We start from the raw sequence: 115,343 nt of genomic DNA on the forward strand, positions 1-115,343 counted from the left end.
TGATCCCCAAGGTACGCCGTTCAGGCCCGGCGGTGGACGATCCGACCGGCGACCACCGTCACCAGGCAGGTGCCGTCGACGCCGTGCACCGCGAGGTCGGCCCGCCCGCCCGGACGCAGCGTCGGCGCCACGGCGATGGCCAGCACCAGCAGGTCGCTCCGCTCGGCGGCGGCCCGCAGCGCCGGGTCGGCCAGGTGTTCCACAAGCACCGCCGTCACCCCGGTACGCAGCAGCGCGTGCACCCGCTCACGCGGGGATGGCGCGGGCGGCAGCGGTCTGTCGTGCAGCAGACCCGGCCCCAGCGTGCCGGGCCAGCGGCGAACCCGCGCGCCGACGTACGCCGCAGTCAGCTCGGCCAGCGGGCCGACGCCCTCGATCCGGTCGCCACTGACCAGCACGGCGTGCTCAGACACCGGCTCGCCATCCCGGTCGCGGCGTAGCAGCGCCGCGGTGTGCAGGGTGAGCACGCTCAGTCGACGAGCGGCCCGAGTTGCGGGCGCTTCGCCGTCACCGTGTCGCCGGACGACCGACCGGTCAACCGCCGCTTCACCCAGGGGGCGAGGTACTGACCGGCCCACCGCAGGTCGGAAGCGCGGGCGGCCAGCCACGGCGACGGCGCCGGGTGCGGCGGAACCATCAGCCACTCCTCGTCGCAGCCAACCCCGAGGGCGTTCAACACCTGCCCGGCGACCCGCCGGTGGCCGGCCGGGGAGAGGTGCAACCGGTCGGTGCTCCAGAGCATCGGATTGAGGAACGTGTCGTCGGCGTACAGGTCGACCATGATCGCGCCGTGCCGCTCGGCGGTCTCACCGACCGCCTGGTTGAGCAGCTGCACCCGGGGAGCGACGAGGCGCTGGCCGGGCAGTCGGGCCATCACGTCCGCGAACCGGAAGAGGAGCACGTCCGCGCCGCCCGAGCGTAGTTGCCGGACCACCTCGTCGAAGCGGGCGACAAGCGTGTCCGGGTCGAAGGTGCGCCGCAGCACGTCGTTACCACCGGCCGCGAAGCTGATCAGATCCGGCTTCATCGCCACGGCGGAGGGCACCTGCTCGGCGACCACGCTGGGGAAGAGCCGGCCCCGGATCGCCAGGTTGGCGTACCGGAAGTCGGGCCCCGCGTCGGCGGCGAGCCGGGTCGCCACCAGGTCCGCCCAACCCCGGAAAGTGCCGTCCGGGTACGCGTCGTCCATACCTTCGGTGAAGCTGTCCCCGACCGCGACATAACTGCGCCAGCGCACCCGCGCCTCCCTCACGCCACTCGTTGCCTGCGCCGGCCAGTCTGTCACCGCAGGAACGCCTGGCACCGCCCCGATTCCACGACGTGTCGGAGGTCATTGCGCACACGACGGGCGGAACCGGCCACCCCCGTGAGTGGCCGGTCCCTCGTACCCGGTGACAGCGCACCGGTGGATCAGCCCAGCAGCGTGCCCCACCGCTGGCCGGCGGGCACCGACGTGCTGGCCAGCACCCGGCCGCTGGCGGCGTACCGGACCAGCCGGGATGCCGATCCTTCGTCGGCCGGCGTCGCCGTCTTGACCTGGACCACCAGGCCGCCGTCGGCCAGGACGACCCCGTCGATGGCTTCGCCGTGCCCGGTCGGCTTCTTCCACGCCGGGTCCAACGGCGCCAGCTCGGTGACGGCCCCGCTGACGGCGTCGAGCCGGTAGTTGCGGAACCGCCAGCCGCAGCCACACCCCCCGGGGCTCGTCGTGTGGGCGCTGATCACCAGCGTCCCGCCGTTGGCGGAGATTGCCGCCACCCCGCCGATGACGAGGCCGGCAGGGATGCGTGGGCTGATCGAGCGCGTGTTGCCACGCTCGTTGCGGATGCGCACCGTTCGATCGGTGATCTGGGCGATCCATCCACCGGACACCGTCGGGCACTTCGCTTGGTGGGTGGCGAGCACATTCCGCCCGGTCCCGTCGGCGTTGACCGCGATGAGGGTTATCTCCTTCTCCCGGCCCAGGCCGTACAGCACCCGACCGGAGTCGAGCCAGCTCGGCGCGCAGCTCTGCTGGCCCTGGGTAGCGATGACCTGCCGCTTCGTGCCGTCGAACCCGCTGATCACCAGCCGATCGGCGGACTCTTCCAGCCAGGCCGCTCGTCGACCGTCCGGCGAGATGGCGAGCGGGCTGATGATGGCCTTGCCGTTGTAGGGGCGTCCCGAACGCACCACCTGCCACTTCCCATCAGGGGTACGCCGCCAGATCCGGGCCGGCTCGTTCTGCTTCTGGCCGTGCTCCTCTGCGGTGTACCAGGTCAGCTGCGGCCACTGCGTCGAGTCGACCGCCGGGCGGGCAGGCGCGACGGCCGGAGCCGCATCCGGCACGGAGCCGCCCGTGCCGGCGGCCGGGGTGTCGCCGGTCGCGGGGATGGCTGTGGCGGTGGCCGTCTCGGCCGGAGCGGGCGCTGCCTTCAGGTCGGCGGTGCCGCAGGCCGCGGCACCGAATGACAGGAGCAGCAGGGCGGCCGTACCGGCGAGTGCGCCGGAGCGGCGGATCGAGGCGGGACGGGTGGTGTGGGTGAACGGGCCGAGGTTCATCGTTTCCATCCTTTGTGGAGGCTTTCAGTGCCTGACACCACCCAAGACGAGCGCCTGGCCGTGGCGAGTTGCCGCCGCAGCGCGCTACTACCGGACAGTCGGATCCGCTCGCACCGGCAACCTTTTCCGCAGTTCACTGACCGTGATCAACACCGACTCGCTGGCGGTGCGCAGACGCCAAAAGGGCGGGCCACCCGAGGGTGACCCGCCCATCTCGCGCCGATCGTCAGTCGACGACAGCCAGGATCTGCTCGTCCTTCAGACTCGCCGGCTCGGCGGTCTCGGAGACCTTCTTCCCGTCCTCGTCCACCAACAGCACCGCGTACCCGCTGCCGTCCTGGACTCGCACGACCATGGAGCCGTCCGACTGGAAGTAGACCTGCCGTAGGGTGCGCCCACCCAGTGGCAAGGTGACCTGGTTGCCAGTACGGGTATCCAGCACCGCGTTGGCCCACAGTTCACGAGCAATGTCGCCGGACTCCTCGCCGGGATTCCTCCGCAGCAGAGCAATCCGAGAGCCGTCCGAGGACAGGCTGGCAATGTCGTGGCTGCGCCAACCGTTCATGGAGAAGCCGGGGACAACCCGCTTCTTCGTGCCGTCCGCGGCATAGAGGGTGATCCCGACATCGACGGCCATGGCGATGGTCCGACCGTCCGCCGACCAGAGGGCGTGACAGCCGCCGGGCCGCCCGGGCCACCAGGTGACTGGCTTCTTGTCGCTGCGGGTGTCCAGCACTCCGTGCCGACCGGACTCACCCGTCCCCATCGCCTCCACGAACAGCAGGTGCCGCCCATCCGGTGACCAGACCGGGGAGCAGCTGCTTGCCACGTCCGAGCGCATCTCCTGCCGGTCGGAGCCGTCGGCGTCGGCGACGACGAGGGTGCTTTCGTTGCTGTCGTCTGTCTCGACCCAGGCCACCCGTTGGCCGTCCGGCGAGACGCTCGCGTTGCCCTTCGCCGCGAGCTCGGGCAGAGCCAGCAGACGCACCGGGCTGTCGCCCGGGCGCCAGGACCTCAGGTTCGCCGTCTCCGCGTCGGTCACCGTGGCGGGGCCGTAGAAGAGCTTGCCGAACTCCACGGTCGGGGTGTTCGTGCCGGTCCCGCCGCTGGGTGGGGCGCCGGGCGTGTCGTCGGCGCTGGTGGACGGCGTCGGGGTGGGAGTCGGCGTCGGCGTCGCGGTGACCGACGGGGTGTCAGCGGGCAGCGGGCTCGGGGACTGGTCCGGTCGGATGGCGAAGGCGGTGCCGGCCGCCGCGGCGATCAGCACCAGCGCGGCTGCCGACGTGGCCACCGCCCGTTGGATACCGAGCCGGTGGGACGTGCGCAGCGTACGGTCCCGCAGGTCGACCGAGGTGACCTCGTCGGCCAGGGCGGTCAGGTCGAGCCGGAGGCGCTGGTCGTTCATCGGGTACTCCCTTCCAGGACGTACAGCTCGGCGAGTTCGGGCGCGACGGCGCGCAGCCTGGCCAGTGACTTGGCCGTCTGGCTCTTCACAGTGCCGATCGTGACGCCGAGCAGGTCCGCCGCCTCCGCCTCGGTGCGGTCCTCGAAGAACCGCAGCACCAGCACGGCGCGTTGCTTCGGGGAGAGCTTCGCCAGTGCCGCCCGCAGGGTCAGCCGCAGGCTGGTCTGGTGGGCGTGGTCCGGGGCCGAGCCGCCTCCGCGTGGCTCGGGCAGGTCGCCCGGCATCGACTCGGGTACCCGGCGCCGTCGCCACCAGGACACCTGTAGGTGGTACATGGTCTTGCGGGTGTACGCCTCGGCGTTGCCGCTGTGGTGCAGGCTGTTCCAGGATCGGTGGGTCCGGGCCAGGGCCGACTGGACGAGGTCCTCGGCCAGGTGCTGGTCGCCGGTGAGCAGGTAGGCCGAGCGCAGCAACGCCGGCGTGCGGGTACGGACGAACGAGTCGAACTCACTCAGCAGAGGGTCCACACGGGCCAATCCTTCAGGTCGGGGTACGAGGGCTTGGTGTCCTTGCAGACGCCAGCAATGGCGCCGATGGTTGCCGGCGACGGGCGCGGCTCGGATCGAAATGGATCGCTCATCATGCCGCACCGCCCGTAGGCTGCGCGGATGCTGCTACGCATGTCGACCCTGTTGCTGCGGACCCTGCGCGAGGATCCGGCCGACGCGGAGGTGCCGAGCCACCGGCTGCTGCTGCGCGCCGGCTACATCCGTCGTGCCGCACCGGGCGGCTACACCTGGCTGCCGTTGGGCAAGCTGGTGCTGGATCGGATCACCGAGGTCGTACGCGCCGAGCTGATCGCGATCGGCGACCAGGAGGTGCACTTCCCGGCGCTGCTGCCCGCCGAGCCGTACCGCACGAGCGGCCGGTGGACGGAGTACGGCGACGACATCTTCACCCTCGCCGACCGGCGCGGCGCCGAGCACCTGTTGGCGCCCACCCATGAGGAGATGGCGGCGCTGCTGGTCAAGGACCTGTTCACGTCGTACCGGGACTTCCCGGTGACGCTGTTCCAGGTGCAGACGAAGTTCCGCGACGAGGCGCGGCCGCGTGCCGGGCTGCTGCGCGGCCGGGAGTTCCTGATGAAGGACGCGTACTCCTTCGATCTGGACGAGGCGGGGCTGCGGGACGCGTACGGGCGGCATCGTGCCGCGTACCAGCGGATCTTCGACCGGTTGGGTCTGGACTACGCGGTGGTGCACGCGATGTCCGGCGCGATGGGCGGCTCCGCGTCGGAGGAGTTCCTGGCGGCGACGCCGGTCGGTGAGGACACCTTCGTCGGCTGCGTCTCCTGCGACTACGCGGCCAACACCGAGGCGGTGGCCACCCGTGCGCCGAGCGCCGGTGACCCGAGCGCGCAGCCGGCCGTCGAGGTGCACGACACTCCGGAGACCCCGACGATCGCGAGCCTTGTGGAGTTGGCAAACGCCCGCCGGTTGGGCGGTCGGGACGGCTGGACCGCCGCCGACACCCTGAAGAACGTCGTGCTGTCCGTCCGTCAGCCGGGCGCCGACCGGGCCGAGCCGCTGGTGATCGGGCTGCCCGGTGATCGGGAGGTCGACCTGAAGCGGGTCGGTGCCGCGCTGCATCCCGCGCAGGTGACAGTCTTCGACGATTGGGCCGACCATCCGGAGCTGGTCCGCGGCTACATCGGACCGCAACTGCTCGACAAGCTGGGCATCCGTTACCTGGTAGATCCTCGGGTGGTGACCGGGTCGGCGTGGCTGACCGGGGCGAACGAGCCGGGCCGACACGCGACCGACGTGGTGTGCGGACGGGACTTCACAGCCGACGGCACCATCGAGGCGGCCGACGTCCGCGCCGGCGACCCCTGCCCGGACTGCGAGGCAGGTGAGCTGACCATCCGGCGGGGCATCGAGATCGGGCACATCTTCCAGCTCGGCCGCCGCTTCACCGACGCCTTCGCGGTCGACGTGCTCGGGCCGGCCGGCAAGCCGGTCCGGCCGACAATGGGCTGCTACGGCATCGGGGTCTCCCGGGCGGTGGCGGCCGTCGCCGAGCAACACCACGACGACCGGGGGCTGGTCTGGCCGGCGGCGATCGCGCCGTGTGACGTACACCTTGTGGTTGCGGGCAAGGGCCCGCAGCTCGACGCGGCGCTGGAGCTCGGCGGGCGCCTCGCCGCCGCCGGCCTGCGGGTGCTTGTCGACGACCGCACGCACGTCTCGGCCGGGGTCAAGTTCACCGACGCCGAGCTGATCGGCATCCCCCGGGCCGTCGTGGTCGGCCGCCGACTCGCCGAGGGGTACGTCGAGCTGCGCGAGCGGGCCGGTGACGGGCGCGCCGAACTGCCGCTGGACGGTCTGGTGGATCGACTCGTCCACGAGGTGCGCCAGGAACGTGCGAGCCTGGTGTAGCTGCCACGTCACCGGGTAGTGCTGTCGGATCGGGTGGAAACGTCTTCGGAGGCTCTCATGACCGGTTACCGGGTCAGCGATGTGATGACCAAGCAGGTGGTGTACCTGCCGGCCGAGACCACCCTGGACGAGGCGGCCAGGGTGATGAAGGAGGCCGACATCGGTGATGTGGTGGTCACCGATGGCGCCAGCCTCGCCGGCATGCTCACCGATCGGGACATCGTGGTGCGGGCCGTGGCGGAGAACAGCTCCCCTGCGGCCACCACCATCGGCTCGATCGTCACCCGTGAGGTCGTCATGATCGAACAGCACTGCACGGCGAGTGAGGCGGCGGCGCTGATGCGGGATCGGGGCATCCGACGCGTGCTGGTCTGTGACAGTGACCGCAAGTTGGTGGGGATCGTCTCGCTCGGCGACCTGGCCATGCAGCTCGACCCCACCAGCGCGCTCAGCGAGATCAGCGAGCAGTCACCCACCGTGTGACCGAGGCCCCGGCACGACGGCGGTAGCCTCGACGCATGGCTGACATGCCGGCCCGACTGGCCGAGATCGTCGACGAGTTCGCCGCCGCGCCGCGCGACCTGGTGCTGGAGCTGCTCCTGGAGTACTCGGACGTGCTCCCGGCGCTCCCGGCGGGCACCGCGGAGCGCGAGGGCATGGAGCAGGTGCCCGAGTGTCAGACGGCGTTCTTCCTACGCGCCCGGGTGACCCCGGTAGGCACTGTGGAGACGCTCTTCGACTGCCCGCCGGAGGCGCCCACCACCAGGGCGTTCGCCGGGATCCTCGCCGAGGGGCTGGCGGGGGCGAGCGCCGAGCAGGTGCTGGCCGTGCCGGACGACCTCTACCAGCGGATGGGGCTGGCGCAGGCGATCAGCCCGCTGCGGATCCGCGGCGGCACGGCGATCCTGGGCCGCCTCAAGCGGCAGATCCGGGAACAACTCGGCTGACCACGAGGTTGCCACCGATCATGGAGATCGAGATCTACGCGGACGTCATCTGCCCGTGGTGCTACATCGGCAAGCGCCGCCTGGATGAGGCCCTCGCCAGCTACGAGGGCGAGGTGACGGTGCGCTACCGACCGTTCCAGCTCGATCCTTCGCCGGTGCCGGAGCCCCGCCCGTTGGTGGAGGCGCTGGCCGGTAAGTTCGGCGGCCCGGAGCGCGCCCGGCAGATGGTCGACCACGTGATCCAGGTCGCGGCGGCCGACGGGCTGCGACTCGACTACGACCACGCGGTGATCGCCAACACCTTCGAGGCGCACCGGTTGGTGTCCTGGGCGACCGACCAGGGTAGTGCGGCCGAGATGGTGGAGGCGCTCTACCAGGCGCACTTCAACCACGGAGTCGACGTCGGGTCACGGGAGGCGCTGGCCACCCTGGCCGGCGAGATCGGCCTGGACGCGGCCGGCGCGCGCCGGTTCCTCGACTCCGACGAGCGTGTCGCCGAGGTCGCCGCCAGCCTGGCCGCCGCCCGGGACCTGGGCATCACCAGCGTGCCGACCTTCGTCCTGGCCGGGAAGTACGCGGTCTCCGGCGCGCAGGAGGTGCAGACGTTGCTCGCCGCACTCGCCGAGGTCGAGCAGCGCGAATCCGCCGCCCACGCACACTGAGTCACCAACCGCCGGGCGTCCGGCATCGATGATCACGATGTTTCACGTGCAACAACATCGATGTCGATGCCTGCTCAGGCCGGCCTGGCCAGCCCTTCCACCACCCGCGCTCCCGGCAACGCGCCCAACGCCGGCCCGGGCAGCGCGATCTTGCTGTGCCGTACGCCGGACCCGACGATCACGTGCGGTGTGGCGATGACCCGCGCGTCCACCAGGATCGGCCACTGGGCCGGCAACCCGATCGGGGTGATGCCGCCGTACTCCATGCCTGTCAACTCGACCGCGTCGTCCATCGGGGCAAAGCTCGCCTTGCGGACGTCCAACGCCCGGCGGGCCACCCCGTTCACGTCGGCACGAGTCGTGGCCAGGATGATGCAGGCCGCGTAGCGGACCACACCCTCGCGCTTGCCCGCCACGACTACACAGTTGGCCGACACGTCCAGCCCCACCTCGTACGCCGCGCAGAACGCCGCGGTGTCGGCGAGGTCGGCGTCGATCGGCGCGACAAGCACGTCGTTGACGTCCACGGGAGCGTCGGCCGGCCACTGCGCGATGGCCTCTGCGACCGGCGGGGCGAGCAGATCCAGGCGGGCACGGGCCGGTTCGGTCTTCAGCGTTCCCATCACGGGTGCGATCCTCGCATCCGCACCGCTGAACCGCCCGGCGGATCCCCGCCCGCCCGGTGACGCCACCGACCCGGGCCGGATCGATCCGGCGCTCAACTGCCGGCGAGGAAAGCGTTGTCGCGCATGAAGGAGCGGTCGCGGGCAGCCGCCAACTCCTCCTCGCGCTTGGCCTTGGCCCGTTGCAGCTCCAGATCCTCGAACGCGTGCCGGACACCCAGCCGGATCACGCCGTAGAGGAAGACGAAGCCGAAGACGTAGAGGATCACAGTGGTGACGACAGCGAACATGGCGTCACGGTAAGACGAACGTGAACCGTTGTTGCTCTCATTTCCGGCCGGTTCCCCCGTACGTGTCGGCCAGGTGGTCGGCCCAGGTCCGTACGGCGGTTCACCCCGAGCGGATCAGGTCCAACACGGTCAGCAGCGCGAAGAACGCGATCACGATCTCGTTGACGATCCAGGCGTGCCCCTCGGCCCATTCCCGCATCCGGGTCAACACCCGCGCCGCCCTGCTCCCCAGCAGCAGCAACGCCAAGAGGGGCAGCGCGAGCAGGAGCACGGTGAGCAGCACGAACGGCACCAGGTGCCACCACGGCAGATCGTGGCGGGCCACACTCGCCCCGACGGTGGCCATGGTCAGATCGTCGGTGGGCGTCGCCACGAAGAGCAGCGCACCCAGACGCAGCGCCTGCGGCGGACCGGCGTGCTCGATGCTCCCCAGCCAGCGCGGCGGTCCGGAGCGGTTCCGGCGTGCCCAGATCAACACGGCCAGGATCACCAGCAGGGCCAGCACCACCAGGTCGATGGCGGGCCCGCGATCGACCTTCCCGGCGACGGCGGCGGCGTCGGCGGCCACTCCGCCCACCAGCCGGGTCAACGACCACGCCACCGTCACCCCGGCGGCCACCACCAGCCCCGCGCCCGCGAGGAAGCCCAGCGACGACGCCCGGGGCCGATCCGACGAGGCCAGGAAAACCGCCACCACCAACTGCGTACCGGCGACCATGACCACGGCGAGCGGCAGAATGGTCAGGAAGTTCATCGCCCGTCATCCTTCCGGCACTTGCAGGTGGGACGCGGCCGAATCCGTGGATCACCCGGCCGGTCGCACGCCCCCGCCCACCACGACACGTCCGGCCAGCAACGCCCCGAGCAGCGCCAGTGCGGCGGTCACCACGAGCGTCGTCGTGTAGCTGGCCGGGCCTGGCGCACTTCCCGCCGCCAACACGGCCCCGGTCAGCGCGAGCACTGTCGCCGCGAAGAGGGAGTCGCTCAGTTGCAGTGACGAGCTGTTGCGGCCCTGCTCACCCGGTGCGGACAACTCCAGGGTGAGCACCGACAGCGACGGATAGAGCAGGCCCATGCCCAGACCCGCGATCGCCCAACCGACCACGGCGAGGGCCACCGGCAGCTCGGGCCGGACGGCCAGCGCGACAGTCGCGGTGCCCAGCGTGATGCAGCTCAGCCCGGCGCGCGGAAGGCTGGCCCGCGACGCCGGCACCGGCATCCGGCCCTGCAACCAGGAGCCCACCGACCACGCCAGCGCGCCGACAGTGAGGACCAGCCCGGCCGCGGTCGGCGAGAGGCCCCGTTCCCGGGAGAGCATCAGCGGAATGACCACCTCGGCGCCCACGAAGGCCGCCGACGCCAGGCCGCGCAGCCCCACGACGGTGGGCAGGCCTCGCGCCGCCCGGAGAAACCCGGCCGGCAGCAGGCGCGGGGCGCAGACCAGCAGACCGACCACTGCGAACGCGACAAGCACCAGGGCCGTGGCGCCGCGCTGCTGACCCCCGATGTGCAGCAGTGCGGCACTCACCGCGGCCCCGCACGCCCAACCGACCCGCGCGGCCGCACCTGCCGGCGGTCTCGTTGTCGCACTTCGGCCCAGCGACCGCAGGCCGGGATGGATCAGCAGCACCGCCGGCACCGCCACCGCCGGCACCGCCAGGAAGACCCACCGCCAGCCCAGGTACTGCACAATCAGGCCGGCGACCGCCGGCCCGACCAGCGACGGTATGACCCACGCCGCCGCGAACGCCGCGAAGATCCGCCGGTGCAGTTCCTGCGGGTACGCGTGCCCGACGATCACGTAGAGCGCCACCGAGAGCAGCCCGGAGCCGAACCCCTGCACGACCCGCCCGACGACCAGCACACTCATCACGGGGGCGGCCCCGGCGATCAGCAAACCGACCACGAACCAGGCGACGCCGTGCCACATCGGCCCACGAGGACCCCGGGCGTCGCACCAGATGCCGGAGACCACCATCGCCAGCACACCTGTGGCGAACGGGCCACCGAACGCGATCCCGTAGAGCGCCAGCCCGTCCAGGCTGCGGGCTACTGTCGGCATCGCCGTACCGACCGCCAACGCCTCGAACGCGAGGAGTGAGATCAACGCGACGCTGCCCACCGTCATCGCGCGCAGCCGGGGCGCGAAGAGTCCCGGTGCGGTGGGTGCGGCGGTGACGGTTGTGCTCGGCATCGACCGAGCATGCGACCTCAACCGGGATTCATGTCAACATCAGGTGACCCGGCTCTCGTCAGGCGTCCTGCAGCGCCTCCCCCAGACCGCGCACCAGTCCGGAAAAATGCTGGTCTGCCAGCAGGTGACCAGCGGTGATCACCACAGCGATCGGCCACTCGATGACCTGGAGCGCGGCGAGCACCCCCAGCCCGGCGTAGTAGACGACCTTGTCCGGTGGCGGCACCGCCACCTCACCCAGCATCGGCAGTTGAAACCGCCTGTTGTACATCTGGACGTTCTCGCGTGAACCGTTGAGATGTCGCGTCAGCGTGCTCATGCCGGCCTCCCCATGTCCGGTGAAGGTCGTCGGATTCCACGACCCACCCCGTCCATGCGCCAGCGACGACGGAAAATTCCGCCGCTCAGGGGGCATAACGGATGGCAGGTCGGGAAGCCAGGCCGCCGGACGTAAGCGCGGTGGGAGGACGACATGGGCAAGGTCAGGACGAGCGGCAACAGGGAGCCGGGCCGGCGTCCATCCAGCCGTACGCCTCGATGACGGCGGCGGGTCGCGCTGCCGGCCGCATCCTGCCGTCCTTCGGCGTGCCGCACCTCGTCGGCGAGGCGTCCCGGACGGTCAGCTCGGCCGCGACCCGGCTGGCCCGGACGGCCGGGCTGACGCGGCGTCGGGTCTGGTCCCGACCGGGCCGGCACCACATCGAGGTGCACGGTGTCTGCCAGGACGGCGGGAACCGGCTGGCCCGCCAGGTGGAGGGCGCGCTGGAGCGGATACCCGGGGTCGCCTGGGCCCGGGTGAACGCACCCTCCGGCCGGGTGGTGGTCGCCGTCCAGACGCCCGAGCCGACCTTGCGCGACCTGATCGCCACGATCGACCGGGTAGAGCGGACCTGCGATCATGACCCTGATCCGGAGATCCCACCGCCGCACCCACCGGAGGAGGGGCCGCGAACCCCGCGAACCCTCGGCGCGCTCGCCTCGGACGCGCTGGGCCTGACCATCTCGGCGGCCACCCGGGTCCTACCGTTCGCGCCGCTGCCCGGTGAGGTGGCCGGCCTGCTCTCCGCGGTGGACCTCCAGCCGAAGCTGCACGAGTTCATCGGCAAACGGCTGCGCTCCGACCCGCGCGCCGACATCCTGTTTCCGCTGGCCGAGGCGGTGGTGCAGGGCCTGACCGGCCGTTGGACGGGGATCGTCCTGGACGGCGCGCAGCGGGTGGTGCAGTGGGGTGAGGCGCGGGCCCAACTCTCCGCCTGGGAGCGGGCCGAGCCGCGACTGACCGGCGACGCGGAACGCGCCACCGCCCGCTGGCCGGTGGTCGAACGCCCCCGGCCGAAGCCGGACGGCCCGGTCGAGCGGTACATCAACCGCATGCTCGCCGCGGGCGCGGCCGCCGGCGCGGCGGCGGTGCCGTTCGCCGGGCCGAAGCGGGCCGCCGCGCTGGGCCTGTCCGCGCTACCCAAGGCGCCCGGCAGCGGCCGTGAGGGGTACGCGGCCCAGCTCGGCCGGATGCTGGCCCGGCGCGGAGTGATCGCGATGGACCGGAGTGTGCTTCGCGAACTGGACCGGATCGACACGCTCGTGCTCGACGCCGCGGTGCTCGGCTCGGACCGGGGCGTACTGGCCGATCTGGCACCGGCGTCCGACGCGGACGTCGACCAGGTGGCCGAGCGGGCCTTCGCGTTGTTCGACCCGGACGACCCGGGCGGTTCCCGTGCTGCGGACGGCTGGCGGCTCGGGCCGCTGGACCAGATGCCCGCGCACGACCCGGACGACATCCCGGACGCGGCCCGGCTCCGCTCCGCCGGCGGCCAACTCCTCGGCCTCGCCAACGGCGACCGACTCGCCGCACTGTTGCGGGTCGAGCCGGAACCCGCGCCCGGCGTCGACGGCCTGCCCTCCGCCGCCCGACACGCCGGCCTGAGGTTGGTCGTCGCCGGCGGAGACGAACAGCGGTACGGCTTCGCCGACGCGATACTCCCCGGCGGGGACCAGTTGGCCGAGTCGGTACGCGCGTTGCAGCGCGACGGCGCGGTGGTGATGCTGGTTTCCGCGGACCGGAGGGCGCTCGGCGCGTCCGACTGCGGTCTCGGGTTCGCCGCGCCGGAGGACCTGCCGCCGTGGGGCGCGCACCTGCTGGTCGGTGCCGACCTGCGGGTGGTGGCGCTGGTGATCGAGGCGACCGGGGTGGCCCGGCGAACGGCCCAGCAGAACATCCGGCTGGCCATGGCCGGCACCGGCCTCGGGGCGCTGGGCGCGTTCACGGCCCCGCCGCCCCAGCTGCCACATCGGGCGCTCGTCGCGGTCAACGGCGCCGCCGGGTTGGCCTTCGCCAACGGGGTCTGGCAGGCCCGCCGGTTGCACGACCAGTCGGACACTCCTGCACCCGTCGCAACCGCCTGGCACCTCATGCCCGTCGGCACCGTCCTCGACCACCTGCGCTCCACCCCGGACGGCCTGGCCAGCGCCGAAGCGCAGCGCCGACGCCACGGCTCCGAAGGCAACGGCGGCGGCGCACCCGGAAGTGGTGGGCTGCTGCGCGCCTTCGTGGACGAGCTGTCCAACCCGCTCACGCCGGTGCTGGCCGCCGGGGCGGTGCTCTCCGCATCGTTCGGCTCACTTGTCGACGCCGCACTGGTGGGCAGCGTGGTCGGTGGGTCCGCCCTGATCGGGGCGGTGCACGAGCGCAACACGGAACGGTCGCTGGCGGAGCTGCTGTCACGGTCGGCGGTGACCGCACGGGCCCGCCGGGACGGTGCCGAGCAGGTTCTCGCCGCCGAAGACCTGGTCCTCGGGGACGTCATCACCCTCGAACCGGGTGACTCGGTACCCGCCGACTGCCGGGTGCTCGAGGCGGTGGGCCTGGAGGCCGACGAGTCGTCGCTGACCGGCGAGTCGCTGCCGGTCGCCAAGTCCAACCGACCGGTGGTGGCCGCCGCCATCGCCGATCGACACTCGATGCTCTACGAGGGCACCACCGTCGCCGCCGGGCACGGCACCGCCGTGGTGGTGGCGACCGGCAACGACACCGAGGCCGGGCGCAGCCTGGCCCTGGTACGGCAGGCACCCCCAGCCAGTGGGGTCGAGGCACGGCTCGGCGCGTTGACCAGCGCCGCCATCCCGTTGGCGGCCGGCTCGGCGGTGGCGGTGGCCGGCGCGGGCCTGCTTCGAGGCGTACCCCTGGCCGAAACGGCGGCGACCGCCGCGAACCTCGCCGTGGCGTCGGTGCCGGAGGGACTGCCGTTCCTGGTCAGCGCAGCGCAGCTGGCCGCGGCCCGACGGCTGGCCGAGCACGGCGCGTTGGTCCGCAACCCACGCACGATCGAGGCGCTGGGCCGGGTGGATGTGCTCTGTTTCGACAAGACCGGCACCCTCACCGAGGGCAAGTTGCTGCTCGCCGGTGTCGGTGACGGCGTCGGTGACCGGTACGCCCCGGTGGACCGGTTGGACGACCGACTCCGGATGACGTTGGCCGCGGCGCTGCGGGCCACTCCCGCCGCGAAGAATCCGGAGGAGTTGGCGTTGCAGACCGACCGGGCGGTCCGGCGGGGCGCCGGGGTGGCCGGGGTGGTGGAGCAGACCGGTGCCGCCGGGTGGCGGGCTGCCGGAGGGCTGCCGTTCGAGCCGTCCCGCGGCTACCACGCGAGCATCGGACAGACTGACGGTCACCTGTTGTTGAGCGTCAAGGGTGCTCCCGAGACGGTGCTGCCGCGCTGTTCGTCCCGACGCACCGACGGTCGTCAGGAGCCGCTGGACGACGCCGGCCGTGCCGATCTGGAGCGGATGCTCGCCGACCGGGCCGGTGCGGGAAACCGGATCCTGGCCGTCGCGGAGTGCCCGGTGAACGACCCGAAGGTGACCGATTCCGACGTTCGAGGGCTCACCTTCGTGGGCTTCCTGGCCCTCGCGGACGGTGTGCGGGAGAGCGCCGCCCCGGCGGTACGGCGGATCCGGCAGGCCGGTGTGCACACCATCATGATCACCGGTGATCATCCGGCGACCGCCGAGGCGATCGCCGCCACCATCAGCGAGCACGACGAACAGCGGGTGGTCACCGCCGCTGAACTCGACCAACTGGACGACGACGCGCTCGCCGAGCGGTTGGCCAACACCGACGTGGTGGCCCGGTGCACCCCGGCCCACAAGGTGCGGATCATCCAGGCGTTGCAGAAGTGCGGGCGGACCGTGGCGATGACCGGCGACGGCGCCAACGACGCCCCGGCGATCCGGCTGGCCGACGTCGGCATCGCCCTCGGCCAACGGGGCACCCCGGCCGCCCGCGCCGCAGCCGACCTGGTGGTCACCGACGACCGGCTGGAAACCATCATCGCGACCCTGATCGAAGGGCGGGCGATGTGGTCGTCGGTGCGGCACGCGCTCAGCATCCTGGTCGGCGGCAACCTCGGCGAGATCGCGTTCAGCGTGCTCACCGCCGCGGCGACCGGCCGGTCCGCGCTCACCGGACGACAACTGCTGCTGGTCAACCTGCTCACCGACCTGGCGCCGGCGCTGGCCATCGCGGTCCGGCCACCCGCGTCGGACCGCACCGACGCGCTGCTCCGGGAAGGCCCGGACACGGCGCTCGGCGAGAGCCTCACCAGAGAGATCGGGCTTCGGGCGGCGGCCACCACGCTGGGCGCGACCGCGGGCTGGACGTTGGCCCGCTACACCGGGCGCCGCCAGCGGGCCGGCACTGTCGCCCTGGTGTCCCTGGTCGGCACCCAACTCGGGCAGACCATCCTGGCCGGCGGCACCAGCCCGGCCGTGCTGGCCTCCACGGCGGCGTCACTGGGCGTGCTCGTCGTGGTGGTGCAGACACCCGGGGTGAGCCAGTTCTTCGGCTGCACCCCGCTCGGGCCGGTGGGCTGGACCATCGGGGCCGGTTCGGCGCTCGGCGCGACCTTCGCCAACGGCGCGCTCACGAAGTTGGTGGAACGCCTCCCGGAGGCCCGCCATAACCGGACCGGATCCGGTGCCGAGCCTGCGGCGGACGGTGGTTCCGCCGACTGACCGGACGCGCCAACGGCGTGCCGTGGAAAGCCGATTCCTCGATGCTGGTGGTCCACCGACCCACCAGCACCGAGGCGGTTTCATGCGGCGGCGATCAGGTCCGTGGCCGGTAGGTCAGGCGGCGCAGGACGATCTCGGCGGGGCCGGGCTGCTTGCGCTCGTCGAGCTGACGGGCGATCAGGACGGTGGTGAGCCAGACGGCCACCGCGATGATCAGACCGGTCACCGTGGGGCTGCCGAACCGGTCGCCGAGGGCGAGCGTGAAGGGCGCCAGGAGGACGAGCCAGGCCACGGAGTGGAACAGGTATCCCGACAGGGAACGCTGACCCAGTGCGGAGAGAGCACCGACGACGGGACCGGATCGGTTGGCTCGCATGGCGATCAGGCCGAAGACGGCCACGTAACCCGGTCCGGCGAACATGCCGCTGGCCCCGTGAAGCAGCAGCATCAGACTGGCGGCCGACTCGTCGACGTGCAGCCATCCGGCACTGACCAGGGCTGCCGGGAGGCCGCCGGCGACTGCGACGCCGAGGCCGAGGGCGGCGGTCCACGTGAGCAGGGTCCGGTGCCGGGCCGGCTCTTCGAGGACACGGCGGCGAGCGGCCCACATGCCCAGCCAGGCGATCATGATGAAGGGCAGGACGGTCAGCGTGTGCACCGGCCATTCGCCGAGGCGATCCAGCATGGACGCGACGTAGCCGGACGCGGCGAGCGAGTCGACGTGGCCCGACGGCAGTGGGGCCGACCCGCCCGACCCGCCGAGGATGCCGCTCACCACCATGGCGCCGATGACCAGTATCTCGACCGCCGACAGCGCCCAGAGCACCAGCACGATGCGGTGGAACCTGTCGCTCCGGCGGAGCAGAAACAGGGTCATCGCGATCCCGACGATCCCGTACGCGCCGAGGAAGTCGCCGTAGTACAGCAGCGCGGCGTGCGCGAACCCGAACACGACGAGCCAAAGGTTACGACGCAACAGTACGGAGCGGACCTGCTTCGGGGTGGCACCGGAGGCGTCCTGGCGGCGGGCGAGCTGGACGAGCCCGTAGCCGAACATGACGGCGAAGACCGGATAGCCGCGGGCGTGGACGAGTTCGAAGAGCAGGAAGTTGAGGCCGCGGTCGACGCCTTCCGGCGTGGCGTCGAGGCCCGGCTCGCCGGCGAAGACGACTCCGGCGACGTTGGCCAGCGCGATGATCAGCAGCATTGCTCCCCGGGCCAGGTCGGGCGCGAGAGCCCGCTCGGCGCGCAGCACCGGCCCTCTCGATGTCTGCGGTGCGGTGTCAATGCTCATGGTCGTCTCCCCGTGACTCGCCTTTAGCTTCAGAGAGAAAGTATCACGCGTACACTAATGCTGTCTGTCATGATGTGGACGTAACCTTTCCGGGCGAACGTGGGAGCCCATGACCAGCGACGATTTCGTTCCGGCGCCACTACGCCGGCTGTGGGGAATGTCGGAGTCGTCGCGTCTCGGGCGGCCCGCGTCCCTCGACGTCAACGTGGTCGTCGCCGCGGCCGTAGGGATCGCCGACCGCGACGGGCTCGACGGCGTGACGCTTCCCAAGGTCGCCAAGAGCCTCGGCTTCACGAGCATGTCGCTCTACCGGCACGTCGGTTCCAAGGACGAGCTGCTCACCCTCATGGCCGACGCCGCACTCGGCCCACCCCCGGACATCGACACCACCGACTGGCGGGAAGGGCTGCGCAGCTGGGCATTCGCGCACCGTGCGGTGCTTCAGCGTCGGCCGTGGCTGACGCGCGTGCCCGCCGCCGGACCGCCCTCCGGGCCGCATCAGATCGCCTGGATGGAGGCCGCGCTGGCGATCATGTCCGGCACTCTCCTGGACTGGGCGCACAAGATCGGTGCGATGTCCCTGATCAGCGGCTACGTGGTGCAGTCGGTACGGCAGTACGGCGAACTCGCCGAGGGCAGAGCCGAAGGCCAGGGCCAGGCCGACGCCGAACGCGACTACGGCCGGGCGCTGGCGCGACTGGTCAATCCCGACCGCTTCCCCGAGACGGCCCGGCTGTTCTCCTCGACGCTGTTCGAGTCGCCACCGTCCGACACCCCCGACGAGGCGATCGCCGACGCGGACTTCACACTCGGGCTGGAGTTGATCCTCGACGGCATCGCCGTCCGGATCGCGCGCTCCGACCCCTGAACCCACCCCGTCACCACCCCGGCGGCGGCGATCATCAGAGCGACGATGCCGAGCAGGGCTCCGATCAGCACCGTGCTGTGCACACCGTGGCTCGGTAGCGCGAACCCGGCGACCAGGGCGCCACCGGTGATGCCGACGTTGACAGCGGCAGAGACGGTGGCGGCTGCGATGTCGGAGCGCCCGGGCGCCACCTGCAACACGACGCCTCCGAGCGCTGCGGTGAACGCCGCGAACGCCAGCCCGGCCAGAGCGAGTAGGCCGACGGCCACGTACGGCCGGTGGCCGAGCGCGTACAACCCGAGCAGCGCCACCGACTGCAACGCGACTGTCGTGACCAGGGCGAGCCAGGGGCTGCGGTCCACCACCGCTCCGACGGCGAGGATCCCGAGCACGCTGGCGACACCTCGCGCCAGCAGGATGGCCCCGACCGACGAGGCGGCGAACCCGCTGACCTCGGTCACGAAGAGAGCGACGTAGGTGTAGGCGGCGATGGCGCCGGCGGTCGCCAGGACAGCCACCGCGACCAGCAGCCAGAAGCGGTAGATGTCGGGCGTCGCGCCCCGAGCGGCATGTCCCTGGTCGGGCGGAGTCGAGGGCAGCAGCGAGGCGACCACGACGAGCACAACCGCGCCGAGCCCGGCCACCGCCAGGAACGACATGCGCCAGCCGGCCCGTTCGCCCAGCCAGGTGCCCACGGGCACTCCCAGGAGCAGGGCGACGTTGCCGCCGGCGAACACGATCGCGACCACCCGCCCGCGCAGTGCGGGTCGGAACAGCTCAGCCGCGGCCGGAACCACCACCGCCCAGAACAACGCATGGGTCGCCGCGGTTGCCATCCTGGTCGCCAGCAGCAGCGGGAACGTGCTCGCGAACACCGTCGTCGCGGTGCTGACGACGAAGCCGGCCAGGAGCACCGACAGGAGTCGCCGCCGAGGGACCTTCCTGGCCAGCACCGTCAACGGGATCGATGCGACGACGACCACCGCGCCGTACGCGGTGACGAGCATGCCCACTTGCGACGGTGAGACGGCCAGGTCCGTGGCCATCGGGAGCAGCAGGCCGATCGGCAGCGCCTCGGCGGTGGTGTAGAGGAACGTCCCCCCGGCGAGGCCGATCAGCGCGCCCACTGCCCGTCTGCGGTCCATCCGACGCTCCCACTGTTACCGGCTAAAAGATGTATGCCAGAAACAAGCTAGTGATGCCTCGGCGCAGGGTCAACTGGTAAAGTCGGCTTTGATGGAAACAGATGAGGGCGTCAGGCGGATGCACCTGGTGGGCGGCAACCTCGCCCTGGACTTCATCAACACCCGCACCGGTCCACCCGTCGGGCCCGCGGACGACGACGTGCTCACCGGCTACCCAGGGTTGGTCGACTGGGGCGTGTACGCGGGCGCCCTCACCGAGACCGAGGCCGCAGCGATGCGCCGGCTGTCTCACACCGATCCAGACGGCGCCCACGCTGCCTTCGCGCGAGCGCAGCGCACCCGCGACAATCTCGACGAGATATTCCGACCGCTGGCCGCCGGAGAGAGCCCGAACGCGCGCGCACTGGCCCAACTGAGGAACGACGAAGCCGACGCGCTCGCCCACGCACAACTCGAGCGTGGAAGCACGTTCGGGTGGGCCTGGCGGGATGACCGGACGCTGGTCCGGCCGCTACGGCCAGTGGCGCACGCAGCGGTCCAACTACTCACCGGCGGGCCGCTGGACCGGATCAAGGGATGCGGAGGCTGCCGCTTCATCTTTATCGACGAGAGCAAGAACCGCAGTCGCCGCTGGTGCAGCATGGACGACTGCGGAACTACCGAGAAGATCCGCCGCTACGTCGCCGCGCGACGCACACGTGCGACGCGGTGAGCGCCGAGCCAACAGTGAGTGTTGGTGGAGCCCAGGGGACTCGAACCCCTGACTCGCCCCGCCCGATACGATCGCGACCTCGTTCGCACTGCGGGAAGCCCATGAGATCCGCATGCGGCCGCCCCGGCAGTTCCCATGCTGAGAGTAGGTTTCGTCAATGGCATGCCGTATCGGTGAGATCGTGCTCAAGTGCCGCGATCCCGAGGTGCTGGCGCGGTTCTGGTGCGAGATCCTCGACTTCAGAGAGCTCGATCGCGAAGAGGGGGTTTACATCGAGATAGGCCCGCGCGAAGGGTTCGGCGGCCCACAGCCGACGATCTTCCTCATCCGCGACGACGAGCCGAAGAACGGGCATGCCCGGCTGCACATCGACGTCAACCCCACCGACCGCGATCAGGACGCCGAACTCGAGCGCCTCCTGGCCGCCGGGGCCAAACTCGTCGACATCGGTCAGCCTGCGGATGCGTCCTGGCACGTCCTCGCCGATCCAGAAGGCAACGAATTCTGCCTACTCAGGCGCCGCCTCGACCCACTCTGACGGCCCTCGCCCAAACGATCGACGCAGCCGCCGACAATTCAGAATCAGGAGGGAGAAGAGCCCGGTGACCTGCGCCGGAGCTTGGTGGAGCCCAGGGGACTCGAACCCCTAACCCCTGCCTTGCAAAGGCAGTGCTCTGCCAGTTGAGCTAGGGCCCCTTGAGTGGCTGCGGCGACGATCGCTCGTCGCCGGGCCCGACGTCAGCGCAGATCGGGCGCGGTGGTCGCCTCGTGCCACAGGGCACGCTCGTCGTTCGACGCCTTGATCTTGTTGAACACGACGGCGGCTACACCGACGACGCCAGCCAGAATCAGCAGCTTCTTGAACATGGGGCGACCCCTCGCGCTCGACTACCGTCGGACGACTTGCGGTGGGGCTAGATGGAATCGAACCATCGACCTCAGAGTTATCAGCTCTGCGCTCTAACCGACTGAGCTATAGCCCCGCGTTGCGACGAGCAAGATTAACCCATCCGCTCTGCCAGCCCCAAATCGGGGTCCGGGCCTACGAGCCGGGCCCGTCGCCACCTGCAAAACCTACAGGAGTACGAGACGCCGGAGCGACCGCATTCAGCGGTGCTCCGGCGTCCCGGTGGCTCAGTCCCGCTCGGCGAGGGTCAGCTCGATCCCACCGACCAGGTCAGCGCAGACGTTGTAGACGAACGCGCCGAGCGTGGCCAGCGCGGTGAACAACACCACGTTGACCAGGCCGATCAGCGCCGAGCTGAGGATCACGCCCTTGGCGGTGATCTGGAAGCCGCTGGTGCTCTGCCCACCGCCGGCGTTGACCAGGTCACTCAGGCTCTCGTTGACGCTCTGGAACACACCCATCGCGTCCAGCGCCAGGTACAGCACCGAGGTGGCGACCACCACGACGATGAACAGCACCACCGACACCGCGAATGCGAACTTCATCACGGACCACGGGTCGATCCGCTTCAGGTTCAGCCGGGCCCGGCGCGGTCCGCGGGAGGCGGCCGAACTGACCGACGTACGCGCCGCACGCACCGCGTCACCGACGCGGGCGGCTCCGACGGCGGACGCGTTACCGATCCCCGGCGGCAGGCCACCGCCGCTGGCCGGACGGCCGGCAGCCGCAGCGGTACGCGCCGAGTCCGGCTGCGGCTGGGTCATGCCCGGTGTGATCCGCGGCTGGGTGCCGGTGGACCCGGTCGACGCCGCCGGACCGGGCCGGACACCGATCGGCTGGGTGGTGGCCGGACGGGCCGAGGGTGCCGCCGCCGGCCCCGGAGGGTTGGCGGCGACCGACGACGTCGGCGTCTCGGCGCTGGACGCCTCGGCCTTGTCGCCCGACCCCCCGTCCTCGCCAGGCTGCTCCGGCGGCGGTGTCATACCCGGAGCCCTGGTGAACTTCGGGGCAGGCGCGTCGGCGGGGACCGTCGCCCGGCCTACGGCCGCGCGGCCGGTCGCTGGTGTGCCGCCCTTGGCGGCCTCCTCGTCGACCGGGTTGGCCGAGGTCCCCGAGTTCCCCGACTTCGCCTGTGTCTCCGTCATTCAACTAGTCCTGTTCGTCAGGCTCGTCGGCATTGCGAGCAATCGCCACGATAGTCACGCCGTCCGGGAGGTCCATCAGCTTGACCCCCATTGTGTTCCGGTCACGCGTACGGCGTACAGGCTTCACCGGAGTCCGAATGACACCACCGTTGCTGGTGATCGCGAACAGCTCGTCGTCCGGATCGATCACCACCGCGCCAACCAGACCACCGCGCCGTTCGGTGATCTTTGCAGTCAACACGCCCTTACCTCCCCGGCCCTGCACCGGGTATTCCTCGATCGGGGTCCGCTTCGCGTATCCCCCGTTCGTGGCCACCAGCACGTCCAAACCTTCCCGCACGACTTCCATGGCGAGCAGGACGTCGTCGTCCGTGAAGCGCATGCCGATCACGCCCGAGGTGGCCCGGCCCATCGGCCGCAACGCCTCGTCCGAGGCGTTGAACCGGATCGCCTGTGCCTTCTTCGAGACCAGCAGCAGATCGTTCTCCGGCGCAACCAGCGCAGCACCGACCAGCTCGTCCTCATCGCGCAGGTTGATCGCGATGATGCCGCCGGAACGGTTGGAGTCGAACTCCTCGAGCCGCGTCTTCTTCACCAGGCCGTTCTTCGTGGCCAGTACCAGATAGGGGGCTACCTGGTAGTTCGGGATCTCAATGATCTGCGCTATCTGCTCGTCGGGTAGGAAGGCGAGCAGATTGGCCACGTGTTGGCCCTTGGCTACCCTACTGGCCTCCGGCAACTCGTACGCCTTGGCCCGGTAGACACGGCCCTTGTTCGTGAGGAACAAGATCCAGTCGTGGGTCGAGCAGACGAAGAAGTGGCTGACGATGTCGTCCTGCCGCAGCGTGGCGCCACTGACGCCCTTACCGCCGCGCCGCTGCGAGCGGTACAGGTCGACCTTGGTCCGCTTGGCGTACCCGGTGCGGGTGATCGTGACGACCACGTCCTCGCGGGCGATGAGGTCCTCCATCGAGACCTCGCCGTCGAACGGGATGATCTGCGTCCGCCGTTCGTCGCCCCACTTGGTGACGATCTCGCCCAGCTCCTCCGAGACGATCCGCCGCTGCCGCTCCGGCTTGGCGAGGATGTCCTTGAGGTCGGCGATCTCGATCTCGAGCTTGGCCAGGTCGTCCACGATCCGCTGCCGCTCCAGAGCGGCGAGCCGGCGCAGCTGCATGTCCAGGATCGCGGTCGCCTGGATCTCGTCGATCTCCAGCAGCCGGATCAGGCCCTGCCGGGCGTCGTCCACGGTCGGCGAACGCCGGATCAGGGCGATCACCTCGTCCAACGCGTCCAGCGCCTTGCCCAGGCCGCGCAGGATGTGTGCCCGCTCCTCGGCCTTGCGCAGCCGGAACGCGGTCCGCCGGCGGATCACGTCGATCTGGTGCTCGACGTAGTAGCGGAGGAACTGGGCCAGGTTGAGCGTGCGCGGCACCCCGTCGACGAGGGCCAGCATGTTGGCGCCGAAGGTCTCCTGGAGCTGGGTGTGCTTGTAGAGGTTGTTCAGCACGACCTTCGCGACCGCGTCGCGCTTGAGCACCAGGACGATCCGCATGCCGGTACGACCGGAGGACTCGTCGCGGATGTCGGCGATCCCGGCGAGCTTGCCCTCCTTGATCAGCTCGGCGATCCGCTCGGCGAGGTTGTCCGGGTTGACCTGGTAGGGCAGCTCGCTGACGACCAGGCACGGGCGGCCCCGCTTGTCCTCCTCGACCTCCACCACTGCCCGCATCCGGATCGAGCCGCGACCGGTGCGGTACGCGTCCTGGATCGCGGTGGTGCCGACGATCAGGCCGTGGGTCGGGAAGTCCGGGCCCTTGACGATGCCGAGCAGGGCTTCGAGGGTGGTCTCCTCGTCCTCCTCCGGGTGCTCCAGGCACCACTGCACCGCCGCGCCGATCTCCCGCAGGTTGTGCGGCGGGATCTTGGTGGCCATGCCGACAGCGATGCCCTCGGAGCCGTTCACCAGGAGGTTGGGGATCCGCGACGGCAGGATGGTGGGCTCCTTGGCCCGGCCGTCGTAGTTGTCCTGCAGGTCGACGGTGTCCTCGTCGATGTCCCGCAGCATCTCCATGGCGAGCGGGTCGAGCTTGCACTCGGTGTTGTGGCTGACGAAGCCGTCGGAGACGAACGAGTGGTCGTCGGTGTCGACCCGGACGCTGTAGACCGCCTGGACGCCAGCGTCGGTGATCTGCGCCACCTCGGCGTAGTAAAAGCGCCCGTCGACCAGCGGCTCGACCACGTCGAGCACCTCGGTGTTGGTGATCCGGGCGGCGATCTCGTCGCGGTCCCGCTCCCACCGCTCCACCCGGTCCACGTTGTGCCGGCGCAGCCAGTCCCGCTCGGTCCAGCGCTGCGCGCCGTGCTCGCGGATGAACTCACCGACCAGCGGCACGTGGTCGCTGGAGAGCGCGGTGCTGCTCGCCGGCACCTGGGCCAGCTCGGCGTCCAGCTTGGCCTGCTTCCGGCCGAGGAAGCCGACCTGCGCGGCGAAGATGCGGGCGTCGCGGCGGTTGGTCACCACGACCTTGATCTCGCCATTGTCGTAGCGGGTCTGCCGGCTGATCACGCCGAACTCCAACAGCAACTGCTGGACCTCGCGGGCCAACCGCTCACTACGTGTCGAGTACGAGACCTGGATGGTGCTGCGCGGCAGCAGCGATGACGAACCGTCGCCCTCGAAGAGCGCCTGGAGGAACGCGCGCTTGACCGCGGCCGGCCCCTGCCAGACGAACTCGGGAACGAACTTCGCGGCGCTACGCGCCCCCACCAGGTCACCGAGAATCGAGCCAGTGAAATCGGAGGTCCAGCCCCGCAGCTTGTGCAGCGTCTTACCGGTGACCGTCGTCTCGGTGCCGACCCAGCGTCGACCGCCCACGGCAAGGTCGTAGGCAGCCAGGACTCGGACAAAGAACTCCCGGTCGCAATTGTCAAACCCAACCCGATCGGCGGAGGTCCAACCCTCGCTGACGTAAGCACCCGCGAGGACGGCCGCCTCGACGTGCTCCAGCATCGGGTAGCCGATCTCGTCCGGCACCGAGCGCTGGAGAACGACCCGGTCGCCCGGGGAGATCTCGGCGAGCAGCTTCCACAGCAGGGTCGGCACGCCGGCGACGTCCACCAGGCAGAGCACCGGGTGGTTGTGGGTGCCGGTCAGCTCGTACCCCTCACGGGTGCGCAGCCGCAGCGTGGGGTGCTCGCCGGAGTGGAAGAACTTGGAGGCGCGGACCAGGTCGCCGTTGCGGTCGCGGACCTTGAGGTCGATGTCGGTCTCGCTGGACGGCGCCGCGCCGGGCACGATGTCGCCGACCCGGACACTGCCCTCAGCGGTACGAATCCGGACATCTGCCGTGACGCAGTATCGCATCGCGGCAGCCGGATCATTACCGGGCGAGCCGAAGTTGCCGTTGCCGTCGACCAGCGGGTAGCGCAGCGACCAGGACTGCGCCATCCGGACCAGCGCGTCGTAGATCGCCGAGTCGCCGTGCGGGTGGAACTGACCCATCACGTCACCGACGACACGGGAGCACTTCACGTAGCCGCGGTCCGGACGGTAGCCGGAGTCGAACATCGCGTAGAGGATCTTGCGGTGGACCGGCTTGAGGCCGTCCCGGACGTCCGGCAGCGCGCGACCGACGATGACGCTCATCGCGTAGTCGAGGTAGGAGCGCTGCATCTCCACCTCGAGCCCGACCGGTTCGATCCGGTCGTGCGCGACCACCGCGGCGATGGCCTCGGCGGGGACCTCGGGCTCGTTCGGTGTGGACTCGGGAGAATCGGTCACTGTATACCCTTATCAGACGCAGAGTCGTTTTCGTGCTGTGGATAACCGCTGTGGATACCGGCCAAGCTGTGGATAACTCTGTGGACCGACGGATCGGTCGGGCAGTGCCCGACCGATCCGCAGCAGTCCGTCAGATGTCCAGGAACCGCACGTCCTTGGCGTTGCGCTGAATGAACGACCGGCGCGCCTCGACGTCCTCACCCATCAGCACACTGAACAACTCGTCGGCGGTCGCCGCGTCGTCGAGAGTGACCTGACGCAGGGTACGCGTCGCCGGGTTCATAGTGGTTTCCCACAGCTCGGGATAGTTCATCTCGCCGAGGCCCTTGAAGCGCTGGATGTCGTCCGGCTTGGCGTTCGGCTTCTTCTGCTGGCGCAGCAAGATCAGACCGTCCCGCTCGCGGTCGGAGTACGCGTACTGGGCGTCGTCGCCCTTCTTGTTCCACTTGATCTTGTAGAGCGGCGGGGCTGCCAGGTAGACGTTGCCCATCTCGACAAGCGGACGCATGAAGCGGAACAGCAGGGTGAGCAGCAGCGTCTGGATGTGCTGGCCGTCGACGTCCGCGTCGGCCATCAGCACGACCTTGTGGTACCGCAGCTTCTCCATGTCGAAGTCGTCGTGGATGCCGGTGCCCAGCGCGGTGATCAGCGCCTGGACCTCGTTGTTCTTCAGAACCCGGTCGATCCGGGCCTTCTCCACGTTGAGGATCTTGCCGCGGATCGGCAGGATCGCCTGGGTCCGTGGGTCGCGACCCTGCTTGGCCGAGCCACCGGCCGAGTCACCCTCGACGATGAACACCTCGGACTCGCGGGGGTCGGTCGACTGGCAGTCGGCCAACTTGCCCGGCATCGAGCCGGACTCCAGCAGCGACTTGCGCCGGGCCAGCTTGCGCGCCTGCTGCGCGGCGATCCGGGCCCGGGCCGCCTGGGATGCCTTCGTGATGATCATCTTGGCCTCGGCCGGGTTGCGGTCGAACCAGTCGACCAGCCGGTCGTTGCAGACGCGCTGCACGAAGCTCTTCACCGGGGTGTTGCCCAGCTTGGTCTTGGTCTGGCCCTCGAACTGCGGGTTGGCCAGCTTGACCGAGATGATCGCCGCGAGCCCTTCGCGGATGTCCTCGCCGGAGAGCTTCTCGTCGCCCTTGAGCAGCTTCTTGTCGGTGCCGTACCGGTTGACCACGCTGGTCAGCGCGGACCGGAAGCCCTCCTCGTGGGTGCCGCCCTCGTGGGTGTTGATCGTGTTGGCGAAGGTGTAGACCGACTCGCCGTACGACTCGTTCCACTGCATGGCGATCTCGAGTGACATGCCCTCCTCCTCGGCCTCGAACTCGACCACGGTCTTGTGGATCGGGCTCTTCGAGGCGTTGAGGTGTCGGACGAAGTCCGCGATGCCGCCCTCGTAGTAGAAGGTGACCTCGCGTTGCCGGCCGTCCTCCTCCTCGGCCACCCGCTCGTCGAGCAGGTGGATGCGGAGGGCGCGGTTGAGGAAGGCCATCTCCTGCAGGCGCCGGTAGATGGTCTGGAAGTCGAAGTCGACGGTCTCGAAGACGTCGGGGTCGGGCCAGAAGGAGACGGCCGAGCCGGTGCGGTCGGTGGTCTCGCCCTTCTCCAGCGGGCCCGGCTTGGAGTTGGTGTAGTGCTGCCGCCACACGGAGCCGGACTTGTGGATCTCGACGAACATCTTGGTGGAGAGCGCGTTCACCACGGAGACGCCGACGCCGTGCAGGCCGCCGGAGACCGCGTACGCCTTGCCGTCGAACTTGCCACCCGCGTGCAGGATGGTGAGCGCGACCTCGACACCCGGCTTCTTGAGCTTCGGGTGGAGGTCGACCGGGAAACCACGGCCGTTGTCGGTGACCCGGACGCCACCGTCGGCGAGCAGCACCACGTCGATGGTGTCGCAGTAACCGGCCAGCGCCTCGTCGACCGCGTTGTCGACGACCTCCCAGACGAGGTGGTGCAGACCGCGCTCGCCGGTGGACCCGATGTACATACCGGGCCGCTTGCGAACCGCCTCCAGCCCCTCGAGAACGGTGATCGACTCTGCGCCGTACTCCTGCTTGTCCTGCGCTGCCACCCTCGGCCACTTTCTCGCGTCAGCCGCGCCGGTAGGGGCGCGTCGGGCGCGGGTTCGGCGGACAGGACGCGACGTCGGCGCGCGGACCGGCGCCGGAGACCTCCGGACAGCGGGTCGAACGCGCCGGTCGCCGCGGTTGCCCGCGGATCGCGATCGGCTCGACCCGACGTGGAGAATGAATCTGGGCCACCGGCCCCGTCCCACTCCCGCACCGGGTCTTCGTCTCGCTGTCAATCCTACTGTGCGCGGAGGACAGAACCACCACTCGGCACCCTCAGAGAGGCGGCTGAGAAGTCCATAGCCGGCAGAACCACGTCCCCCACGACTCCCCCCACACGCCAGGGTCCCATCGCACGCGCCGTCCCGGAACGGGTTGACCCGCGGTCGGGCGGGTCGGGGGTCGCGGCCAAAGCGTCCGTGCCGTACGTTTGCGGCGCCCCGGAACCAACCTTGATCTTTACCGGTTGGAACCGGGACGATCGACCCGATCGACCCGACACGTGCTCTTTAAGAGGTGACAGATGGGGCTGGACAACGTCGCGGTGCACTGGCCGCGTACCGGCCGCTTCTACGATCCGGTCGCGCCGGCCGAGTTCGTCGACTTCGGCGAGATCGTCGACCTGCCGCGCATTTCCGCGCCGACCGCGGCGCTGGCCGAGCTGATCGCGAAGACCGGCACCATCCGGGCGACCGCGTACACCGAGTTGGTGGATCTGCTGCTCGGCCTCGAAGGTGTGTTGTACGCCACAGACGCCGCCGCCGAGGACGAGGACCCGGTGATCGATCCGGACGGCTGCTCGTGGATCGCGAGCGGGATCGAGAGGTTCGTGGCCGCGCACCGAGCGAACGGCGAGGCGGTCACCTTCGAGTCGGTGAGCACCGTGCTGCGCTCGCTGCTCGGCGACGGTCGGTTGGCCGAGCAGCAGCTGCGCTGGCTGGAGAGCCGGCTCGACGCGCTGCGCGACGAGAGCGGTGACCCGCCGCAGTGGAACTTCACCTGCGCCGAGCTGGGCGTGCTGGCGGCGTTCTACCGGCGCTGCGCCGAGCGCGGGTTCGCCGTCTACGCCGACGCCTGAGCCGCCGTGTCGGCCTCCGAGGCGGCCGGTCGGTTGGCGGCCGAGATCAGCTGCGTGAGCACCGCGTGCAGGTGTTGCAGGTCCTCGACGGGCAGTCCGAGTCGCTGCACGATCGCGGCCGGGATCAGCTCTGCCTGACTCCGCAGCGCCGCGCCGCTGGCGGTGAGGGTGACGGCGAGGCTGCGCTCGTCACTCCTGTCGCGTTCCCGGCGCAGGTAGCCGGCCGCCTCCAGCCGCTTGAGCAGCGGTGACAGCGTGCCCGGGTCGAGCTGGAGCAGGCGACTGAGGTCGCGGCCGGACAACGGCGCGTGCTGCCAGAGCGCCAACATCACCAGGTACTGCGGGTGGGTCAGCCCCATCGGTTCCAGGAGCGGGCGGTAGACGGCCACCACGCTGCGCGCGGCGACCGAGAGGGCGAAGCAGACCTGCTGCTCCAGGGCCAGCGGGTCGACGCCGTCCGGTCGTTCGCTCATCGGTTGCCCTCTCTCCGCACGATGACTATCGTACCGATCATTGGTACACCAACCATTGGTGCCCCAACGGTCTCGCTCGTGCGACGGGCGAGACCCGGCGAGGCGACGCGGGGAAGAGGGCGGCAGATGAGCGAGGACAGCGCGGTCACCAGGGCCCAGGGCGAGGGTGGCCGACTGATGCGCTGGGCCTTCCGGCACCTCGCCGGCCCGGCCGAGGGTGTGCAGGGCGCGGTCCAGGGCGGCTCGGCCGAGGCCCGCGAGGCGTGGAAACGCGACCTGGCCGAGCGCAAGCGCTTCACCCGGGAGCAGCGGGAACGCAAGCGGGCAGCCCGCGAGGCCGACCGGCGCGGCTGAGGGGTCGGCTCAGCCGTACGTGTCGCGGGGGCCCCGCCCACGTACCCGGCGCGGGCCCTTCCCCCAGGAGGGCGCGGCCGGGCCGTGAATGTGCAGCTTGCGCACCACGTTGTGGCCGACCTCGCTGGCGATCTGCTTGAGCAGCGAGCCGGCCAGCAGCCGCAGCTGCGTGGCCCAGGCGGTCGAGCGCGCCTCCACGGTCAGCTCGCCGTTCTCCAGCTTCACCGGGCGGCTGTTCTGCGCGACCTCCGCGCCGACGACCCGCTCCCAGGCGCCGAAAACGGTGGCCTCGGCCGCCGGCTGCTGCCAGCCACGCGCTTTCACCAGCCGGTTGAGCACGGCACTGAGTGGCTGCGGATCACGCGGGTCGGGGCCGGGGCCGGAGTAGCCGCGCAGCCGCCGCCCCGAGCCGCCGGCAGCGTCGCCGCCGCCGGGGGCACGCCGCGCGCGGGCCGCCGCCTGCCGCCGGGACAGCGCCGCGTCGAGCACCGCCCGGGCCAGCTCCGGCCCGCTGGCGGCCGCCGCCGGCTCACCGCCCGCCGATCCCTCCGTCGCCTTCGGGGTACGCGCAGCCGGGCCGTCACCTGTCGCCGGCCGTTTGGTGCCTGGCTCATCCGACACGGCGTACCGTCCCTTCGCCGACCTGGTAGCGGATGCCGCGCAGAGCGGCCGGCACGTCGTCGTCCACCGCGCAGGTGACCAGCAGCTGACTCGCACCGCCCACCAGCTCCGCCAACCGCTCGCGGCGGCCGGTGTCCAACTCCGCGAAGACGTCGTCGAGCACCAGCACCGGCTCGATGCCGTCGGCGCGCAACAGGTCGTACCCGGCCAGCCGCAGCGCGAGAGCGAACGACCACGACTCGCCGTGGCTGGCGTACCCCTTCGCCGGCAGCGGGCCGAGACTCAGGGCCAACTCGTCGCGGTGTGGGCCGACCAGGGTGGTGCCCCGCTCGATCTCGGCGGAACGGGACGCGGCCAGGGCCGCCGTCAGCGCCTCGGCCAGCGCGGCCCGGTCGGTGGTCGGCTCGGCCAGCTCGATCGAAGGTCGGTAGGCGATGCTCGCCGCACCCCGACCGGCGGCCACCGCGTCGTACGCCTTGGCCACGTGCGGGGTGAGCGCGGCCACCAGCTCCAGGCGGCCGGCGAGCAGCTCCGCGCCGTGCTGGGCCAGGTGGGTGTCCCAGACCGCGAGCGTGCCGAGGTCACCGCCCCGCGACCCACCGGTCTTGCGGGCCAGGTACGCGGTGCGCAGCAGGGCGTTGCGTTGCTTGACGACCCGCTCGTAGTCGGCCCGCACACCCGCGTACCGAGGCTGTCGGTTGACCAGGAGGTCGTCCAGGTAGCGCCGGCGCTCGGACGGGTCGCCCCGGACCAGCTCAAGATCTTCCGGGGCGAAGAGCACCAGCCGGAGCGCCCCGAGCACGTCCCGAGCCCGCCGCGCCGGTGAGCGGCCCAGTCGGGCCCGGTTGGCCTTGCCGGGCACGATCTCCAGCTCGACCAGGAGTTCGCGGCCGTCGTGCACCACCGCGCAGCGAATCACCGCGGAGGTGGCGCCCATCCGGACCAGAGGTGCGTCCGTGGCGACCCGGTGTGAGTCCAGGGTCGCCACGTAGCCCAGCGCCTCGACGAGGTTGGTCTTGCCGACGCCGTTGGCGCCGATCAGGACGTTCGCCCCCGGCTGGAGGTCGACGGCCACCCGCTCGTACGAGCGGAAGTCGACAAGTTCCAGCCGGTGAACATACACAGGTTGTGGATACCGCTCAGGACTTGTGGACGGCGTGGCCACCGAACTGCTGACGCAGCGCGGAGACGGCCTTCATGGCGGGCGAGTCGTCCTGCCGCGAGGCGAACCGGGCGAACAGCGACGCGGTGATGACGTTCAGCGGCACGGCCAGCCGGACCGCCTCGTCGACCGTCCACCGGCCCTCGCCGGTGTCCTCCGTGTAGCCGCTCAGGTCGGCCAGCTCCGGGTCCTCGTCGAGCGCCCGGTCCAGTAGGTCGAGCAACCACGAACGGACGACTGTGCCCTCCCGCCAGGACTTGATGACACCCGGCACGTTGGTCACCAGCTCCGAGGCGGCCATCAGCTCGTAGCCCTCGGCGTAGGCGTGCATCAGCCCGTACTCGATGCCGTTGTGCACCATCTTCGAGTAGTGCCCGGCACCGACCGGGCCGGCGTGCACGAACCCGAACTCGCCCTCCGGCTTGAGCGCGTTGAAGATCGGCATCAGGCGGTCCACGTGCTCCTGGGCGCCGCCGACCATCAGCCCGTAGCCGTTCTGCCGGCCCCAGACGCCGCCGGAGACCCCGACGTCCACGTAGCCGATGCCCCGCTTGTTGAGCCGCTCGGCGCGGGGGGCGTCGTCGCTGAAGCGCGAGTTGCCGCCGTCGATGATGATGTCGCCCTCGCCGAGCACCTCGGCGAGCTCGTCGATGGTCGCGTCGGTGACACCGGCGGGCACCATGACCCAGACCACGCGCGGGGACTCAAGCTTCTCTGCCAGGCCCGCGACGGTCGTGACGTCGCTGATCTGCGCGTTGTGGTCCAAGCCGACCACCTCGTGCCCGGCCGAACGCAACCGCTCCCGCATGTTGCCGCCCATACGGCCGAGTCCTACCAGGCCGAGCTGCATGTCTTTCTACCTCCGTGGATCTGGTGTTGCTGGGCGCGATCAGCGCGAGACGCGGATCGGCATGATGAGGTACCGGTACCCCGGAATGACCTCGCCATCCTCGCCAGCGGGTGAGATCACCGCGGGTTTGAAGGCGTCGACGAATGAGAGCACGGCCGTCTGGGCGCCCAGGTTTGCCAGACCGTCGATGAGGTACTGCGGGTTGAAGCCGATGGTCAGCGGGTCACCGGTGAAGGTGGCCTCCATCGCCTCGCTGGCCCGTGCCTCCTCGGAACCGCCGGCCTCGACCACCAGGCCGTCGGCGCTGAAGCTGAGCAGCACCGGGGTGGTCCGTTCGGCGACCAGCGCGACCCGCTTGACCACCTCGATCAGCGTGCTGACCGGCACCCGGGCCGCGGCGTTGTGCGTGGCCGGGAAGAGCGAGCGCACCGGCGGGTAGTTGGCGCCGTCGAGCAGACGGCTGGTGGTGCGTCGGGTGCCGCCCGCGAGACCGACCATGCCCTCTCCCGCGGCGCCCTGGGCCAGGGCGAGGGTGACCTCGCCGCCCAGCGGGCCGAGAGCCTTGGCGGTGTCGTTCAGGGTGCGGGCCGGCACCAGGGCGTTGATGCTCACCTCGGGGTCGTCCGGCCGCCACTGGATCTCGCGTAGCGCCAACCGGTAACGGTCGGTGGCGAGCATCGACAGCGTGTCGCCGGACAGCTCGACGCGGACGCCGGTCATCATCGGCAGTGTCTCGTCACGACCGGCCGCGATGGCCACCTGGGACACCGCGGTGGCGAACGCGGCGGCGTCGACAGTGCCGGCGCTCTGCGGCATCTCGGGCAGCGCTGGGTAATCCTCCACCGGCATGGTGGGCAGGGTGAACCGGGCGCTGCCGCAGACCAACTCCAGGTGCGCGCCGACCGCGGCGATGTCGACCGGCTTGGCCGGCAGAGCCTTGGTGATCTCGGCGAGCAGGCGGCCGGAGACGAGCGCGGCGCCGTCGGCGTCGCCCTGCACCTCGACGGTCACCTGACTGGAGACCTCGTAGTCGAACCCGGAGACCCGCAGGTTGCCGTCGGTGACGCGGAGCATCACCCCGGCGAGCACCGGTACGGATGGCCGGTTGGGCAGGCTTTTCGCGGTCCACGCCACAGCCTCGGCGAGCGCGTCGCGCTCCACTCGGAACTTCATCAATGCCTCCGCGTCGACGTCAGCGACAACTCTCTCATGCCGACCGCTGCCTACCGTCCCGCCCGACCGTGCGGGTACCCATCGCACCTTAGGGCGCGGGGACATCGGCTGTGCGCCCGACCCCATGGTTCGTGTCGATGCTGACCGGCTGATCCGGCAGCGTTCGGCCCGATCCACAGAAAGCCCAACGGTGATGATTGGTTTTTGTTCTCTTAGAAGAGATAACTCATCGTCTTCATCGCACCTGTGCAAACTGTGGAAAACCGGCGTCTGCGCAGCTCAGACAGGTTATCCACCGGTGATTTAGCTGTGGAGAACCGGGGGTACAACCGGCTTGCGTGTCCACAGCCCAGCTCCGGCGGCCGGTTGTCCACAGTTGTCCACCGGTTGTCCACCGGTAATCCACCGACTTTCTCCCCAAGCCTGTGGATCGCGGGGAAGATCACCATTGCCGTCATCCCCAGAACCTTCAACAGCTCGTACACAGGTTGATGATGATCGGTGGATAACGTGACGGTCGTCCCCAGGCGTCCACAGCCTCGTCCACAGGGTTTCTCCACAGCCTGTGGGTAACTGGCGGAGGACGGACCGTAGTTATCCACCGACTGTGGATAACGAGCTGTGGACAACGAGTGGGGATCGAGGCGGTCACGGCCTCGATGCTGTGGTCTACACCATGTCGAGAGTCCAGCTGGAGGACCAAAAAGAACGCCCGGCCGGAGAGATCCGGCCGGGCGTGTCCCGGGCTGTGCGCCGCCGCGCGGCGGTCGTACGCCTCAGCTGTTCTGCTTGATCCGGTTGGTCAGCTCGGCGATCTGGTTGTACAGCGAGCGGCGCTCCGCCATCTGCTGACGAATCTTGCGGTCGGCGTGCATCACAGTGGTGTGGTCCCGGCCACCGAACGCCTGCCCGATCCGGGGCAGCGACAGCTCGGTCAACTCCCGGCACAGGTACATGGCCACCTGGCGGGCGTTGACCAGCACCCGGGACCTGGACTGGCCGCGCAGATCCTCCAGGCTCACCCCGAAGTAGTCAGCGGTCGAGGCCATGATCTGGTCGGCGTTGATCTCCGGACCGGCGCCGTCGGGCATGAAGTCCCGAAGGACCTCCTCGGCCAGCGACAGCTCGACCGTCGACCGGGTCAGGCTGGCGAACGCGGTCACCCGGATCAGCGCGCCCTCCAACTCCCGGATCGAGTTCGACACCCGGGAGGCGATGAACTCCAACACGTCCGGCGGGGCGTACATCCGCTCCTGCGCCGCCTTCTTCTGCAGGATCGCGATCCGGGTCTCCAGATCCGGCGGCTGGATGTCGGCCAGCAGCCCCCACTCGAACCGGGTTCGCATCCGGTCCTCGAGGGTGGCGAGCTGACGCGGCGACCGGTCAGAGGTGATCACGATCTGCTTGTTGGCGTTGTGCAGGGTGTTGAAGGTGTGGAAGAACTCCTCCTGGGTGCGCTCGCGGTTCTCCAGGAACTGGATGTCGTCGATCAACAGGATGTCGACGTCGCGGTAGCGCCGCTGGAACGCGCTGGTCTTGTCGTCCCGGAGCGAGTTGATGAAGTCGTTTGTGAATTCCTCGGTCGAGACGTACCGGACCGAGCGGGCATTGCCGAGCGTCGTGGCGTAGTGCCCGATGGCGTGCAACAGGTGGGTCTTGCCCAACCCGGAGTGCCCGTAGATGAACAGCGGGTTGTACGCCTTCGCCGGCGACTCCGCCACCGCCACGCTCGCCGCGTGGGCGAAGCGGTTGGACGAGCCGATGACGAACGTCTCAAACATGTACTTCGGGTTGAGCCGGTTGCCACCGGTGTCGGCACCGGGCAACCGGCGGTCGTCGCGGCCACCGGGCCGATGGTCCACCGCGCTGCGGCCCGGGCCGCTGTCCGTTCCGCTGTCCCGGGGGAGCGAGCGGATCACGTGCTGGTCGCGCGGTGACGCCGAGTCTTCGCGGTAGCGGGGCTCGTAGGGCCGGGTGTCCGGGCCGGGTGCGTCCAGTCGCGCGGCCTGCTCGTCGTAGCCGCGCCGGTCCGGGCCCGGACGGGGCGGCCGCATGGGCTCCGCGAAGGAGGCGCTGAACAACGCCTCCTGCCCGTCCCTGCTGGCCGGAATCAGCCCCGAGCGGTGCCCGTCGGCGGTCGGCGCGAGCGGCGGACCCGCCGGCGCGGGCGGCGCCACCGGATCAGGGGTATGCGGAGCGGGTGACTGCTCAGGGATCATCGCGTCGCCCGACGGTCGAGCACCCTGGCCGTCGTCGAACGGCGCGACGCCCGGGCCGTCGATGTCCAGCTGCCCGGTCTCCGGGGCGCTGCGGTAGACGGTGCCGGCCGGTCGGCCGGTCGCGTCCTCGGCAACCCGAACGGTGACCGCGACCTGGATCGGTCGGCCCAGCCGGCGGGTGAGCGCCTCGGTGATCGCCGGGCGTAGCCGTGACTCGATCACGTCGCGGGTGAACGCGTCCGGGACGGAGAGCAGTGCGGTGTCCTCGACGATCGCTCGCAGCCGGGTCAGTCGGAGATAGGCACGCTGCTGGGCGGAGATGATCTCGTCGGCGAGCTCGTCGGTCGCCGCTAACCACACTGCGGCAAGGTCGGTTGTACCGGCCACCGTCGTGCCACCCCCTCGCCTCTGCTCCCGGCCGCCGCTGTCTGCCAGCCGGCCGTCCCGGGCCCGCCGCGTTCGCGGGTGGAACAACACCCACCCGGACGGTCGACCGGTGGTCATCCACAAGTTATCCACAGCCTGTGTACCGACCGATTGTGGCCGCCGCCGGACGCGGGTGGCACCTGCCCCTGCCTGAACGGGCGCCGAAGCGGGTTCACCGTGCCGAACGATTCACTGCCTTGTCCGGTCTTGCCTGCGCGACGACCGGAGCTTCCGACGCTCACCGCAATCGGGCACGGTAACAGCGTTGTCCCTGCGCCATCAACCGGCGACGCGGCGGCGCCTCTGTCGGCATCAGCGAAAACCGCCCTCCGGCCTCGGGCGCGTCCTGTTGTTCGCTGCTCGGGGTGTTTGACGGTCATTGCCCCCCTGCGTAGGCTGGAACGGCTGCTTTCTCGCCCTCTGCTAGGGTGATGGGTGCTTGCTGTCCGCGGTCGCATCCCCGCATCGCCGAGGTCCCGTTCCGCCGGGCAGCACCGATCGTGGGCCACCCTCGAGGTGGCCTGGACCACCACACGACCCCGGCGATCCCGTCGCGCGGGGCGCGTACGAAAACGGAGAGCCTGACGTGAGCAAGCGCACCTACCAGCCGAACAACCGCCGGCGCGCGAAGACCCACGGCTTCCGGCTGCGCATGCGCACCCGTGCCGGCCGTGCCATCCTGTCGAGCCGTCGTGCCAAGGGTCGCACCACCCTGTCGGCCTGAGCCGACCGGGCCGGTCCAGGGGACGTGAGCAGTCGTGCTGGCCGCCGCACAGCGACTGCGGCGCAGCACTGACTTCGCCGCAGCGGTTCGTGGTGGCCGACGCGCCGGACGTGGCGCCGTCGTGGTCCACCTGGCCGTGCCGGTGACCGTCGACCCCAGCACACCGACCTCGCCGGAGCCGGTACGGGACAACAGTGCGGAGCAGTCGTCCGTGCCGTCCCGTGCCGGCTTCGTCGTGTCCAAGGCGGTCGGCAACGCGGTGACCCGTAACCGGGTCCGGCGTCGACTGCGGGCGCTGGTCCGGGAACGACTGACCGCCCTGCCCGCCGGCAGCACCCTTGTCGTCCGGGCGCTCCCCGCCGCGGCGCAGGCGTCGTACCCCCGGCTCGCCACCGACCTGGACGCCGCCATCGCGGTCGCCAGATCGCCCCGCGAGCGGCGGTCCCGATGAGCGGCACCGAGCAGAGCAGCCCACGCCCGTCGACAACCGGTGCCAAGGTGCTGATCGCGCCCATCATCGCGTACCGTCGGTGGATAAGTCCGGCACTGCCGGCACGCTGCCGGTTCTACCCGTCGTGCAGTGCGTACGCCCAGGAGGCGATCGCTCGACACGGCGCGCCCCGGGGAGCCGTGCTGGCGGTCCGGCGGTTGTTGCGCTGCCACCCCTTTCACCCTGGTGGATATGACCCGGTTCCGGAGCCGGGCGGCCGCCGCCGTGCTGATGTGACTGGAGCCCCGAATTGAGTCTGAGTCTCGACTGGATCTACTACGCGATTTCGTGGATCCTGCTGACCTGGCACTCTGCCTGGGACGCCATCGGAGTGCCCGTCGGCGCGGTGATCGGCACCAACTTCGCCTGGATCCTGTCCATCATCTTCCTGGTGGTCACCGTCCGGGTGATCCTGTTCCCGGTCTTCGTCAAGCAGATCAAGTCTCAGCGGGCGATGCAGGCGCTCCAGCCCAAGGTCAAGGAGCTTCAGGAGAAGCACAAGGGTGACCGGGAGACGCTCCAGAAAGAAATGATGGAGCTGTACAAGAAGGAGAAGGCCAACCCGTTGATGGGTTGCCTTCCGATGTTCCTTCAGATCCCGGTCTTCCTGGGCCTCTTCCACGTGCTGCGCCGGCTCGACCCGGACAAGCCGAACCAGACCCTCTACGGCTGGACCGCCGACCAGTTCCAGAGCGCCTCGCAGGCGAAGCTCTTCACCGCCCCGATCGCCGGCAAGTTCGGCTCCACGGCCGACGAGTTGGCCAGCCTCGGCGCCAACGGCAACACCGTGAAGATCATTGCTGGTGTCCTGGTGCTGGTGATGATCGCGACCACGTACCTGACCAGCCGTCAGATGATCCTGAAGACCGGCTGGGCGGAAGACCCGCAGCAGCGGATGATCCAGCGACTGATGCTCTACGGCATCCCCGCGTCGCTGCTGATCTCCGGCGCGATCTTCCCGATCGGCGTCATCATCTACTGGGTCACCAACAACCTCTTCACCCTCGGCCAGCAGCAGTGGGTGCTGCGGAAGTTCCCGCCGCCGGTTACCGCCAAGAAGGCCGTCGCCCCCGCCGCCACCCGTAACCCCGTGCAGCCCGCCAAGTCCGGTGGCCTGTTCGGCCGTGGTAAGACGGCCCCGCCGGCACCGGTGAAGGCCGCCGCGCCCAAGGTGGCCGGGCCGAAGCCGGGTGCCAAGCCGACGAACAACCCGAAGAAGAGCCGCCCCGCCAAGCGGCAGGGCTGACCTGCGAGGGCCGCCGCCGGATCACCGGCGGCGGCCCGTTCCGCACCGCGCAGCCGCCGTACGGCCGGCGCCGGGTGGAGAACCGACCGCGCACCGCGCGGCCACGGGCGACACTGCCCGTACAGACGTGCCCGTGGGCACCGGCGACCTCCCGCCGGCCCCGGGAAACCAGTCGGACCCGACGGTCCGGCCGAGCGAGTACGGAGATGAGACCGTGACCGAGACCAGCATCCCCCGCGTCGAGCAGTCCCTGGACGAGGAGGAAACCACCACGCTCGCGGTGGACGGCGACGACACCGAAGCCGATGACACCGAGGCGGACGACGACACCGACTCCGCCGCTGGCACCCGGGTGAAGAAGGCTGTGGGCGAGGGCGACCTGTTCCGGCAGAGCGAGATCGCCGCCGACTACGTCGAGGGCCTGCTCGACATCCTCGACTACGACGGCGACATCGACGAACTGGTCGCCGCCGGCCGTCCGATGGTCGAGGTGGTCGGCGAGCGGCTGCAGAATCTGGTCGGTCAGCGCGGGGCCACCCTGGAGGCGCTCCAGGAGCTGACCCGCCTCGCCGTCTTCCGGCAGACCGGTACGCCGAGCCGTCTGCTGCTCGACGTCGGCGGCTACCGGGCGAACCGCCGCAAGGAACTCGCCGCGGTCGCCAAGAACGCCGTCGAGAAGGTCAAGGAGTACGGCGAGCCTGTTCGCCTGGAGGCGATGTCCGCGTTCGAGCGCAAGTGCGTGCACGACGTCGTCAACGCCATGTCCGGCGTGGCGAGCGAGTCCGAGGGTGTGGAGCCGAACCGGCGCATCATCGTCCGGCCGGCGGACTGACCGGGTGACCCACGACGACATCACGGCCGACGCCGTGTCCGGCCCGCCACTACCGATACCGATACCGATGCCGATGCGGCCGGACGCGACACCGCCCCGTCACCGGCCGACGCGGCGTTGCCGCCCGAGCTGGCTCCGGCCGCGCTCACACTCTTCGGCAATCGTCTCGATCTGGCCGCCGCGTACGCCGAACTGCTGGCCACCGACGGCGTGGTCCGCGGCTTGATCGGCCCCCGGGAGGCCCCCCGCATCTGGGATCGGCACCTGCTCAACTGTGCCGCGGTCGCGGAGCGGATCCCGTCCGGCGCGACGGTCCTCGACGTCGGCTCCGGCGCCGGTCTGCCGGGTCTCGTCCTGGCCATCGCCCGCCCCGACCTCACGGTCACCCTGATCGAGCCGCTGGCCCGACGGACGTCTTTCCTGATCGAGGTCGTCGAGCGGCTCGGCCTGGCCAAGTCGGTGCGGGTGTTCCGCGGCCGGGCCGACGAGGCAGCCAGCGGATCGAGCGGCCGAGAGCCGATCAGCGGAGACGTGGTGACCGCACGCGCGGTCGCGCCCCTGGACCGGCTCGCGGGCTGGAGCCTTCCGCTGGCGGTTCGCGGTGGCCGTCTGCTGGCGCTCAAGGGGTCGTCCGCCGCCGCCGAGATCGAGGAGCACGCCGAGGTGGTGGCGCGACTCGGCGGCGGGGAGCCGGCGGTGCAGCTCTGCGGCGTCGGGGTGCTCGATCCACCCACCACCGTCGTGGAGATCGTGCGCGAGCGGATGGTCGGCCCCGCCCGCCCGGCGGCGAAGAAGCGCGCTCGGGGCGGACGCTCCCGCCGAGGGTGACACTTCGCGCCATCGGGCTTCCGGCCGGTGGGTTGCCTCGTTGTACCGGTACGGATGGACGAGGGGATGAGAACCCGACGTGGACCGGCCGCGCCCGTCCGCCGTAGGCTGACCGCGCGTCGATAGTGTGGAGCGGGGTGACGGACGTCGCGGGTCTCCGACCGCTCCCGTGGGCCGTACGCTCCGGGTTGCGGACGTGGATGTGGCCAAGTTGACCGGGGCGCGGACCGACCATCCGAAGCGGGCAGGGATGACAGGTGCATGACGACGGCAGGTACGACGATCCACGCGTGACCGGGTCGACAAGCGATCCCGTTTCACGTGAAACCGACTACCCGAGCTGGTCGCCCGGCGCGACCGGGCCATCGACCCGACCTAACGACAGCGATCCACCGGCAGGGCTCGACCCGGCGTTGGGCTCCGGGCGGCCGGAGGACTCGGCCACTCCGGAGCCGGCGAGTGTTCGTCGGCCGCCGGAGGCGTCGAGTCGACCGGTCAACGCCGCCGAGGTGCGATCGACCTCGGCTCGCCGCAACACCGCCGCTGCGGTTCGCTTCGAGCCGGCGGTTCCGCACCAACCCACCGCGGCCGTCGTTCGGGACGCCGCGCCGGTGGTCGCCGACGCGCCTGTCGCTTCGACCGAGTCGTTGGCTGCCGTGGCGGCCGACCCCACGTACGTTTCACGTGAAACCCCGACGCGCGAAGAGGATGACCCACCGTTGGCTATGGAGGCGATGCGCGCCGTGCAGATCCTGAATCCCAGTGGCGAGGTGACCATGCCTCGACCGGACCGGACCCGGGTTATGTCCGTCGCCAACCAGAAGGGCGGCGTGGGTAAGACCACGACCACCGTCAACCTTGCGGTGGCGCTCGCCCTGCACGGCAACCGGGTGCTCGTGGTGGACCTCGACCCGCAGGGCAATGCCTCGACCGGGCTCAACGTCCCGCACCACGCCGGCATCCCCGACGTGTACGACTGCTTGATCAACAGCGTGCCGCTGGCCGAGGTGGCACAGGCGGTCGAGGGCATCCCCAACCTCTGGTGCGTACCCGCGACCATCGACCTGGCCGGCGCGGAGATCGAGCTGGTGTCGGTGGTGGCACGGGAGTCGCGTCTGGACCGGGCGATCGCCGCCTACCCGGGCGAGTTCGACTACGTCTTCATCGACTGCCCGCCCTCACTCGGTCTGCTCACGGTCAACGCCCTGGTTGCCGCGCAGGAGGTGCTGATCCCGATCCAGTGCGAGTACTACGCGCTGGAAGGGCTCAACCAGCTGATCAACAACATCAACCTGGTACGCCAACACCTCAACCCGAAGCTCGACGTCTCCACCATCCTGCTGACCATGTACGACCGTCGCACCCGGTTGGCCGACGCCGTCGAGCAGGACGTCCGGAACCACTTCGGCGACAAGGTTCTCCAGGCGGTCATCCCCCGCAACGTCCGGGTCTCCGAGGCGCCGAGCTACGGCCAGTCGGTGATGACCTACGATCCCGGTTCGCGGGGCGCCACGAGTTACTTCGAGGCCGCCCAGGAGATCGCCGAGCGGGGCGTCAAGGAGCCGGTGGGCCGGAATGCGTAGTGCGGACAAGTCGCTGGGAGGCGTGGCATGAAGAACCGTCCTCGGGGCGGTCTGGGTAGGGGCCTGGGGGCGCTGATCCCGACCGGGCCGGCGCCGGCTGCCGCTGGCACCGCCACGGCCGAGCCGGAGAACGAGCACCTGGACGACGGCGGCACCGACGCCGTCGCTGCGGTGCCCGCCGGAGCGCCAGCCCGCGAGCCGGAGCCCGTGCTGAGCCCGGTGCCCGGTGCTCGATTCGCCGAGATCCCGGTCGACGCGATCATGCCCAACCCCAAGCAGCCCCGCCAGGTCTTCGATGAGGAGGCACTGGAGGAGCTGAAGACCTCGATCCAGGAGGTCGGCTTCCTGCAACCCATCGTCGTTCGGCAACTCGACGACGAGAAGTACGAACTGGTGATGGGCGAGCGGCGCTGGCGGGCCGCCCAGGCGGTGGGGCGGGAGAGCATCCCGGCGATCGTTCGGGACACCCGCGACGACGCCATGCTCCGCGACGCGCTGCTGGAGAACATCCACCGGGCCAACCTCAACCCTCTGGAAGAGGCCGCCGCCTACCAGCAACTGCTGGAGGAGTTCGGAGCCACCCACGAGGAGTTGGCCCGCCGGATCGGCCGGAGTCGCCCGCAGATCTCCAACACGATCCGACTGCTGAATCTGCCCGCACAGGTGCAGCGCCGGGTCGCCGCCGGCATCCTGTCGGCGGGACACGCCCGCGCTCTGCTGAGCCTCGACGAGGCGGAGGCGCAGGAACAGCTGGCCCTGCGGATCGTGGCCGAGGGGCTGTCGGTTCGGGCGACCGAGGAGATCGTGGCCTTGGCCCTGAACGACGGACCGGCGAAGGGTCAGGCCGCGAAGCGGCGACCCAAGGCGCACGCGCCGGCCCTGACCGATCTCGCCGATCGGCTGTCCGACCGGTTCGACACCCGAGTGAAGGTGGACATCGGCCGGAGCAAAGGCAAGATCACGATCGAATTCGCGACTGTGGACGACCTCGAACGGATCGTCGGGATCATCGGCGTGCAGCAGGAGGAGAGCGGGGACTGAGCCCCGTCCTCTCGCCTACGGCCGCGCACCCAGAGGGGGCGCGGCCGTTCTGCATTCCCGGTCGTCGCCTGTTTCACGTGAAACAGGCGACTGTCACGGCATCAGCGGAATCGGCGTGCCCGACTGAACGGCGTCCTCCTCGACTCGCTCGGCCAGCCCGGCGTCATCGTGACCGCAAGGATGCGGACCGCCAGAGTGCGGGGGCGGCCAGCCCGCGCTGCCGCCGGCACGTCCGGAAGCGCGATCCGCAGGCGCGTGCAGGCACGCCGGTAGCGGACGGCGGGTAGCGGATGGCGAATGGCGGACGGCGGACGGCGGATGGGCGGGGTGGCAGACGGCGGGCCGGCGGCGAGGTGGGCGCGGGCGGTGAGCGGTGGGGCTCGGTGGCGGGCGACGGCGGTGAATGCGGGCGGTGAACGGCGGGCCGGCGGGTGCGGTCGCGGGTGACTGGAGACGAACGCAGGCGGCCGTGAACCGCGGGCCGGCGGGTGTGGTCGCGGGTGACTGGGACGAGCGCAGGCGGTGCGCGGCGGGCGCAGCGGGCGCGCTCGCGGGTGTGACTGGGGACGAGCGCAGGCGGTGCGCGGCGGGCGCGGCGGGCGCGCTCGCGGGTGACTGGAGACGAGCGCGGGCGGTGCGCGGCTGGAGGAAGCCCCCACGCGCGTCGCAGAAGGCCCCGGAATGGTCCACTCGACCGCAACCACCCCCTGCGTCGGCCGAAGCGCCAGCGAGCCGCTGAGTGGCCCCCAACGCGCCTTCGCTGTCCTGCCTCGGGCTCGCCGGAGACATGCTGTGGGGTCCGTCAGGACGGAGCGGCCCGAGCGTCAGAGCCAACCCTGCGACGTCGGCCGTTTCGCCCGCCCGGCGTCGCCGCCCGGGTGCCCGGTTTCACGTGAAACAGAGGTGCCGGCTGCCTGTCGCCGATCGAACCCGCGGGCGGTCAAGCGAAGTCGCTGCTGCGGACAGGGGACGGTGGTGCTGGTGGTTCGACCTTCCGCCCTCGGGCGTCCAGAGCGTCCGGACATCCATGGAGCGCGGGGCGAGGATCCGCGCTGACGCAGCTTGGCGAGCGGGCCAGCCGGCAACGCCGACGCGTGCCCGGTGAGGCAGCGAGTGGTCGGTCGGCGGGTGGTCTGCCAGGGCGGCTGGAGGCCATGCGATGCGATCGGCGCGCGCGCCCGTCGGCGCCCTCCCCGGTGGCCATCGATCTCGCCGGTTTGCCGGTTCGCGGACAACGACCGACCGGCCAAAAAGTTATCCACACCGGTTGTCCACAGGCACCCCCCGTTTCACGTGAAACAGCGCGTGGGAGCGGGTGTGAGCCTGTGGATGACGGCCTGTGTTCAGGATCTCGGCAGTCTGTGGATATCGCCTCTCGGTGCCCGCGTGACCACGCTGGCCCGGCCGACGGCGAGTGCCGATCCGGTGGCCCGGGACCGTTCAAACAGGTAGGGACAGCGGTGCCAGACTCGGTTAGGGTCAGCGTCGTGCACGACACCCCTCCCTCAGTCCCGGACTTCACCCAGTGGCCGTCATTTCCCTTCGAGGGTGACCTCCACGTGAAGCAACTCGATGATCCGGTCCCGGTCGAACCGCCCCGGAAGGGCGAGGGTCTCCGGGAATGCACCGCCTGCAACGCACCCGACGACGCCTACATCTGGGTGGGCGAGCGATGGCGGGTCCGCGCCATGGACCGGCCCACCGGCCTGCCCATGGTGCTCATCCTGGAATCACGGACCCACCTCGACCTCGGTGACCTGCCGAACCTGCTGGCCGCCGAGCTGGGGGTGATGACCGTACGTCTGGAGCGGGCCATCCGGTCGCTCGACGGCGTGGCGCGGGTGCACGTCAATCGCTGGGGCGACGGCTCGGCTCATCTGCACATGTGGTTCCTCGCCCGTCCGTACGGCCGCCTCCAGCTGCGGGGCACGTTCCTGTCCCTGTGGGACTCGATCCTGCCGCCGATCTCCGAGGCGCAGTGGCGGGAGAACCTGGCGCTGGTCGCCGCCTGGCTGGCCGAGTTCGGTGGCCGTCCGCTCGCCGAGCCGCCCCGCATCCAGTGGCAGGCGCCGTCCAGTCTGCTGGCGCAGTCCGCCGCCGCGGATGCCGCCGCCGCAGCGGAGGCTGCCTCAGCGGCAGCAGCCGGGGTGGAGGCAGTCTCGGTCATCGAGGCGGCGGAGGAGATCCCGGAGCCGGCGCTCGACTCCACTTCCGATCAGACAGTCGTCGACGGCGCGCCCGAGGCCGCACCGGTCCCGGACACGGACGCCGACTCGACGGCGACCACCGTCGCCGACCGGACGCCTGAACCTGCTCGGACGGCGACGGTCACCGGTCCGGCGACTGAGCCTGCCCGGACGGCATCCGCCACCAACCTGGCCGGCACCCCGACCGTCGGCACCCCGGGCTCCACCGCCCGGGACTCCACCACCGTCGCATCCGGCAGCGCAGTGTCCGCCAGCGCAGTGTCCGCCAGCGCAGCGACCACGGCGGAGGAGCCCAACGGCAGCGTCAGCGCGGCAGGAACGCCTCCCGACGAGCCTCACGTCGATCAGGCGGGCGGAATCGCCGACGATGCTCCCTCGGGTCCCGCCGACCCGGCTGCCTCCGCCACCGACGATGGAGACGCCGCCGGGGAGGCCGTCAGGAAGAACGCCCCCGAGAGCGGCGTCGGAGGCAGCACCACTCTGGGCGCAGCCGCGCCCACCAACGGCAACGACGCACCCGACGTACGCGCGAGCCGCTGATCTGGAACCGACCATGAGGTTGGCTCCGACATGCCAACCTCATGGTTCGACCCCCGCGGCGGTGCCGCTCGGCCGACGGGTTTGGCGGGTGGGTCAGTGAGTGGTGAGGCGGGCCGCTGCTCGGGCGACCAGGGTGCCGAGGAGCCGGCCGAAGTCCAGCCCGGCCGCCTGCACGGCGAGCGGTAGCAGTGAGGTTTCCGTCATGCCCGGCGAGACGTTGACCTCCAGCACGTGCGGCTGGCCGGCGGAGTCCACGATCACGTCGACGCGCGAGAGATCCCGTAGACCGAGCGCGGTGTGCGCGGCGAGGGCCACGTCAGCGACCGTGGCGGCCACCTCCGGGTCCAGCCGGGCCGGGGCGTGCCAGGTGGTCCGCCCCGCGGTGTAGCGGGCGGCGTAGTCGTACACGCCGTTGCGCGGCACGATCTCGACCGGCGGCAGCGCCTGCGGGCCGTCGCCGAGGTCGACGACGGAGACCGCCACGTCCATCCCCGGCACGTACCGCTCCACCAGCGCCGTGGAGTAGTACGCGAAGCAGCCGACCATCGCGGCGGGCAGCGCGGCGGCGTCCCGGACCACAGCCCCGCCCAGCCCGGACCCGCCCTGCGCCGGCTTGACCATCAGGGGTACGCCCAGACGGTCGACGATCCGGTCCAGGACGGCGACAGCGCCAAGCTCGGAGAAGCGGTCGTGCGGGAGCGCCACCCAGTCGGGGGTGGGGATGCCGGCCTCGCGGAGCACCGCCTTGGCCGAGGGCTTGTCCCAGGCGACCCGGGAGGCCCGAGCGTCGCAGCCGACGTACGGGATGTCGCACAGATCCAGCACCCCGCGCAGTGAGCCGTCCTCGCCGGTCGCGCCGTGCAGCGCGATCACCACCGCGTCCGGCGGGTCGGCCGCGAGCGCCGGTAGCAGGGCCACGTCCGCGTCTCGCAGCTCGGCCTCCACCCCGACGGCGCGCAGCGCGTCGAGCACCCGACGACCGGAACGCAACGACACGTCCCGTTCGTAGGAGAGCCCGCCCGCGAGCACCACGACGCGCAGGTCGGCCGAGACGGCGGAATCGTTCACGAGGAGGTGCTCGGCGGTCGTAGCCATGCCGGCATCATGCCAAGTCGGGCCCGGGCACGTCGGAGCCGGCCCGGCCGCGTCGGCCGGCGGCGCCACCCACGGCACCGAAGACCCTGCGCGTCGCGATCTCCTGCTCCATCACACCGGCCAGCCGGCGGACTCCCTCGCGGATCCGCTCCGGCGGCGGGAAGCTGAAGTTGAGCCGCATGGCGTCGGTGCCGGTGCCGTCGGCGTAGAAGCCCGTGCCAGGGACGTAGGCGACCCGGGCGGCGACCGCTCGCGGCATCATGGCCTTCGAGTCGAGCCCGTCGGGCAGGCTCGCCCACACGAAGAGACCGCCGGCCGGTGTCGTCCAGCTGGTGCCCTCGGGCATCAGGTCGGCCATCGCGTCGAGCAGGGCGTCGCGGCGTTCCCGGTAGACCTCGCGGTAGACCTTGAGCTGCTGCCGCCAGGGCATCGTGCTCAGGTAGGTGGCCACCGCGGCCTGGGCGAAACCGCTGGGGCAGAGGATCTGCGCCTCGCTGGCGATGACCAGTTTGTCGCGGACCGCGTGCGGCGCCAGGATCCAGCCGACCCGCAGCCCGGGGGCGAAGGTTTTGGAGAACGTGCTGAGGTAGAAGACGCCGTCGCGGCGGCGGGCCCGCAAGGGGGCCGGGGCCTCACCCTCGAACCCCAGCTGACCGTACGGGTCGTCCTCGACGACGAGCAGACCGGCGCGCTCGCAGATGTCGAGCACCCGTTCCCGGCGCTCCTCGCTGAGCGTCACGCCGGTCGGGTTCTGGTAGGTGGGGATCGTGTAGAGGAACTTCACCCGCTGGCCGGCGCGGGCCAGGTCGGCGATGGCCGTCTCCAGCGCCTCCGGGATCAGCCCGTCCGCATCCATCGGTACGTGGACGACCTGCGCCTGGGCGGCCTGGAACACGCCGAGCGCGCCGACGTACGTCGGACCTTCGGCGAGCACGACGTCACCGGGGTCGAGGAAGAGCCGGGCCACCAGGTCCAGTGCCTGCTGCCCGCCGACGGTGACCACGACGTCCTCCGGGGAGGCGCCGCACGCGGCGTCGATCCCGGAGAGCGACATCACCTCGCAGATCCGCTCGCGCAGCTCGAGGGTGCCCTGCCCGATGCCGTACTGAAGGGTGGTCACGCCGTGCTCGGAACCGAGCCGGCCGAGCATCTCACCGACCGCGTCCAGCGGAAGGGCGGCGATGTACGGTGCGCCGCCGGCGAGCGAGACGACCTCCGGGCGACTGGCCACCGCGAACAATGCTCGGATCTCGGAGGCGGTCATCCCGCGTACCCGCCGGGCGTACCGGTCGGTGTAGTCGTCGAGTGTCGTGCCGGTCATGACCTCACCTCGATCGCTGCTCGGGTGGCTCCCGCCCCGGGTACCCCGCACACCGCTGACCATGGCGGCGGGCACACCGATTGTCGATCGTAGTCCGCCAGACCCGTGCTGCTGCCGCGCCGAGGCAGATCGACCACATGGCGGACCGTCCTCGGCGTCCCCCGCTGCGGTGGGCATTTGCGCGTCCCCTCCCGTATCGCCGATCGGCGGCGTACGATCGCTCGTCGGGGGCAGGAAGGCGGCGCTGTCGTTCCATGCCGGTCTCACCACCGAGCCTATTGTGGGGATGCGCCATATGTCGCGACGTCTGGTCAGCCTGACCCTCGACACGTTGGAAGACGTCCCGCGCCCGTGCCGGCAATGCGTCTACTGGGAGCTCGATCCGGTTTCCGCGGACCGGGCCTGTGCCGCCGGCGATCCGGGCCTGGAAAAGGAGGCGTGGGTCTCGCAGACGCTGCTGGAGTGGGGTTCCTGCGGCAAACTCGCGTACGTCGACGGCATGCCGGCCGGCTTCGTGATGTACGCCCCGCCCGCCTACGTGCCCCGTTCGATGGCGTTCCCGACCTCACCGGTCTCGGCGGACGCGGCACTGTTGATGACCGCCAACGTGGTCGCCGCGTTCGCCGGCGGCGGGTTGGGCCGGATGCTGGTGCAGGGTGTCGCCCGGGATCTGACCAAGCGCGGGATCAAGGCCATCGAGGCGTTCGGCGACGCGAAGTTCGGCGACGCGGACGACCCCGCCGGCGGTTGCGTGGCCCCTGTCGACTTCTTCCTCTCCGTGGGCTTCAAGACCGTCCGGCCGCATCCGCGGTTCCCTCGGTTGCGCCTTGAGCTGCGTACGGCGTTGAGCTGGAAGTCCGACGTCGAGTACGCGCTGGAGAAGCTGCTCGGGTCGATGAGCCCGGAGACCCTGCTTCGGCCGGTCCGTCCCGCCCCGGCCACCCGCTCCACCAACGGCTGACGCGTCGGCGGATCAGTCGACCACAGTGCCGGCGGTCACGACGGCGCGCAGTTCGCTGACGTCGAGCGAGCCGGTCGGGACGTCTCGTTCGATCGGGTAGTACATCCGCTGCACCGCGGCCACGATCGCCTCCACCACCCGGTCCCGGAACCGGGGGTCGACGAGTTGGGCGCGGTCGGTCGGCGAGGTGAGATAGCCGACCTCGACCCGGACGGCGGGCATCCGTGTGAGTCGCAGCAGCTCCCACGTCTTGGCGTGGGTACGGCAGTCCCGCAGCCCGGTGCGGGCGACGATCTCCCGCTGTACCAGCCCGGCCAGTCGTTCGCCGGTAGCCGAGGTCACCCCGTTGTCGGTGCCGTAGTGGTAGGTCGCGACGCCGTCCGCATCCGGGTTGGCGTGGCCGTCCAGGTGCAGCGAGATGAACACGTCGGCGCCGAGCGAGTTGGCGAGCAGGGCGCGGTCGGTGTCCGGCAGGCAGCTGTCGGGCGACGGGCCCCGGGTGAGCTGTACCCGCACCCCGGAGGCGGCGAGCCGCCCCTCCAGTCGGCTGGCCAGGTCGTGCACCAGGTCCGCCTCGGTCCAGCGCAGTGGGCCGTCGGGCACCACCATCCCGGGGTCGGTGCCCCCGTGCCCCGGGTCGATGACGACGGTCTTGCCGACCAGCGCCGGCCCGGACTGCCGGATCGCGTCGGACTCGCGGAGCCACTGGGGGCGGCCGCCGACCACCTTGCGGCCGATCCGTCGGAGCGCGTTCATCGTGTGTGGGCCGCAGGAACCGTCCGGGGTGAGCCCGACCTCGCGCTGGAACTGGGCTACCGCCCTGGACGTCCGGACACCGTAGATGGCGTCGGCGCGGCCCACGTCGTACCCCATCTCCAGCAGGCGCTCCTGCAGTGACCGGACGTCCTCGCCGGTGAGCGGCTCGGGGACCGCGTGGTAGAGGGTGCGGGCGCCGAGCCGCCAGCGGGCGGCATCCAGGGCGCGCCAGGTCTCCGCGCCGACCCGGCCGTCCACGCTGAGCCCTCGCGACTGCTGGAACGCGCGGACCGCCCGCTCGGTGTCGAGGTCGAACTCGTCGGTCTGCGGGCCCGCGGCGGCGAGCAGGTCGAGGCCGGTCAGGATGGTACGGATCTCCGTGACCGCGGGTCCCCGGTCACCGGGTCGGATTGGACGCACGCACGACCCCCTCTGCACGACGCTGGCTGGCCGGGCGGCCCAGGCTTGAGGCTATGCGCTCCGGGGCGGCGAGGTGGCTGGGGCCGAGAAATACGTCGACGGTGCGGCGGAGAAGACGCCGAACCCCGCACCCGACGAGCGGGTACGGGGCTCGGTTGATGTTTCTGCTGGTCAGAGGGCCGATTCGATGAGCCGGACCAGCTCGCCCTTCGGCTTGGCGCCGGCGATCGACTGCACCGGCTGGCCATTCTTGAAGACGGTGAGCGTCGGCACCGACATCACCCGGTAGGCCCGAGCGGTCTCCGGGTTCTCGTCGATGTTGAGCTTGACGATGGTGACCTGGTCACCCATCTCCCGGGCGATCTCCTCGAGCAGCGGCGACACCTTGCGGCACGGCCCGCACCACTCCGCCCAGAAGTCCACAAGCACCGGCTTGTCGGCCTGCAGCACGTCAGCGACGAAGCTCTTGTCGGTGACCGCCTTGGTTGTTCCCACTATGCCCCTCCTCCGGGATGTGTTTCTTGTTTCAGCTGAGCGTCGCGATGAACCGCTCGGCGTCGAGCGCGGCGGCACAACCGGTGCCGGCCGCGGTGATCGCCTGACGGTAGGTGTGGTCGACCAGGTCACCTGCGGCGAAGACACCTGGCACGTTGGTGCGGGTGCCGGGGGCCTGGACCTTCACGTAGCCCTCGTCGTCCATCTCGACCTGACCACGGAAGAGCTCGCTGCGGGGGTCGTGACCGATGGCGACGAAGACGCCCGTCACGTCCAACACCTTGGTGTCACCGGTGTGCACGTTGCGGACCCGTACGCCGGTGACCTTGCCGTCGTCGCCCAGGATCTCCTCGACGGCGCTGTTCCACTCGACCTTGATCTTCTCGTTGCTCAGCGCCCGGTCGGCCATGATCTTGCTGGCCCGGAACGAGTCGCGGCGGTGGATGATGGTCACCGACTCCGCGAAGCGGGTGAGGAAGCTGGCCTCCTCCATCGCCGAATCGCCGCCGCCGACGACCACGATGTGCTGATTGCGGAAGAAGAAGCCGTCGCAGGTGGCGCAGGAGGAGACGCCGTGGCCGAGGAACTCCTGCTCGCCGGGCACGCCCAGCGGACGCCAGGCCGAACCGGTGGAGAGGATGATGGATCGCGCCCGGTAGGCGGTCTCGCCAACCCAGACGGTGCTCACCGCGCCGGAGCCGGCGTCGCCGGTGTCCACCAGCTCGACCCGGGTCACGTCGTCGGTGAGGAACTCCGCGCCGAACCGTTCGGCCTGCTTGCGCATGTTGTCCATCAGCTCGGGGCCGAGGATGCCGTCCGCGAAGCCGGGGAAGTTTTCCACCTCGGTCGTGGTCATCAGCGCGCCACCGGACTGCACGCCCTCAATGATCAGCGGCTTCAGGTTGGCACGTGCGGCGTAGACCGCCGCTGTGTAGCCGGCCGGCCCGGAGCCGATGATGATCAGGTTGCGGACCTCGTCCACTGCCGTCTCCCGAGTTGTGTGTGTTCGGCGTCGGCGCGAGCACCGATGCTGATCCGAGTCGCCGACGCCTGGGTGGGGTCGGCAGCTGACTTCCAGAACGTCATCGTACGAACCGGGGATTCCCGAGCCGGGCATCCGGTGGGTCAGGTCACGTGGGCGGTCATCGTGCCGTTGACCGTGGATTCACCCTACCCGCGCCGAATACCGGCTGTCCGAGCCGGACCCGGGCACTCCGCACTCCGGGCCGCTCACCCAGGCCCACCGGGCTCCGGTCGCATCGGTGAAGTGAATGACCAGCGCCTGGTCGCCCCGGAACCGCGCGTAGTCCACCACCTCGACCACCAGTGGGGCGGATCCGTGCTCCGCCGCGATGCTGGCCAGGCAGGTGGTCAACGCGTTCTCGTCGGTCAGCCGGGCCAGTTGGTCCGACCCGTCGGGGGAGGGACGGCGCCCGCCCTCGGCATCCACCTTCGGCTGCTCGCCGGGGGTGTTGCCGGTCGCCCGGCTGGCAGCCGGTGCGCTCTGAGCGCCCGGGCCGTAGCCGTTGCCGAGGGTCTGTGGGGTGTAGTTCGTACCACTGCGCAGTGCCGGTCCGGTGGTGCGGACCGTCTCGGCCCCCGCGACGCCCTCGGGCGCGCTGGCCGGCCGATTCATGGCATTGGTGGCGCCGGAGTCGTCCGACGCGCGCATCGACAGCTGGTTGAGGCCCAGCGCGACGGCGATCACGGCGATCGCGGCGGCGGCCACGGGTGCGCCACGGCGGGCCCAGCCGCGCTGGCGGCGGCCCGGACCGGTGGATGCCCCGCGCCCCGACCCGGCGGGCGTGCGGACGACCGGCCGGTGACCGGCCCCGCCCTGCGCCGGTACGACCAACGACGTCGCCGCGTCGCCGTTCGGATCGACGCTGGGCGCGTCCTCGGTCGAGGTGTCGTTCGACGGCTCCGCGGAGGCCAGCGCCGCCAGGAGACGGTCGGTGATCGCCGACGGCATCTCCGGGGACGGCTCGGCCCAGCGGGTCAGGTCCGTCCGGACCTCGGTCACGGCGGGGGCCAACAGCGCGTACGCCTCGGCCCAGGACGGGTCCGCGGAGACCAACCGGGCGACCTCGTCCTGCTGCGGGGTGCCGTCCAACGCCCCGCCGAGGTAGTCAGCGAGGAGGTCGGAGTCGACCTCCCGGAACCCCTCGGTCGTCACGTGTCCTCCTGGTTGGCGTCCCGCCGATACCGGCCCGACCCCGATCCGACGCCCTCCACCTGGCCGGGGTTCCCTGGCGTGACGCCGGGCACGCCCGTGATCGGGGCGGCAGGGGCCGCTCGGGTCGAAGGCGTCGCGACGGCAGTGGGGCGGAGATGCCCGAGCAGCACGGCCAGCCGCGCCCGACCTCGGGCGCACCGGCTCTTCACCGTCCCCTCGGCGACGCCGAGGATGCGGGCGACCTCGGCGACCGGATAGCCCTGCACGTCGACCAGCACCAGCGCGGCGCGTTGCTCAAGGGGCAGCGCGGCGAGCGCCTCGCGGACCACCAGCACGGTGTCGTGGTCCGTTGCCGGTGCCACCGGCTCCAGCCCGCCGGTGCCCGATCCGTCCTCGCCCCGGTTGCCGTCCGGCAGTGGCACGGTGGGGTGCGCCTGCCGGCGTCGGATCCGGTCCAGGCAGGCGTTGACCACGATCCGGTGCAGCCAGGTCGTGACGGCGGAGTCACCGCGGAACCGGGCCGCCGCCCGATGAGCCGACAGCAGGGCGTCCTGGAGTGCGTCGGCTGCCTCCTCGCGGTCGCCGAGCGTCCGTAGGGCCACCGCCCACAACCGGTCGCGGTGCCTGTGGAACAACTCGGCGAAGGCGTCCCGGTCTCCGGCTACGTGTGCGCGTAGCAGCTCCAGATCTCGTGCGGCGGCGCGCCCGTCCATCACCGCGTCCAGCGAATGCGGCGCCCGGATCGTGGTGCCCGGCTCACGACCCCTGGACCGTAATCTCCTGCACCCCCAGCTTGAACCCGCCCTCGGCCGGAGCCAACTCGGTGATCCAGAACAGCAGGTACTGGTATTTCTGGTCGGCGTCGAAGCCGTTGAACGTCATGGTGGTGCCGTCGTGGTCCTCGAACGGCTGACCGATGGCGGTCTTGTAGCTCGCGACCAACTGCTTGTCGCCGTTGGAGCTGGACGCCGGGTTGGTCGTGCCGGCGAGCAGTTGGGCGGACGCGTTGGTGGCCGACAGCACTGCCTGCACCGACTTGACGGTGTGCGGCTCGCCGAGGTCGATCCAGACGCCCATGCCCTTCTTCAGGTTGCCGAAGTTGGGCCGATCCCGGTAGGTCTCGGTCTCCCAGCCCTTGTCCTCGTCACCGTCGATGACCTTCTCGGCGCCGTCGAGCTCAGTGCGGTTCTTGCTGTCCGGGTCGATGATCCGGACGTTCTTGATCGTCAGCTTGCGGGCCGTAGTGGCGGCCGGGGTGGCATCACCGGCCGGGGCGCTGGGGGTCGGCGCGGCGACCTGGTTGGACTGCGGGTCCTTGTCGTCGCCGCCCAGCGCGATGATCCCGATCAGCAGACCGACCAGGGCGACGGCCAGCAGACCAGCGATGCCGACGGCGACCTTGCGACCCCCGGCCGCGGCCAGCGGCGACGGCTCTTCCCCGGTTTCGGCGGCGAACCGCAGCGGGCCGCTGTTGTCGAGGTAGTGCTCGTCCTCGGCCGGCACGTCCAGCCGCGCCAACTCGGCGGCGAGCACGTCGGAGGACGGCGGCGCGATCTCGGCGTCGAGCAGATCCATGGTCAGGTCGTCCAGGTACGCCGGAACGCCCGCCCGAACCTGGCGGGGCGCAGCGATGGCGCCCCCGGCGTCCCGAACAGCGTCCGGGATGGCGGCGCGGCCGTGGCCGGCGGTGGCACCGCGAAGCGGTGCCTCGGCGTGCGGCCAGGAACCGGTCAGCGCGAAGTAGAGGACACCGCCCACTGCCCGGATGTCGTTCTCCTGGCTGTCGGCGCCGTCGGTGCGGGCGTCGGCCAGGACCACGCGACCCTCGTCACTGATCATGACGGTGCCGGGGTGGACGTTGCCGTGCACCATGCCTGTGGCGTGTACCGCGGCGAGCGCGCTCGCGACGGCGTTGCCGATGGCGGTGGCCCGAGCCGGGTCCAGGGGGCCGTCGGCCGCCAGGTCCCGCAGGGACTGCCCGTCGACCCACTCGCGCACCACGTACGCCCGGTCGGCCTCGTCGATCGCGTCGTAGACTCCCACCAGGTTGGGGTGGATGACCCGGCTGGCCGCGACGGCGGCCTGAAGCATCTCGGTGGCGGAGTCGCCACCCGGGTAACGCAGCACCACGGCAACGGGACGGCGCAGGATGACGTCAACCCCGCGCCAGACCAGCCGACCCGCACTGTCGTTGTTGATGTGCTCAACCAGCTCGTACCGCTCGGCGAGGACTTCACCGGCCGTGGGAGCACCGAAGGTCATTACCGGAGGAGCGCTTTCGTCCGCCTCCTGACCCTCGCCGACCTGGGTCACCCGTCCTCCCTCGGTGATCGTGTCGATCGATGAACCCGAACTGCTGGGCATGTGGCTTCCCGCTCTGCCGTTGAAGGAACCGGCCGACCGGTGTCGACGCCCAGCGTCGGCCCCTGCCGTACCCGTCGAGAGCGACCTTACCCGGGTTGCCCGTCTCTCCGACATGTCATCTTCCCGCCGTACCTGGCGGGGTTCCGGCAGTCGGTGAACTCGTCCGGTTACGACCGTTGTCAGCCACGTTGCTGGCACATGTACTAGCTAATCTACGGCTTCACCGCAAGTGACCGACGCCGGGGCTGGGCTGGCGTGGCGCTCGCGCTGCCTCGTACGTTCCCACCGATCGGGTCGCCACCCTCAGCCGTACGGTTGGTTATCCACAGGCTGAAGCGGTAGCTGACCGGCGAATCGCGGAGTTATCCACAGGAGCGTCCCCAGCCTGGTGAAGCGCGGTGACGGTCCGTATGCGTGTCAACTTGTTGTAATCAGAAGCTGGCGTTCAGCGACCGAGGCGGCGGCGAACCATTCCGACCACCTCGGTGATCTCCCCGATCCGCAGCAGCATGGCCAGGCCCAGGTAGGTCCCGCCGATCACCGCGCCACCGATCACGAGTTGCACGACAGCCTGCATCCAACTTGGCCGGTCGCCGCCGGGCAGAAGGCTCACGACGAGGAGGCCGACCAGGGCGGCCCCCAACGCGGCGACCGCCACCCGGCCGAGGGTGCGCAGGATGGCGCCCATCCCGATCCGGCCCACGCGAGGCCGCAGCAACCAGGCGGAGGCGAAGGCCGCCGCCAGGTAGGACACGGCGTTGCCGATCATCATCCCGGCTGCGGCGAAGTGGGCGGCGAAGGCGACGTAGAGCACCACCTGCACGCCGATCCGCAAGGCCACCACAGGAATGTTGATCAGCGCCGGGGTGCGGGTGTCCGGCAGGGCGTAGAAGGCGAAGGTGAAGAGCTGGCTGATCGCGAACGGCACCAACGCCAGCGCCGCCAGGAGCAACACCAGCGAGGTGTCCGCCGCGTTCTCGTCGGTGAACGCGCCGTAGCGGAACAGCGTCACGGCCAGCGGAGTCGCCAGTACCGCGTAGCAGACCGCGATCGGGGCGAGCACCGCCGAGACGGTGCGCGTGCCCCGGGACAGGTCGGCGGCGACGTCGGCGTACCGGCCGTCGGCGGCGGCCGCGCTCATCCGCGGCATGAGCGCCGTGATGATCGAAACGGCGATGATGCCGTGCGCCATCATCAGCAGCAGGAACACGTTGTTGTAGATCAACGGACCGGCCGCGTTCTCCTTACCTGCCCGGTTCAGCAGGTTGAACAGCACGATCAGGCCGACCTGGCTCACCGCGACGTAACAGAACATCCAGCCGCCGAGACGCCCCAGCTCGCGCAGCCCGAGGGCGCGGAAGTCGAAGCGCAGCTTCCAGCGGAAGCCGACCTTGCGCAGCGCCGGCAGCAGCCCGGCGGCCTGGATCGCGACGCCGACCAGGGTGCCGCCACCGATCAGCAGAATCCGGCCGGTGGTCATGTCCTCCGGCTTGACGATCTTCGCGCCGAAGATCGCGATGTACAGACCCGCGGTGGCGATCACCACGATGTTGTTCAGGATCGGCGCCCACATCGGCGCGGCGAAGTGCCCCCGGGTGTTCAGCACGGCGCTGATCAGCGCGCTGAGGCCGGTGAAGAAGATCATCGGCAACATCAGGTACGACAGTGCCTTGACCAGGTCCCGGAAATCGTCGCCCGTGTTGTCGCCGGCGTAGAGCTTGGTCAGCAGGCCGGCCGACAGCACGGCCAGCAGAGCTGCTCCCGCCAGGGTCAGCACCGCGAGGGTCAAGAGCCGCTGGGCGTACGCCTGACCGCCGTCGGTGTCGACTCGGCGCCGACGGACCAGCACCGGGATCAACACGCTGGTGAGGATGCCGCCGAGCAGGAACTCGTAGACCATGCCGGGCAGGATCTGCGCAGTGGTGTACGCGTCACCCACCAGCGCCCCACCCAGCGCGGCGGTCAATGCCAACGTGCGCAGGAAGCCGGTGCCCCGGCTGACCAGGCTGCCGATCGCCATCACCGCGCTGTTGGTCGCAGCGCTCGCCTCGCCGACCTGCTCCTGAGGCGGCGCGGTCGACTCCATGGCCGGCTGGTTCAGCGGCTCGGCGGAGATGAACGTGGCGCCGTCCCCGGGACGGACGTCGGCGCCGCCATCGTTCGCGGCGTTGGCGCTGCGGTAGAGCCCGCCGCTCATCTCCAGCCTCCCAGGGATACGTCGAGTCGGACACCGACCCGCACGCCACAGACCATAGTCAACCCCCACCCGTTACCCGCGCCCGGCGGATCGGATCACACCCCGGCCCGATAAGCTGGCGATCCCATGTCCGAAGCCTCCGCTCCTCACGCCGCCGACCGCCGCGAACTCACCGCCGCGCAGCGCAACGCCGTCGCCGAATTGCTCCGGGTGTCCCCGGTCGCCGACGAGTTGGGCCGCCGCTTCGTCCGCGCCGGTCACGAGTTGCACCTGGTGGGCGGTTCGGTGCGGGATGCCCTGCTCAGTCGGCTCGGCGACGACCTCGACTTCTGCACCGACGCGCACCCCGACGAGACCCTGCGGATCATCAAGGGCTGGGCCGAGTCGATCTGGGAGACCGGTCGCGAGTTCGGCACCATCGGCGCTCAGCGCGACGGTCTCCGGCTGGAGATCACCACCTTCCGCGCGGAGTCGTACGACCAGGTCACCCGCAACCCGGTGGTGGTGTACGGCACCAGCCTCGACGAGGACCTGAAGCGGCGCGACTTCACGATCAACGCGATGGCGGTCAGCCTGCCGGAGCACCGGTTCACCGACCCGCACGGTGGGCTGGCCGACCTCTCGGCCAAGGTGATCCGTACCCCGAGCACGCCTGGTGAGTCGTTCGGTGACGACCCGCTGCGGATGTTGCGGGCCGCCCGGTTCGCCGCCCAGCTGCGTTTCGCCGTGCACCCGGACGTGCACGTGGCGATGACCGAGATGGCCGCCGACCTGGACCGGATCACCGCCGAGCGGATCCGCGACGAGTTCACCAAGCTGCTCTGCGGTGCGGACCCGATCACCGGGCTGCGGCTGCTGGTCGACACCGGGCTGGCCGAGCGGTTCCTACCGGAGCTGACCGGGCTGAAGCTGGAGATCGACGAGCACGCCCAGCACAAGGACGTCTACGAGCACACGTTGACGGTCGTCGAGAACGCGGTTTCCTACGAGGAGGAGGGCTGTGACTTCATCCTGCGGATGGCTGCCCTCCTGCACGACGTGGGCAAGCCGGCGACGAAGGCGGTCGGGTCCGACGGTCGGGTCAGCTTCCACCACCACGAGGTGGTCGGCGCCCGCCTGACCAAGGCCCGGATGAAGGCGATGCGGTACCCGAAGGAGGTCACCGCGAAGGTGACGGCGCTTGTCGCGTTGCACCTGCGCTTCTACGGGTACGGGCGGGGCGAGTGGACCGACTCGGCGGTGCGACGCTACGTCGCCGATGCCGGTGACCTGCTGCCCCGACTGCACAAGCTGACCCGCTCGGACTGCACCACCCGTAACCGGCGCAAGGCGGCCCAGCTCGCGGCAGACTACGACGCGCTGGAGGATCGGATCGCCCGGATCGCCGCCGAGGAGGACCTGGCGCGGGTTCGACCCGACCTGGACGGCAACGCGATCATGGAGCTGCTCGGCGTGCCGCCGGGGCCAGTGGTCGGGCGGGCGTGGAAGCACCTCAAGGAGCAGCGCCTCGAGCACGGCCCGCTGGACCGGGACGCCGCCGAGGCGGAGCTGCTGCGTTGGGCGCGTGCCGAGGGCCTCATCGATTGACAGGCGCTTTCGTCTCGGTGTGTCATTCTGGCGACGAGACGGGCTCGTATCGACCGAACGGTTGAGGTAAGCCGCTTCGACATTCATCCATGATGTCCAGACGTCCGTCGGCATGCGGTGACCACCATCGCCGCCGAATTTCCGCCCGCCCGACATTCGGGTCGGACGGGCGACGACCAACGGGGAGATCATCAAGTGAATCGTCGTGGCGTTATACGCCGCTCGGCGGTGGCGAGCCTCGCTCTCGCCTCCGCGACCGTCATCGTCAGCGCCGGCACCGCTGTTGCCGCACCGGCTGACCGGCCCTCCACTCAGCGACCGGAGGTGCGCGGCGCCAGCATCCAGCAAACAGTGCCTGACCGGTACATCGTTGTCCTGAAGGACAAGAAGGCCAGTCCCAAAGAGGTCAAGGCAAAGGCATCCGCGCTCGCGGCGGCCAACGGGGGCACCGTTCGTCGGGTCTTCAGCAGCGCCCTGAACGGATACTCGGCGGCCATGAACCGGCGGCAGGCCGAGCGGCTGGCCGCCGACCCGGCCGTGTCCTACGTGGAGCAGGTCCAGGTCGCCTCGGCCACCGGCACCCAGACCAACCCCCCGTCCTGGGGCCTCGACCGTATCGACCAGAGCGGTCCGAAGCGCGACAACAGCTACACGTACCCGACGACCGGCAGTGGTGTCACCGCCTACGTCGTGGACACTGGCATCGACATCGCGCACACCGACTTCGGTGGGCGAGCTCGATACGGGTGGGACGCTGTCGACCAGGATGAGGTCGCCCAGGACTGCGACGGGCACGGCACGCACGTCGCCGGCACCGTGGGCGGCACCACCTTCGGCGTGGCGAAGGCCGTCCAGCTCGTCGCCGTCCGTGTCCTGGACTGCGCGGGCAGCGGCACCACCGAGCAGGTCCTCTCGGGCATCGACTGGGTCACGGCCAACGCGGTGAAGCCCGCCGTGGCCAACATGAGCCTCGGGTTCGGAGGCAACAACCAGGCCGTCAACGACGCGATCAACCGGTCGATCGGCACCGGTATCACCTACGCCGTGGCCTCGGGCAACAGCATGCAGAACGCCTGTGACGTCTCGCCGGCCAGTGTGCCGGCCGCGATCACCGTGGGCGCCACCGACAAGATCGACTTCCGGGCCTGGTTCTCGAACTACGGCAGCTGCGTCGACACCTTCGCTCCTGGCGTGAGCATCGTCTCCGCTGCTGCCGGCACCAGCAACGGCACGCTGTCGATCAGCGGCACGTCGATGGCCTCGCCGCACGTGGCGGGTGCCGCGGCGCTGCTGCTCCAGACCAACCCGAAGTGGACGCCGCAGCAGGTCCGCGACCAGATCGTCACCAGCGGTATCGCCGGCGCGGTGCACGACCCGGCCGGGTCGACCGATCGGCTGCTCAACGTCCGCAGCACCTCCCCGGCGCGCGCTTCGCACGGCCTGCGGGCTCGCTCCAACGGCAAGTACGTCTCTGCCGACGGCGCGGGCAGCAAGCCCCTGGCCGCCGTCGGCCCGGCCCTCGGGGGCTGGGAGAAGTACGACATCGTCGACGCCGGCAGCGGCCTGGTCGCGCTTCGCGCCAAGGTCAACGGCAAGTACGTCTCCGCCACCGCCGCGGGTACCAAGCCTTTGGTGGCCGAGGGCCCGTCGGTCAGCACCTGGGAGCAGTTCCAGCTGATCAACAACACCGATGGCTCGGTGAGCCTCAAGGCGAAGGTCAACGGCAAGTACGTCTCGGCACCGAGCAGCGGTGCGGCGTTGACCGCGAGCGCGGCGTCGATCAGCACCTGGGAGAAGTTCTCCGCCGATGCACCGGCACCGGTGGTCAGCATCAAGTCGGTGGCGAGTGGTAAGTACGTCTCCGCGAACGGTGCCGGCAGGGACCCGCTGTCCCCGATTGCCACCTCGGTCAGCACGTGGGAGAAGTTCGAGGTCGTCAACCTGGAGGACGGGTTCGTCGGCTTCCGCGCGCTTGTCAACGGCAAGTACGTCTCGGCGGAGGGCGCCGGCAGTTCGCCGATGCGGGCCAGCGGTCCGTCGATCGGCACCTGGGAGGTCTTCGACTTCCTCGACTACAACGCCAACGGATCGATCTACCTGCGCGCCTACGTTGACGGGCAGGCGGTCAGTGCTGGCAGTCAGGGCCTTGCTCAGCTGATCCCCAACCGGACGATCGACTGGGCGAGCGAGACCCTGGGCCTCGGCGTCGGCGAGCAGTTCGTCGTCGACCCCGCCTGACCCGGTTCGCAACCCCCGGCGCCCGCCGGCACCTCTCCTTCGGGAAAGGTGCCGGCGGGCGCCGCTCGTTACGCGTCCTTCGTCAGATCAGTGCGCGACGGCGTTTCCGTCGACCGTGTTGGCGCTGCTCGCCGGCGTGGCGGCGTCGGTCCGGCCGGCGGCGAGTCGCGCCAGCAGGCCGGGCAGGTCGATCCCGGTGAGGTCGCTGCCGAGTTGGAGGCCCTGCGCCACGTTGCCGGCGACCGACTTCGTCAACGACGACGCGCCGTCGGTGGAGATGACCGTCATCTTGTCGATCGCTCCGATCGGCGCGCTGGCCGCCTCGACGACCTGCGGCAGCACCTTGACCAGCAGGTCCAGCACGGCCGCCTCTCCGTACGCGGCGAACGCCTCGGCCTTGCGCGCCATCGCGTCGGCCTCGGCCTCACCCTTGGCGAGGATGGCCGCGGCCTCGGCCTGGCCTTCCCGCTCCACGGCCTCGGCGATGGCGGAGCGTCGCCGCTGCTCGGCCTCACCCTCCTTGGCACCCTCGATGGCGTTGGCCTCGGCGAGCGCGGCCCGTCGGGCCCGCTCGCCCTCACCGGTGAGGCGGGCCTGCTCGGCGGACGCCTGCGCGGCGGCGATGACGGACTGGCGCTGTGCGTCCGCGTGCAGCACCGCCGCGGCGCGGGCCGCCTCGGCCTCCTGCTCCACCTTGTACCGGGCCGCGTCGGCCGGCTTGCGAACCTCGGTGTCGAGTTGGCGTTGCTTGAGTTCCGCGTTGCGCTCGGCGACCTTCTGCTGCTCGGAGAGGATCGCCTGGTCCCGCTCGGCCTGGGCGAGCGGTCCGGCCGCCGCGGACTTCGCCTTCGCCGCGTCGATCTCGGCCTGGATGCCGGCCTGCTTCAGGGCCAGGTTGCGGTTCGCCTCGGCGATGGCCTCCTCGGCGAGCAGCCGCTCCTGCTCGGCCTGCTGCCGGGCCCGCGCCTCGGCGATCGCCGCGTCCTTGAGCACCCGGGCGGCCTCGGGTCGGCCAAGGTCCTGAAGGTAGGAGCCTTCGGCGAGGATGTCCTGGAGCTGGAAGGTGTCCAGCACCAGACCCTGGTTGGTCATCGAGTGTTCGGCCTCCTCGGCGACCGCGCTGGCGAATGCCGCCCGGTCCCGGATGACCTCCTCGACGGTGAGCCGGCCGACGATCGAGCGCAGCGCGCCAGCCAACACCTCCCGGGTGAAGTTGTCGATCTCGTCCTGCTGGTGCAGGAACCGTTGTGCGGCGGCCCGGATCGCGTCCTCGGTGCCGCCGACCTTGACGATCGCCACGCCGTGCAGGTCGGCGCGGATGCCCTGCTTGCTCACGGCGCCCCGGATGCCGACGTCGATCCGCCGGCTGGACAGGTCGAGCGACTGGAGCTTCTGCACCACCGGCAGGACGAACACCGAGGCGCCAAGCACGACCTTCTGCCCGGAGTTGTCGGTGGACCGCCCACCGTCGGCGGTCTGCGTGGTGCGGCCCTTGCGTCCGGTGACGATGAACGCCTCGTTCGGGCCGGCCACCTTGATCCGGGAGAGCACGAAGAACACCAGGATGAGCGCGAGGAGGATTGCGCCACCGATGGCGATGAGTAGGGCCATATGAGGAGTCCCGTCTACGAGGGGGAAATCAGTAGGTCTCTACCTGCACGCTGGTCTCGCTGAGCGCCTGCACGACGAAGACCTGGGCGCCGAGGGGGATCGGCTGGTCCGCACGGGCGCTGAGCTTGACCGGTTGGCCGGCGAGGCGAATGCGGACCTCGCCGTACCCGTTGGCCGGCACCGGGGTGACGACCAGGCCGAGCGCGCCGACCAGGTCGTCACGGGTGGGGGTGGGGTCGGTGCGCATGTTCCGCGCCGCCCTGCTCAGCCGGGAGGCCAACCAGCCGGTGGGCACGGCCGCGAGCACGCCGCCGGCCACCGCCCCGACGACCAAACCGGGTGTACGCGCACCGAGTAGTTCGTTGACGATGGCCGCGCCGAACCCGAACGCCCCGGCGAAGCCGGCGACCGTCTCGACCGAGATCGGCCCGTCCACGTCGGCGTGCCCGAACTGGAACAGCTCGGTGCCGAGCAGGGCGAGCGCGAGCACGCCGATGCCCGCTCCGCCGATGATCAGAAAGATGAGCGTCCCCGTTGCCACGACCTTGACGGTATCGACGCCGCGCAACGACGAACGCTGGTAGCCGGGCCGGCGAACGAGTCCGCAACAGAGAGGGAGAATGGGTGGATGCGCTGGACCGTGCTCGACTCGCCCATCGGTGAGTTCTCCGTCGCCACCGACGGCACGAGCGTGTGCGGCGCCGCCTTCGGTCGAGTCGACGCAGCTGTCGACGAGCCCGGCGACGCGCTGTCCCGGCAGGCGGTGACCGAGCTGCGGGCGTACTTCGCCGGTGAGCTGACCGCGTTCGGCGCCCCGGTGTCGATGCCCCGGGGCTCCGACTTCGAGCGCGCCGTGTGGCGGGAGATGACGCGGATCCCGTACGGGGAGACGCTGACGTACGGCGAGGTGGCGCGCCTGGTCGGCGATCCCGGAGCGGCGCGGGCGGTGGGTGTGGCCTGCAACCGCAACCCGGTCCCGGTGATCGTGCCGTGTCACCGGATCGTCGGCGCGGGCGGCAAGCTGGTCGGCTTCGGTGGGGGCCTGCCCCGCAAGGTCAAGCTGCTGGAGTTGGAGGCCGGGGTCGCCCTGCGGCACGCCTGGTCCTGACCAGCCATCATTGCCGTCACGCCTGGCCTAGGCCGGCTCGCCGGAGATGAACACGTGATAATCGCTACACATTTCGAGGCATGTGCCTCCGTACCTGGGTCTGCGCACCGGCGTTGGTCGAGACGCGAACGTGCTGGCGGCCGAGTTGGAGGAAAGAGCGAATGCCGAGCCTGGTTGACGTACCCCCGGAAGAGCTATACAAAAACGGTATGGCCTTCACTCTGACGCTCAAGCCCGAGGTCGAGCAGCGCCTTCGGGAGCTGGCCGAGGCGGAACACCGTTCGATGCACAAGACCGTCGAGGTGGCGATCCAGGAATACCTCGAGCGTCAGGAGCGCAACGAGTGGACCCGCCAGGCCGCCCGACGGGTCCTGGAGGAAGACGCCGAATTCTTCGAGATGTTGGGGGATCGGTGACTCAACCGTGGCCCGAGCCGGAGGACCTGTTGATCCTCTTATCCGAACACACAGGTCAGCACGGTCGCGTCAGGGACGGCGGCATCCTCGTCGCTGCGGCGGCCCGCCCGCACGCCCGGATCCCGGGACGTGCCGTCTACCCCACCGTGCTGGACAGGGCGGCGGCGTTGATGCACGGCTTGATGATTTGGCGGCCACTCGATATGTGGAACGCGGGCCTCGCCTGGGCGGCGATGCGGATCTTCCTGATCCGTTGCGGGGTGGCGCTACACATGCCGGCCAAGGAGCGGATGGCGCTCACCGACGCGTTGGCCAGTGGTGAAGTCGATTCGGTCGACGAGTTGGCGTTGCGGCTGTCGCCGTACCTGGAGATGTCGAGCTGAACGCGGCGAAGGGCCGGGTCCATGCGGACCCGGCCCTTCGGCAAGCTTGGTGACTCAGCGCGTCAGCGCGTGACCTCACCGGCGATGAACTCCTCGACGGCCTGGTGGGCGTCGTGGTCGGCGTACTGCACCGGCGGGGACTTCATGAAGTACGACGAGGCCGACAGGATCGGGCCGCCGATCTTCCGGTCCAGGGCGATCTTCGCGGCCCGGACCGCGTCGATGATGACGCCGGCCGAGTTCGGAGAGTCCCACACCTCGAGCTTGAGCTCGGCGTTGAGCGGGGTGTCACCGAACGAGCGGCCCTCCAGGCGGATGTACGCCCACTTGCGGTCGTCCAGCCACGGCACGTGGTCCGACGGGCCGATGTGCACGTCGCTCTTGCTCATCTCGTGCGGGATCTGCGAGGTGACCGACTGGGTCTTCGAGATCTTCTTCGAGACCAGGCGCTTGCGCTCCAGCATGTTCATGAAGTCCATGTTGCCGCCGAAGTTGAGCTGGTACGTGCGCAGCAGCTCGACGCCGCGGTCCTCGAAGAGCTTCGCGAGGGCGCGGTGCACGATGGTGGCGCCGACCTGGCTCTTGATGTCGTCACCGACGATCGGCAGGCCCGCGTCCTCGAACTTCTTGGCCCACTCGGGGTCGGAGGCGATGAAGACCGGCAGGGCGTTGACGAACGCGCAGCCGGCGTCGATGGCCGCCTGGGCGTAGAACTTGGCGGCCTGCTCGGAGCCGACCGGCAGGTAGCAGACGACGACGTCGACCTGCGCGTCGCGCAGCGCCTGCGTCACGTCGACCGGGGTGGCGTCCGACTCCTCGACGATCTCGCGGTAGTACTGGCCCAGACCGTCGAAGGTCGGACCGCGCTGCACGCTGACGCCGGTCGGCGGCACGTCGCAGAGCTTGATGGTGTTGTTCTCGCTGGCGACGATCGCCTCCGCGAGGTCCATGCCCACCTTCTTGGCGTCCACGTCGAATGCCGCGACGAACTCCACGGCGTTGACGTGGTAGTCGCCGAAGGCGACGTGCATGAGACCCGGGACGCGGTCGTTCGGGTTGGCGTTCCGGTAGTACTCGACGCCCTGAACCAGGGACGAGGCGCAGTTACCCACACCGACGATGGCGACGCGGACGGAGCCCATAGCGTCTGCCTCCTTCTTTTCTGTCACGGCCGCTCATTCCTGGTCTCTCCAGGCGGAGGCGGGCTGTTGTCTTCTCGTCGGCCGCCGGCTGTCCCGATGTTCGGGACCGTCGGGGCTCGGCCGGAGCGCTCGTTGGCGATGAGCTCCTCCAGCCAGCGGACCTCGCGCTCACAGGCATCAAGGCCGTGGCGCTGCAGTTCCAGCGTGTAAGCGTCGAGGCGCTCGGCCGCCCGGCCCAGCACGTCACGAAGCCCTTCGCGACGCTCCTCGATCTTGCGGCGGCGACCCTCCAGAATGCGCAGTCGGGTCGCCTGGTCGGTCCGGGCGAAGAACGCGAAGTGCACCCCGAAGCCCGTGTCGTCGTACGTCTCGGGCCCGGCCTGTGCGATCAGCTGGGCGAAGCGTTCCTTGCCTTCCGCGGTGATTTTGTACACCACCCGACCTCGTCGGCTGGTCAGCGCGGGAACCTCCTCGGCAGTGGCGGGTGTCTCAGCAGCTTCGGTGATCCATCCCGCCGCCTGGAGCCTGCGTAGCGTGGGATAGAGCGAGCCGTAGCTGATCGCCGCCCGGATCGCGCCGAGTTTGGCGGTCAGCTCCTTGCGCAGCTCATAGCCGTGCATCGGAGACTCCTGCAGGAGGCCGAGGATGGCGAACTCAAGCACTGGCCACCCTCTCTTTACCCTCCGGCGTGGAGTGGTAACCGCCGCGATGTATCGGACCGATACATCGCACGTTAGCGGCTCACGCGGGCCAGGGCAAACCCCCATTCCGAGATGCTGTCGTCACGGATTGTGAGCGTGGTCGCCTGCTCGGGCCGGACCGCGTACCCTTCTCCGCATGCGTACGCAGCGCCAGGTCGTCGACTACTCGCTTCAGAAGCGAGCAGTGCTGCGTGAGCTCCTGGCCGGCCGAGTCGGCACGTACGACGTCTGCGACGCGTCGCCGTACCTGAAGAACGCCGCTCGGTTCCACGGCGAGCCGACCGACCGGCGCTGCCCGATCTGCCGGAGCGAAAACCTGACCCTCGTCCACTACATTTACGGTGACGAACTCAAGCAGTCCGCCGGGCAGGCCCGGACACTTACCGAGTTGCCCGTGCTGGCGATGACACTGCGTGAGTTCCAGGTCTTCGTGGTGGAGGTGTGCCTCGGTTGTGACTGGAACCATCTCGTCGAGCAGTACCTGCTCGGCCGGGACGGGCTGACCGGCGACAGCGACGGCACAAGCGAACAGGACGCGGCGGGCGCCGAAGGCACCGGCCGGCGGAGGCGAGAGGCGCAACGGTGATCTCAGCTGGTTGTACCGGCCCCGGGGCCGCAGGCAAAACCCGGGACGGTCGACCGCTTGTTGGTCCGATTGGCCCGATTGATACGGCAATGACCCCGGTCGGCTGGCACCCCCGTGCCGGCGCGCCGGGTGAAGCAACTCACGGCAACCCGGTGGCGGCGCAGCTGCGCCCCACCGCGACCGGCAGGGTGTGAGGAATGAACTCGTACGGCGATCCCAGTTCTGCGCGCGGACGGACCCAGTACTCGGGTCCAGACGGTGACCCCGGACCGGGCGCGGACGACGCGTACCGCCGACCCGGCGGTGGCTCCGGCGGGAGCGGCTGGTCAGCCTCGGAGGGCGGCGCGGCAACCCCGGGCCGCGCCTCGGTGACGCCGCGGGCCGCCGGTGGTCGTGCCACGGTCGGCGGCTCCGCCTCGGTTCCGCCGCGCAGTGGTGCGGCCGCCGGGTCCGCCTCGGTGGGTTCGGCAGCGGCCGGCCGGGCCGGTCGAGCCTCGGTGCCGGTGTCGCCGGCACCGGGCGTGGCCGCTGGCCGCGCCGGCGCCGGCCGGGCCTCGGTGCCCGTCTCCCCGGCGCCGGGCGCGCCGGCGGGTCGGGCCACTGTCGGCACCGCCTCGGCCGGCCGGGCCAGCGTCGGCTCCGCATCGGTCGGTGGCCGCGCGGCGGTCGCCCGGGCGAGCGTCTCACCGGTCTCCGGTGGGCCGGGCGGCCCCGGTGGGCCCAACGGGCCGGGTGGGCCGGGCGGTCCCGGTCGGGGCGGCCGTGGTCCGGGTGACTCGGGCGCGGCGCGGGCCAAGAAGCGCAAGCGGATGAACCTGCTGATCGCCGGGTTCGCCGTCTTCATCATGCTCGCCGGCATCGGCGTGGTCGGGTTCACCTACTACTCGACAAACGTGGTCATGCCGAACGAGATGCCGCTGCCGCTGTCCACCACGGTGTACGCCAAGGACGGCAAGACGCAGCTCGCCAAGCTGGGCAGCGAGAACCGCACCTTCGTGACCATCCAGCAGATCCCGCAGCACGTGCAGGACGCGGTCGCCGCAGCGGAGGACCGGAACTTCTACCGGCACTCCGGCGTCGACTACAAGGGCATCGTCCGGGCCGCATGGAACAACGTCTCCAACGGCGACAAGCAGGGTGCCTCGACGATCACCCAGCAGTACGCCCGCAACGCGTTCGAGAACCTCAAGGACGACACGTACGGCCGGAAGGTGAAGGAGGCGATCCTCGCCTCCAAGCTGAACGACAAGTACGACAAGCCGACGATCATGCAGCACTACCTGAACGTCATCTACTTCGGTCGCGGCGCGTACGGCATCGAGGCGGCGGCGCAGACCTACTTCGCCGTGCCGGCAAACAAGCTCACCGTCGCGCAGGGTGCGGTTCTGGCCGCGCTGATCAAGCAGCCGGTGGCGAGCGACACCCACCAGGGGTTCGACCCGGCGGTCAACCCGACCGATGCCAGGTCGCGATGGGACTACGTGATCGGCGGCATGAAGAAGGAGGGCTGGCTGGACTCCCCCAACCACCCCGCGTCGCCCACCGAGTACCCGAAGGTGCTGCCGCCGAAGAAGGACGGCGTCGGCTTCGGCGTCGACAGCCCGCGCGGCAACGTCATCAACTACGTCCGGCAAGAGATGGACGAGATGGGCCTCTGCTCCGACACCGGCGCGGAGGGCAAGACGAGCTGCGTCGACGCGCTGCGGGATGGCGGCTACCGGATCACCACCACCCTCGACCCGAAGCTCCAGGCCGCCGCGGAGAACACCGCAATGCAGTCGAAGAAGGGTTCGGAGCTCAACGACCAGCCGAAGAACCTGATGGCGGCAGTGGTATCGATCGATCCGAAGAAGGGTCGTGTGCTTGCCTACTACGGCGGTGACAGCGGTGCCGACTTCGACTACGCCGGCAAGAACATCGACAAGAATGGCGACCTGACGGGTGGCCATCCGCCGGGCTCGTCGATGAAGGTGTACACCTTGGCGGCCGCGATCGAGGCGGGCATCTCCGTCAAGTCGCACTGGGACCCCACGCCGTACAAGCCCGAAGGCTCCAAGGACCCGATCGGCAACGCCAACCGCACCAACCTCAAGTGCGGCAAGTACTGCACCCTCGAAGAGTCGACGGTCCAGTCGTACAACGTGCCCTTCTACTGGGTTACCGACACGATCGGTGCCGAGAAGGTCGTCGACATGGCCCAGAAGGCGGGCGTGACGACCATGTGGGACGTCAACCCGCCGAAGGCCTTCGACCTGTCGAAGAAGGGGCCGAACCCGTTCGACAACTACACGGGTTTCGGGAAGTACCCGTTGACGGTGTTCGACCACGCAAACGGCATGGCCACGTTCGCCAACGACGGCAAGTACATCAAGGCGCACTTCGTCATCAAGATCGAGCAGCAGGACAAGGACAGCGGCAAGTGGAAGGTGGTCGGCAGCGAGCGCATCAAGCCGGAGCAGCGGATCCCCAAGAAGGTCACCGACGAGGTCACCGGCGTCCTGAAGCAGATCCCCCGCCCCAACAACATCTCCCTGGAAGACGGCCGCCAGGCCGCCGCCAAGACCGGCACCTGGGAGTACAACAGCAAGGACAACGCGCACGCCTGGACGGTCGGCTATACCCCGCAGATCGCCACTGCGGTGTGGGTGGGCAGCCGGGACCCGAGTAAGCCGCAGATCAAGCTCGCCAGCGGTAAGGACATCGGCGGTTCGACGCTCCCCGGCCCGATCTGGGAGAAGTACATGAACACCGCCCTCAAGGGCCAGGAGGAGATCTCCCTGCCCAGCATCACCGGCGAGGGTGACGTCACGAAGGGCAACGGCAAAGAGCCGGCGCCGCCACCACCACCGACCAACCCGGGCGGTCAGCCCGGCCAGGGCCCCCTCTGTAACCCGCTGATCGACTTGTTCTGCAACAACGGGGGCAACAACGGGGGCGGCAACCCTGGGGGCAATCCCGGCGGTAACCCTGGCGGCAATCCCGGTGGCAATCCCGGCGGCGGCGGAAACGGTGGTGGCGGCGGCGGGCTGCTGCCCAGCCTGCCACCCAACCGGGACTGACCCAGACCAGCACACGACGCCGCCGCCGGCCGGACAACCTGTCCCGGCCGGCGGCGGCGTTTTCGTACCCCGGGCGAGCCGCCGCGGCGGCGTCTCCAACTGGTTTGGCGCCGATGAGTTGTCGGTGGCGTGGTGATGATGGCTGTTGTCAAGCTGCCGCTATCCGTTCCGCCTCTTAGGAGAAGAAGACGTGAAGCGACTGCTCCTCACCTCTGGCCTCACCCTCGGTGCCCTTGCTCTGAGCATTCTTGCGGGGCCCGTCCCGGCCCAGGCCGCGCCGCCCGGGGCCGCCAGTACCGCCGACGTTGATGCGGTGGTCGCAGCAGGGGAGGGCATCCGGATCGACGCGCGGACCCTCGCCGCGAGTGGCTGCGGCTCCTCGTGCGACGGAAAAGATCCCTACTTCAAGATCTACTACAACGGCAACAGCTACTACAAGTGCTCGGACGACGCGCAAACCATCTACGGCGTGAAGAATTCAAGCGGTAGCGTCGAGCTGCGCTACAGCCCGCGGTGCCGCACGGCGTGGGCCAAGACCGCCGCCAGCGACGTCGTGTTCAAGGTGGTCAGCCGCTATACGAATGGCAACTACCGGACGTCGATGAGCGCGTACGGACCGGACGGATACACCAATATGGTCAACGACGCGGGGCTAGAAGCGCAGGCATGCTTCGATCCGACGGGCCCGGGCGAGGGGTGGACCTGCACCGGCTGGTGGTGAGTCTGACGGTGTGGAGATTGTGAGCGGGCGCGCCGGTTGGCGTGCCCGCTCCGTCGCCGAACGGGTCGCTTACCTGTAGCGTCGTTGTTGAGGCTGCCGGAAGAGGTGTGCCAAGTTTATTTGCTCAGGAGTTCCAAGGCGCTGCTTAGCACCATGAGTGACTGTGTCGTCTCGGTCAATGCCCGACGGAGTGCTTCGACTGCTTGCTTGGATTGCCGGGGCGTGTCGGGCTCCGTCGATGCGCCGACCAACCGGAGATGCATTTCTTGCACGGCAGCACCCGGGCTGATGCCGAGTTCGCCAGCAAGTCGCATCTTCAATTGATGTAGGAGCATTATTGCCTCGCCCGTGCGCGAACCCAGGTGCAGCGCTTCGGCGAGCCGGCAGTGCAGGCCCTCGTGGTAGGGGTAGCCCCGGAGCCAGGTGTGAAGATCGGCCGTGATGGCACCGTGCCGGCCACGACTGAACTCCAACTCGACCAGCGTCTCGATGGCCTTGAGCCGGGACTCTTCCCACCGCACAGCGTCGCAGCGCAGCGCGGGTGAATCGATGCCCTGCAGGGCTGTGCCCCGCCAGAGACCGAGGGCAGTGTGGAGGTAACCGGCTGCGCGATCCAGTTGCCCGAGTTGATGAGCATGCTCGGCTTGCGCGCAGAGCTCTCGGAACCTGAGCCCATCGACCTGATGCTCGCCCACTTCGAGGGCGTAGCCGCCGCCGACGCGACTGATCTGCGGAGCTCGCGTCTGCCCCAGCAGAGATCGGAGCTTGCCGAGCCGATTCTGCACCTGCTGGCGCGCTGTGCGGGGCGGCTGCTCACCCCACAGCACGTCAATGAAGCGATCCATCGGCACTGGACGATTGGCGTCGAGCAGGAGAGCTGCGAGAAGGCTGCGATTCCGATCCCCCGAGAGGGGTAGTTCCGTGATGTCCGATCTGATCGTTATTGGTCCTAAAAACGACAATTCCATGTGAAGCCCCCGTGATGCGCTCTGTGCATAGGCGATTGCGCGCCGTGGCTCAGCATAGCTATACCTGGATGTCCGTCAAGACGCTGGAGATCGGCCGCGTGAACTTCAGTGGCCTGGTGTTTTAGGGCAAGGCACAGCTAGGTCGCCGCCGTCCACAAAGGGTGACGTTGGCCGGCCGGACCCGAGCGTCACCCTGGTGATCGGCCTGCCGCGCAGTGCCGTCCTCCACTGAGTCGCTGTCGTTGAAGTCGTGGCGCGAAGATGACCGGTTGATGACGCGGTAGCCCATCGTCCACGCAAACTCTCCGACTGCGTGAGGTGGCGATGAAACGCATCTTGACCACGGTAGGGGCACTGCTTGTTGTCTCTACCCTGCTGTCGCCGATGCCGGCGAAAGCGAAACCCCCGGCACCGGCCGCCGCGATACAACCGGGGCCGACACCCTCGGCCGGTTCGCCGGACCGCAAAGGCGCGCCGCATCCCGACCGGGTTCCAGATCCCGACGTGCGCCTTGGCGAAAACTGGCGACGCTCGTCCGATCGCGCCGTAACCACCTCCAGTGACAGCACAGGCTTGCACTTGCTCGTTGCCGACGAGGCGCAGGCCTACAGGTGGCGTACCGCTGCCACTCTCGCCGAGCCTGGTCTGGACACGGATCAGTGGGTCGGGCAAACCTGCGTCACCGGGTCAGGCCGCCACGCGGTAGTGGTCTACGCGCCGCGCGCCTTCAGCAACAAGGACATGCTGATGCAGCGGGGAGCCTTCGCGGCGGTCGTCGACCTGAAGACCGGCGCGGTGACGAAGCTACGCGAGCGAGTCTCGCTCGCGTACCACAACCCGGGCTGCGGAGCCGGCGAGGACGTCGTCCTCTCCCGATTGGAGCAGCCGACCGGTTCGGGCGACGTGGCGCGTACCTGGCTGGGCACCGTGAACACCAACCGTCCGACGGACGCGGTCCGCGCGACGCGGACCCGCGGCCAGGTCAGCTCGGTCCTGCCGATCGGAAAGCGCTTGATCGGCGTCAAGGGAGCAAGCCTGGTGGAGATTGGCGCCAAGGGTGCGTTGACCCCCCTGGCCGCCAACGATGGAACGCCGTTTCGGCTCCTGGCCGACGGTCGCGACGGCGTAGCGTTCCAGGTCGTTCGAGAAGGCAGGACCGAGTTCAAGCGCTTCGCCGCAGGCAAAGTCACCACCCACGGTTCAGCACCGGTTGGTGAGGTCAAGCTGCGCCCCGGTACAGCCGGCCGGATCTTCGCGGTCGGCGCTGAGGCGGAAGCGCGGCTTGGTGGTCGTTTGCCCAAAACCTGGCGAGCCTTGAAGGGGCTGCCCGACAGTGACGTCTCCAGTACTGGCGCACTGGTCGTGCTGCAGGCGACCACCGGACGTGAGGCAGCCGGTCGGCTGACCAACCGCCCCTCGAATGGTCGACCCGACCGGGTGGACATCGTCGCGCACCGAACCGCGACCGACACGCAGCTGGAGTTCACGGTCCAGCCGCAGGTGCCGGTCAGTAGCGCCAGCGCTCGGTCAGAGGGTGCGGGAGTCGGGTCGACGGGTAAGCGGGCCGCCGCGTCGACTGGCAACCCGAACGTCACTGACGACCCGGACCGGTCCTGCGCCGTCTCCCGCAACGACCCCACACTCCAGGTGTACCAGCCGACCGTCGCCCAGATGGAGTGGGCAGCCGATCTGGCCGTACGCGGCCAGCTCACCTTTCAGCGACCCGCGAACTGGAACAACAACGGGATGGCGGCGTACTCGCCACAGGGCATGTTCCCGTCGCTGGCCCTCTCTGGCGGCGGCAACGTCCCTGCCCAGGTCTTCCTCGGCATCCTCGCCCAGGAGTCGAACCTCTGGCAGGCCAGCTACCACGCTGTCGACGCGTCAACCGGCAATCCGTTGACCAGCCTCGGCTACTACGGCCTGGACCTCGCGAATCCGGACTTGAACAAGATTGACTGGGCCCACACCGATTGCGGCTACGGCGCTGGTCAGGTGACGTCCGGGATGAAGAAGTCCGACACGAACCAAGTCATCGCGGGCGTGACGTGGACGTACGACAAGCAGAAGGCCGTGGCCCTCGACTACGCAACCAACGTCTCTGCCGGGCTGCGAATCCTTCAGGACAAGTGGAACCAGACCCGCGACGCCGGTCTCATCGCCAACAACGGCGATCCGAGGTACATCGAGAATTGGTGGTTCGCCATCTGGGCCTACAACACGGGCTTCTATGCGCAGAACCCGCAGAATCCGTCCGCTCCGTGGGGCGTCGGCTGGGCGAACAACCCCGCGAACACCGACTACCCGGCTGACCGACAGCGTTTCCTGACTGCGCCTCTGGATGTGCCGGAGGCAGATCCGCCCATCGACGACCAGGTCGGCTACGACAACGCCAAGCACCCGAACCACTGGTCGTATCCGGAGCGGGTGACGGGCTTCGCATACACCTCGCTGGTTCGCTACGACTACAAGGCCCAGGCGTACAAGCCGACGTACGCCACTGCCCAGGCGCGCCAGCCCGACACCGCCCGGGCCGACCGATACACGTTCTGTGAACCGGCGACAAATGACTGCGACGAGACGCTGCCGCCAAAGTTTCCCGGCGACTACCCCGGAACAAAGGCCGGTGCCTGCCAGCGCGACGACTTGATGTGCTGGTGGCATGGCCCGGTGACGTGGACCGACTGCGCCATCAACTGCGGGTTGGAGAACCGCCGGTACACCTCAGTCGAGCCGCGGCCCTACGCTCAACCCGGAGACAACATCCACCCCACCCCGGTCAACGGCGACGGGTCGTGCAAGGTGTCCGGCCTGCCTGCGACCGGTGTGCGGATCATCGACGACATCTCGACGACGGTGCCGCTGGGCGCCGAGGGCTGCACTCCCACGTTCACCAAGGGCGGCACCTTCGCGATGAAGTTCGCCACCCACACCCAGGCGAGCGGTGACGTCGTCACGCCAGGAAAAGTCGATCTCCATCAAATTGGGGCCGGGTTCGGCGGGCACTTCTGGTTCAGCCACACGTACAAGAAGGCCGAGCATCCGACATACAAGACCACTGGTACGTGGACCATCGACCCTACGAACGCCTGGACCCGGGTCTGGGTGCACATGCCGGACACCGGTGCACACACGCGGCAGGCGAAATACGAGATTCATCTGCCCAGCGGGGGTACCGAACAACGAATCATCCCCACCCAGTGGGAGTCAAACCGCTGGGTCAATCTCGGCGTCTTCGACTTCACGGGCTCGGGCTCGCCCAAGGTGGAACTGAGCAATTTCACGCTGGACGGCGTGGGGGTCCATGACGTCGCCTGGGATGCCCTGGCGGTCCAGCCACTGCCTCGCAAGCCGCAGCACTTCGTGGTCGCGCTCGGCGACTCGTTCTCCTCCGGGGAAGGAAGCGGTGACTACACCCGGGTCAGCGACCAGTACGGTGACGATGACGAACTCCAAAGGAACTCCTGCCGGCGCAGCCCGAACGCCTGGTCGCAGCAAGCTGTCATTCCCGGAGCGCCCGCCAACATCGCCAGCCTCGCTGCGTCCTTCAACCCGGCCATCGACGCGCAGTTCGTCGCCTGCAGTGGGGCCCGCGTGCACAACGTCCTGAGCCCCGATCTGCTGCCCGAGCCCAGCTGGCATGACCGAGATGTCGCGGGGCAGTACGGGGAGATCAGCCAGATTGATCAAGGATCGCTGAACGGGAACACCACGGCGGTGATGTTCTCGATCGGCGGAAACGACGCTCGCTTCACCAAGGTAGCCAACTCCTGTGCGTCTGGCACCGATTGCAGCGCTGCCGACTATCGCATGGAGGGTGACGCCGACCCGTTACGAGTGACCCAACAGCGGCTCATCACGGGGGAAGTGAAGCAGGCACTTCAGGAGGTGGTCAAACAAGTCCGGATACGAGCGCCGAAGGCACGGATCTTCGTCATGGGATACCCCCACCTCTTCGAGCCCAACTGTGAGATGGGAGTGGTTCTTCCGGGAATCACGGTGGGCTTTTCGTGGGATGAGACGATCTTCCTGAACGAGATGTCCGACATGCTGGCCAACGAGGCACTGCCCTCCGACGCGGCCAACCGGGTTCATGGAATGGACGCCCGCGGCATGTTTGCGGGGCACACGTTCTGCGGGAGTGACTACTACCTGAACGGTCCGAAGGCTGGCGACGTGACCGAGAACGACGACGGAGACCCGCATCAGCTGCTGAGTATGGAATCATTCCATCCCAACAAAGATGGCAACCTCGCGTACGCGCGGGTTCTCAACGACTACATGGCTCTCTACAACTACACCTGGCAATAACCCGTCGCGGGCCTGGTCGGACCGCCGGCCAGGCCCGGCACCCCGTGGAGCCGTCAATGAACCTGCTATATCGGGCAGCAGCAGCGGCCCTTCCAGGCAGTGTGGGCGCGGGCTTGCTCACCGCGTTGTGGCAGCAGCAGGTGCGCTTCGTGGCCGACTGTGAGTCGGAAACGATCGGCGCCTGTCTCGGTTTCGGCTTCCCGATCCTTCTTGTTGGACCGCTGGTGACGACGGCGGCAGTGTGGCTGGTGCTGCGGGCCGTGGGCGTGGCATCTCCGACCTGGGCAGCGGCCCTTGGCGCCACCGCAACCGGCGGTGCCGCTTTGTTGCAGCAGGCGGGACATCCAGGCTGGACGCCACCCCCGGTCTGGATGGCGGTCCTGCTGGCAGCCGCTGGGTTCGCGGCCGGTGTTGCCGTCGTCACCGTTGCGATGCCGGCTGTCATCCGGGTGGGACTGGCAATGGTGCTGTTGGCGCCGTTCGCTGCGTTTCCGCTCCTACGCCGTCAGACCGACCGATCCGTCGATCAGGAGGCGTTCACGAAGCTCGGGCTTCCGCTGTTGATCCCTCAGGTCCCGAGTTACCAGATCGCGGAGGCACGTGCCGACCAAGACCGGCGGCTTCTGTCGGTGACGATGACCCATGGCCGAAGCTGGATCAGCGTGCAGGTGACCGACCTGCCGGACGGATTCGCCCCGCCAGATCGTTGTGGTCCGACCGTCGCCGACGTCGCAGCTCGTCGACCCGGTCAGGTGCTGGCCGCCGCCCCGGGCTGTCGACAAGTTGGCCCCGACCACTGGACGCGTATCGAACCGGTGGGCGAAGTCCACCTCGTTCGCCGGAGCGAGACGGTGGTGTTGTTGAGTTCCGTCGGTGACGTGCCGGCCGCTGATTTGGAGACAGCAGCCATGACACTGACCGCCGTCACTCCGCGTCAGCTCTCTCTGCTTGCCAACCGGTAGCCGCCGCTGACGATCGATTCCGTTGAGCCGCCGCCCGACTCCGCGGCACGGTCTACATGACGTGCTACTGCGAGTACGGCAGGATGCCTCTTCATGAGCACCCAGTCGACGCCCGGCATCGACGACGCCGGCACCACTGATCACCCGTCCCGCTCCGACGGGTTCGTCCGCGGTATCTCCAGCGTCATCGGCGGCCCGTTGGGCGACCACGCGACCGCGCTGTACCGGCCGGCCGGTGGGGAGCGTCGCTTCTGGACCGCCGTGCGGATCGTGCTGGCGCTGGTGTGCCTCACGCTCGCGCTGCACTGGGTGCAGAAATCGCCCTGCCAGAACGGCGCCTGGCAGAACAACGTCCAGTACACCCGGTTCTGCTACACCGACGTCCTTGCCCTCTACTACGCCGAAGGGCTCAACGAGGGCAAGGTGCCCTACCGCGACCACCCGGTCGAGTACCCGGTGCTGACCGGGTATTTCATGGGCGCGCTGGGCCTGCCGGTGCATGCCATCGGTGAGGGTGACCCGAGCATCAACCAGGGCCAGTGGTTCTACAACCTCAACGCGCTGGTGCTGGGTGCGCTCGCGGTGGCCACGGTGGGGGTGATCCTGGCGTTGCGCCGCCGGCGGCCCTGGGACGCGGCGCTGTTCGCACTTGCCCCGGCGTTGGTGCTCACCGCCACCGTCAACTGGGACCTGCTCGCCATCGGGCTGGCCGCCTTCGGCCTCCTGGCCTGGGCCCGAAAACGACCGGCGGCGGCCGGCGTGCTGCTCGGGCTCGCCGGCGCGGCGAAGCTCTGGCCGTTGTTCCTGCTCGGGCCGATCCTCATCCTCGCGCTGCGAGCCGACCGGATACGTGCGGCGCTCATCGCCATCGGGACGGCGATCGCGGCGGTGGTGCTGGTGAACCTGCCGGCCGCGCGGGCGTACCCGGAGAACTGGGACCGGTTCTTCGAGCTGAACACCACCCGACCGATCGACTGGGGCACGCTCTGGTACATCGGGCGCTACCTGGACGGCAAGGTCGGCAACGACCCCGCCAATCTCGGCCCGTTCGAGTGGCTCAACGCCAACATCCCCACCCTCAACACCATCTCGTACGCGCTGTTCGGGCTGGCCTGCCTCGGCGTCGCCGTGCTGGCGCTGCGGGCGCCGCGCCGACCGCGGCTGGCTCAGCTCGCCTTCCTGGTGGTCGCCGCGTTCCTCATCTTCAGCAAGGTCTGGTCGCAGCAGTTCGTGCTCTGGCTGCTCCCGCTGGTGGTGCTGGCCCGACCGAAGTGGGGCGCGTTCCTGGCCTGGCAGATCGCCGAGGTCTGCTACTTCGTCGCCTTCTACGGGGAGTTGCTCGGCGCGGCAACCAGCCGTCCGGTCTTCCCGGAGGGCGTGTTCGTGCTGGCCTCGACGCTGCGGCTGGTCACTGTGGTGGTGCTCTGCGTGTTCGTCGTGAAGGAGATCCTGCACCCCGAGCGGGACGCGGTGCGGGCCACCTATCCGGACGACCCGGACGGCGGCGTCCTGGACGGCGCACCAGACGCCCCCTGGATAGACCGCTGGCGACCTCGACCAGCTGTCCCCGTCGAGCCGACGACGGTCCTGGGTCAAACGCGGTAGACACTACGGTGGCCGGAGTGTCGCGCTCCGGCCACCGGTGGTTGCCGACTTGCGGCCAGCGTCAGTAGCGTGCCGTGCAGTAGAGAATGCGGCGGTTGCCGGCCTCGTAGTCCCACTCGGTGTCGTACTGGTAGAAGCAAGCCCGCGCGGTCAGGCCCTTGTCGTTGACCATGGCCGACCAGGTTCCCGAGGTGGACGTGTCGTCAACGGTCCGACGCAGCGTCCCGTTCGAGTTGTAGCTCTGGACCAGCACGCCAGAGAGCCAGCCAAAGCTGCCGGTCTGCCGCGCCCACGCGGTACGGCAGAAAGGGCTGTACCGCAGCTCGACGTTGGTCGCGCTGTGCGGGGTGATGACGTCGACGTAGTTACACCTCATGATTTTTCCGTCGACCGTCGCGAAGTATGTGTCGGGGTCCTTGCCATCACAGACCGAGCCACACCCCGATGTGGCGGCCATCGCCGGGGCTTGGAACCCCATGACCATCGCGATGCCCATCGCCAGCACCAGCACGAGCCGGGATTGCCACGGGCGGCGGCCTGGCTGAGACACCTCTGTCTTTGTCATCTGTCTCCTTCGTCGAACGGTCAACCGATCGAGGGGCCGACGTGAACCGGCTGAGCCAGTGACGGTAGGCAATGAGGCCATCAAACGGGCATCACATCGCCACGCCACCGGTGGATGATCGCGGCTCCCCGGTGACGCCGGAATCCGTTGCGCGGTCAACTCGCGGACCCGGTCGGTGAGCGCGGTGACCGCGCCCGCCGCGAGCAGGGCGAGCAACAACGTGGTCCAGACCATCAACCGCCCGGGGGTACGCGCCCCGTGCCGCATCGGGCTGCAGGATCGTCAGCAGCCCGATGCGGCACGCGCCTCAGGAGCCTCCGCCGGGCACGAAAGCCACAGCGTCGAACCCAAGGGTCTTCTCGGTCGGCGCCGGCTTGACGGAATCGAGCTTGACACTCGCACCGGAGCGGAGGTTGAAGTTGCCCAACCACACCCACGAGCCCTTGTGGTAGTCCTGGTCCACCCTTACCTGGCGGACTCGCCCGTCACCCGTCGCGACGTCGTACACCGCGTCATTTACGCGAGCCCCGGTCTTGGGGATGTAGGCATAGATGCCAGTCCAACCGGAGTACGACGTCGGGGGCCGCCAGGTGCCGATCACTTGGAACTTGTACGACCCGCGGGCTCTCGTGAACCAGTGGTGGCCACCGAAGCCCGTATCGACCTGATGGAAGTCGATCTTGGAAGTGTACTCGTTCGGCCATCCGGTGCCGAACTCGAACTTGAACGAACCATCATTGCGTGGCCCGACACCGCTACAGCGAGGCATGCTGGTCCCAGACCGGACATAATCGACGACGATCGCGTTCGACGGCAATTGACTGGCCGTGCACTGGGGTGGATTGTGGGTGCCATCTGCCGGCTCAGAATAGTTATCTGGCACGTCGTAGCGAATGCCCTCGTAGCCGCAACTCTCCTCGCAATCACCCTTCCAGGTGACCGGTTCGTGGTACCAGCACTTGAGATCGTACTGACCGGCACTGTTCTTGTGCAGGCACGGCCCCGGCTTCTCGCCCTCCAGGCCCGGCTCGTTTGGTTGCACCCGCTGAAGCTGATCGCAATCGTTCGTGGAATCGCAGAACATCCAGATATTCGGCTTTGCTTGTGAGCGCCGCACCCGCGCCTCGATCGGTTCGCCGTTCCAGTATGCGGTCCGGAAGCCAACCCCGTCATCGCCCGTGTCGATCGACTGGGCTGCCCAACCTATGACCTTCTCCTGGTATGGCCAGTCCTGCGGATGCGCCGCGTCACTGAATACCGGCACGTTGTCATCGGGATCAAACGGGTCCCGTACGTCCAGGAAAGGGTGTCGCGTCGGATCGTACCTCGGGTTAATCGGGTTGTTTCCCCAACCCACACCCCACGGCGAGTCGTCGCCCTTGTCCGGGTAGAAGCCGCTGTTGTACGCCCAGGCCGCGAAGAACCAGTTTTCTATCCGGGCCGGGTCAGCGTTGTTGATTCTCAGGCCGGCGCTGTAGGTCTGATTCCACTTGTCCTGGAGGATTTGCAAACCCGCCGAAATGTTCGCCGCGTAGTCCAGTGCGATTGCTCGCTGATGGGTGGCTGGTCTGGCGGTCTCGCCCGGCTTCTCCTTCCCGGCCTTACGCATGCCGTCGGTCACTTGGCTGACTCCGTAGCCGCAGTCGGCCTCGTTCCAGTGGATCCGCCAGTCGTCGCTGGTGTCGGAGTCGTAGTACTTCCGGCCGTAGTAGTTACCGATCAGCGGGTTTCCGTACTCGCCGGACTCGGTCTGGGACGCCTGCCACAGGTTCGATTCCTGAGCCAGAATGCCCAGCATGATTTGGGCAGCCACGTGGCCTCCGCCGGCAAGAGCCCGGGGTGGGAACATCCCTTGTGGGGAGTAGGCCGGCAGGCCGAAGCCCCGATAGTTGGCCGGGCGGGTTTGGGTCAGCGCTCCAAAAATGCCGTAGTCGACGGCCCACTCGATCTGGCGTGGGCGTGGGTGGTAGGCGAGTGTGGCGATGTCGTTGCGCGGCACCGAACACCAGGGGTCTGGGTCCTCTGGCGTGTACGGCTCGAGCACGTCGTCGGCCGCAGCATTAGGTTCGGCCGACCTGGCCTTCGCCGATGGACGGGGCACACCGAGCATCGGGCTGTCTGATGCTGGCGGTGTTGCCCGCGGGGTCACCTGGAAGGTGAATTCGCGGCCGGTCTCCACGATCCGAGCCCCTAGTTCGAGAGCTGGCGGGACACCGGCTGACGCCGTGGCCCCGGGCAGGGTCTCCGCTGCCGTCATCGTCCGCTCGAAGGCCAACCCGCCGCTTGTGGAAACCTCTGCTGTCACCGGCACGCTCAGCCGGCTTATCCCCTCAGGTAGCGTCTTTATCGCTTTCGGAGCACCCGTCAGGAACACCCGGCCGGCCGCGCCGCGCTGCAGCCCAAACGTGCCGATCGAACCCTCGGCCAGCGTGGTGACCTTGCCGCCCTTGTGCCGACGAGCTCGCATGGCGGTCCCGTCCGTCTCCAGGAAGGTCAGCCCGCCACCGTTATCCGGTCGGATCTTGAATGGAACTCCCCGGCTTTTCGCCAACATCGTGACCCGGCCTCCGGTGCCGACCTCGGCGAGCCGGTCGCTGAGCGCGCCGACAAAACCGTCTCGCGTCGTTACCGCTGAGGTGAGTTGGCCGTTCACCTTGACCTTCGATCCCAGCGTGCCGCGTTCGGCGTCGACCCGCAGCAGTTGGGTGCCGCGCAGCCCTTCGTCGCCTTCCTGGGTCAGCGCGGCTGACTCACCCTCGCCGCATCCCGGGTTGAAATACGCCAGGCTGCCGGTGACCGGCAATTTGGTGACGGCACCGTTCTGCAGGTCGACGACAGCCGTGAAACCGCCCCGCCCGCTCAACTCGGCTTTGTTGGTGAAGGTGCGTGGTGCGTAGACGACCACCACGCGGCGCCCGGACGAGGTGACACAGGCATTGCCGATCCACCGATCGGTGTCGAAGCCGGCCTCGCGCAGAGTCGCCACGGTACGCCAGGCGTAGCCGTCGGCCGCATCAGCCACCATCACATGAAGGCCCTCGGCGTCCCCCGCCGTAGTCCACGCCCGGTCCTTGGAACCATGCCACGATCTGCCGAGCAGTTTGTCTCGGTCGGCCGCAGGAATCGCTCCGACCGGCGTGCTGGCCGCCACCTTCGGTTCTGCCCCCGGCTGGGCCTGTGCCATTGGGACTTGCAATAGGGTCAGGCTCACAGCGCCTGTTGTCATCAGCGCGATCCGCGCCAAAACCCTGCTCCTGAGGGGTCCAACCGTCATGTCATTCCCCTTCATCGCCGGTCGTTGTCGACGGTGAGCGCGGTCATACTGGGGTATGCCGCCGCAATTTTATCGATGCCGACGACGTCATAATTGAACGGATTCTCGTCGGCAGAACCATGGATCCGTGCGATCAGTCCCTTGATGAGAATGCCTGAGCCAGGGCCTTCGGAAGGGATGGTGAAGACAGCACCACCCATGTCTCCGTAGCCGAATGCCGTGACGAGGCACCCGAGATTGTCGTACTCCTCGTAGAAGTCGAAACCGTTACAAGGGCTCCCGTCCTTCAAGATGTACGACCGTTTGTCCGGGTCCACGTTGTTCGGTTCATTGATGCTGGCCCGGATCACCGACACCCCGTTGGTCTCCACCAGGTCGCCCTTGTAATCCTCGATCCACACGGTGTTTCCGCCGACGAATTCGGTCATCTCGACATCGCAGAAGGTACCGGTTTCGGCCCCCGATACGCAAACGTGTTGACCGGCTATGGGCGATTCCCAGGCGTCGATCTGCCACCCGTCCTGCGTCCAGCTGGTGCCGTCGTAAATAGCTGGGTCCGCACCGCCCTTCGGCTTGATCAAGGTCACGCCGCGGCTTGGCTTGTGCCAAGCCGCATTCGCGCCTGCCGTCTCGTTCACCACATCACCGCTGGGGTCGACATAGGTTTGGCTCGGCGTGCCGCAGCTTGCTGGCCCCACCATCAATTCGGTATTTGTCGCCTCGTCCAACACCGGAATTCCGGAGGTGCAGTGCCATTTCGCGTCAGCGTCCACTACCTCGCCGCTATCCAATCGAACACTCCAGCCACCGTTACTGTTGGACGCGTTCGAATTGATGAGGTGTGCACCTCCCCACGCGGGAGTCGTGTCATCCTGGCGGCTGGGGCTGGGCCAGGCGACCGCAGCGGTGGCAAATCCGTCAGGGGTGGGGGTGCTGCTCCCCTTTCCAGCGCTGCCGCTCCTGGCGGGCAGGGCAGGCTCGCGCAGCACCTCGACCGGTACATCGAGGCTCGGCAGGCGGGGTGGAGTCCCGGCAGCGGTCGACACAGTGACCGTGAGGCCATCGCCCCGCACGGTGTAAGCGACAGACTTCACCGACCGGTCGGTGCTGGCCCGGACTTTGCTGGCAGCGTGAGCCAGTTCGTCGGCTGAGTGGCGGGCGGGCTCGACCGTCAACGGAACGTGCCCACCCTCCTGAGCAAGCACTCGACGCATGTCGGCTGGAATCTTGCCTTTCCAGTACACCGTCACGACGCCTTGACGAAGGGCCACACCCGCAAAGCCTGATCGTTTCGCCTCCGCTGCAGCGCGAATGCGCGCCGCGGCCCGGGCGAGTGGTGCCTCCGCAGCCATTCGTGCTCGTTGTGCCGCCGTCGCCCCCTGGGTGCCGGCCGAACGGTGCGCGCCTACCTCAGTGGTTGCCCGCGAGGTACTGCCCGATTGGATGGTGCTCCCCGCAGCTCCCGCTGACACTGGCTGTAGAGCGAGTGCCGCCGTGGCCAGACCGGCAGTGACCAGCCACCCCGTTGTCCTTGTCGAACCCTTCAACCCGATCCCCTTGCCTCGTCGGCGGGCTCGCATGGCCTGAACGAGTCAATGCTGCGGCCCGATTGGCGCGAGCCTTGCCGGAGGCGTCATCAATCGCTCACAACCCGGGCACGACAGCCTGCGCAGGGGCAAGACGCGGGCGAGCCAGCTCACCGAGGGGGCTCGTCGGCCTGCGCAGCCGACAGGACGACCCTCAGTCGGCCTGCCCGATCGATTGCGAATCCTCCGCCACCAAGGGATCACGTTCGTCGAATCGTCACGGGCGCCGACCGCTCTGGCGCCCTTGTGATGATGGGGTGAGATTTCGGTGGCGATCAGTTGGATCCTGTGGGCTCTTGTCAGAGTTGGAAGGGGTCCCATGCGGAGAATGAAGATCGTTCAACTGGGAGCGGCGGTGGCGATCGTGCTGTCCGCAGCTGTTATGGCACCGCAGGCGGCAGCCGCCGCACCAGCCGCAGACCAGGCGTCAGCCACGATCACGGCGGCGAGTCTCGACCCCAAGACGGCGACGATGATTTCGGAAGCGCAGTTGGCCAGTGCCGGCTGTGGAGCCACGTGCGACGGCAAGAACCCGGCGACTTTCAAGATCTACTACAGCGGGTGTACGAGCTGCTACCACTACTGCGGAGACGATGCCACGAGCCCTCGAACGAACACGGACGGGATCAGGCTGGAGCTGCGGTACAGCCCTCGCTGCCGGACTGCCTGGGCTCGAGTGAGTTCTGACTTCTACTACCCAACGGTCAGGAGCTACTACTCGGACGGTCGCGTCCGTACGGCGTACAGCGGCTTTGCTGGCTCGTTCTACACCCAGATGGTGAACGACGCCGGATTGTTGGCTCGGGCGGAGGCAGCCGCCGGACCCACGACCTGGTGGACGGACAAGTACTGAGACCCGCGGTCGGCCAAGGCTGATCACGTTCGCGCCGGTTCGTTCGGCGCGTCTGCTGCGCGCCGTTCGGCGACCCGCCGTATGGCGCGCAGCTAGTAGGACGACAAATCCTCGTCCGTGACCACCCGGACCGTCGAGCAGACCCCGCCGCCCAATCAGAGCCGGTAGACGACGGCGTCGCCGACCTCCTGCCGGCTGATGCCGAGGGATTCGACAGGCGCGTCGATGTTGATCTCCCACGGTGTGCCGGCGACCTGGCCGCGCAGCAGCACCACAGTGCGGACGCCGAGCGTGCGCAGGTAGTCGACGCTCGTCTGGTCCGGGAACGACTGGCTCACCCGACGGACGTCGTCGAGCTGGCGCGGCGTGAAGCCGCTACCGCCGTTGACCACGTCGGGGAACCCGCTTGTCGACCAGAGCATCACGTGTTGGTCCAGGCTCTGATTGCTGGGCAGCACCAACAGCGGTCCCTCCGCCGAACGCATCGCGGCCGGTTGGGTCGGCACCACCGGATGCGGGGTGGTGTTCAGGCCCTCGACGGTGACCAGCAGCAGCGGCAGCAGGGTCGCCATCCGCAGCCACGGCCCCGGCCATGACGGAATCCGTTGTGCGGTCAACTCGCGGACCCGGTCGGTGAGGGCGGTGACCGCGCCCGCCGCGAGCAGGGCGAGCAACAACGTGGTCCAGAGCATCAACCGCCCGGGGGTACGCAGCCCGCTCCAGCCCGGCAGATGATCGAAGAGCGGCACGTAGGTGAAGGTGCCGTCGAAGAAACGGGTTCCCATCGCGAAGGCCATCGTCACCAGCACCCCCGCGAGCAGCAGCAGTCGGTGCCGCAGCCGCCAGACCGAGAACAACAGCCCGCCCGCGGCGAGCGCGTAGAGCACGAAACCTGGCAGCAGGGTCATCTCCGGGTGCCACGGCAGCGCCGCCCGTGCCCCCTCGTGCAGCCCACCCCAGATGCGCGACTCCGCAGGCGCCGTCACGAAGCCCGACGCCGGCGGCGAGAAGAGGCTGATGTCGCCGATGGTGCGCTCGGCGTACGGGTGCCGCTCGGTCACCTTGAAGAACGGGAACGCCATCAGCAGACCGACACCGGCGAACAACACCCCGCCGAGCACGTCGGCGGCGAACAACCGGCGACCGAACGGAACGGCCTGCCCGGTGCGCAGCCGCCGCGCGAAGAAGAGGACGGCAGTGACCAGCACCGCGCCGGCCAGGAAGTACGCGAAGGGCAGCCCGATGCCGAAACCGAGGCTGAGCTGCCAGGCCGCCACCAACCAACCGGCGTAGACCCAGCCGTCGTGCCGGCGTTCCGGCTGGTAGCCGTGTCGGAGGGACCACCCGTGCCCGCGTGCCAACATCGCAAACGCCAGCGGGATTCCCCCGTTGGAGAGCACGTGCAGGTGCCCGGCCTGAGCCAGCAGCCACGGCGCGTAGGTGTAGCTCACGCCGGCGACAGCGGCACCGATGCGGCCGGCCCCGAGCTGTCGGGCCAGCGCGTACGCCCCGAGCGTGGCGAGCGCGTGCGCCAGCACGAACATGATGTTGTAGCGCAGCACGGCGTCCTCGGGACCGCTGCCGAGCATCCCGGCCGGGGCGTACCCGAGCAGCGTGTCGGAGAACGCGAAGCTCCACAGCTCGGGGAAGAACGTGTTGGACTGCCACAGGCGCGCCGGGTCGGTCAGCAGGATGTGCCCGGACCAGGCCATCTGCCAGGACTGCAGGCTCGGGTCCCAGTAGTCCTGCGGGAGGGTGTAGCGCGGATAGCGCAGCGTCGGCCAGGTCATCAGCACGGCCAGTGCCAACGCGCCGAGGGTGGCCAGGGTCCACTCGTGGATCAGGAACCGGCCGACGGCCCGGCCCGCCCGAGTGAAGATGGAGGGCCGTGGCTCCGGCGCGGAGGCGAACGCCTCCCAACGCTCCGGGCCGACCGGCTTCGCCTCGCCGTCGGCCTTGTCCTTGCCGTCGGCGTCACCCGCCTTCGCGTCCTTGGCCGGTTCGCCGTCCTTGGTCGGGCCACCCACTGGGATGCCGTCCTTGGCCGCGCCATCCACCGTGCCGCTGTCCTTGGCCGGGGTGCTGTCCTTGGGTGCGCTGTCGCTGGTTGCGGTGCCGCCCTCGGCGGTGCCTTGCTTGGCGGCGGTGCCCTGCTTCGCGGCGGTGCCCTTCTTGCCACCGCGCCGGGCCGCGCTCTTCTTGGCGGGGCCGCTCGGCGCGGGGTCGGCCTCGCGATAGCCGTTCGGGGCGGCTCCGGTCGCCCCACCGTCGCCCGCTGGCGATTGGCCCGCGGTGGTCTCGGCGGGGGACTTGTCGGAGGTACGAGCCGGCTGGGTGGGTGCGCCCGCCGCGGCCGTGGTGGCGGGTCGGCTCTCGGCGTCCGCGCCGGTGGGGGTGGGCCGGGCGTTGCCGGTCCCGGGCTGTCCGCTCGTCATGCCGCCGGGCTCTCCGCGCCGAGCTGCTCACGCAGAAAGTCGATGTCGGCGGCCTGGCCGGTGACCCCGCCCGGTGTCTCGACGACCACCGGCGCGCCGGCCGCCCGGATCACCGCCACCACCAACTCCGGGTCGATCGTCCCGCCGCCCAGGTTGTCGTGTCGGTCCTGGCCGGAGTTGAACGCGCCCTTGGAGTTGTTGGCGTGCACCAGGTCGATGCGCCCGGTGATCGCCTTGACCCGGTCGACCAGGCCGAGCAGCTCCTCGCCGCCCGCGTACGCGTGGCAGGTGTCCAGGCAGAAGCCGACCTCGTGGTCACCGATGGCGTCCCAGAGTCGGGCGAGCGCGTCCAGGCGCCGGGCGCAGGCGTTGTCGCCGCCGGCGGTGTTCTCGATCAGAACCGGTACGCCGAAACCGCCGGAGTCCGCCGCGTACGCGAAGGTCTTGCGCCAGTTGTCGAAGCCGACGGCCAGGTCGTCGCCCGCGTTGACATGCCCGCCGTGGACGATCAGGCCCTTGGCGCCGATGGCGGCGGCGGCGTTGGCGTGCCCGAGGAGCAGCTTCCGGCTCGGGATCCGGATGCGGTTGTTGAGAGTGGCCACGTTGATGACGTACGGCGCGTGCACGTAGAGGTCGACCTCGGCAGCGCGCAGTCGCTCGGCATCTTCGCGAGGCTTGGGCGCCTTCCAACCCTGTGGGTCGGCGAGGAAGAACTGCACGGTGTCGGCGGACCGGGCGGCCGCCTCCGCCAGCGGGTCGGTCGAGTCGACATGGGCTCCGATACGCATGCGAGCGAGCCTACGTCGCGACCCCGACGGCCGGGGCGACGGCCGGTGCGGTGTCGCGTCACCGGAGGGACCGACGATCGTTGATGGGTTAGAACCGGCGACCAGCACCCGGTGACGCCAGCGGCGCGAGCGTCGCACACGGCGACCGGCGGTCGGCGGCCGACAGCGAGGTCACCCCCGCCGCGCGGCCCGGCGCAGCGGGGGCGACCCCCTCGCACAGCGGCTACCGAGCGAAGACGAATCTCGGAAAATTGTGCTTTTCCCCCCGACAAGGTACGAGTGCTGTTGTATCGTCAGATAACAACACGATAAAGCTCCGCGGGGCGTCTTCGGTCCAACCTCATCGGTGTGGTCGTTCCTCCCCAGGTCCCACCCAAGGAATGCGGACCGGACGCCCCGCGGCCTCGTAGACGGGGGTCCACCACCGGCCGATTGACGGTCGGACGGTGGGCCCCCGTCGGCACGTCCGGGCGCGGACCCGACCACCCCGGGCATGATCGTTGGGACCGGGTATCCTGGTCAGGTTGTCCGCGTCCGGCCGGGTTCCCTCGGCGCGTGCGGGCAGCGACACAAGACCTCCTGCCACGGAAGGACCGTGGCCGCTTAGCCCACAGGAGGTGAGCACGTCTTGCGTCACTACGAACTAATGGTCATCCTCGACTCCAGCCTCGAGGAGCGCACCGTCGCACCGTCGCTCGACACGTACCTGAACGTGATTCGGACCGCGGGTGGCTCGGTTGAGAAGACCGACGTGTGGGGCCGTCGGCGCCTCGCGTACGAGATCAACAAAAAGGCTGAGGGCATCTACGCCGTCATCGACCTGCAGGCCACGCCTGCTGCGGTGGCCGAGCTGGACCGTCAGCTGCGCCTCAACGAGTCCGTGCTGCGCACCAAGGTCATCCGACCGGAAATGCGCTAGAGCATCCAACCCCGGTTCGTCCGGATCAGCCTCCGCGACTCTGTCGTACGGCTCTGGGAGCCTGTACGACGAGACGCTGAGTGCGCGAGGAGATGGTCATGGCAGGAGACACCACCATCACGGTCATCGGCAATCTGACCGATGACCCCGAGTTGCGGTTCACCCCCTCCGGGGCTGCGGTCGCCAAGTTCCGAGTCGCTTCGACGCCCCGTTTCATGGACAAGGCGTCGAACGAATGGAAGGACGGCGAGCCGCTTTTCCTCGCATGCACCGTGTGGCGGCAGGCCGCCGAGCACGTCGCCGAGTCGCTGCAGCGTGGTGCCCGGGTGATCGTGTCGGGCCGGCTGCGTCAGCGGTCGTACGAGACCCGCGAGGGTGAGAAGCGCACTGTCATCGAGCTTGAGGTCGACGAGATCGGCCCGTCGCTGCGCTACGCCACGGCGAAGGTGCAGAAGATGTCCCGCTCCGGCGGCGGTGGCGGCGGCTTCGGTGGCGGCGGTGGCGGTGGCAACCAGGGTGGCGGCGGAGGCAACTTCGACGACCCCTGGGCTTCGGCTGCTCCCTCTCCCTCTCCCTCTCCCGCGCGTGCCGGTTCGGGCGCCAATTTTGACGAGGAGCCACCGTTCTAATGGCGCCTAGCGCTCGCGATCGCAAACCAGGAGCACGTGCAACGGCCAAGGCTGCGGCACTGCGCAAGCCCAAGAAGAAGGTGAACCCGCTCGACAAGGACGGGATCGCCTACATCGATTACAAGGACACCGCGCTGCTGCGTAAGTTCATCTCCGATCGCGGCAAGATCCGCGCTCGTCGGGTGACCGGCGTTACCTCGCAGCAGCAGCGGCAGATCGCCCGTGCGGTCAAGAACGCCCGTGAGATGGCGCTCCTGCCGTACACGGCCACCACCCGCTGAGAGGAGGCACCGATATGAAGATCATCCTGACTCAGGAAGTGTCCGGCCTCGGTGCCCCAGGCGACATCGTCGAGGTCAAGAACGGCTACGGCCGTAACTACCTGCTGCCGCAGGGCTTCGCGATCGTCTGGACCAAGGGCGCGGAAAAGCAGGTCACGGTCATCAAGCGGGCCCGTGGGGCCCGCGAGATCCGCGACCTCGACCACGCCAACGAGGTCAAGGCTCAGCTCGAGGGTCTCAAGGTCAACCTGAAGGTCCGCGCCGGCGACGGCGGACGGCTCTTCGGCTCGGTCACCCCGGCCGAGATCGTCGACGCCGTCAAGGCGGCCAGCGGCCCGGTCCTCGACCGGCGTCGGCTGGAGGTGCCCGGTCACATCAAGTCGATCGGCGCCTATCCGGTGAAGATCAAGCTGCACCCCGAGGTGACCGCGTCGTTCAACCTGAACGTCGTTCAGGGCTGACGTCCGCAACACCACCACGAGGGCCCGCACCGAGCGATCGGTGCGGGCCCTCGTGCGTACGTCGTCGGAACCGGCACCGCCCGGCGCGGCCCCGAGCCGCCCCCGCCCTGACCCCGCCCGGTCTGGCCCCGACCCGTCGACGGGTCAGCCGATGGGCTGGCCCGTCACCGCGCTGATCAGCACCGTGGAGAGGCCGCCGCCCACCACCGCGGCGGCAACCGCGATGGTCGCCGAGCGCCACGTCGTACCGACCCGCCGCAGCAGCGCCGCCACCACCAGACTGCTTACCAGCGCCAGTCCGAAGCGCGGCGAACCGGCCAGGAGTGACTCCAACGCGCGGGACCGCGCCGAGTCGCACCCGCCCCCGCTGATGTCGGTCACACAGCCAGCCGGCGCCTGGCTGTCCAACGTCAACAGCCAGACGAAGATCAGCATCGCCGGCACCAGGTAACAGGCCGCCGTGTACAGCAACGGCCGGACCGACCCACCCGGATCCGGGTCCAGCAGGTCGTCCTCCAGACGCCGCGCCCAGGCACCCGTGGCCGCCGACCCGACCCGCTGCCGTACCGACGCCGTTCCTACCGCCGGCCGGTCCGCCCGACGCCGGGAGGGCGCTCCCGCACCCGCACGCTGCGCACCCGCACGTGGCGCAGGCGCGCTGCGCGGTCGTGGAGCGGTGTAGCCCACCACCGGCGACCGTGGCGCCGACGTCTGAGGATCCGCCCAACGCGGGTCGTCATCGGCCAGCCGAGTGCCGGACCAGAATCCGTCTTCCCGGCTCGGCCACCCCTCGGCCGCCACCGCCCGATCGGAGCGCGGCGGCAGCGTACGGTCCCACTGGTCATCCTCGATCGCGGACCGCTCCCATTGGCCGGTGCGGTCCGACCGCTCCCAGCCACCAACGCTCTCCACCGCCGACCACTGCCCGCTCAGGTCCCCGCCGTCCGCGCCGGTCACAGGCGGCCACGCGTGCACGCCCGAGGCGTCCCACGGGTCCACCGCGGGCGGGTACGACGGTTCGGGCTCCGCCGCCCGGTCGTCCGAGCCGCGGGCCCACGGGTCGGCCGCCGGACGGGACCAGGACTCCTCTGCCGCACGTCGGCTACGCCGGCTCGGACGGCTCGGCTCCTGGTCCGGAACCTGCTCGGTCGGGGCGGACTCCAACTCTCCACCCGACCAGATCACCTGCGGACGGCCAACGGGCGCGCGGCGGGGACGCCGGTCCGAGACAGCGCCAGAGACCGGCTCGTCCTCCCCGGCGTCGGCCCGTCGGCGGCCGGCGTACCCCTGATCCTGCGGCCGGTCGAGCGTCCACTCTCGGGTGTGGTCCGAGTCGGGTGCCGGGCCGATCGCTGCCTGCTCTCGGCGACGCGTCTCGCTGCCCCGACGCCGACCACTCGACGACTCGGCGGACCGCCGGCCCGCGCCGGACGTCGGCCGCGCGGGCTCGTCCTCGTCTTCGTCCGGTGCGGCGTGGCGACCGCCGCCGTCCGCGTGCCGGACCCCTGACTCCAACGCCCACCGGGGCAGGTAGGCGTCGACAGGCTCGTCCTGGCCGCGGTCCAACGCGCGCCGTCGGCTGGAGGTGCGGTAGCGCCCGTCCTCGTCGTAGGGATCAACCGGAACAGGCGCCGCGCGCTCACCCCACGAGGCGGTTGGCTGGCGCTCGCGCGGGCTGCCATCGCCGCGTCCCCAGTCCCGGTAATTCACGGCCGGAGTGTGACCCTTCTGAACCGAAAGCGGAATCCGCTGTCCAGGTGTAGCCGTTCGCTGGAGATAGTACGGGACGATCGTGTCACAGGCCCGACCGAAATATTCTCCTCCACAGGCTGGGGAGTATGTATTCGCAGGTCAACGGCTTATGGCCGAGAATTCCCCAATGGTTATCCACAGGCTGTGCACACGCTGCGCACATGCTGCCCCCCGGGATCCACAGGTTGTCCCGAGGCTCGTCCACCGGCGTTGTTGAGTCTCTGACCTCGGGGTCCGTATGGTTGGCCCTCGACCGCCGGCGATGGCCCCCGATCGACCGGCCCGGTCGGACGGAAGTGTCACACCCCAGCGGTAGAGCTGGGGCTGGATCCGGCGCAGTGGAGGGGGGACCCGTGTCCGTCACCGACGACATGCGGGCAGAGCCACGCTCCGGCGGGGGCCAACCACCTTCGCAGCGGGATGGCCAGTTCGACAAGACCCCGCCCCAGGACGTCGCCGCCGAGCAGTGCGTCCTCGGCGGCATGCTGCTGTCCAAGGACGCCATCGCCGACGTCGTCGAGATCCTCAAGACCAACGACTTCTACCGGCCGGTGCACGCCACCATCTTCGACATCATCCTCGACATCTACGGCCGTGGTGAGCCGGCCGACTCGATCACCGTCGCGGCGGCGCTCGCCGACTCCGGGGATCTGGTACGCATCGGTGGCGCGCCGTACCTGCACACTCTGATCGCCAGCGTGCCAACCGCCGCGAACGCGGCGTACTACGCCCGCATCGTCAGCGAGCGCGCGGTGCTGCGCCGGCTGGTCGAGGCCGGCACCAAGATCGTGCAGCTGGGCTACGGCACCGCCAGCGGCGGCAGCCGCGACGTGGACGACGTCGTCGACCTCGCCCAGCAGGCCGTCTACGACGTCACCGAACGCCGGGTCAGCGAGGACTTCGCCGTCCTGGCCGACATGTTGCAGCCGACGCTTGACGAGATCGAAGCGGTGGGCGCGACCGGCGGCATGATGACCGGCGTGCCGACCGGCTTCAGCGACCTGGACCGACTGCTCAACGGCCTGCACGCCGGGCAATTGATCATCGTGGCTGGCCGGCCTGGTTTGGGAAAGGCGCTCGCGCTCGACACCCCACTGCCGACCCCGGGCGGCTGGACCACGATGGGTGAGATCAAGGCGGGCGATCAGCTTCTGGCGGCGGACGGCAGACCCACCACGGTCACAGACGCCTTCGACGTCATGCACGACCGCCCCTGCTACGAGGTGGAATTCTCCGACGGCACGGTCATCGTGGCCGACGCGGAGCACCTGTGGAAGACCACCAGCCGCGCGAGTCGGCGGCAGGCCCCGGCGCGGCAAAGGCGGCACTGGCCCGAGTCGTCGCTCGCCAACGTACGTGCGGCACATGAGCGGCTGACCTCCCTGCGGAACCAGCCGATCACACTCTTCGACACGATTGAGCAGGTAGGGCCGGAGTTCCGGCATGTCCTGCACACCGTCGCCCGTGAGGTCGGGTCGGTTGGCCGGATCAGCCGTCCCATCGTCCGCAACGGCAAGCCGCAGAACTGGACCGCGCCCGGCTATCCGGCTGGTCCGCTTCTGGGCGCGCTCCTTGAGCGAACCGAGCGGGAGGTCAATGCCGGCAGTCGGGCCGACCACGACGGCGTCGTCACCACCGCCGAGATCGCAGCCACGCTGCGTACTGGCACCGCCCAGCGACGGCTCAACCATGCCGTACGGAATTGCGCTCCCATCCAACTCCCGGACCGTGAGCTGCTGGTCCCGCCCTACACCCTGGGGACGTGGCTCGGTGACGGGCACAGCGACGCCAGCCGCTTCACCACGGCAGATCCGGAGATGGTCACGCACGTCGAGGCGGACGGCTTCGTCGTGCGGCCCAGCGGGCCGATGGTCTACACCATTCTGCTGCAGCCCACGTCCGCTGCTTCGGGCAACGGTGTCTGCGTGGACTGTGGCATTTCCACCAGGGCGTTGCGTGAGAATCCAGAGACCAGGAAGTGTGCCGACTGCCGTCACCGGAACGGTTCCTTCCTCGGGCTGTTGCGTCAGCTTGGGGTCGCGGGAAACAAGCACATCCCGGGCGCCTATCTGCGCGCCTCGGAGGCTCAGCGCAGGGCGTTGCTGGCTGGGCTGATGGACACCGATGGGACCGTCGGCCCCTCCGGCAACCTGCAGTACACGTCGACCTCGAAGCGGTTGGCTGATGACGTACGCGAACTCATCGTCAGCCTCGGCTACCGCTGCACGGTCAATGCGAAGCCGGTGCGCGGCCACACCCGCGAGTCGTCGATCGCGTACACGTTGAACTTCTCCACCCCGGACGTCACCTTCCGGCTCAAGCGCAAGCAGGATGCGCACGCCGAACGCCGCCGGACCACCTCCGACATCCGAACGACCTCGCGGTTCATCGTCGACGTCCGGCCCGTTCCCAGCGTTCCGGTGCGGTGTGTGACCGTCGATAACGACGAACACCTGTACCTGGCCAGCCGGGCGATGATCCCTACCCACAACAGCACGGCTAGCATGGACTTTGCCCGAAATGCTGCTATCCGCGCCAACCAGGCTGCCGCCATCTTCTCGCTGGAAATGAGCAAGGTCGAGATCGTGATGCGGCTGCTCTCCGCCGAGGCGCGGGTGCCACTGCACGTGCTGCGCAGCGGTCAGCTCTCCGACGACGACTGGACCAAGCTGGCCCGGTGCATGGGTGAGATCAGCGAGGCACCGCTCTTCGTCGACGACACGCCGAGCATGAACCTGATGGAGATCCGGGCCAAGGCCCGGCGGCTCAAGCAGCGGCACGACCTCAAGATGATCGTGGTCGACTATCTCCAGCTGATGACCTCACCGAAGCGCACCGAGAGTCGCCAGCAGGAGGTCGCGGACCTGTCCCGTGGCCTCAAGCTGTTGGCCAAGGAGGTCGAGTGCCCGGTGATCGCGGTCAGTCAGCTGAACCGTGGCCCCGAGCAGCGCACCGACAAGCGACCCCAGTTGTCCGATTTGCGCGAATCTGGGTCAATTGAGCAAGATGCCGACGTTGTCATCCTTTTGCACCGCGACGACTACTACGACAAGGAGTCGCCGCGGGCCGGGGAGGCGGATTTCATAATTGCCAAGCATCGGAATGGGCCCACCGACACCGTGACTGTCGCAGCCCAGCTGCACCTATCGAGATTTGTGGACATGGCCATCGGATGAGGTTTCGTCTGCCAGGGGCGCCTGTAACGGACAGGGTCGCACGTCAGCGCCCGTGGCCGAGATCCGAACCGTCCATCTTGGCCGGTCGGCCATCGACTTCTTACACCTCGACACGTCAGCTGGTCGGCTGAGCCTTACCACTTAAGTCGTAAGTCGAATGTGGTCCTGCGCCAGATGGCGTGGCTGCGCCGCTGCAGCAGGCTCTCGGGCATGAACCAGAACGATGCACCAGAGCAGACTCCTTTCCGGTCATACCCGTCCCGGCCGGCATTCCGCCTGCGGCGTCTCGGTGCCGCTCTGGCAACCGCGGTCGTCGTCGGGGCGGGCGTCGTCGGCTGCGGTGCCGGTGCCGCGCAGGAGCCGGCCCCGACGAGCGGCGCCCCGGGAGCAGCCGTCGAACCGCACGTGCTGAACGCCGGCGACGTGAACGCCTGGCTCGACGAGATGCTCCCAGCCGCGTTGGAAGCCAATGACATCGCCGGGGCAACGGTCGCCGTCGTCAACGACGGTGGGACCGTCACCACCCGGGGGTACGGCCACGTCGACACCGGTGGCGAGGGCACCGAGCCGGTGCCGGTCGACCCCGAGCGGCACCTGTTCCGGATCGGATCGGTGTCGAAGCTCGCCACCGCCACCGCCGCGATGCAACTCGTCCAGGACGGCAGGGTCGACCTCGACGCCGACATCGCCGCCTACCTCGACTTCACCATCCCCCGCAACTTCGACGGGCCGATCACCCTGCGCCACCTGCTGACCCACACCGCCGGGTTCGAGGAGCGGATCGCCGGCCTCATCGGCAAGGAAGGCACCCGGGCCGACCTACGCGACGCTCTGGTCACCGACCCGCCGGAGCAGATCTACCGGCCGGGCATGGTGCCGGCCTACTCCAACTACGGCAACTCACTCGCCGGGTACATCGTCGAACGGGTCAGCGGTATCCCCTTCGAGGAGTACGTCGACCGTAACGTCTTCGACCGCCTCGGCATGACGTCGTCCTCCTTCGAGCAGCCGCTGCCCGCGGACCTGGCGGGCCGAGTGTCGAACGGGTACGACAACGCGTCGTCCCCACCCGGGTACTTCGAGATCATCGGCACCCCGCCCGCCGGCTCGATGAGCGCCTCGGCCCCGGACATGGCCCGGTTCATGCTCGCCCACCTGGGCGAACCGGTCGGCGGCACCCCGATTCTGGACGAGCCGACGCTTGACCTGATGCACCAGCCGGCGCTTGACGCCACCACGCTCGGCACCCTCGCGGGTGCACCCCGGATGACCCTCGGATTTTTCGACGAGAGCCGCAACGGCCGTCGAATCCTCGGCCACGGCGGCGACACGCCCTTTTTCCACAGCCACCTGCAGATCTACCCGGACGAGGGCGCCGGCCTGTTCATCTCGCTCAACAGCACCGGCACGTCGGGCCTGGCCAACCACCAGCTTCGACAGAAGCTGACGAAAGCCTTCGCCGACCGTTACTTCCCGGCGGTGCCCGGCGCGGCGGCGAACAACGTGCCGGCGACCGAGCTGGCCGCCCCGACCACCGACGCCTCGGGCACGGCCGAGCGGGCCGCGATGGCCGCCGGCACCTACGAAAGCTCCCGCATGATCAAGAGCAACTTCCTGACCCTGATCGGCCTGTCCGGGCGTACCACGGTGAGCGTCCGCGATGACGGCCGGCTGCTGCTCGAACCGCGTCCGATGGCCGATTCCGCCGCCGTCTACGAGGAGATCGAGCCCTGGGTCTGGCGTGAGGTGGGCGGGCAGGAAACGATCGCGATGCGAGCGGTAGACGGCCGGGTCGAAGTGATCAATTTCGACTCCGCGTTCGCCCTGGTGCCGGTAGCGGCCGCACGCAGCACCTACCTGGCCATCCCGGTGATCGTCGGCTCGGTGGTCATCCTCCTGCTCACCGTCCTGGCCTGGCCGATCGGGGCGATCGGACGCCGGCTGCGGCGGCGGGCACCGCGTGATCGGGCTGGACGCACCGCGCGCATCCTCAGCCGCGTCGGCGTCGGCTGCGCCCTGCTCGCGGTCGGCGGCTGGGTGGGAAGCTTCGTACTCATCATCGGCCTGGAGGATCTCTCCACCGCCTCGTTGCGCACCGTCCAGGTGGCCCAGCTGATCGGCCTGCTCGGGGTGGTCCCCGCAGCGGTCCGGCTGGTGGACGACGTCCGCCGGCGGGTCGGCTGGTCGCGGACCGCCGGCAGCGCCCTGGTCCTGCTGGCCCTCGTCGGTACGGGATGGTTCGCCGTCGAGTTCATGCTGCTCTCGCCGAATATCTCCTACTGACCGTCCCGTCCCCACCCCTCCCGATCCGTCTCGATCTATGAGCAGAGGATGCTGACACGGTGAACGATCACATCGGGGGCGGCCCGCTCACCGCCGAGCCGACCGATCCGGCGGGCCCGCCCCGGCTCACGAAGCGGTTTGACGTACTGCTCGCCAACCTCGGGGCGACCGGGCCGTTCGCCCGGGACTGTCTGCTCGCGGCCTGCGTCGCCGGGGTGACGTTCACGTTGATGGCGGCTCTGTTCTTTGTCGTGACGCCACCGGGCGAAGTCGTGGTCGACCCGGTGCGGGCCTGGCTGCTCGTCGCCCTCGGGGTCGGGCAGGCACTGCTGCTCTGCCTGCGCCGGGTCCGCCCGCTGCTCTGCCTCGCCGGGATCATCGGCCTTCAGGTCGCCATGATCGCCTTGTCCCCACCAGACGCGACGATCCGGGTACTCGCGCCCTTCGTCGTCGCGTACACCATCGGGGTTCTGCTGCCGGCCCGGACGGCGTTCATGCTGGTCGGCGCGGCGGTGGTGGTCGAGGCGGCAGCGGCGTTCGGCACCGCCGCCGTGATGAATCCGGACCTTCTGCTGTCGGCTGTCGGCCCTGCCGGGTCGAGCGCACTGTCCAATCTCGGCGCGGTCGCCGTCGGTAACTACGTGGCGACCCGTCGCCGCTACACGCAGCTGTTGCGCCTGCAGGCCGCCGATGCGGTCCGGGCCCAGCAGACGAAGGTGCGGGCCGCGATCGACGCGGAACGCAGCCAGATGGCTCGGGAACTGCACGACGTCGCCGCCCACCACCTGTCCGGAATGGTGGTGCAGGCGGCGGCGGTCCACCGGTTGGTTGACCGGGACCCGGAGGCGGCGAAGGCCGGCGTGGCCTGGATCCGGTCCCAGGGCAAGGAGACCCTGAACAACCTGCGGCTGGTGGTCGGGGTGCTGCGCGGGACCCCGGCCGACGGCAGCGGAAGCGGCGACACAGCCGGCCACGATGGTGAGGGGAGCGTTCCGGTGCCGGGGCTGGCCGTGCTCGATGACCTGGTCCGGACCGCTCGGGACCTGGGCACGCCGGTCGAGTTCGTGGGCGTTGGGTCGCCACGTCCGGTCCCGCCGATCGCCGACGTCGCTCTCTACCGGATGGTGCAGGAGTCGCTGTCGAACGCGCGGCAGCACGCGCCGGGCGCGCGGGTGCTGATCACGCTGCGCTACCTGCCGCGCGAGGTGTCGCTGGCGGTGGTGAATGGTCCGCCAGCGCGGCGTCCCGAGCCGGCGGTGCGCACCAGCAGCGGGGTCGGGCTGATCGGCATGCGGGAACGAGCGCAGTTGATCGGCGCACGATTCGCGGCCGGGCCGACGAGCGAAGCCGGCTGGTCTGTCACAGTGACGCTGACATCAAAGGGAAGTGATTCGTCGTGACCGGTTCTGGGACTGCGGCTGAGGCTGATGCTGGGACGATTCGAGTGATGCTGGTCGACGACCAGGCGGTGGTGCGGGCCGGCTTCCGGGTGCTCCTGGAGCAGGCGGACGACATCGAGGTGGTGGCGGAGGCGTCCAGCGGATCGTCTGCGGTGGCGGTGGCCGCCCGGCTGCGTCCCGACGTCATCTGCATGGATGTCCGGATGCCCGGCGGTGACGGACTCACCGCGACCCGCGAGATCCTCGCCGACGCGCCCGAGTCGCCGCCGGCCATCCTGGTGGTGACCACGTTCGACCTCGACGAGTACGTCTTCGGCGCACTCGAATCCGGAGCCAGTGGCTTCATCTTGAAAGACTGCGAGCCCGAGGACCTGATCGATGCGATCCGTCGGTTGGCCAACGGCTACGGTCTCGTCGACCAGGTCGTGACCCGCCGGGTGATCTCGGAGTTCGCCAGGCGGCGACCGGCGGCACCGCCCGAGTCCGCAGCGGCGCGCCAGCTCACCCCGCGCGAAGCCGAGATCGTACGGTTGCTCGCCAAGGGTTTGTCCAACAACGAGATCGCCGACGAACTCTTCATCGAGACCAGCACGGTCAAGTCACACCTCGGGCGGGCTATGACCAAGATCGGCGTACGGGACCGGGTGCAGACCGTGGTATGGGCGTACCAGAACGGGTTGGCCCCGAGCTGACTGTCAGCCGAGCAGTGGGAACCAGCCCGCCGACTCACCAAGCTCCAGCCGGTCCCGGTCGGTCAGCGGGACGCGCCCGGTGGCCTTCAGCAGGAAGTCGTGGTCGTCCCATGCGGTGGGTCGAACGGTGTCGTCGCTGAGCAGGCCGTCCATTGTCGCTACCGCGACGCGTACCGCCAGTGGGCCGGGCGGCGGCGCATCGGGCAGTTCCAGCGTCAGGTCCAGGTGGTGGACGGCGGCCTCGGTGGTCAGGGTGGCGAGGAAATCCGGTACGCGCAGCACGTGTCCCTGCGTGGTCACGTACCCCTCGGGGTCGGCTGACGCGGCGGCGCGGACCGCTGCCGGGGCAGTGTCCCGCCAGAGCTCGACGATCCCGGTCGGGCGGTCGAAGGCGGCGGCCGATCGGCGGACCCACCAGGCGTGCCGGGCGGCCGCGTCGTCGTTGCCGGGAAAGTCACGCCAGTAACTCACGTCGTCGACGTCGGCGGGGCCGTCGACGGGGCTGGCCACTGTGACAAGTGCCCGCTGGGCGTCGCCGAGCACGTGCAGGAGCAGGTCGGCGATGAGCCAGCCCTGGCACCGGGTGGCTCGTTGCAGGCCGGCGTCGTCCAGGCCATCGACCACGGCGGTGATCCCGTCGTACGCCTGGGCCAGCGCCTCGTCCGGTCGGATCGCGGTCATGCGATTCAGCCTCGCATGAAGCCTCGCGCCCGCCAACGATCAATGGCCCGGGTGTGTGCCCGGGCCGACGCGTGATCGACCCGGGCGGAAGGTCGGCCTGGGCTCAGCCGAACATGTCGTCGAGGAAGCCCTTGCGCTTCTTCTGCCGGTAGTGGCCGTGGTAGCCGTGGTGTTGCTGCTGCTGGTGGCCGTAGGCCGGCTGCGGCGGGTAGCCGTGGGCGGGCGGGGGCGGCGGCGGGACGGCGCCGTACCCGGGCTGGTGCGCCGGGGGCGGCGGGGGCGGGTAGCCGGCCGGCTGCTGCGCGGGTTGCCCCGGCGCGCCGCCGCTCTGTTGGCGGCTCCAGTTGGCCTCCGCCTCGAACAGCTTCTCCAGCTCGCCGCGGTCCAGGAAGATGCCTCGGCACTCCCCGCACTGGTCGATGACGACGCCGCTGCGCTCGTACTGGCGCATATCTCCGTGACACTTGGGACAGGTGAGGCTACTCATCGCCCGACGGTACCCGGTGTTTCTATGCAGTTGCTGTGAGCGCCGCGGTGACTTCTTCGTCGGACACTTCGTGGAAGTCGTCGTAGTAGACGCTCACCGCGCCGAAGTCGGATGGGCGTTGGGCGCAGATGACCTGGTCGGCTTCGGCGCTCAGCAGCTCGTACGCCTCCTGTGCGCCGACCGGGACCGCAACCACGACCCGGTGTGCCCCGAGTTGGCGGACGACCTCGACGGCGACGCGGGCGGTCGCGCCGGTGGCGAGGCCGTCGTCGACGATCACCGCGGTCCGCCCGGTGAGGTCCACCTGTGCGCGACCGCCCCGGTAGAGCCGTTCCCGGCGTTCCAGCTCGACCTGCTCGCGTTGGCGAACCTCGGCGATGTCGTCGCTGCTGAGCCGGCTGGCCACCACGTCGTTGAGCACCTGGACACCGCCCGGCCCGAGTGCGCCGAAGGCGACCTCCCGGGCCCACGGCATTCCGAGCTTGCGGACGACCAGCACGTCCAGTGGCGCGCCGAGCCGTTCGGCGACGACCCGGGCGACCGGCACGCCGCCACGGACGAGGCCGAGGACGACGACGTCCGGTTCGCCGATGAGCGCGGTGAGCCGTTCGGAGAGCACCCGGCCCGCGTCGGCCCGGTCGCGGTACGTGGTCATGCCTTCAGGTCTACGCCCTGACGCGCCGTTCTGCCCGGCAGTTACGCCGAAGTGGTCCTACCGGACCGTTCGTCGAGAAGCGGGGCAGTCGGCGTGTCGACCGGGTGGTGCAGCGCGGGTGCCCAGGTCAGCAGGGCCAGCGGGTACAGCAGGTAGCCGAAGCGGGTCGTGGGCATCAGGGCGATGGCGGCGAGTAGCCCGTACCCGCAGATGAGCGCGGTGGCGACGGCGGTGCGGGGCGGGCGGTGGGCGAGCCGGACGGCGATGGCCACTCCGGCGGCGACCAGCAGCGCGGCGGCGATCAGCCGGCCGGCGGGTAGCGCGCTGGCGATCAGGTAGCCGGGGAACGGGGACTGCGCGGGGCTGGTGACCAGCCCGTGGCCGAGGGGGAAGCGCAGCACGTTCTCGGTGAGGGCGTCGCGGTCGACAAGCAGCGCCGGCAGTAGTGCGGCGATGGGCAGACCGATGGCGCCGGCGGCGACTCGGGCGCCGGCGCGCCGGGTCAGGCCCCAGGCGATGAGGACCAGGGCGACCGGCCAGGCGAACAGCTTCAGCGCGCCGGCGAGCCCGACCGCGAGGCCGGCCCGGCCGGGTCGGTCGGCGGCGGCGAACGCGAGGGCCAGCAGGCAGAGCGCGAGTACGGGTAGGTCGTCGCCGCCGGTGGCCAGGGTGAGGGCACAGATGGGCAGTACGGTGGCGGCCTGCACGCCGCGCAGCAGGGCAGCGTCCCGCCGCTGGGTGGCGGCGGGGGTGGCCTGGCCGGCGGTGGCCGGTGTTCCGCGGAGGGCGGCCACGGCCAGGGCGAGCGCCAGCGCGGTGCCCGCCGCGAACCAGACCCGGGAGTCGGTCCACCAGGTGTCGAGCAGTGCTCTGGGCAGGCCGAACATCGCCATGCCGGGCTGGTACGGGGTGTAGCCCATCAGTTGCTCGCCGGGTGGTAGGGCGGCGATGGCGTCGGGTCCGAGGTAGGGCGTGCCGTGTTCCAGGAGGCGGCTGCCGGCGTGCTCGACGACCAGCACCTCTTCCTGGGCCCGGTCGGTGCGACCGCCGGCCCGGTCGATGCTCTGCCAGGCCAGAGGCAGCAGTGTGGTGGTCGCCCAGGTGAGACCGGTGACCGCCCGGCGGGCTGGTAGACCGGTCAGCCGGGAGGTCGGTGAGCGTCGACGCAGCAGGAGTTGGGCGATCACCGTCAGCGTTGCGAGCAGGTAGCCGACGGCGGCGACCGCGCCCCAGGCACGGTGCGGCAGGAGGGTCGACGTGACCGCGGTGATCGCGGCGAACGTGGCCGAGACGGCGTAGAGGCCCAGGTCGAGGGCGAGTCCGCCGGCGGCGTTGTCGAGCGTCCGCCAGTGCCAGCGACGGCGTTGGGCGGTCGGGTGGTCGACGATCACGCGCGACAGTCTGGCAGACCGGGCTGTCTGTGCGGTGGGCTGATGCCTGCTCAGGCGGGCAGGTGTGGGAGGCGGTCGGGCCGGGAGCGGCCGGCCTGGCGGCGGTTCTGGTCCAACCGGATCACCGCCCCGGCGTCGTGCAGCGGCGCGGCGAGGGCGCCGGGTCGGCCGCCCGAGCCGCGCTGCATGGCCGCGAGCAGGGTGCCGGACGGCATCGGTCGGGCGAACAGGTGTCCCTGGCCGGCGACGCAGCCCAACTCCCAGAGGGCCCGCCGCTGCGGCTCGCTCTCCACGCCCTCGGCCACCACGTCCAGGTCGAGGCTGCGACCCAGGTCGAGGGTGGAGCGGATGACGGCGGCGGCCTCGGCCGAACTCTCCATCGTCGTCACGAAGCTCCGGTCGATCTTCAGCTCGTGCACCGGGATCCGGGAGAGCAGCGAGAGGGAGGAGTAGCCGGTGCCGAAGTCGTCCAACGCCAACCGGACGCCCTCGTCTCGTAGTCGGCTGAGCACCCGGTCGACCACGTCGAGTTGGCTGAGGGTCAACGTCTCGGTCAACTCCAGGACCAGCCGGTCCGGCGGTAGGTCGTTGGCGCGGAGGCGGGCGAGCACCGAGCCCGGGAACCGCGCGTCGAGCAGGCTGCGCGGGGACACGTTGACCGCGACCGGTATGTCGAAGCCGGCGTCGCGCCAACTCACCGCCGCGATCAGCGCCTGGTCGAGGATCGCTTCGGCGAAGGCCGGTAGCAGGCCCGACCGTTCCACCGCCTCCAGGAACCGCAGGGGGTCGATCAGGCCGTGGGTGGGGTGGTGCCAGCGGGCCAGCGCCTCGGCGCTTGTCACCTCACCGGTGCCCAGGTCGACGATCGGTTGGAAGTTGACGACGAACTCGTGGTCGGCGACCGCGCGCGGCAGGTCACCGCCGAGCGTGAGGCGACCGAGGTCCGCGGTGTCGCGGGTCGGTGCGTACGTGGAGATCCGTTGCCCGGCCCGTTTTGCCTGGTACATGGCCACGTCGGCGCGGCGCAGCAGCTCGGCCATGCCGCCGTTGGACGGGGCGCCGGAGATCCCGCCGCTGGCCTCGACGCTGATGCGCATGCCGTCCAACTCGAACGGCTCGTGCAGGGTGGCGAGCAGCGTCTCGGCCCGGTGCGCGGCGACCGCCGGGGCCGGCAGACCCCGCAGGAGTACGGCGAACTCGTCGCCGCCGAGGCGGGCCACCAGGTCACTGGCCTGGGCCGCACCCCGCAACCGGTCAGCCACCTGCACCAGCACCTGGTCGCCGGCGGCATGCCCGAGCGTGTCGTTGACCTCCTTGAAGTGGTTGAGGTCGATCAGCACCAGCGCGGTCACCCCGTCGGCGTGGCGGGTGCTCAACTGCTCGGTGCCCTCGTCGAGGAGGTGCCGGCGGTTGGCCAGGCCGGTCAGCGCGTCGTGCGAGGCCGCGTACGCGTGCTCGTCGGCGACCCGGGCCAGCTCGGCGTACGCCTGGGCGTTGCGGACGGCCGTGCAGAGCGCGGAGGCGAAGGTGCGCAGGGTGTACTGCTCCCGCTCGGAGAGCTGCACCGGGCCGCGGAAGCGCAGTCGAAGCATGCCGACGTCGACGGTCCGGTCATGTCCTTCCAGCGGCGCGGGGACGACAGTGCCGTCCACGTCGGTGGGCGTGCCGGTCAGGCCGTCGAAGGTGATGCCGCCGGTGCCACCGCGCACGGTGCGGCCGCCGTCACGCAGCTCGATCTCGACCTCGTCAGCGGAGAACAACTCGGCGGCCTGGGTGACGGCGGTGGTGAGGACGTTGTCCAGGTCGACCACGTTGAGCGCGTCGGTGGTGCGGGCGAGCCGCTGCCACGCCTGCTGCTCGGTGCGGCCCCGGATTCGCGCGGAATAGGCCAGGTGCAGGCTCAGGACCAGGGGCGGAACCGCGAGCAGCAGCCGTTGATCCGCCTGAAGGATGATCAAGGTTAGAGCGGCCACCACGAACCGGACGCCGAATCCGGCAAGCCGTAGGTCGAGGTGGTTACGGAACTGTCGGACGATCCGAGTGCCCGACGCCAGGGCGATTACCGGGATGGCGAGCAGATCATCGAGTACTGCGGCGGCGAGGTAGACCACCCCAAGTAAGACGAGGTTGTTCCACAGTCCGTCTGGCGGCCAGCGATCGCCAAGGAGCATGATCACTAGGGTGGCGCCGCCGGCCACGAGGGTGTGCTTGGAGATACCGAACGCCGTCTTGATCGCTGTCAGCCGGTTGACGAGTGATACACAGGCGATGCCGACGCCCGTCGACAGGATCACCCAGGGTGGCGGGGCCAGGGCGAGTCCGAGGACGATGGCCGTCTCCACCCAGGCGAACGAGAATGTCGTCGACCTGATCCGGAGGCGCGTCTTGACGACTGCCCCTAGGGCGATCATCAGGACGAGCGATGAGATCGTCGAGACATCTCCCGCGCTGTCGGGCACGTCGCGTCTCGTTGCGATCGCTGCCGCCACGGCGACGATGGTTGCCAGCGTCACCATCAGTCCGACAAGGCTCAGCAGGCGCGGGTCGTAGCCCCTGTGACGACGCGTCGTCCGGCTCACTCAACCTCACCCGTAACCCACTGTCGGTGTCCGCTGACGGGCAGCGTACCGCTGTGGCGGTGTGGTGATAAGGCTTCAGTCCCATTCGGTGCTGCGCATCTGACACCCCTTCAGCGTCGAGGATTTGCATCGGGCTGAAGTTGCACTAGTCCCACTCGGTGCTGTTGCGCATCGTTCGACCCCCTCGCCACTACGGAGCGCCATCTAGGGCGCCATTCGTTCGTAGAGCGAGAGTAGGAGAGTTGATGGGCGGGAAGGAACAATTAATGTCGGTATGCGCAACATTAGCCAAGCTGAAGCGGATATGTCACTTTCTGTCCGCACTCCTGAGCGGAGCGCTCAACCCTCTCGCGGCTGGTCGGGACGAATCGACCATTCGCGCCCCACGTTTGCAAGACGCAATAGGCGCTCTGGAGCCCGCTAGCGGACTCATCCACACTTCGGGCCCCTCGCAGGGCGGCGAATCGGGTCGTTCGTGCCCAAGCATCTGAGCAGATCATTCCAGTTGAATCCAAGGCTGGCGACGTGGCGGGGTCAGCTCGTGTCCGTAAGCTTCGTTGCGTGATCGACTGGATACTGGACTGTCGTTGAGGTCGGAGGGGCCAGGTGGAGATTCGAGTTCTTGGCGGCCTCTCTGTGCAACTACCCGGGCGCACTTTGCAACTGGGTACCCCAAAACAACAGGTAGTCTTCGCGATGCTCACCGTTCAGCCCGGGCGACTGGTCACAGTGGACGACCTTGTCGATGAGTTATGGGCCGATTGCCCACCGCGATCGGCCGTAGCTAATGTGCGGACCTATGCGGCCAATCTGCGTCGGACTTTCGAGGCTCACCCGACCGCTCGTGACGCCATCACGCGTCAACGCAACGGCTATCGGCTTCTGGTCGACCCGGAACAGGTCGACGTCTTTTGCTTCGAGCTGGAACGCAACGCGGGACGGGAAGCACTGACGGCTGGCGAGTTGGACCGTGCCCGTGAGCTACTGGAGCGCGCCCTGGCACGGTGGCATGGTCCGATGCTCGCCGGTGTCCCGCTCGGGCCCGTCCTCACCTCCCGAACCGCCGTTGCCGACGAGGAGCGGCTGTTGACCGTGGAACTCCTCGCCGACGTGCACCTGCGATCGGACCGGGACGACCTGGCAATTCCGCTGCTGCGTGAAGTGGTGGCCCGCCACCCTCTCCGCGAGCCGGCCTATGTGCTTCTCATGCGGGCTCTGCACGAGCGCGGCGACAACGCGGAGGCGCTGGCGGCGTACGACGAGATCCGAGCGACGCTGACCACTGAGTTGGGAGTGGGCCCCGGGGGCAATCTTGAAGAGTTGCGCCGCTCCATCGTCAGGGCCATGTCGCGCCCAGGTTCAGGGCGTGCCGCCGTACGGGCTGGGGGAACCGGCCAGGCGCGCTCGGTAGCGGGCGTGGCGGTCGGCGCGGCATCGGACCAAGCGGCTCGGATCAGCCCGGTGGATCACCTTCCCCGAGCTGTCACCGACTTCGTCGGCCGAGCGGACGTGGTGTTGCGGCTGCTGGCGGAGACCCGGCGGGTCGAGGAGCGGGTGCCAGCCGTGCACATCATCGACGGCATGGCGGGCAGCGGGAAGACGGCCCTCGCCGTGCACCTCGCCCGTCGGCTGTCCGATCGATACCCGGACGCCGCGTTGTTCATCGATCTGTGCGGGCACGGTGACAAGAACCGGATCGAGCCGGCGGGTGCTCTGTTCACCCTGCTTCGACAGCTTGGGATACCGGCCGACCGGGTTCCGGTGGAGTTCGACGACAGGGTGGAGTTGTGGCGACAGGAGTTGGCCCGCCGCAGGGCAGTGGTGATCCTCGACAACGCAGCGAGCAGCGAGCAGATCATGCCCCTGCTGCCGGCCGAGCCGACCACCGTTGTGTTGGTGACCTCGCGACGACGGCTGTCCCACCCGGATGCCGGGCCGTCGCGGACCCTGCCGGTGATGAGCCCGCAGGAGAGCGTGGATCTGCTCTGCCTCAGCGTCGGCCGGGACCGGGTCGAGGCCGAGCCGGATGCCGCCGCCGAGGTGGTGCGCCGGTGCGGGTATCTCCCACTGGCGATTCGGTTGGCCGGTGCCAGGCTGGCGCATCGGCGCGGCTGGCGGTTGGCGGACCTGGTCGAGCAGATGGCCGGCGATGCTCCGGTGCTGCACCATCTCGCTCAAGAGGAGAGCACTGTCACCGGGGCCTTCGCTGCCTCCTATGAACCGCTTCCACCTTCGACCAAGCGTGTCTTCCGATTCCTGGGTCTGTACCCCGGCAGCCGCTTCGGCGCGCCGGCAGTCGCCGCGCTGACCGGTCTGACGATCGCGGAGAGTCGCGCGGCGCTCGACGACCTTGTCGACAGGAACCTGGTGGAGGACCTGGACTCGACGCGATATCGACTGCACGACCTCATGCGGCAGTACTCCATCGAACTGTGTTCGCGTACCGACTCCTCGAACGACCGCCGACGTGGACTGGCTCGACTGTTCGACTTCACGCTGGAGGTCGTCCTGAAGGTCGCCGACCTGCTGGAGCCGGGCGTCATCAGATCCCAGGTGACGCACATTCCGACCGGACAGCTCGAACTCGTCGAGGCCGTCGGGGAGCCGACCGCCGACTGGTTGGAGGCCGAACGGACGGACCTGGTGACGATGGTGTTATCGGCACGCGAGTCGGGGTTCCACCAGCACTGCTGGCAACTGGCCCGCGCTCTCTGGCGGTTTTGCTACATCCGCGGTTACTTCGAAGACATCATCCTGACCCATCGTCATGGGCTGGAGGCGGCGGAGGCCGCCGAGGACATCGACGCGCTCGCGCTGATGAACAACTACCTGGCATCTGCCTACGTCCGCACCGGGAACAAGCAGGGGGCGCTCGATCACCTGACCCGCTCGGTCGAGCTCTCCCGCAACTCGCGGGACGCGCTGAACCCTGCCCGGTACCGCGCGAACCTCGCCGCTGTCTACTGGTGGAGCGGTCACCTGTCGGAGTCGGTGAAGCTCGGCTTCGCGTGTCTGCGCGATTACAAGGTGTACGGGAATGTCGGCGGATCCATCCTGCTGCCAAATCTCGGTCTGGCGCTCTCAGCCCTGGGCCGTTACGAGGAGGCATTGCGGATGCACCGCCTGCACCTGGCGTGGGCCCGAACGAACTCCGACGAGTTCCACACACTCAACGCTCTCAGCCACATCGGCGCCGTACGGCTCCGGATGGGTGACCTTCCGCAGGCGATCCGCATTCTCCTGGCCTCCTTGGCGCTGCGCGATCGCACCGGCCACCGGTACGCCGAGGCCGAGGTGCGCAACGACCTCGGGATCGCCTATCGCGGTCTGGGTCGTCTGGTGGAGGCCCAGCAGGAGCATGAGTTGGCTCGGAAGCTGTCGATCGGTTCGGGGGAGCGACACGTCGAGGCGGCTGCGCTTAACGAACTCGGGCGCACCCTGCTGGCGCAGGGGCGAGGTGGCGAGGCGTTCGAGGTGCACCGGGAGGCGTTGCGGTTGGCCACTCGGATCGCGCATCCACACGAGCAGGGTCGAGCGCTGGCCGGGCTTGCCGAACACTTCGTCCGCGCGGACCCGGTCGAGGCCCGACGGCACTGGGAGCGGGCGTTGGCGATCTTCCGGCGGATGGGCGTGCCGGAGCGCTTCGAGGCCGAACGCCGCCTCGCCGAGTTGACTGACGCAACCCTGGTCGCGGAACGCTGACCAGCCGGAACGTCGCTTATCGATTTCTTATCGGCAGGCCCGGTAACTTACCGGCCGTATCGGCGAACGGGGGAGGTTCTGCCAGTGAGCAGAACCGGGTCGTCGACGCGCGCCCGCTGCCAGGTCACCCCCCAGCGACCTCGGCGGCGGGTCGGTGAGGGAGGAGCGGCGGCGGGGGCGTTGCGTCGTCAGCACCCGGCGCGGTCGTCAGCGTGACGCCGCTCCTTCCGATCGCCGTCGTACCGCACCGATAGGCTCACGACCGTGACCGAACCCGCGCAGCTCAGCCACGTCGACCGCGCCGGCGCGGCCCGCATGGTCGACGTCTCCGCCAAGGCGGTGACGGGTCGGTTGGCCGTCGCGGCCGGCCGTCTGCGGACCACACCCGAGGTCATCGACCTGCTGCATCGCGACGGGCTGCCCAAGGGCGACGCGTTGGCCGTCGGGCGGTTGGCCGGGATCATGGGGGCCAAGCGCACTCCGGATCTGATCCCGCTCTGCCACCCGATCGCCCTGCACGGCGTCACTGTCGACCTGCGGCTGACCGCCGACAGCGTGGAGATCACGGCCACCGCCCGCACGGCGGACCGGACAGGGGTGGAGATGGAGGCCCTGACGGCGGTCGCTGTCGCCGGTCTCGCCCTGATCGACATGGTCAAGGCGGTCGACCCGGCGGCCTCGGTGGAGGCGGTCCGGGTGCTGCGCAAAGAGGGCGGCAAGACCGGCGAGTGGGTCCGCCCGGAGGACCGGCCGTGATCCGGGCTCGGGTGATCGTCGCTTCCAATCGGGCCGCGGCCGGTGTCTACGCCGACACCAGCGGGCCGCTGCTCGTCGCCGGCCTGCGCGAGTTGGGCTGCCAGGTCGACGACCCGGTGGTGGTGCCCGACGGCGAGCCGGTCTCCGATGCCCTGCGGGCCGCCCGCGCCGACGGTGTCGACGTGGTGCTGACCAGCGGGGGCACCGGGGTGACCCCGTCGGATCGGACACCGGACGTTACCCGGGGCCTGCTGGATTACGAGATTCCCGGCATCGCCGAGGCGATCCGCGCGCACAGTCGTGACCGGGTGCCGACGTCGGTGCTGTCCCGGGGTCTGGCCGGGGTCGCCGGCCGGATGCTGGTGGTCAACCTGCCCGGCTCGACCGGTGGTGCGCGGGACGGCCTGGCCGTCCTCGGGCCGATCCTCGGGCACACCGTCGACCAGCTTCGCGGCGGGGACCACTGACCGCTTCGCGGCGGGACCACTGACCGGTGCGCGCCAGGCCCCGGCGGGTGTCGGTCCGTGCCGATAGGCTCGGTCGGTGAGCACGGAAACCGCACCCACCGCGGATCGGGTCGCCGCACCGCCGCCAGCCGGGTGGGAAGAAGCGCGTTCGCGGGTCTACGCGGTCGGTCTGGCCGCCGCGCTACCCGCCGTCGCACGCCCACTCGTCGACACCGACGGGTCGACCCTGGCCGAGCCGTTGACCACCCGCACCGACCTGCCGGCGTTCCCGACCTCCAGCGTCGATGGCTGGGCGGTGCGCGGGCGTGGGCCGTGGCGCGTCGTCGGCCGGGTCCTTGCCGGCAGCACCCCCGCGCCGCTCACCGAGGACGACACGACCGTCGAGATCGCGACCGGTGCGATGGTGCCCGAGGGCGCCACCGCCGTGCTGCGCGTGGAAGAGTCGACGAGTGCTGACGGCCTGGTCAGCGGCGTTCCCCGGGAGACGCCCGAGTGGCGGAAACCCGGCGAGGAGGCGTACGCCGATGAGCAGTTGTTGCCGGCCGGCACGCCTGTCGACCCGGCGGTTATCGGCCTGGCGGCCGCCTGCGGGCACGACACTCTGCGGGTCCGGCGGGCGCCGCGTGCCGCGCTGCTGGTTTTCGGCGACGAGCTGCTGACGGCGGGCCCACCAGCGGCCGGTCGCGTCCGCGACGCGTTGGGCCCCGCGGTGCCGGCGTGGCTGCGGCGGTACGGCTGTCAGGTCCGCCCATCCGACGTGGTCGGCCCGGTGGCCGACACGCTGCCCGCGCACGTGGCGGCCCTGCGCTCGGCGCTGAACAACGCCGATCTGGTCTGCACCACCGGCGGCACGATGAACGGCCCGGTCGACCACCTGCACCCGACCCTGGAGGCGCTCGGCGCCGACTACGTGGTCAACACGGTGGCGGTCCGCCCTGGCTTCCCGATGCTGCTGGCCCGGCTGACCGGCCCCGACGGGCGAGCCCGGTTCGTGGCCGGGCTGCCGGGCAACCCGCAGTCCGCCATCGTCGCGCTGGTGTCGCTTGTCGCTCCGCTGCTCGCCGGCCTCCAGGGCCGGTCGATGCCGGTGCTGCCGCAGGTCACGTTGGCCGAGGCGGTGCCCGGTCGCGGTGACCACACCCACTTGGCGTTGGTCCGACTGGACCGGGCCGCCGGTGTCGCGTCGCCGGTCCGCCACGTCGGCTCGGCGATGCTGCGCGGCCTGGCCGGCGCGGACGGGTTCGCGGTCATCCGACCAGGCACCAGCGGCGAGCCGGGCGACCGGGTGCCGATCGTGCCACTGCCGTTGTTTCCCGGGGAGCGTGCTTCGTGACCGCACCAACGATCACCTTCGGCGAGGTCACCGACCAGCCGCTCGACCTCGCGACGCACGAGGCGGCGGTCGCCGACCGCCGGGCCGGCGCCGTGGTGTCGTTCCAGGGCGTGGTCCGCGACCACGACCACGGCCGCCAGGTCACGAGCCTGGAGTACGAGGGGCACCCGAGCGCCGCACAGGTGCTGCGTCAGGTGGCCGCCGAGATCGCCGCGGAGCCCGATGTCTACGCGGTGGCGGTCTCGCACCGGGTCGGCCCCCTGGCTATCGGTGACGTGGCGCTGGTCGCCGCGGTGAGCACAGCGCACCGGGCGGCGGCCTTCGCGGCCTGCGCCCGGCTGGTGGACGAGGTCAAGGCGCGACTGCCGATCTGGAAGCGGCAGGTCTTCACCGACGGCACCGAGGAATGGGTCAACTGCCCCTGATCGCTCAGCGGTGGCCGTTGACCACCACGGCCCTGGCGAGCCGGTCGCCGTAGAACGCCGGTTCCGCACCCGGACGCCAGGGCAGCGCGGCGACCAACACGATCAGCGCGAGCGCGAGCGAGTTCTCCATAAGTGCTCCGAACAGCCCGTCCTGGTAGTGCGACATCTCCGGCAGTTGGTGTTCGTACGGCCAGATGGGCGAGATCAGGAAGAGCAGGTAGAGCCCGATCGCGGCGACGCCGTGGCGCAGCCCGGTCAGCGTCGGGTACCAGATCGGTGGGCGGAGCCCGTTGACCCCGGGTAAACCGCCGAAGACCGGCCCCTGGCCGGTGCGCTGCGGCATCCCCCGGCTCGCCTCGCGGCGACGTACCGCGGCGTCGGCCAGCACGATGATCGCCGGGATCACCCAGACCAGGTGGTGCGTCCAGGAGATCGGGCTGATCACGTTCGCGGTGAGGCCGACCAGCGTGAAGGCGGTCAGCTCGTCACCGTCGGCCCGGGAACTGGCCGCCCGGGACAGGCCCAGCGCCAGGACCAGCACCGAGAAGGCGAGCCACAGCAGCCCCGGGGTCTCGATCGAGTCATACAGCCGGGCGAGCAGACCGGCGAGGGACTGGTTGGGCGTCATGTCCGCCGCGCCGACGCGTTCGGTCTGCCACAGCACGCTGCCGAAGTAGGTCCGCGACTCGTCACCGACGATCGCGAAGGTTCCCACCGTCACGCCGATCGTGGTGCCGATGGCGGTGGCCGCCACCCGCCACTGACGGGTGATCAGCAGGTAGGCGATGAACAGCGCCGGGGTGAGCTTGACCGCGGTGGCGAGGCCGATACCAGCTCCGGCCCACGCCCCGCCGTAGATGAAGCGCAGCAGCGGGCCGTCGGTGGCGGCGTAGTGGGTGCCTCGGCGGGACCGCCAGCGAAGGCCGATCAGGTCAGCCATGATCAGGGCGAACAGCAGGATGTTGACCTGGCCGTAGCCGAGCGTCTCCCGACCTGGCTCGATGGCGACCGCGAGCGGCACCGCCACGGCCACCGTGAACCACAGTGGCCACCCCAGCCGGTCCACGATGGGTCGGAGCAACCCGGCCAGCACCAGCGCCAACGCGGCGATGCTGGCGGCAGCGTTGACCAAGCCGGCCGCGCCGATCGGTAGTTGCGCCATCGGCAGCATGACCAGCCCGGCGAAGGGTGGGTAGGTGAACCCGAGTGTGGTTCCGGGCGCGATGAACTCGTAGAGCTCGTGACCGCTCGCCCACCACACCACGGCACCGTGGTAGATCTTCATGTCGAAGAAGTTGTACGGCCGCCCGAAGGTGCCGATGGCGAGCCATGCGGCATAGGCGACGGCGGCCACGATGGCGCCCCGTACGACGTTCCTGCGATCGATCCCGCGCGTCACGCGGTCGATCCCGCGTGACACACGTTGGATTGGGGCGAGGCGGTCCGCCCGTCTACCGACAGCCGTCGGCATGGCGTGGCCACCCCCGTACCAAGGTCGTCCTACCCGTCCAGGTCCTGCACGGAGCCTAGAACGGCGCCTCACGTCTGTGCCTCCCGCGTTATGCGACCGTGTCCGATCCCACACATGTTTTTGACATTTCCACCGCGTTAACGCCTACCGGGTGGTTCAGGTGATTCGTGGCCTTAGCGGGGGGTGGGGGTGAGACAGAGACGGATCGACGCAGGTCAGCCGGGAAGACGACGTGCGGTGGACGCGGAGCGGACGGCGATTCGGGCCTCACGTCGGGCGGTCCGGACGGCGCGCTGCATGGAACGTCGAGAGTGGCCGATGCGATGGCCTGTCCGCCACCGCAAACCAGGCTTGCCGCCGGTGTCCGCGGCGGCGAGCAGCAGACCGCCGAGGAGCCCGAGGTTCTTCAGGGCGTGGATCTGGTTGTTGTTCTTGGCGGTCGGGTCGTCGTTGTTCCAGAAGGGATGGCCCGCGATGGTCACCGGCACCAGCGTGCCGGCGAGGACCAGGGCCGCGGGTCGGCTGAACCGGCCGGAGGCCAGCATCAGACCGGCGCTGACCTGCACGGCCGCGTTGAGCCGGATCAGCGTCTCGGTCTCGGTGGGGAAGCTCGGGTGTGCCTTCTTCAGCATCGGTGCGACCTTGTCGGTCACCGGTTGGGCGGCCACCGCGAGCCGGCCGGGGTCGCGGAAGTTGCGATACCCGCTGACCACGAAGATGCCGCTCAGCATGGCGCGGGCGAGGGAACGTACGGGCGTCATGGATCAGTCATACCCCGTCGCGACGTTTGCTACCCCGGCAACCGCAGGATCGGATTGGTGTTCGTACACGTACGCCACGCCGAATCGAGCGACCGTCACGGATGGACGGGCGCTGGCGGGTAACGTCGCGCGGGTGACCACGCTGCGGCTACGCCCCGAGGGCCCGGCCGACGCCGGCTCGGTTCGCCGCGTGCTGGCCGCCGCCTTCGCCCGCCCGGACGTGGCGACGCCGCCGGAGGTCAGCCTGGTCGACGAGCTGCGCGACACCACGGCCTGGTTGCCGGAGGTGGCCATGGTCGCCGAGTACGGCGGCGAGGTGGTCGGTTACGCGCTGCTCACCCGGGTGCGTCTGCGGCCGGAGCGAGGCTCGGACGTGCCCGTCCTGGCGCTCGGCCCGGTGGCGGTCGCACCGCACCGGCAGCGTGTCGGGCACGGCACGGCGGTCGTCCAGGCCGCCCTGGACGCCTCCAC

95 protein-coding genes, 2 tRNA genes and 1 pseudogene (2 of these 98 cut by a window edge) are annotated in these 115,343 nt (G+C 69.7%); 46 read left to right on the forward strand and 52 right to left on the reverse strand.

The genetic code is table 11. The annotated features are described in order from the left end of the window. From KBX71_RS13105 to KBX71_RS13130, 6 genes are all read right to left on the reverse strand, one after another. Position 1 carries a 1-nt sliver of a sulfurtransferase gene (locus tag KBX71_RS13105; protein WP_210818195.1) on the reverse strand. The gene continues 902 nt to the left of window position 1, outside the view, so a 1-nt sliver of its 903-nt coding sequence is all that appears in the window; only part of the start codon is in view: it crosses the left edge, with 1 base visible at position 1; the stop codon falls past the left edge of the window. A 19-nt stretch (positions 2-20) separates the two neighbouring features. Continuing rightward, on the reverse strand, positions 21-467 hold the full coding sequence (locus tag KBX71_RS13110; RefSeq protein ID WP_210818196.1) for a hypothetical protein: 447 nt from the start codon (positions 465-467) through the stop codon (positions 21-23). 2 nt (positions 468-469) lie between these two features. Continuing rightward, a complete protein-coding gene (locus KBX71_RS13115; RefSeq protein WP_210818197.1) occupies positions 470-1,237 on the reverse strand; it encodes an SGNH/GDSL hydrolase family protein in 768 nt (255 codons plus the stop codon). Positions 1,238-1,410: 173 nt separating this feature from the next. After that, complete coding sequence (locus KBX71_RS13120; protein ID WP_210818198.1) at positions 1,411-2,541, reverse strand: hypothetical protein; 1,131 nt, start codon at positions 2,539-2,541, stop codon at positions 1,411-1,413. Between the two features lie 226 nt (positions 2,542-2,767). Then, positions 2,768-3,946, reverse strand: a complete 1,179-nt coding sequence (locus KBX71_RS13125) for a PD40 domain-containing protein (RefSeq protein ID WP_210818199.1) — start codon at positions 3,944-3,946, stop codon at positions 2,768-2,770. Beyond that, positions 3,943-4,473 (reverse strand): SigE family RNA polymerase sigma factor, encoded by a 531-nt coding sequence (locus tag KBX71_RS13130; protein WP_210818200.1) that lies wholly within the window; start codon positions 4,471-4,473, stop codon positions 3,943-3,945. The genes KBX71_RS13125 and KBX71_RS13130 overlap by 4 nt, the downstream gene beginning before the upstream one ends. A gap of 141 nt (positions 4,474-4,614) precedes the next feature. Here KBX71_RS13130 and KBX71_RS13135 point away from each other — a divergent pair, with 141 nt between their 5' ends. From KBX71_RS13135 to KBX71_RS13150, 4 genes are read left to right on the forward strand one after another with little or no spacing between them, the layout of a single operon-like run. Continuing rightward, entirely contained in the window at positions 4,615-6,384 is a 1,770-nt protein-coding gene (locus KBX71_RS13135; protein ID WP_210818201.1) for a proline--tRNA ligase, read from the forward strand. 57 nt (positions 6,385-6,441) lie between these two features. After that, entirely contained in the window at positions 6,442-6,867 is a 426-nt protein-coding gene (locus tag KBX71_RS13140; RefSeq protein WP_196920390.1) for a CBS domain-containing protein, read from the forward strand. 35 nt (positions 6,868-6,902) lie between these two features. Continuing rightward, entirely contained in the window at positions 6,903-7,331 is a 429-nt protein-coding gene (locus tag KBX71_RS13145) for a SufE family protein (protein ID WP_210818202.1), read from the forward strand. 20 nt (positions 7,332-7,351) lie between these two features. Further along, on the forward strand, positions 7,352-7,993 hold the full coding sequence (locus tag KBX71_RS13150; protein ID WP_210818203.1) for a DsbA family protein: 642 nt from the start codon (positions 7,352-7,354) through the stop codon (positions 7,991-7,993). Positions 7,994-8,067: 74 nt separating this feature from the next. Here the strand turns inward: KBX71_RS13150 and KBX71_RS13155 are convergent, their stop codons facing one another. The 5 genes from KBX71_RS13155 to KBX71_RS13175 all read right to left on the reverse strand — a co-directional run bounded on the left by KBX71_RS13155 (position 8,068) and on the right by KBX71_RS13175 (position 11,419). Next, positions 8,068-8,616 (reverse strand): YbaK/EbsC family protein, encoded by a 549-nt coding sequence (locus tag KBX71_RS13155; protein WP_210818204.1) that lies wholly within the window; start codon positions 8,614-8,616, stop codon positions 8,068-8,070. Between the two features lie 95 nt (positions 8,617-8,711). Continuing rightward, positions 8,712-8,906, reverse strand: coding sequence for a hypothetical protein (locus KBX71_RS13160; protein WP_124816139.1), 195 nt, complete (start codon positions 8,904-8,906; stop codon positions 8,712-8,714). Between the two features lie 100 nt (positions 8,907-9,006). Beyond that, positions 9,007-9,660: a GAP family protein gene (locus KBX71_RS13165; protein WP_210818205.1), complete on the reverse strand. Its 654-nt coding sequence runs from the start codon at positions 9,658-9,660 to the stop codon at positions 9,007-9,009. A gap of 51 nt (positions 9,661-9,711) precedes the next feature. Beyond that, positions 9,712-11,100 carry an MFS transporter gene (locus tag KBX71_RS13170; RefSeq protein ID WP_210818206.1) on the reverse strand — a complete coding sequence of 463 codons (1,389 nt, stop codon included), beginning with the start codon at positions 11,098-11,100 and terminating at the stop codon, positions 9,712-9,714. Between the two features lie 58 nt (positions 11,101-11,158). After that, positions 11,159-11,419 carry a hypothetical protein gene (locus KBX71_RS13175; protein ID WP_196928930.1) on the reverse strand — a complete coding sequence of 87 codons (261 nt, stop codon included), beginning with the start codon at positions 11,417-11,419 and terminating at the stop codon, positions 11,159-11,161. 218 nt (positions 11,420-11,637) lie between these two features. On the opposite strand from KBX71_RS13175, the gene KBX71_RS13180 reads away from it, so the two are divergent. Continuing rightward, positions 11,638-16,110 (forward strand): HAD-IC family P-type ATPase, encoded by a 4,473-nt coding sequence (locus tag KBX71_RS13180; protein ID WP_210818284.1) that lies wholly within the window; start codon positions 11,638-11,640, stop codon positions 16,108-16,110. 94 nt (positions 16,111-16,204) lie between these two features. Here KBX71_RS13180 and KBX71_RS13185 read toward each other — a convergent pair whose 3' ends face one another. Further along, the gene (locus KBX71_RS13185; RefSeq protein ID WP_210818207.1) at positions 16,205-17,404 is read right to left on the reverse strand and encodes a DUF418 domain-containing protein; all 1,200 of its coding nucleotides are present in this window, start codon (positions 17,402-17,404) and stop codon (positions 16,205-16,207) included. 109 nt (positions 17,405-17,513) lie between these two features. On the opposite strand from KBX71_RS13185, the gene KBX71_RS13190 reads away from it, so the two are divergent. Next, positions 17,514-18,272 carry a TetR/AcrR family transcriptional regulator gene (locus KBX71_RS13190; RefSeq protein ID WP_210818208.1) on the forward strand — a complete coding sequence of 253 codons (759 nt, stop codon included), beginning with the start codon at positions 17,514-17,516 and terminating at the stop codon, positions 18,270-18,272. Positions 18,273-18,559: 287 nt separating this feature from the next. Here KBX71_RS13190 and KBX71_RS33680 read toward each other — a convergent pair. Continuing rightward, positions 18,560-19,417: pseudogene (locus KBX71_RS33680) on the reverse strand (MFS transporter); the annotation flags it as partial. 127 nt (positions 19,418-19,544) lie between these two features. Here KBX71_RS33680 and KBX71_RS13195 point away from each other — a divergent pair. Both KBX71_RS13195 and KBX71_RS13200 read left to right on the forward strand, forming a co-directional pair. Further along, entirely contained in the window at positions 19,545-20,129 is a 585-nt protein-coding gene (locus KBX71_RS13195) for an ABATE domain-containing protein (protein ID WP_210818209.1), read from the forward strand. Between the two features lie 157 nt (positions 20,130-20,286). Next, entirely contained in the window at positions 20,287-20,667 is a 381-nt protein-coding gene (locus KBX71_RS13200) for a VOC family protein (RefSeq protein WP_210818210.1), read from the forward strand. An 82-nt stretch (positions 20,668-20,749) separates the two neighbouring features. Here KBX71_RS13200 and KBX71_RS13205 read toward each other — a convergent pair. From KBX71_RS13205 to gyrB, 6 genes are all read right to left on the reverse strand, one after another. Beyond that, positions 20,750-20,825: transfer RNA gene (locus tag KBX71_RS13205), tRNA-Ala, on the reverse strand. 42 nt (positions 20,826-20,867) lie between these two features. Then, positions 20,868-20,996, reverse strand: coding sequence for a DLW-39 family protein (locus KBX71_RS13210; RefSeq protein WP_209444550.1), 129 nt, complete (start codon positions 20,994-20,996; stop codon positions 20,868-20,870). A 42-nt stretch (positions 20,997-21,038) separates the two neighbouring features. After that, positions 21,039-21,112 (reverse strand) — tRNA-Ile (locus KBX71_RS13215). 151 nt (positions 21,113-21,263) lie between these two features. Then, positions 21,264-22,181 carry a DUF3566 domain-containing protein gene (locus tag KBX71_RS13220; protein WP_210818211.1) on the reverse strand — a complete coding sequence of 306 codons (918 nt, stop codon included), beginning with the start codon at positions 22,179-22,181 and terminating at the stop codon, positions 21,264-21,266. A gap of 4 nt (positions 22,182-22,185) precedes the next feature. Beyond that, positions 22,186-25,965 carry an intein-containing DNA gyrase subunit A gene (gyrA, locus tag KBX71_RS13225; protein ID WP_210818212.1) on the reverse strand — a complete coding sequence of 1,260 codons (3,780 nt, stop codon included), beginning with the start codon at positions 25,963-25,965 and terminating at the stop codon, positions 22,186-22,188. Positions 25,966-26,095: 130 nt separating this feature from the next. Then, the gene (gene gyrB / locus KBX71_RS13230) at positions 26,096-28,042 is read right to left on the reverse strand and encodes a DNA topoisomerase (ATP-hydrolyzing) subunit B (protein WP_210818213.1); all 1,947 of its coding nucleotides are present in this window, start codon (positions 28,040-28,042) and stop codon (positions 26,096-26,098) included. Between the two features lie 521 nt (positions 28,043-28,563). Here gyrB and KBX71_RS13235 point away from each other — a divergent pair. Next, positions 28,564-29,118, forward strand: coding sequence for a hypothetical protein (locus KBX71_RS13235; RefSeq protein ID WP_196928940.1), 555 nt, complete (start codon positions 28,564-28,566; stop codon positions 29,116-29,118). Here the strand turns inward: KBX71_RS13235 and KBX71_RS13240 are convergent. Then, a complete protein-coding gene (locus KBX71_RS13240; RefSeq protein WP_210818214.1) occupies positions 29,103-29,591 on the reverse strand; it encodes a MarR family winged helix-turn-helix transcriptional regulator in 489 nt (162 codons plus the stop codon). The two genes, KBX71_RS13235 and KBX71_RS13240, sit on opposite strands and share 16 nt — an antisense overlap. Positions 29,592-29,717: 126 nt before the next feature. Between KBX71_RS13240 and KBX71_RS13245 the strand changes: the two genes are divergently transcribed. Further along, on the forward strand, positions 29,718-29,945 hold the full coding sequence (locus KBX71_RS13245; protein ID WP_210818215.1) for a hypothetical protein: 228 nt from the start codon (positions 29,718-29,720) through the stop codon (positions 29,943-29,945). Positions 29,946-29,954: 9 nt separating this feature from the next. Here KBX71_RS13245 and KBX71_RS13250 read toward each other — a convergent pair whose 3' ends face one another. The 5 genes from KBX71_RS13250 to dnaA all read right to left on the reverse strand — a co-directional run bounded on the left by KBX71_RS13250 (position 29,955) and on the right by dnaA (position 36,357). Next, positions 29,955-30,566, reverse strand: a complete 612-nt coding sequence (locus KBX71_RS13250) for a DUF721 domain-containing protein (RefSeq protein WP_210818216.1) — start codon at positions 30,564-30,566, stop codon at positions 29,955-29,957. Then, on the reverse strand, positions 30,556-31,689 hold the full coding sequence (gene recF, locus KBX71_RS13255; RefSeq protein WP_196928942.1) for a DNA replication/repair protein RecF: 1,134 nt from the start codon (positions 31,687-31,689) through the stop codon (positions 30,556-30,558). Before recF ends, KBX71_RS13250 begins: the two co-directional genes overlap by 11 nt. A 16-nt stretch (positions 31,690-31,705) precedes the next feature. Beyond that, the gene (gene gnd / locus KBX71_RS13260; RefSeq protein ID WP_210818217.1) at positions 31,706-32,578 is read right to left on the reverse strand and encodes a phosphogluconate dehydrogenase (NAD(+)-dependent, decarboxylating); all 873 of its coding nucleotides are present in this window, start codon (positions 32,576-32,578) and stop codon (positions 31,706-31,708) included. A 39-nt stretch (positions 32,579-32,617) separates the two neighbouring features. Then, positions 32,618-33,751 (reverse strand): DNA polymerase III subunit beta, encoded by a 1,134-nt coding sequence (dnaN, locus tag KBX71_RS13265; protein ID WP_196920367.1) that lies wholly within the window; start codon positions 33,749-33,751, stop codon positions 32,618-32,620. Positions 33,752-34,527: 776 nt separating this feature from the next. Next, positions 34,528-36,357, reverse strand: coding sequence for a chromosomal replication initiator protein DnaA (gene dnaA / locus KBX71_RS13270; RefSeq protein WP_210818218.1), 1,830 nt, complete (start codon positions 36,355-36,357; stop codon positions 34,528-34,530). Positions 36,358-36,982: 625 nt separating this feature from the next. Here dnaA and rpmH point away from each other — a divergent pair. From rpmH to KBX71_RS33685, 9 genes are all read left to right on the forward strand, one after another. Next, a complete protein-coding gene (gene rpmH, locus KBX71_RS13275; RefSeq protein WP_007453904.1) occupies positions 36,983-37,120 on the forward strand; it encodes a 50S ribosomal protein L34 in 138 nt (45 codons plus the stop codon). A gap of 34 nt (positions 37,121-37,154) precedes the next feature. Next, positions 37,155-37,571 carry a ribonuclease P protein component gene (gene rnpA / locus KBX71_RS13280; RefSeq protein ID WP_210818219.1) on the forward strand — a complete coding sequence of 139 codons (417 nt, stop codon included), beginning with the start codon at positions 37,155-37,157 and terminating at the stop codon, positions 37,569-37,571. Continuing rightward, a complete protein-coding gene (yidD, locus tag KBX71_RS13285) occupies positions 37,568-37,864 on the forward strand; it encodes a membrane protein insertion efficiency factor YidD (RefSeq protein WP_210818220.1) in 297 nt (98 codons plus the stop codon). The genes rnpA and yidD overlap by 4 nt, the downstream gene beginning before the upstream one ends. A 2-nt stretch (positions 37,865-37,866) precedes the next feature. Then, a complete protein-coding gene (gene yidC / locus KBX71_RS13290) occupies positions 37,867-38,856 on the forward strand; it encodes a membrane protein insertase YidC (RefSeq protein ID WP_210818285.1) in 990 nt (329 codons plus the stop codon). A gap of 214 nt (positions 38,857-39,070) precedes the next feature. Further along, on the forward strand, positions 39,071-39,688 hold the full coding sequence (locus KBX71_RS13295; RefSeq protein ID WP_210818221.1) for a R3H domain-containing nucleic acid-binding protein: 618 nt from the start codon (positions 39,071-39,073) through the stop codon (positions 39,686-39,688). A 117-nt stretch (positions 39,689-39,805) separates the two neighbouring features. Then, the gene (gene rsmG / locus KBX71_RS13300; RefSeq protein ID WP_247683403.1) at positions 39,806-40,516 is read left to right on the forward strand and encodes a 16S rRNA (guanine(527)-N(7))-methyltransferase RsmG; all 711 of its coding nucleotides are present in this window, start codon (positions 39,806-39,808) and stop codon (positions 40,514-40,516) included. Between the two features lie 257 nt (positions 40,517-40,773). Further along, positions 40,774-42,099 (forward strand): AAA family ATPase, encoded by a 1,326-nt coding sequence (locus KBX71_RS13305; RefSeq protein ID WP_307847056.1) that lies wholly within the window; start codon positions 40,774-40,776, stop codon positions 42,097-42,099. 27 nt (positions 42,100-42,126) lie between these two features. After that, the gene (locus KBX71_RS13310; RefSeq protein ID WP_210818222.1) at positions 42,127-43,140 is read left to right on the forward strand and encodes a ParB/RepB/Spo0J family partition protein; all 1,014 of its coding nucleotides are present in this window, start codon (positions 42,127-42,129) and stop codon (positions 43,138-43,140) included. A gap of 1,712 nt (positions 43,141-44,852) precedes the next feature. Next, positions 44,853-45,887, forward strand: coding sequence for a hypothetical protein (locus tag KBX71_RS33685; RefSeq protein ID WP_247683425.1), 1,035 nt, complete (start codon positions 44,853-44,855; stop codon positions 45,885-45,887). A gap of 93 nt (positions 45,888-45,980) precedes the next feature. On the opposite strand, the gene KBX71_RS13320 is transcribed toward KBX71_RS33685, so the two are convergent. Both KBX71_RS13320 and KBX71_RS13325 read right to left on the reverse strand, forming a co-directional pair. After that, entirely contained in the window at positions 45,981-46,982 is a 1,002-nt protein-coding gene (locus tag KBX71_RS13320) for a D-alanine--D-alanine ligase (protein ID WP_210818223.1), read from the reverse strand. Positions 46,983-46,989: 7 nt separating this feature from the next. Beyond that, positions 46,990-48,303, reverse strand: a complete 1,314-nt coding sequence (locus tag KBX71_RS13325; protein ID WP_210818224.1) for a PLP-dependent aminotransferase family protein — start codon at positions 48,301-48,303, stop codon at positions 46,990-46,992. Between the two features lie 295 nt (positions 48,304-48,598). Here KBX71_RS13325 and KBX71_RS13330 point away from each other — a divergent pair, with 295 nt between their 5' ends. Next, on the forward strand, positions 48,599-49,264 hold the full coding sequence (locus KBX71_RS13330; RefSeq protein WP_124819927.1) for a GNAT family N-acetyltransferase: 666 nt from the start codon (positions 48,599-48,601) through the stop codon (positions 49,262-49,264). 12 nt (positions 49,265-49,276) lie between these two features. Here the strand turns inward: KBX71_RS13330 and KBX71_RS13335 are convergent, their stop codons facing one another. The 7 genes from KBX71_RS13335 to murJ all read right to left on the reverse strand — a co-directional run bounded on the left by KBX71_RS13335 (position 49,277) and on the right by murJ (position 57,672). Continuing rightward, complete coding sequence (locus KBX71_RS13335) at positions 49,277-50,440, reverse strand: N-acetylmuramoyl-L-alanine amidase (protein ID WP_210818225.1); 1,164 nt, start codon at positions 50,438-50,440, stop codon at positions 49,277-49,279. Between the two features lie 171 nt (positions 50,441-50,611). Continuing rightward, positions 50,612-50,935: a thioredoxin gene (trxA, locus tag KBX71_RS13340; RefSeq protein ID WP_030331849.1), complete on the reverse strand. Its 324-nt coding sequence runs from the start codon at positions 50,933-50,935 to the stop codon at positions 50,612-50,614. Positions 50,936-50,966: 31 nt separating this feature from the next. Continuing rightward, a complete protein-coding gene (gene trxB / locus KBX71_RS13345; protein ID WP_210818226.1) occupies positions 50,967-51,917 on the reverse strand; it encodes a thioredoxin-disulfide reductase in 951 nt (316 codons plus the stop codon). A 183-nt stretch (positions 51,918-52,100) separates the two neighbouring features. Further along, positions 52,101-53,111 (reverse strand): hypothetical protein, encoded by a 1,011-nt coding sequence (locus KBX71_RS13350; RefSeq protein WP_210818227.1) that lies wholly within the window; start codon positions 53,109-53,111, stop codon positions 52,101-52,103. Next, a complete protein-coding gene (gene sigM / locus KBX71_RS13355; RefSeq protein WP_210818287.1) occupies positions 53,108-53,824 on the reverse strand; it encodes an RNA polymerase sigma factor SigM in 717 nt (238 codons plus the stop codon). Before sigM ends, KBX71_RS13350 begins: the two co-directional genes overlap by 4 nt. Positions 53,825-53,867: 43 nt before the next feature. Next, positions 53,868-55,475 carry a protein kinase family protein gene (locus tag KBX71_RS13360; RefSeq protein WP_210818228.1) on the reverse strand — a complete coding sequence of 536 codons (1,608 nt, stop codon included), beginning with the start codon at positions 55,473-55,475 and terminating at the stop codon, positions 53,868-53,870. 445 nt (positions 55,476-55,920) lie between these two features. Further along, positions 55,921-57,672, reverse strand: coding sequence for a murein biosynthesis integral membrane protein MurJ (gene murJ, locus KBX71_RS13365; RefSeq protein WP_210818229.1), 1,752 nt, complete (start codon positions 57,670-57,672; stop codon positions 55,921-55,923). A 126-nt stretch (positions 57,673-57,798) separates the two neighbouring features. On the opposite strand from murJ, the gene KBX71_RS13370 reads away from it, so the two are divergent. Both KBX71_RS13370 and KBX71_RS13375 read left to right on the forward strand, forming a co-directional pair. Next, on the forward strand, positions 57,799-59,259 hold the full coding sequence (locus tag KBX71_RS13370) for a CCA tRNA nucleotidyltransferase (protein WP_210818230.1): 1,461 nt from the start codon (positions 57,799-57,801) through the stop codon (positions 59,257-59,259). 228 nt (positions 59,260-59,487) lie between these two features. Continuing rightward, positions 59,488-61,497 carry a S8 family serine peptidase gene (locus tag KBX71_RS13375; RefSeq protein WP_307847057.1) on the forward strand — a complete coding sequence of 670 codons (2,010 nt, stop codon included), beginning with the start codon at positions 59,488-59,490 and terminating at the stop codon, positions 61,495-61,497. An 87-nt stretch (positions 61,498-61,584) separates the two neighbouring features. On the opposite strand, the gene KBX71_RS13380 is transcribed toward KBX71_RS13375, so the two are convergent. Both KBX71_RS13380 and KBX71_RS13385 read right to left on the reverse strand, forming a co-directional pair. Next, positions 61,585-63,108: a flotillin family protein gene (locus tag KBX71_RS13380; RefSeq protein ID WP_247683404.1), complete on the reverse strand. Its 1,524-nt coding sequence runs from the start codon at positions 63,106-63,108 to the stop codon at positions 61,585-61,587. A gap of 28 nt (positions 63,109-63,136) precedes the next feature. Beyond that, positions 63,137-63,649: a hypothetical protein gene (locus KBX71_RS13385; protein WP_307788221.1), complete on the reverse strand. Its 513-nt coding sequence runs from the start codon at positions 63,647-63,649 to the stop codon at positions 63,137-63,139. Between the two features lie 87 nt (positions 63,650-63,736). On the opposite strand from KBX71_RS13385, the gene KBX71_RS13390 reads away from it, so the two are divergent. From KBX71_RS13390 to KBX71_RS13400, 3 genes are all read left to right on the forward strand, one after another. Beyond that, on the forward strand, positions 63,737-64,216 hold the full coding sequence (locus KBX71_RS13390) for a methylated-DNA--[protein]-cysteine S-methyltransferase (RefSeq protein ID WP_210818233.1): 480 nt from the start codon (positions 63,737-63,739) through the stop codon (positions 64,214-64,216). A gap of 209 nt (positions 64,217-64,425) precedes the next feature. Continuing rightward, positions 64,426-64,632, forward strand: coding sequence for a ribbon-helix-helix protein, CopG family (locus KBX71_RS13395; RefSeq protein ID WP_088987059.1), 207 nt, complete (start codon positions 64,426-64,428; stop codon positions 64,630-64,632). Further along, a complete protein-coding gene (locus tag KBX71_RS13400) occupies positions 64,629-65,015 on the forward strand; it encodes a hypothetical protein (RefSeq protein WP_210818234.1) in 387 nt (128 codons plus the stop codon). Before KBX71_RS13395 ends, KBX71_RS13400 begins: the two co-directional genes overlap by 4 nt. 62 nt (positions 65,016-65,077) lie before the next feature. Here KBX71_RS13400 and KBX71_RS13405 read toward each other — a convergent pair whose 3' ends face one another. Then, positions 65,078-66,157 (reverse strand): inositol-3-phosphate synthase, encoded by a 1,080-nt coding sequence (locus KBX71_RS13405; RefSeq protein ID WP_124819940.1) that lies wholly within the window; start codon positions 66,155-66,157, stop codon positions 65,078-65,080. Positions 66,158-66,180: 23 nt separating this feature from the next. Further along, a complete protein-coding gene (locus KBX71_RS13410; RefSeq protein WP_030331823.1) occupies positions 66,181-66,819 on the reverse strand; it encodes a PadR family transcriptional regulator in 639 nt (212 codons plus the stop codon). A 175-nt stretch (positions 66,820-66,994) separates the two neighbouring features. On the opposite strand from KBX71_RS13410, the gene KBX71_RS13415 reads away from it, so the two are divergent. From KBX71_RS13415 to KBX71_RS13425, 3 genes are all read left to right on the forward strand, one after another. Beyond that, positions 66,995-67,444: a DUF5318 domain-containing protein gene (locus KBX71_RS13415; RefSeq protein WP_196920347.1), complete on the forward strand. Its 450-nt coding sequence runs from the start codon at positions 66,995-66,997 to the stop codon at positions 67,442-67,444. Positions 67,445-67,641: 197 nt separating this feature from the next. Continuing rightward, on the forward strand, positions 67,642-70,503 hold the full coding sequence (locus KBX71_RS13420) for a transglycosylase domain-containing protein (protein WP_210818235.1): 2,862 nt from the start codon (positions 67,642-67,644) through the stop codon (positions 70,501-70,503). 190 nt (positions 70,504-70,693) lie between these two features. After that, positions 70,694-71,224: a DUF2690 domain-containing protein gene (locus tag KBX71_RS13425; protein ID WP_210818236.1), complete on the forward strand. Its 531-nt coding sequence runs from the start codon at positions 70,694-70,696 to the stop codon at positions 71,222-71,224. Between the two features lie 116 nt (positions 71,225-71,340). On the opposite strand, the gene KBX71_RS13430 is transcribed toward KBX71_RS13425, so the two are convergent. Then, positions 71,341-72,192, reverse strand: a complete 852-nt coding sequence (locus KBX71_RS13430) for an AfsR/SARP family transcriptional regulator (RefSeq protein WP_210818237.1) — start codon at positions 72,190-72,192, stop codon at positions 71,341-71,343. 324 nt (positions 72,193-72,516) lie between these two features. Between KBX71_RS13430 and KBX71_RS13435 the strand changes: the two genes are divergently transcribed. The 3 genes from KBX71_RS13435 (at position 72,517) to KBX71_RS13445 (ending at position 79,070) form a co-directional block, all read left to right on the forward strand. After that, positions 72,517-76,503 carry an SGNH/GDSL hydrolase family protein gene (locus tag KBX71_RS13435; RefSeq protein ID WP_247683405.1) on the forward strand — a complete coding sequence of 1,329 codons (3,987 nt, stop codon included), beginning with the start codon at positions 72,517-72,519 and terminating at the stop codon, positions 76,501-76,503. Between the two features lie 56 nt (positions 76,504-76,559). Further along, positions 76,560-77,465, forward strand: coding sequence for a hypothetical protein (locus tag KBX71_RS13440; RefSeq protein WP_210818238.1), 906 nt, complete (start codon positions 76,560-76,562; stop codon positions 77,463-77,465). Positions 77,466-77,558: 93 nt separating this feature from the next. After that, complete coding sequence (locus KBX71_RS13445) at positions 77,559-79,070, forward strand: glycosyltransferase family 87 protein (protein WP_210818239.1); 1,512 nt, start codon at positions 77,559-77,561, stop codon at positions 79,068-79,070. Between the two features lie 61 nt (positions 79,071-79,131). On the opposite strand, the gene KBX71_RS13450 is transcribed toward KBX71_RS13445, so the two are convergent. The 3 genes from KBX71_RS13450 to KBX71_RS13460 form a co-directional block, all read right to left on the reverse strand. Then, the gene (locus tag KBX71_RS13450) at positions 79,132-79,635 is read right to left on the reverse strand and encodes a DUF2690 domain-containing protein (RefSeq protein WP_210818240.1); all 504 of its coding nucleotides are present in this window, start codon (positions 79,633-79,635) and stop codon (positions 79,132-79,134) included. Positions 79,636-79,942: 307 nt separating this feature from the next. Beyond that, the gene (locus KBX71_RS13455) at positions 79,943-82,879 is read right to left on the reverse strand and encodes a hypothetical protein (protein WP_210818241.1); all 2,937 of its coding nucleotides are present in this window, start codon (positions 82,877-82,879) and stop codon (positions 79,943-79,945) included. 41 nt (positions 82,880-82,920) lie between these two features. Continuing rightward, the gene (locus tag KBX71_RS13460) at positions 82,921-84,261 is read right to left on the reverse strand and encodes a hypothetical protein (RefSeq protein ID WP_210818242.1); all 1,341 of its coding nucleotides are present in this window, start codon (positions 84,259-84,261) and stop codon (positions 82,921-82,923) included. Positions 84,262-84,823: 562 nt separating this feature from the next. On the opposite strand from KBX71_RS13460, the gene KBX71_RS13465 reads away from it, so the two are divergent. Next, positions 84,824-85,348, forward strand: coding sequence for a DUF2690 domain-containing protein (locus tag KBX71_RS13465; protein WP_210818243.1), 525 nt, complete (start codon positions 84,824-84,826; stop codon positions 85,346-85,348). Between the two features lie 155 nt (positions 85,349-85,503). On the opposite strand, the gene KBX71_RS13470 is transcribed toward KBX71_RS13465, so the two are convergent. Both KBX71_RS13470 and KBX71_RS13475 read right to left on the reverse strand, forming a co-directional pair. After that, positions 85,504-87,783, reverse strand: coding sequence for a hypothetical protein (locus tag KBX71_RS13470; RefSeq protein WP_210818244.1), 2,280 nt, complete (start codon positions 87,781-87,783; stop codon positions 85,504-85,506). After that, positions 87,780-88,571 (reverse strand): deoxyribonuclease IV, encoded by a 792-nt coding sequence (locus KBX71_RS13475; RefSeq protein ID WP_210818245.1) that lies wholly within the window; start codon positions 88,569-88,571, stop codon positions 87,780-87,782. The genes KBX71_RS13470 and KBX71_RS13475 overlap by 4 nt, the downstream gene beginning before the upstream one ends. Before the next feature lie 628 nt (positions 88,572-89,199). On the opposite strand from KBX71_RS13475, the gene rpsF reads away from it, so the two are divergent. The 4 genes from rpsF (at position 89,200) to rplI (ending at position 90,861) form a co-directional block, all read left to right on the forward strand. After that, positions 89,200-89,490 (forward strand): 30S ribosomal protein S6, encoded by a 291-nt coding sequence (gene rpsF, locus KBX71_RS13480; protein ID WP_036391391.1) that lies wholly within the window; start codon positions 89,200-89,202, stop codon positions 89,488-89,490. Between the two features lie 80 nt (positions 89,491-89,570). Next, a complete protein-coding gene (locus KBX71_RS13485) occupies positions 89,571-90,119 on the forward strand; it encodes a single-stranded DNA-binding protein (protein WP_205779915.1) in 549 nt (182 codons plus the stop codon). Beyond that, positions 90,119-90,400, forward strand: coding sequence for a 30S ribosomal protein S18 (gene rpsR, locus KBX71_RS13490; protein ID WP_051723758.1), 282 nt, complete (start codon positions 90,119-90,121; stop codon positions 90,398-90,400). The genes KBX71_RS13485 and rpsR overlap by 1 nt, the downstream gene beginning before the upstream one ends. Positions 90,401-90,414: 14 nt before the next feature. Next, a complete protein-coding gene (gene rplI, locus KBX71_RS13495) occupies positions 90,415-90,861 on the forward strand; it encodes a 50S ribosomal protein L9 (protein ID WP_030487689.1) in 447 nt (148 codons plus the stop codon). A gap of 144 nt (positions 90,862-91,005) precedes the next feature. Here the strand turns inward: rplI and KBX71_RS13500 are convergent, their stop codons facing one another. After that, positions 91,006-92,571, reverse strand: a complete 1,566-nt coding sequence (locus KBX71_RS13500) for a hypothetical protein (protein ID WP_210818246.1) — start codon at positions 92,569-92,571, stop codon at positions 91,006-91,008. A gap of 380 nt (positions 92,572-92,951) precedes the next feature. Between KBX71_RS13500 and dnaB the strand changes: the two genes are divergently transcribed. The 4 genes from dnaB (at position 92,952) to KBX71_RS13520 (ending at position 100,164) form a co-directional block, all read left to right on the forward strand. Beyond that, positions 92,952-95,789 (forward strand): replicative DNA helicase, encoded by a 2,838-nt coding sequence (dnaB, locus tag KBX71_RS13505; protein WP_374102597.1) that lies wholly within the window; start codon positions 92,952-92,954, stop codon positions 95,787-95,789. A gap of 210 nt (positions 95,790-95,999) precedes the next feature. Continuing rightward, positions 96,000-98,072: a serine hydrolase gene (locus KBX71_RS13510; protein WP_210818248.1), complete on the forward strand. Its 2,073-nt coding sequence runs from the start codon at positions 96,000-96,002 to the stop codon at positions 98,070-98,072. 59 nt (positions 98,073-98,131) lie between these two features. After that, positions 98,132-99,472 (forward strand): sensor histidine kinase, encoded by a 1,341-nt coding sequence (locus KBX71_RS34570; protein WP_210818249.1) that lies wholly within the window; start codon positions 98,132-98,134, stop codon positions 99,470-99,472. Positions 99,473-99,519: 47 nt separating this feature from the next. After that, the gene (locus KBX71_RS13520; RefSeq protein ID WP_196920334.1) at positions 99,520-100,164 is read left to right on the forward strand and encodes a response regulator transcription factor; all 645 of its coding nucleotides are present in this window, start codon (positions 99,520-99,522) and stop codon (positions 100,162-100,164) included. Positions 100,165-100,167: 3 nt separating this feature from the next. On the opposite strand, the gene KBX71_RS13525 is transcribed toward KBX71_RS13520, so the two are convergent. From KBX71_RS13525 to KBX71_RS13545, 5 genes are all read right to left on the reverse strand, one after another. Beyond that, entirely contained in the window at positions 100,168-100,845 is a 678-nt protein-coding gene (locus KBX71_RS13525; RefSeq protein ID WP_210818250.1) for a maleylpyruvate isomerase N-terminal domain-containing protein, read from the reverse strand. 103 nt (positions 100,846-100,948) lie between these two features. Continuing rightward, positions 100,949-101,332 (reverse strand): zf-TFIIB domain-containing protein, encoded by a 384-nt coding sequence (locus KBX71_RS13530; RefSeq protein WP_210818251.1) that lies wholly within the window; start codon positions 101,330-101,332, stop codon positions 100,949-100,951. Between the two features lie 22 nt (positions 101,333-101,354). Beyond that, a complete protein-coding gene (locus KBX71_RS13535; protein WP_210818252.1) occupies positions 101,355-101,987 on the reverse strand; it encodes a phosphoribosyltransferase in 633 nt (210 codons plus the stop codon). Between the two features lie 41 nt (positions 101,988-102,028). Next, positions 102,029-103,378 carry a glycosyltransferase 87 family protein gene (locus tag KBX71_RS13540; protein WP_210818253.1) on the reverse strand — a complete coding sequence of 450 codons (1,350 nt, stop codon included), beginning with the start codon at positions 103,376-103,378 and terminating at the stop codon, positions 102,029-102,031. 50 nt (positions 103,379-103,428) lie between these two features. Continuing rightward, positions 103,429-105,957, reverse strand: coding sequence for a putative bifunctional diguanylate cyclase/phosphodiesterase (locus KBX71_RS13545; protein ID WP_374102598.1), 2,529 nt, complete (start codon positions 105,955-105,957; stop codon positions 103,429-103,431). A gap of 636 nt (positions 105,958-106,593) precedes the next feature. Here KBX71_RS13545 and KBX71_RS13550 point away from each other — a divergent pair. The 5 genes from KBX71_RS13550 to KBX71_RS13570 all read left to right on the forward strand — a co-directional run bounded on the left by KBX71_RS13550 (position 106,594) and on the right by KBX71_RS13570 (position 112,640). Beyond that, positions 106,594-109,659 (forward strand): BTAD domain-containing putative transcriptional regulator, encoded by a 3,066-nt coding sequence (locus tag KBX71_RS13550; RefSeq protein ID WP_307847060.1) that lies wholly within the window; start codon positions 106,594-106,596, stop codon positions 109,657-109,659. A gap of 264 nt (positions 109,660-109,923) precedes the next feature. Next, positions 109,924-110,415 carry a cyclic pyranopterin monophosphate synthase MoaC gene (moaC, locus tag KBX71_RS13555; RefSeq protein ID WP_210818256.1) on the forward strand — a complete coding sequence of 164 codons (492 nt, stop codon included), beginning with the start codon at positions 109,924-109,926 and terminating at the stop codon, positions 110,413-110,415. Continuing rightward, positions 110,412-110,882, forward strand: coding sequence for a molybdenum cofactor biosynthesis protein B (locus KBX71_RS13560; protein WP_124816639.1), 471 nt, complete (start codon positions 110,412-110,414; stop codon positions 110,880-110,882). Before moaC ends, KBX71_RS13560 begins: the two co-directional genes overlap by 4 nt. Before the next feature lie 76 nt (positions 110,883-110,958). Then, positions 110,959-112,215 carry a molybdopterin molybdotransferase MoeA gene (locus KBX71_RS13565; protein WP_210818257.1) on the forward strand — a complete coding sequence of 419 codons (1,257 nt, stop codon included), beginning with the start codon at positions 110,959-110,961 and terminating at the stop codon, positions 112,213-112,215. Next, a complete protein-coding gene (locus KBX71_RS13570; RefSeq protein WP_210818258.1) occupies positions 112,212-112,640 on the forward strand; it encodes a molybdenum cofactor biosynthesis protein MoaE in 429 nt (142 codons plus the stop codon). The genes KBX71_RS13565 and KBX71_RS13570 overlap by 4 nt, the downstream gene beginning before the upstream one ends. A 4-nt stretch (positions 112,641-112,644) precedes the next feature. Here the strand turns inward: KBX71_RS13570 and KBX71_RS13575 are convergent, their stop codons facing one another. Next, positions 112,645-114,111 carry a glycosyltransferase 87 family protein gene (locus tag KBX71_RS13575; RefSeq protein ID WP_124816645.1) on the reverse strand — a complete coding sequence of 489 codons (1,467 nt, stop codon included), beginning with the start codon at positions 114,109-114,111 and terminating at the stop codon, positions 112,645-112,647. Between the two features lie 215 nt (positions 114,112-114,326). Then, positions 114,327-114,872, reverse strand: coding sequence for a DoxX family protein (locus KBX71_RS13580; RefSeq protein ID WP_124816647.1), 546 nt, complete (start codon positions 114,870-114,872; stop codon positions 114,327-114,329). A 133-nt stretch (positions 114,873-115,005) separates the two neighbouring features. Here KBX71_RS13580 and KBX71_RS13585 point away from each other — a divergent pair, with 133 nt between their 5' ends. Then, positions 115,006-115,343, forward strand: the 5' portion of a protein-coding gene (locus KBX71_RS13585; RefSeq protein ID WP_307847058.1) for an N-acetyltransferase. 211 nt of this gene lie beyond the right edge of the window; the window shows 338 of its 549 coding nt (coding positions 1-338); the start codon lies at positions 115,006-115,008; its stop codon lies off the right edge, out of view.

Source organism: Micromonospora sp. D93 (genome assembly GCF_018070365.1).
In the GTDB taxonomy this organism is placed as follows: Bacteria; Actinomycetota; Actinomycetes; order Mycobacteriales; family Micromonosporaceae; genus Micromonospora; species Micromonospora ureilytica.

What these genes read in the sequence shown, in the direction of transcription:
- KBX71_RS13120 (WP_210818198.1), bottom strand. Translation starts at nt 2,541, where the DNA reads ATGAACCTCGGCCCGTTCACCCACACCACCCGTCCCGCCTCGATCCGC.
- KBX71_RS13125 (WP_210818199.1), bottom strand. Translation starts at nt 3,946, where the DNA reads ATGAACGACCAGCGCCTCCGGCTCGACCTGACCGCCCTGGCCGACGAG.
- KBX71_RS13135 (WP_210818201.1), top strand. Translation starts at nt 4,615, where the DNA reads ATGCTGCTACGCATGTCGACCCTGTTGCTGCGGACCCTGCGCGAGGAT.
- KBX71_RS13140 (WP_196920390.1), top strand. Translation starts at nt 6,442, where the DNA reads ATGACCGGTTACCGGGTCAGCGATGTGATGACCAAGCAGGTGGTGTAC.
- KBX71_RS13145 (WP_210818202.1), top strand. Translation starts at nt 6,903, where the DNA reads ATGGCTGACATGCCGGCCCGACTGGCCGAGATCGTCGACGAGTTCGCC.
- KBX71_RS13150 (WP_210818203.1), top strand. Translation starts at nt 7,352, where the DNA reads ATGGAGATCGAGATCTACGCGGACGTCATCTGCCCGTGGTGCTACATC.
- KBX71_RS13155 (WP_210818204.1), bottom strand. Translation starts at nt 8,616, where the DNA reads ATGGGAACGCTGAAGACCGAACCGGCCCGTGCCCGCCTGGATCTGCTC.
- KBX71_RS13160 (WP_124816139.1), bottom strand. Translation starts at nt 8,906, where the DNA reads ATGTTCGCTGTCGTCACCACTGTGATCCTCTACGTCTTCGGCTTCGTC.
- KBX71_RS13165 (WP_210818205.1), bottom strand. Translation starts at nt 9,660, where the DNA reads ATGAACTTCCTGACCATTCTGCCGCTCGCCGTGGTCATGGTCGCCGGT.
- KBX71_RS13170 (WP_210818206.1), bottom strand. Translation starts at nt 11,100, where the DNA reads ATGCCGAGCACAACCGTCACCGCCGCACCCACCGCACCGGGACTCTTC.
- KBX71_RS13175 (WP_196928930.1), bottom strand. Translation starts at nt 11,419, where the DNA reads ATGAGCACGCTGACGCGACATCTCAACGGTTCACGCGAGAACGTCCAG.
- KBX71_RS13180 (WP_210818284.1), top strand. Translation starts at nt 11,638, where the DNA reads ATGACGGCGGCGGGTCGCGCTGCCGGCCGCATCCTGCCGTCCTTCGGC.
- KBX71_RS13185 (WP_210818207.1), bottom strand. Translation starts at nt 17,404, where the DNA reads ATGAGCATTGACACCGCACCGCAGACATCGAGAGGGCCGGTGCTGCGC.
- KBX71_RS13190 (WP_210818208.1), top strand. Translation starts at nt 17,514, where the DNA reads ATGACCAGCGACGATTTCGTTCCGGCGCCACTACGCCGGCTGTGGGGA.
- KBX71_RS13200 (WP_210818210.1), top strand. Translation starts at nt 20,287, where the DNA reads ATGGCATGCCGTATCGGTGAGATCGTGCTCAAGTGCCGCGATCCCGAG.
- KBX71_RS13210 (WP_209444550.1), bottom strand. Translation starts at nt 20,996, where the DNA reads ATGTTCAAGAAGCTGCTGATTCTGGCTGGCGTCGTCGGTGTAGCCGCC.
- KBX71_RS13220 (WP_210818211.1), bottom strand. Translation starts at nt 22,181, where the DNA reads ATGACGGAGACACAGGCGAAGTCGGGGAACTCGGGGACCTCGGCCAAC.
- KBX71_RS13235 (WP_196928940.1), top strand. Translation starts at nt 28,564, where the DNA reads ATGGGGCTGGACAACGTCGCGGTGCACTGGCCGCGTACCGGCCGCTTC.
- KBX71_RS13240 (WP_210818214.1), bottom strand. Translation starts at nt 29,591, where the DNA reads ATGAGCGAACGACCGGACGGCGTCGACCCGCTGGCCCTGGAGCAGCAG.
- KBX71_RS13245 (WP_210818215.1), top strand. Translation starts at nt 29,718, where the DNA reads ATGAGCGAGGACAGCGCGGTCACCAGGGCCCAGGGCGAGGGTGGCCGA.
- gnd (WP_210818217.1), bottom strand. Translation starts at nt 32,578, where the DNA reads ATGCAGCTCGGCCTGGTAGGACTCGGCCGTATGGGCGGCAACATGCGG.
- dnaN (WP_196920367.1), bottom strand. Translation starts at nt 33,751, where the DNA reads ATGAAGTTCCGAGTGGAGCGCGACGCGCTCGCCGAGGCTGTGGCGTGG.
- yidD (WP_210818220.1), top strand. Translation starts at nt 37,568, where the DNA reads ATGAGCGGCACCGAGCAGAGCAGCCCACGCCCGTCGACAACCGGTGCC.
- KBX71_RS13310 (WP_210818222.1), top strand. Translation starts at nt 42,127, where the DNA reads ATGAAGAACCGTCCTCGGGGCGGTCTGGGTAGGGGCCTGGGGGCGCTG.
- KBX71_RS33685 (WP_247683425.1), top strand. Translation starts at nt 44,853, where the DNA reads ATGGTGCTCATCCTGGAATCACGGACCCACCTCGACCTCGGTGACCTG.
- KBX71_RS13320 (WP_210818223.1), bottom strand. Translation starts at nt 46,982, where the DNA reads ATGGCTACGACCGCCGAGCACCTCCTCGTGAACGATTCCGCCGTCTCG.
- KBX71_RS13325 (WP_210818224.1), bottom strand. Translation starts at nt 48,303, where the DNA reads ATGACCGGCACGACACTCGACGACTACACCGACCGGTACGCCCGGCGG.
- KBX71_RS13330 (WP_124819927.1), top strand. Translation starts at nt 48,599, where the DNA reads ATGTCGCGACGTCTGGTCAGCCTGACCCTCGACACGTTGGAAGACGTC.
- sigM (WP_210818287.1), bottom strand. Translation starts at nt 53,824, where the DNA reads ATGGACGGGCGCGCCGCCGCACGAGATCTGGAGCTGCTACGCGCACAC.
- KBX71_RS13360 (WP_210818228.1), bottom strand. Translation starts at nt 55,475, where the DNA reads ATGCCCAGCAGTTCGGGTTCATCGATCGACACGATCACCGAGGGAGGA.
- murJ (WP_210818229.1), bottom strand. Translation starts at nt 57,672, where the DNA reads ATGAGCGGCGGGCTCTACCGCAGCGCCAACGCCGCGAACGATGGCGGC.
- KBX71_RS13370 (WP_210818230.1), top strand. Translation starts at nt 57,799, where the DNA reads ATGTCCGAAGCCTCCGCTCCTCACGCCGCCGACCGCCGCGAACTCACC.
- KBX71_RS13380 (WP_247683404.1), bottom strand. Translation starts at nt 63,108, where the DNA reads ATGGCCCTACTCATCGCCATCGGTGGCGCAATCCTCCTCGCGCTCATC.
- KBX71_RS13390 (WP_210818233.1), top strand. Translation starts at nt 63,737, where the DNA reads ATGCGCTGGACCGTGCTCGACTCGCCCATCGGTGAGTTCTCCGTCGCC.
- KBX71_RS13395 (WP_088987059.1), top strand. Translation starts at nt 64,426, where the DNA reads ATGGCCTTCACTCTGACGCTCAAGCCCGAGGTCGAGCAGCGCCTTCGG.
- KBX71_RS13405 (WP_124819940.1), bottom strand. Translation starts at nt 66,157, where the DNA reads ATGGGCTCCGTCCGCGTCGCCATCGTCGGTGTGGGTAACTGCGCCTCG.
- KBX71_RS13415 (WP_196920347.1), top strand. Translation starts at nt 66,995, where the DNA reads ATGCGTACGCAGCGCCAGGTCGTCGACTACTCGCTTCAGAAGCGAGCA.
- KBX71_RS13420 (WP_210818235.1), top strand. Translation starts at nt 67,642, where the DNA reads ATGAACTCGTACGGCGATCCCAGTTCTGCGCGCGGACGGACCCAGTAC.
- KBX71_RS13430 (WP_210818237.1), bottom strand. Translation starts at nt 72,192, where the DNA reads ATGGAATTGTCGTTTTTAGGACCAATAACGATCAGATCGGACATCACG.
- KBX71_RS13435 (WP_247683405.1), top strand. Translation starts at nt 72,517, where the DNA reads ATGAAACGCATCTTGACCACGGTAGGGGCACTGCTTGTTGTCTCTACC.
- KBX71_RS13440 (WP_210818238.1), top strand. Translation starts at nt 76,560, where the DNA reads ATGAACCTGCTATATCGGGCAGCAGCAGCGGCCCTTCCAGGCAGTGTG.
- KBX71_RS13445 (WP_210818239.1), top strand. Translation starts at nt 77,559, where the DNA reads ATGAGCACCCAGTCGACGCCCGGCATCGACGACGCCGGCACCACTGAT.
- KBX71_RS13450 (WP_210818240.1), bottom strand. Translation starts at nt 79,635, where the DNA reads ATGACAAAGACAGAGGTGTCTCAGCCAGGCCGCCGCCCGTGGCAATCC.
- KBX71_RS13460 (WP_210818242.1), bottom strand. Translation starts at nt 84,261, where the DNA reads ATGGCTGCGGAGGCACCACTCGCCCGGGCCGCGGCGCGCATTCGCGCT.
- KBX71_RS13465 (WP_210818243.1), top strand. Translation starts at nt 84,824, where the DNA reads ATGAAGATCGTTCAACTGGGAGCGGCGGTGGCGATCGTGCTGTCCGCA.
- KBX71_RS13470 (WP_210818244.1), bottom strand. Translation starts at nt 87,783, where the DNA reads ATGACGAGCGGACAGCCCGGGACCGGCAACGCCCGGCCCACCCCCACC.
- KBX71_RS13475 (WP_210818245.1), bottom strand. Translation starts at nt 88,571, where the DNA reads ATGCGTATCGGAGCCCATGTCGACTCGACCGACCCGCTGGCGGAGGCG.
- rpsR (WP_051723758.1), top strand. Translation starts at nt 90,119, where the DNA reads ATGGCGCCTAGCGCTCGCGATCGCAAACCAGGAGCACGTGCAACGGCC.
- rplI (WP_030487689.1), top strand. Translation starts at nt 90,415, where the DNA reads ATGAAGATCATCCTGACTCAGGAAGTGTCCGGCCTCGGTGCCCCAGGC.
- KBX71_RS13510 (WP_210818248.1), top strand. Translation starts at nt 96,000, where the DNA reads ATGAACCAGAACGATGCACCAGAGCAGACTCCTTTCCGGTCATACCCG.
- KBX71_RS13520 (WP_196920334.1), top strand. Translation starts at nt 99,520, where the DNA reads ATGCTGGTCGACGACCAGGCGGTGGTGCGGGCCGGCTTCCGGGTGCTC.
- KBX71_RS13525 (WP_210818250.1), bottom strand. Translation starts at nt 100,845, where the DNA reads ATGACCGCGATCCGACCGGACGAGGCGCTGGCCCAGGCGTACGACGGG.
- KBX71_RS13530 (WP_210818251.1), bottom strand. Translation starts at nt 101,332, where the DNA reads ATGAGTAGCCTCACCTGTCCCAAGTGTCACGGAGATATGCGCCAGTAC.
- KBX71_RS13535 (WP_210818252.1), bottom strand. Translation starts at nt 101,987, where the DNA reads ATGACCACGTACCGCGACCGGGCCGACGCGGGCCGGGTGCTCTCCGAA.
- KBX71_RS13575 (WP_124816645.1), bottom strand. Translation starts at nt 114,111, where the DNA reads ATGCCGACGGCTGTCGGTAGACGGGCGGACCGCCTCGCCCCAATCCAA.
- KBX71_RS13580 (WP_124816647.1), bottom strand. Translation starts at nt 114,872, where the DNA reads ATGACGCCCGTACGTTCCCTCGCCCGCGCCATGCTGAGCGGCATCTTC.